Annotated in this window: 117 protein-coding genes and 1 tRNA gene (2 of these 118 cut by a window edge); 48 read left to right on the top strand and 70 right to left on the bottom strand. The window is 58.8% G+C overall.

Features of this window, described 5'->3' with window-relative positions:
• On the bottom strand, positions 1–551 hold the beginning of the coding sequence (argH, locus tag GOV87_RS10835; protein WP_171211756.1) for an argininosuccinate lyase. Its footprint begins 838 nt before the window's first position; 551 of the gene's 1,389 nt are visible here — the first part of the coding sequence; the start codon lies at positions 549–551; its stop codon lies off the left edge, out of view.
• Positions 552–572: 21 nt separating this feature from the next.
• On the opposite strand from argH, the gene GOV87_RS10830 reads away from it, so the two are divergent.
• The 10 genes from GOV87_RS10830 to GOV87_RS10785 all read left to right on the top strand — a co-directional run bounded on the left by GOV87_RS10830 (position 573) and on the right by GOV87_RS10785 (position 8,566).
• Positions 573–1,139: a TlpA disulfide reductase family protein gene (locus tag GOV87_RS10830; RefSeq protein ID WP_171211755.1), complete on the top strand. Its 567-nt coding sequence runs from the start codon at positions 573–575 to the stop codon at positions 1,137–1,139.
• 90 nt (positions 1,140–1,229) lie between these two features.
• Positions 1,230–1,559, top strand: a complete 330-nt coding sequence (locus GOV87_RS10825; RefSeq protein ID WP_171211754.1) for a hypothetical protein — start codon at positions 1,230–1,232, stop codon at positions 1,557–1,559.
• A 61-nt stretch (positions 1,560–1,620) separates the two neighbouring features.
• Positions 1,621–2,007 (top strand): hypothetical protein, encoded by a 387-nt coding sequence (locus GOV87_RS10820; protein ID WP_171122614.1) that lies wholly within the window; start codon positions 1,621–1,623, stop codon positions 2,005–2,007.
• Positions 2,004–2,975 (top strand): sterol desaturase family protein, encoded by a 972-nt coding sequence (locus tag GOV87_RS10815; RefSeq protein ID WP_171211753.1) that lies wholly within the window; start codon positions 2,004–2,006, stop codon positions 2,973–2,975. The genes GOV87_RS10820 and GOV87_RS10815 overlap by 4 nt, the downstream gene beginning before the upstream one ends.
• A gap of 90 nt (positions 2,976–3,065) precedes the next feature.
• A complete protein-coding gene (locus GOV87_RS10810) occupies positions 3,066–3,254 on the top strand; it encodes a hypothetical protein (RefSeq protein ID WP_171124402.1) in 189 nt (62 codons plus the stop codon).
• Between the two features lie 99 nt (positions 3,255–3,353).
• Complete coding sequence (locus GOV87_RS10805) at positions 3,354–4,187, top strand: EAL domain-containing protein (RefSeq protein WP_171211752.1); 834 nt, start codon at positions 3,354–3,356, stop codon at positions 4,185–4,187.
• Between the two features lie 181 nt (positions 4,188–4,368).
• Entirely contained in the window at positions 4,369–5,544 is a 1,176-nt protein-coding gene (locus GOV87_RS10800; RefSeq protein WP_171211751.1) for an acetyl-CoA C-acetyltransferase, read from the top strand.
• A gap of 186 nt (positions 5,545–5,730) precedes the next feature.
• Entirely contained in the window at positions 5,731–6,453 is a 723-nt protein-coding gene (gene phbB / locus GOV87_RS10795; RefSeq protein WP_171122624.1) for an acetoacetyl-CoA reductase, read from the top strand.
• Between the two features lie 302 nt (positions 6,454–6,755).
• Positions 6,756–7,703, top strand: a complete 948-nt coding sequence (locus tag GOV87_RS10790; RefSeq protein ID WP_171134846.1) for a transcriptional regulator GcvA — start codon at positions 6,756–6,758, stop codon at positions 7,701–7,703.
• Positions 7,700–8,566 (top strand): DMT family transporter, encoded by an 867-nt coding sequence (locus GOV87_RS10785; RefSeq protein WP_171211750.1) that lies wholly within the window; start codon positions 7,700–7,702, stop codon positions 8,564–8,566. Before GOV87_RS10790 ends, GOV87_RS10785 begins: the two co-directional genes overlap by 4 nt.
• Here the strand turns inward: GOV87_RS10785 and GOV87_RS10780 are convergent.
• The 3 genes from GOV87_RS10780 to GOV87_RS10770 form a co-directional block, all read right to left on the bottom strand.
• Positions 8,563–8,727 carry a YdcH family protein gene (locus GOV87_RS10780; protein ID WP_170563647.1) on the bottom strand — a complete coding sequence of 55 codons (165 nt, stop codon included), beginning with the start codon at positions 8,725–8,727 and terminating at the stop codon, positions 8,563–8,565. The two genes, GOV87_RS10785 and GOV87_RS10780, sit on opposite strands and share 4 nt — an antisense overlap.
• A gap of 121 nt (positions 8,728–8,848) precedes the next feature.
• Entirely contained in the window at positions 8,849–9,622 is a 774-nt protein-coding gene (locus GOV87_RS10775) for a tRNA1(Val) (adenine(37)-N6)-methyltransferase (RefSeq protein WP_171211749.1), read from the bottom strand.
• The gene (locus tag GOV87_RS10770) at positions 9,619–9,834 is read right to left on the bottom strand and encodes a DUF2007 domain-containing protein (RefSeq protein ID WP_037316655.1); all 216 of its coding nucleotides are present in this window, start codon (positions 9,832–9,834) and stop codon (positions 9,619–9,621) included. Before GOV87_RS10770 ends, GOV87_RS10775 begins: the two co-directional genes overlap by 4 nt.
• Positions 9,835–9,890: 56 nt before the next feature.
• Between GOV87_RS10770 and GOV87_RS10765 the strand changes: the two genes are divergently transcribed.
• Positions 9,891–10,889 carry a polyprenyl synthetase family protein gene (locus GOV87_RS10765; protein WP_171124389.1) on the top strand — a complete coding sequence of 333 codons (999 nt, stop codon included), beginning with the start codon at positions 9,891–9,893 and terminating at the stop codon, positions 10,887–10,889.
• On the opposite strand, the gene GOV87_RS10760 is transcribed toward GOV87_RS10765, so the two are convergent.
• The 4 genes from GOV87_RS10760 to soxR form a co-directional block, all read right to left on the bottom strand.
• A complete protein-coding gene (locus GOV87_RS10760; protein ID WP_171211748.1) occupies positions 10,882–11,703 on the bottom strand; it encodes a 4-(cytidine 5'-diphospho)-2-C-methyl-D-erythritol kinase in 822 nt (273 codons plus the stop codon). The two genes, GOV87_RS10765 and GOV87_RS10760, sit on opposite strands and share 8 nt — an antisense overlap.
• Positions 11,693–13,408 carry a tetratricopeptide repeat protein gene (locus tag GOV87_RS10755; protein WP_217360829.1) on the bottom strand — a complete coding sequence of 572 codons (1,716 nt, stop codon included), beginning with the start codon at positions 13,406–13,408 and terminating at the stop codon, positions 11,693–11,695. The genes GOV87_RS10760 and GOV87_RS10755 overlap by 11 nt, the downstream gene beginning before the upstream one ends.
• Before the next feature lie 101 nt (positions 13,409–13,509).
• Positions 13,510–15,156, bottom strand: coding sequence for an electron transfer flavoprotein-ubiquinone oxidoreductase (locus GOV87_RS10750; protein ID WP_171211746.1), 1,647 nt, complete (start codon positions 15,154–15,156; stop codon positions 13,510–13,512).
• A gap of 135 nt (positions 15,157–15,291) precedes the next feature.
• Positions 15,292–15,747: a redox-sensitive transcriptional activator SoxR gene (soxR, locus tag GOV87_RS10745; RefSeq protein ID WP_171122641.1), complete on the bottom strand. Its 456-nt coding sequence runs from the start codon at positions 15,745–15,747 to the stop codon at positions 15,292–15,294.
• A gap of 86 nt (positions 15,748–15,833) precedes the next feature.
• On the opposite strand from soxR, the gene GOV87_RS10740 reads away from it, so the two are divergent.
• The 3 genes from GOV87_RS10740 to GOV87_RS10730 all read left to right on the top strand — a co-directional run bounded on the left by GOV87_RS10740 (position 15,834) and on the right by GOV87_RS10730 (position 17,833).
• Positions 15,834–16,214 carry a VOC family protein gene (locus GOV87_RS10740; protein WP_171211745.1) on the top strand — a complete coding sequence of 127 codons (381 nt, stop codon included), beginning with the start codon at positions 15,834–15,836 and terminating at the stop codon, positions 16,212–16,214.
• Between the two features lie 141 nt (positions 16,215–16,355).
• Positions 16,356–16,826 carry a transcription elongation factor GreA gene (gene greA, locus GOV87_RS10735; protein ID WP_171122645.1) on the top strand — a complete coding sequence of 157 codons (471 nt, stop codon included), beginning with the start codon at positions 16,356–16,358 and terminating at the stop codon, positions 16,824–16,826.
• Positions 16,827–16,840: 14 nt separating this feature from the next.
• Complete coding sequence (locus tag GOV87_RS10730; RefSeq protein WP_171211744.1) at positions 16,841–17,833, top strand: hypothetical protein; 993 nt, start codon at positions 16,841–16,843, stop codon at positions 17,831–17,833.
• On the opposite strand, the gene glp is transcribed toward GOV87_RS10730, so the two are convergent.
• The 5 genes from glp to GOV87_RS10705 all read right to left on the bottom strand — a co-directional run bounded on the left by glp (position 17,830) and on the right by GOV87_RS10705 (position 22,266).
• Complete coding sequence (gene glp / locus GOV87_RS10725; RefSeq protein ID WP_171211743.1) at positions 17,830–19,095, bottom strand: gephyrin-like molybdotransferase Glp; 1,266 nt, start codon at positions 19,093–19,095, stop codon at positions 17,830–17,832. The genes GOV87_RS10730 and glp overlap by 4 nt on opposite strands.
• Complete coding sequence (mobB, locus tag GOV87_RS10720) at positions 19,092–19,583, bottom strand: molybdopterin-guanine dinucleotide biosynthesis protein B (protein WP_171122651.1); 492 nt, start codon at positions 19,581–19,583, stop codon at positions 19,092–19,094. The genes glp and mobB overlap by 4 nt, the downstream gene beginning before the upstream one ends.
• The gene (gene mobA, locus GOV87_RS10715) at positions 19,580–20,224 is read right to left on the bottom strand and encodes a molybdenum cofactor guanylyltransferase MobA (RefSeq protein ID WP_171211742.1); all 645 of its coding nucleotides are present in this window, start codon (positions 20,222–20,224) and stop codon (positions 19,580–19,582) included. Before mobA ends, mobB begins: the two co-directional genes overlap by 4 nt.
• 47 nt (positions 20,225–20,271) lie before the next feature.
• Positions 20,272–21,225, bottom strand: coding sequence for an AEC family transporter (locus tag GOV87_RS10710; RefSeq protein ID WP_171211741.1), 954 nt, complete (start codon positions 21,223–21,225; stop codon positions 20,272–20,274).
• Between the two features lie 99 nt (positions 21,226–21,324).
• Positions 21,325–22,266: a formate dehydrogenase accessory sulfurtransferase FdhD gene (locus tag GOV87_RS10705; RefSeq protein WP_254447353.1), complete on the bottom strand. Its 942-nt coding sequence runs from the start codon at positions 22,264–22,266 to the stop codon at positions 21,325–21,327.
• Here GOV87_RS10705 and GOV87_RS10700 point away from each other — a divergent pair.
• Together GOV87_RS10700 and GOV87_RS10695 are read left to right on the top strand one after the other, a co-directional pair.
• Entirely contained in the window at positions 22,265–22,981 is a 717-nt protein-coding gene (locus GOV87_RS10700) for an AzlC family ABC transporter permease (protein ID WP_171122657.1), read from the top strand. The genes GOV87_RS10705 and GOV87_RS10700 overlap by 2 nt on opposite strands.
• Positions 22,978–23,310, top strand: coding sequence for an AzlD domain-containing protein (locus tag GOV87_RS10695; protein ID WP_171122659.1), 333 nt, complete (start codon positions 22,978–22,980; stop codon positions 23,308–23,310). Before GOV87_RS10700 ends, GOV87_RS10695 begins: the two co-directional genes overlap by 4 nt.
• Here the strand turns inward: GOV87_RS10695 and GOV87_RS10690 are convergent.
• The 7 genes from GOV87_RS10690 to GOV87_RS10660 all read right to left on the bottom strand — a co-directional run bounded on the left by GOV87_RS10690 (position 23,299) and on the right by GOV87_RS10660 (position 29,809).
• Positions 23,299–23,931, bottom strand: a complete 633-nt coding sequence (locus GOV87_RS10690) for a hypothetical protein (RefSeq protein ID WP_171211740.1) — start codon at positions 23,929–23,931, stop codon at positions 23,299–23,301. The two genes, GOV87_RS10695 and GOV87_RS10690, sit on opposite strands and share 12 nt — an antisense overlap.
• A 21-nt stretch (positions 23,932–23,952) precedes the next feature.
• Entirely contained in the window at positions 23,953–24,087 is a 135-nt protein-coding gene (locus tag GOV87_RS10685; protein ID WP_171122663.1) for an aa3-type cytochrome c oxidase subunit IV, read from the bottom strand.
• 68 nt (positions 24,088–24,155) lie between these two features.
• A complete protein-coding gene (locus tag GOV87_RS10680; RefSeq protein ID WP_171211739.1) occupies positions 24,156–24,716 on the bottom strand; it encodes a hypothetical protein in 561 nt (186 codons plus the stop codon).
• The gene (locus tag GOV87_RS10675) at positions 24,703–26,541 is read right to left on the bottom strand and encodes a glycerophosphodiester phosphodiesterase (RefSeq protein ID WP_171211738.1); all 1,839 of its coding nucleotides are present in this window, start codon (positions 26,539–26,541) and stop codon (positions 24,703–24,705) included. Before GOV87_RS10675 ends, GOV87_RS10680 begins: the two co-directional genes overlap by 14 nt.
• Before the next feature lie 64 nt (positions 26,542–26,605).
• Positions 26,606–27,055 (bottom strand): DUF6173 family protein, encoded by a 450-nt coding sequence (locus GOV87_RS10670; protein WP_171211737.1) that lies wholly within the window; start codon positions 27,053–27,055, stop codon positions 26,606–26,608.
• A 4-nt stretch (positions 27,056–27,059) separates the two neighbouring features.
• Positions 27,060–28,106: an MBL fold metallo-hydrolase gene (locus GOV87_RS10665; RefSeq protein WP_171211736.1), complete on the bottom strand. Its 1,047-nt coding sequence runs from the start codon at positions 28,104–28,106 to the stop codon at positions 27,060–27,062.
• Positions 28,106–29,809 carry an acyl-CoA dehydrogenase gene (locus GOV87_RS10660; protein ID WP_171211735.1) on the bottom strand — a complete coding sequence of 568 codons (1,704 nt, stop codon included), beginning with the start codon at positions 29,807–29,809 and terminating at the stop codon, positions 28,106–28,108. Before GOV87_RS10660 ends, GOV87_RS10665 begins: the two co-directional genes overlap by 1 nt.
• 137 nt (positions 29,810–29,946) lie before the next feature.
• Between GOV87_RS10660 and GOV87_RS10655 the strand changes: the two genes are divergently transcribed.
• Complete coding sequence (locus GOV87_RS10655) at positions 29,947–30,897, top strand: L-threonylcarbamoyladenylate synthase (protein WP_171211734.1); 951 nt, start codon at positions 29,947–29,949, stop codon at positions 30,895–30,897.
• Here GOV87_RS10655 and GOV87_RS10650 read toward each other — a convergent pair whose 3' ends face one another.
• Positions 30,898–31,452, bottom strand: a complete 555-nt coding sequence (locus GOV87_RS10650) for a YqgE/AlgH family protein (RefSeq protein ID WP_171124358.1) — start codon at positions 31,450–31,452, stop codon at positions 30,898–30,900.
• A gap of 145 nt (positions 31,453–31,597) precedes the next feature.
• Here GOV87_RS10650 and GOV87_RS10645 point away from each other — a divergent pair, with 145 nt between their 5' ends.
• Positions 31,598–32,410 (top strand): protein-disulfide reductase DsbD domain-containing protein, encoded by an 813-nt coding sequence (locus GOV87_RS10645; protein ID WP_171211733.1) that lies wholly within the window; start codon positions 31,598–31,600, stop codon positions 32,408–32,410.
• A 5-nt stretch (positions 32,411–32,415) separates the two neighbouring features.
• Complete coding sequence (locus GOV87_RS10640; RefSeq protein ID WP_171211732.1) at positions 32,416–32,835, top strand: NUDIX hydrolase; 420 nt, start codon at positions 32,416–32,418, stop codon at positions 32,833–32,835.
• On the opposite strand, the gene GOV87_RS10635 is transcribed toward GOV87_RS10640, so the two are convergent.
• The 7 genes from GOV87_RS10635 to GOV87_RS10605 form a co-directional block, all read right to left on the bottom strand.
• Positions 32,832–36,230: an efflux RND transporter permease subunit gene (locus GOV87_RS10635; protein WP_171211731.1), complete on the bottom strand. Its 3,399-nt coding sequence runs from the start codon at positions 36,228–36,230 to the stop codon at positions 32,832–32,834. The genes GOV87_RS10640 and GOV87_RS10635 overlap by 4 nt on opposite strands.
• A gap of 6 nt (positions 36,231–36,236) precedes the next feature.
• Positions 36,237–37,691: an efflux RND transporter periplasmic adaptor subunit gene (locus tag GOV87_RS10630; RefSeq protein ID WP_171211730.1), complete on the bottom strand. Its 1,455-nt coding sequence runs from the start codon at positions 37,689–37,691 to the stop codon at positions 36,237–36,239.
• A gap of 104 nt (positions 37,692–37,795) precedes the next feature.
• On the bottom strand, positions 37,796–38,338 hold the full coding sequence (gene moaB / locus GOV87_RS10625) for a molybdenum cofactor biosynthesis protein B (RefSeq protein WP_171211729.1): 543 nt from the start codon (positions 38,336–38,338) through the stop codon (positions 37,796–37,798).
• A gap of 6 nt (positions 38,339–38,344) precedes the next feature.
• Entirely contained in the window at positions 38,345–38,965 is a 621-nt protein-coding gene (locus GOV87_RS10620; protein ID WP_171211728.1) for a LysE family translocator, read from the bottom strand.
• Entirely contained in the window at positions 38,962–39,561 is a 600-nt protein-coding gene (locus GOV87_RS10615) for a metallophosphoesterase (protein WP_171211858.1), read from the bottom strand. Before GOV87_RS10615 ends, GOV87_RS10620 begins: the two co-directional genes overlap by 4 nt.
• Entirely contained in the window at positions 39,561–40,325 is a 765-nt protein-coding gene (locus GOV87_RS10610) for a uracil-DNA glycosylase family protein (protein WP_171211857.1), read from the bottom strand. The genes GOV87_RS10615 and GOV87_RS10610 overlap by 1 nt, the downstream gene beginning before the upstream one ends.
• A 97-nt stretch (positions 40,326–40,422) precedes the next feature.
• Complete coding sequence (locus GOV87_RS10605; protein WP_171124343.1) at positions 40,423–40,812, bottom strand: hypothetical protein; 390 nt, start codon at positions 40,810–40,812, stop codon at positions 40,423–40,425.
• A gap of 323 nt (positions 40,813–41,135) precedes the next feature.
• On the opposite strand from GOV87_RS10605, the gene GOV87_RS10600 reads away from it, so the two are divergent.
• The 6 genes from GOV87_RS10600 to GOV87_RS10575 all read left to right on the top strand — a co-directional run bounded on the left by GOV87_RS10600 (position 41,136) and on the right by GOV87_RS10575 (position 45,776).
• A complete protein-coding gene (locus GOV87_RS10600; protein ID WP_171124341.1) occupies positions 41,136–42,071 on the top strand; it encodes an aspartate carbamoyltransferase catalytic subunit in 936 nt (311 codons plus the stop codon).
• Complete coding sequence (locus GOV87_RS10595; RefSeq protein ID WP_171211727.1) at positions 42,068–42,586, top strand: hypothetical protein; 519 nt, start codon at positions 42,068–42,070, stop codon at positions 42,584–42,586. Before GOV87_RS10600 ends, GOV87_RS10595 begins: the two co-directional genes overlap by 4 nt.
• Positions 42,571–42,957 (top strand): hypothetical protein, encoded by a 387-nt coding sequence (locus GOV87_RS10590; protein ID WP_171122700.1) that lies wholly within the window; start codon positions 42,571–42,573, stop codon positions 42,955–42,957. The genes GOV87_RS10595 and GOV87_RS10590 overlap by 16 nt, the downstream gene beginning before the upstream one ends.
• Positions 42,954–44,234 (top strand): dihydroorotase, encoded by a 1,281-nt coding sequence (gene pyrC / locus GOV87_RS10585; RefSeq protein WP_171211726.1) that lies wholly within the window; start codon positions 42,954–42,956, stop codon positions 44,232–44,234. The genes GOV87_RS10590 and pyrC overlap by 4 nt, the downstream gene beginning before the upstream one ends.
• A complete protein-coding gene (gene plsY / locus GOV87_RS10580) occupies positions 44,234–44,839 on the top strand; it encodes a glycerol-3-phosphate 1-O-acyltransferase PlsY (protein ID WP_171124336.1) in 606 nt (201 codons plus the stop codon). The genes pyrC and plsY overlap by 1 nt, the downstream gene beginning before the upstream one ends.
• A 460-nt stretch (positions 44,840–45,299) precedes the next feature.
• Positions 45,300–45,776 carry a YHS domain-containing (seleno)protein gene (locus GOV87_RS10575; protein ID WP_171122705.1) on the top strand — a complete coding sequence of 159 codons (477 nt, stop codon included), beginning with the start codon at positions 45,300–45,302 and terminating at the stop codon, positions 45,774–45,776.
• A gap of 70 nt (positions 45,777–45,846) precedes the next feature.
• On the opposite strand, the gene GOV87_RS10570 is transcribed toward GOV87_RS10575, so the two are convergent.
• A complete protein-coding gene (locus GOV87_RS10570; protein ID WP_171122707.1) occupies positions 45,847–46,830 on the bottom strand; it encodes a quinone oxidoreductase in 984 nt (327 codons plus the stop codon).
• A 194-nt stretch (positions 46,831–47,024) separates the two neighbouring features.
• On the opposite strand from GOV87_RS10570, the gene GOV87_RS10565 reads away from it, so the two are divergent.
• Entirely contained in the window at positions 47,025–47,882 is an 858-nt protein-coding gene (locus tag GOV87_RS10565; protein WP_171124331.1) for a DUF2189 domain-containing protein, read from the top strand.
• A 16-nt stretch (positions 47,883–47,898) separates the two neighbouring features.
• On the opposite strand, the gene GOV87_RS10560 is transcribed toward GOV87_RS10565, so the two are convergent.
• Positions 47,899–48,882 carry an NAD(P)H-quinone oxidoreductase gene (locus GOV87_RS10560; RefSeq protein ID WP_171124329.1) on the bottom strand — a complete coding sequence of 328 codons (984 nt, stop codon included), beginning with the start codon at positions 48,880–48,882 and terminating at the stop codon, positions 47,899–47,901.
• 55 nt (positions 48,883–48,937) lie between these two features.
• A complete protein-coding gene (locus tag GOV87_RS10555) occupies positions 48,938–49,630 on the bottom strand; it encodes a COQ9 family protein (RefSeq protein WP_171211725.1) in 693 nt (230 codons plus the stop codon).
• A 111-nt stretch (positions 49,631–49,741) separates the two neighbouring features.
• Between GOV87_RS10555 and rpsU the strand changes: the two genes are divergently transcribed.
• Positions 49,742–49,948, top strand: coding sequence for a 30S ribosomal protein S21 (gene rpsU, locus GOV87_RS10550; protein WP_005614280.1), 207 nt, complete (start codon positions 49,742–49,744; stop codon positions 49,946–49,948).
• 118 nt (positions 49,949–50,066) lie between these two features.
• On the opposite strand, the gene ppk2 is transcribed toward rpsU, so the two are convergent.
• The gene (ppk2, locus tag GOV87_RS10545; protein ID WP_171122715.1) at positions 50,067–50,984 is read right to left on the bottom strand and encodes a polyphosphate kinase 2; all 918 of its coding nucleotides are present in this window, start codon (positions 50,982–50,984) and stop codon (positions 50,067–50,069) included.
• A gap of 345 nt (positions 50,985–51,329) precedes the next feature.
• On the opposite strand from ppk2, the gene GOV87_RS10540 reads away from it, so the two are divergent.
• Positions 51,330–52,118: a CPBP family intramembrane glutamic endopeptidase gene (locus GOV87_RS10540; protein WP_171211724.1), complete on the top strand. Its 789-nt coding sequence runs from the start codon at positions 51,330–51,332 to the stop codon at positions 52,116–52,118.
• Between the two features lies 1 nt (position 52,119).
• Here GOV87_RS10540 and GOV87_RS10535 read toward each other — a convergent pair whose 3' ends face one another.
• Positions 52,120–52,578 (bottom strand): Lrp/AsnC family transcriptional regulator, encoded by a 459-nt coding sequence (locus tag GOV87_RS10535; protein ID WP_171122720.1) that lies wholly within the window; start codon positions 52,576–52,578, stop codon positions 52,120–52,122.
• 136 nt (positions 52,579–52,714) lie between these two features.
• Between GOV87_RS10535 and ald the strand changes: the two genes are divergently transcribed.
• Positions 52,715–53,833: an alanine dehydrogenase gene (gene ald / locus GOV87_RS10530; protein WP_171211723.1), complete on the top strand. Its 1,119-nt coding sequence runs from the start codon at positions 52,715–52,717 to the stop codon at positions 53,831–53,833.
• Between the two features lie 72 nt (positions 53,834–53,905).
• On the opposite strand, the gene GOV87_RS10525 is transcribed toward ald, so the two are convergent.
• A complete protein-coding gene (locus GOV87_RS10525) occupies positions 53,906–54,712 on the bottom strand; it encodes a mechanosensitive ion channel domain-containing protein (protein ID WP_171211722.1) in 807 nt (268 codons plus the stop codon).
• A 214-nt stretch (positions 54,713–54,926) separates the two neighbouring features.
• Here GOV87_RS10525 and GOV87_RS10520 point away from each other — a divergent pair, with 214 nt between their 5' ends.
• Positions 54,927–55,625 (top strand): glutathione S-transferase family protein, encoded by a 699-nt coding sequence (locus GOV87_RS10520; protein ID WP_171211721.1) that lies wholly within the window; start codon positions 54,927–54,929, stop codon positions 55,623–55,625.
• Positions 55,626–55,667: 42 nt separating this feature from the next.
• Here the strand turns inward: GOV87_RS10520 and GOV87_RS10515 are convergent, their stop codons facing one another.
• From GOV87_RS10515 to GOV87_RS10475, 9 genes are all read right to left on the bottom strand, one after another.
• Positions 55,668–56,117, bottom strand: a complete 450-nt coding sequence (locus tag GOV87_RS10515) for a YtoQ family protein (RefSeq protein WP_171211720.1) — start codon at positions 56,115–56,117, stop codon at positions 55,668–55,670.
• 128 nt (positions 56,118–56,245) lie between these two features.
• Positions 56,246–58,642: a phenylalanine--tRNA ligase subunit beta gene (gene pheT / locus GOV87_RS10510; RefSeq protein WP_171211719.1), complete on the bottom strand. Its 2,397-nt coding sequence runs from the start codon at positions 58,640–58,642 to the stop codon at positions 56,246–56,248.
• 78 nt (positions 58,643–58,720) lie between these two features.
• The gene (locus GOV87_RS10505) at positions 58,721–59,524 is read right to left on the bottom strand and encodes a PHB depolymerase family esterase (RefSeq protein ID WP_171211718.1); all 804 of its coding nucleotides are present in this window, start codon (positions 59,522–59,524) and stop codon (positions 58,721–58,723) included.
• A 428-nt stretch (positions 59,525–59,952) separates the two neighbouring features.
• The gene (gene pheS / locus GOV87_RS10500) at positions 59,953–61,026 is read right to left on the bottom strand and encodes a phenylalanine--tRNA ligase subunit alpha (protein ID WP_171211717.1); all 1,074 of its coding nucleotides are present in this window, start codon (positions 61,024–61,026) and stop codon (positions 59,953–59,955) included.
• Positions 61,027–61,111: 85 nt separating this feature from the next.
• Complete coding sequence (locus tag GOV87_RS10495; protein ID WP_171211716.1) at positions 61,112–62,179, bottom strand: Hint domain-containing protein; 1,068 nt, start codon at positions 62,177–62,179, stop codon at positions 61,112–61,114.
• A 127-nt stretch (positions 62,180–62,306) separates the two neighbouring features.
• On the bottom strand, positions 62,307–63,677 hold the full coding sequence (locus tag GOV87_RS10490; RefSeq protein WP_171122737.1) for a glutamate--cysteine ligase: 1,371 nt from the start codon (positions 63,675–63,677) through the stop codon (positions 62,307–62,309).
• Between the two features lie 64 nt (positions 63,678–63,741).
• On the bottom strand, positions 63,742–64,269 hold the full coding sequence (locus tag GOV87_RS10485; protein ID WP_171211715.1) for a hypothetical protein: 528 nt from the start codon (positions 64,267–64,269) through the stop codon (positions 63,742–63,744).
• Positions 64,266–65,114, bottom strand: coding sequence for a GNAT family N-acetyltransferase (locus tag GOV87_RS10480; RefSeq protein ID WP_371813489.1), 849 nt, complete (start codon positions 65,112–65,114; stop codon positions 64,266–64,268). Before GOV87_RS10480 ends, GOV87_RS10485 begins: the two co-directional genes overlap by 4 nt.
• Positions 65,111–65,836: a 16S rRNA (uracil(1498)-N(3))-methyltransferase gene (locus tag GOV87_RS10475; protein ID WP_171122743.1), complete on the bottom strand. Its 726-nt coding sequence runs from the start codon at positions 65,834–65,836 to the stop codon at positions 65,111–65,113. The genes GOV87_RS10480 and GOV87_RS10475 overlap by 4 nt, the downstream gene beginning before the upstream one ends.
• 12 nt (positions 65,837–65,848) lie before the next feature.
• Between GOV87_RS10475 and ubiA the strand changes: the two genes are divergently transcribed.
• From ubiA to GOV87_RS10460, 3 genes are all read left to right on the top strand, one after another.
• Positions 65,849–66,811 carry a 4-hydroxybenzoate octaprenyltransferase gene (ubiA, locus tag GOV87_RS10470; protein WP_171211714.1) on the top strand — a complete coding sequence of 321 codons (963 nt, stop codon included), beginning with the start codon at positions 65,849–65,851 and terminating at the stop codon, positions 66,809–66,811.
• Between the two features lie 65 nt (positions 66,812–66,876).
• Positions 66,877–68,787 carry an OmpA family protein gene (locus GOV87_RS10465; RefSeq protein ID WP_171211713.1) on the top strand — a complete coding sequence of 637 codons (1,911 nt, stop codon included), beginning with the start codon at positions 66,877–66,879 and terminating at the stop codon, positions 68,785–68,787.
• A gap of 1 nt (position 68,788) precedes the next feature.
• On the top strand, positions 68,789–69,109 hold the full coding sequence (locus tag GOV87_RS10460; RefSeq protein ID WP_170387322.1) for a hypothetical protein: 321 nt from the start codon (positions 68,789–68,791) through the stop codon (positions 69,107–69,109).
• A 1-nt stretch (position 69,110) separates the two neighbouring features.
• On the opposite strand, the gene GOV87_RS10455 is transcribed toward GOV87_RS10460, so the two are convergent.
• From GOV87_RS10455 to pgsA, 3 genes are read right to left on the bottom strand one after another with little or no spacing between them, the layout of a single operon-like run.
• On the bottom strand, positions 69,111–69,554 hold the full coding sequence (locus GOV87_RS10455; protein ID WP_171124299.1) for a molybdenum cofactor biosynthesis protein MoaE: 444 nt from the start codon (positions 69,552–69,554) through the stop codon (positions 69,111–69,113).
• 3 nt (positions 69,555–69,557) lie between these two features.
• On the bottom strand, positions 69,558–69,803 hold the full coding sequence (gene moaD, locus GOV87_RS10450; RefSeq protein WP_142635267.1) for a molybdopterin converting factor subunit 1: 246 nt from the start codon (positions 69,801–69,803) through the stop codon (positions 69,558–69,560).
• Positions 69,804–69,806: 3 nt separating this feature from the next.
• Positions 69,807–70,475 (bottom strand): CDP-diacylglycerol--glycerol-3-phosphate 3-phosphatidyltransferase, encoded by a 669-nt coding sequence (pgsA, locus tag GOV87_RS10445; protein ID WP_171122753.1) that lies wholly within the window; start codon positions 70,473–70,475, stop codon positions 69,807–69,809.
• 170 nt (positions 70,476–70,645) lie between these two features.
• Between pgsA and GOV87_RS10440 the strand changes: the two genes are divergently transcribed.
• A complete protein-coding gene (locus tag GOV87_RS10440) occupies positions 70,646–71,530 on the top strand; it encodes a DMT family transporter (RefSeq protein WP_171211712.1) in 885 nt (294 codons plus the stop codon).
• On the opposite strand, the gene uvrC is transcribed toward GOV87_RS10440, so the two are convergent.
• The 7 genes from uvrC to GOV87_RS10405 form a co-directional block, all read right to left on the bottom strand.
• On the bottom strand, positions 71,527–73,401 hold the full coding sequence (uvrC, locus tag GOV87_RS10435) for an excinuclease ABC subunit UvrC (RefSeq protein WP_171211855.1): 1,875 nt from the start codon (positions 73,399–73,401) through the stop codon (positions 71,527–71,529). The genes GOV87_RS10440 and uvrC overlap by 4 nt on opposite strands.
• A gap of 290 nt (positions 73,402–73,691) precedes the next feature.
• Positions 73,692–74,471 (bottom strand): SDR family oxidoreductase, encoded by a 780-nt coding sequence (locus tag GOV87_RS10430; protein WP_171211711.1) that lies wholly within the window; start codon positions 74,469–74,471, stop codon positions 73,692–73,694.
• Positions 74,472–74,492: 21 nt separating this feature from the next.
• Positions 74,493–75,455 (bottom strand): calcium/sodium antiporter, encoded by a 963-nt coding sequence (locus GOV87_RS10425; RefSeq protein ID WP_171211710.1) that lies wholly within the window; start codon positions 75,453–75,455, stop codon positions 74,493–74,495.
• A gap of 168 nt (positions 75,456–75,623) precedes the next feature.
• The gene (locus GOV87_RS10420) at positions 75,624–76,421 is read right to left on the bottom strand and encodes a S49 family peptidase (protein ID WP_171211709.1); all 798 of its coding nucleotides are present in this window, start codon (positions 76,419–76,421) and stop codon (positions 75,624–75,626) included.
• 113 nt (positions 76,422–76,534) lie between these two features.
• A complete protein-coding gene (locus GOV87_RS10415; RefSeq protein ID WP_171124289.1) occupies positions 76,535–77,296 on the bottom strand; it encodes an ABC transporter permease in 762 nt (253 codons plus the stop codon).
• Positions 77,293–78,222, bottom strand: a complete 930-nt coding sequence (locus tag GOV87_RS10410; RefSeq protein ID WP_171211708.1) for an ABC transporter ATP-binding protein — start codon at positions 78,220–78,222, stop codon at positions 77,293–77,295. The genes GOV87_RS10415 and GOV87_RS10410 overlap by 4 nt, the downstream gene beginning before the upstream one ends.
• A 100-nt stretch (positions 78,223–78,322) precedes the next feature.
• Positions 78,323–79,588 (bottom strand): TAXI family TRAP transporter solute-binding subunit, encoded by a 1,266-nt coding sequence (locus tag GOV87_RS10405; protein ID WP_171124285.1) that lies wholly within the window; start codon positions 79,586–79,588, stop codon positions 78,323–78,325.
• A 123-nt stretch (positions 79,589–79,711) separates the two neighbouring features.
• On the opposite strand from GOV87_RS10405, the gene GOV87_RS10400 reads away from it, so the two are divergent.
• Positions 79,712–80,800, top strand: coding sequence for a CaiB/BaiF CoA-transferase family protein (locus tag GOV87_RS10400; protein WP_171211707.1), 1,089 nt, complete (start codon positions 79,712–79,714; stop codon positions 80,798–80,800).
• A gap of 82 nt (positions 80,801–80,882) precedes the next feature.
• Here the strand turns inward: GOV87_RS10400 and hemE are convergent, their stop codons facing one another.
• Positions 80,883–81,917, bottom strand: a complete 1,035-nt coding sequence (gene hemE / locus GOV87_RS10395) for a uroporphyrinogen decarboxylase (protein ID WP_171211706.1) — start codon at positions 81,915–81,917, stop codon at positions 80,883–80,885.
• A 106-nt stretch (positions 81,918–82,023) separates the two neighbouring features.
• On the opposite strand from hemE, the gene hemC reads away from it, so the two are divergent.
• Entirely contained in the window at positions 82,024–82,983 is a 960-nt protein-coding gene (gene hemC, locus GOV87_RS10390) for a hydroxymethylbilane synthase (RefSeq protein WP_171124278.1), read from the top strand.
• Between the two features lie 232 nt (positions 82,984–83,215).
• Here the strand turns inward: hemC and GOV87_RS10385 are convergent, their stop codons facing one another.
• From GOV87_RS10385 to GOV87_RS10365, 5 genes are read right to left on the bottom strand one after another with little or no spacing between them, the layout of a single operon-like run.
• Positions 83,216–84,493 carry an aspartate aminotransferase family protein gene (locus GOV87_RS10385; protein ID WP_171211705.1) on the bottom strand — a complete coding sequence of 426 codons (1,278 nt, stop codon included), beginning with the start codon at positions 84,491–84,493 and terminating at the stop codon, positions 83,216–83,218.
• A gap of 1 nt (position 84,494) precedes the next feature.
• Entirely contained in the window at positions 84,495–85,598 is a 1,104-nt protein-coding gene (locus GOV87_RS10380) for a mandelate racemase/muconate lactonizing enzyme family protein (RefSeq protein ID WP_171211704.1), read from the bottom strand.
• Positions 85,595–86,170, bottom strand: a complete 576-nt coding sequence (locus tag GOV87_RS10375; RefSeq protein WP_171122780.1) for a dimethylsulfonioproprionate lyase family protein — start codon at positions 86,168–86,170, stop codon at positions 85,595–85,597. Before GOV87_RS10375 ends, GOV87_RS10380 begins: the two co-directional genes overlap by 4 nt.
• The gene (locus GOV87_RS10370; protein ID WP_254447351.1) at positions 86,167–87,249 is read right to left on the bottom strand and encodes an alcohol dehydrogenase family protein; all 1,083 of its coding nucleotides are present in this window, start codon (positions 87,247–87,249) and stop codon (positions 86,167–86,169) included. The genes GOV87_RS10375 and GOV87_RS10370 overlap by 4 nt, the downstream gene beginning before the upstream one ends.
• The gene (locus tag GOV87_RS10365) at positions 87,246–89,702 is read right to left on the bottom strand and encodes an FAD-dependent oxidoreductase (RefSeq protein ID WP_171211703.1); all 2,457 of its coding nucleotides are present in this window, start codon (positions 89,700–89,702) and stop codon (positions 87,246–87,248) included. Before GOV87_RS10365 ends, GOV87_RS10370 begins: the two co-directional genes overlap by 4 nt.
• A 68-nt stretch (positions 89,703–89,770) precedes the next feature.
• Here GOV87_RS10365 and GOV87_RS10360 point away from each other — a divergent pair, with 68 nt between their 5' ends.
• The 3 genes from GOV87_RS10360 to GOV87_RS10350 are packed head-to-tail and all read left to right on the top strand — an operon-like array spanning position 89,771 to position 92,170.
• Entirely contained in the window at positions 89,771–90,658 is an 888-nt protein-coding gene (locus GOV87_RS10360) for a MurR/RpiR family transcriptional regulator (RefSeq protein WP_171211702.1), read from the top strand.
• Positions 90,655–91,743 (top strand): aromatic ring-hydroxylating dioxygenase subunit alpha, encoded by a 1,089-nt coding sequence (locus GOV87_RS10355; RefSeq protein ID WP_171211701.1) that lies wholly within the window; start codon positions 90,655–90,657, stop codon positions 91,741–91,743. The genes GOV87_RS10360 and GOV87_RS10355 overlap by 4 nt, the downstream gene beginning before the upstream one ends.
• A gap of 43 nt (positions 91,744–91,786) precedes the next feature.
• Entirely contained in the window at positions 91,787–92,170 is a 384-nt protein-coding gene (locus GOV87_RS10350) for a carboxymuconolactone decarboxylase family protein (RefSeq protein ID WP_171122788.1), read from the top strand.
• Between the two features lie 39 nt (positions 92,171–92,209).
• Here GOV87_RS10350 and GOV87_RS10345 read toward each other — a convergent pair whose 3' ends face one another.
• A complete protein-coding gene (locus GOV87_RS10345; protein WP_254428728.1) occupies positions 92,210–92,806 on the bottom strand; it encodes a TetR/AcrR family transcriptional regulator in 597 nt (198 codons plus the stop codon).
• A gap of 140 nt (positions 92,807–92,946) precedes the next feature.
• On the opposite strand from GOV87_RS10345, the gene GOV87_RS10340 reads away from it, so the two are divergent.
• The 4 genes from GOV87_RS10340 to GOV87_RS10325 are packed head-to-tail and all read left to right on the top strand — an operon-like array spanning position 92,947 to position 96,912.
• Positions 92,947–94,302 (top strand): NAD(P)/FAD-dependent oxidoreductase, encoded by a 1,356-nt coding sequence (locus tag GOV87_RS10340; protein ID WP_171211700.1) that lies wholly within the window; start codon positions 92,947–92,949, stop codon positions 94,300–94,302.
• Entirely contained in the window at positions 94,299–95,201 is a 903-nt protein-coding gene (locus tag GOV87_RS10335; RefSeq protein ID WP_171211699.1) for a bile acid:sodium symporter family protein, read from the top strand. Before GOV87_RS10340 ends, GOV87_RS10335 begins: the two co-directional genes overlap by 4 nt.
• Positions 95,198–96,136, top strand: coding sequence for an SDR family oxidoreductase (locus tag GOV87_RS10330; RefSeq protein ID WP_171211698.1), 939 nt, complete (start codon positions 95,198–95,200; stop codon positions 96,134–96,136). Before GOV87_RS10335 ends, GOV87_RS10330 begins: the two co-directional genes overlap by 4 nt.
• Positions 96,133–96,912, top strand: coding sequence for an SDR family oxidoreductase (locus tag GOV87_RS10325; protein WP_171211697.1), 780 nt, complete (start codon positions 96,133–96,135; stop codon positions 96,910–96,912). The genes GOV87_RS10330 and GOV87_RS10325 overlap by 4 nt, the downstream gene beginning before the upstream one ends.
• Before the next feature lie 16 nt (positions 96,913–96,928).
• Here GOV87_RS10325 and GOV87_RS10320 read toward each other — a convergent pair whose 3' ends face one another.
• The 4 genes from GOV87_RS10320 to GOV87_RS10310 form a co-directional block, all read right to left on the bottom strand.
• Positions 96,929–98,005 (bottom strand): AI-2E family transporter, encoded by a 1,077-nt coding sequence (locus GOV87_RS10320; RefSeq protein WP_171211696.1) that lies wholly within the window; start codon positions 98,003–98,005, stop codon positions 96,929–96,931.
• 224 nt (positions 98,006–98,229) lie between these two features.
• Positions 98,230–98,988: a bifunctional 2-polyprenyl-6-hydroxyphenol methylase/3-demethylubiquinol 3-O-methyltransferase UbiG gene (locus tag GOV87_RS10315; RefSeq protein WP_171211695.1), complete on the bottom strand. Its 759-nt coding sequence runs from the start codon at positions 98,986–98,988 to the stop codon at positions 98,230–98,232.
• Complete coding sequence (locus tag GOV87_RS20560; RefSeq protein ID WP_256369269.1) at positions 98,972–99,103, bottom strand: hypothetical protein; 132 nt, start codon at positions 99,101–99,103, stop codon at positions 98,972–98,974. Before GOV87_RS20560 ends, GOV87_RS10315 begins: the two co-directional genes overlap by 17 nt.
• A 154-nt stretch (positions 99,104–99,257) precedes the next feature.
• Positions 99,258–99,347: transfer RNA gene (locus GOV87_RS10310), tRNA-Ser, on the bottom strand.
• Positions 99,348–99,667: 320 nt separating this feature from the next.
• Here GOV87_RS10310 and GOV87_RS10305 point away from each other — a divergent pair.
• Positions 99,668–100,696: a FecR domain-containing protein gene (locus GOV87_RS10305; RefSeq protein ID WP_254447350.1), complete on the top strand. Its 1,029-nt coding sequence runs from the start codon at positions 99,668–99,670 to the stop codon at positions 100,694–100,696.
• A 33-nt stretch (positions 100,697–100,729) separates the two neighbouring features.
• The gene (locus GOV87_RS10300) at positions 100,730–102,964 is read left to right on the top strand and encodes a CHASE2 domain-containing protein (RefSeq protein ID WP_371813488.1); all 2,235 of its coding nucleotides are present in this window, start codon (positions 100,730–100,732) and stop codon (positions 102,962–102,964) included.
• 44 nt (positions 102,965–103,008) lie between these two features.
• On the opposite strand, the gene GOV87_RS10295 is transcribed toward GOV87_RS10300, so the two are convergent.
• From GOV87_RS10295 to GOV87_RS10285, 3 genes are all read right to left on the bottom strand, one after another.
• Positions 103,009–104,088, bottom strand: a complete 1,080-nt coding sequence (locus GOV87_RS10295) for a hypothetical protein (protein ID WP_171211694.1) — start codon at positions 104,086–104,088, stop codon at positions 103,009–103,011.
• 106 nt (positions 104,089–104,194) lie between these two features.
• The gene (locus GOV87_RS10290; protein WP_171122860.1) at positions 104,195–104,512 is read right to left on the bottom strand and encodes a DUF3775 domain-containing protein; all 318 of its coding nucleotides are present in this window, start codon (positions 104,510–104,512) and stop codon (positions 104,195–104,197) included.
• Between the two features lie 89 nt (positions 104,513–104,601).
• A complete protein-coding gene (locus GOV87_RS10285) occupies positions 104,602–105,375 on the bottom strand; it encodes a DUF1365 domain-containing protein (protein WP_171211693.1) in 774 nt (257 codons plus the stop codon).
• 147 nt (positions 105,376–105,522) lie between these two features.
• Here GOV87_RS10285 and GOV87_RS10280 point away from each other — a divergent pair, with 147 nt between their 5' ends.
• The 3 genes from GOV87_RS10280 to GOV87_RS10270 are packed head-to-tail and all read left to right on the top strand — an operon-like array spanning position 105,523 to position 107,301.
• Positions 105,523–106,179, top strand: coding sequence for a sigma-70 family RNA polymerase sigma factor (locus tag GOV87_RS10280; protein ID WP_171211692.1), 657 nt, complete (start codon positions 105,523–105,525; stop codon positions 106,177–106,179).
• A gap of 10 nt (positions 106,180–106,189) precedes the next feature.
• A complete protein-coding gene (locus GOV87_RS10275; protein ID WP_171211691.1) occupies positions 106,190–106,840 on the top strand; it encodes a ChrR family anti-sigma-E factor in 651 nt (216 codons plus the stop codon).
• A gap of 59 nt (positions 106,841–106,899) precedes the next feature.
• Positions 106,900–107,301 carry a hypothetical protein gene (locus tag GOV87_RS10270; protein WP_171211690.1) on the top strand — a complete coding sequence of 134 codons (402 nt, stop codon included), beginning with the start codon at positions 106,900–106,902 and terminating at the stop codon, positions 107,299–107,301.
• Between the two features lie 3 nt (positions 107,302–107,304).
• Here GOV87_RS10270 and GOV87_RS10265 read toward each other — a convergent pair whose 3' ends face one another.
• The 3 genes from GOV87_RS10265 to GOV87_RS10255 all read right to left on the bottom strand — a co-directional run.
• Positions 107,305–108,534, bottom strand: a complete 1,230-nt coding sequence (locus GOV87_RS10265) for a DNA recombination protein RmuC (RefSeq protein WP_171124244.1) — start codon at positions 108,532–108,534, stop codon at positions 107,305–107,307.
• A gap of 52 nt (positions 108,535–108,586) precedes the next feature.
• Positions 108,587–110,446, bottom strand: coding sequence for a DNA mismatch repair endonuclease MutL (gene mutL / locus GOV87_RS10260; protein ID WP_171211689.1), 1,860 nt, complete (start codon positions 110,444–110,446; stop codon positions 108,587–108,589).
• Positions 110,447–110,726: 280 nt separating this feature from the next.
• Positions 110,727–110,782, bottom strand: partial view of a metal ABC transporter permease gene (locus tag GOV87_RS10255; protein ID WP_171124240.1) — the end only. 874 nt of this gene lie beyond the right edge of the window; 56 of the gene's 930 nt are visible here — the last part of the coding sequence; its start codon lies beyond the right edge, outside the window; its stop codon occupies positions 110,727–110,729.

Below are 110,782 nucleotides of genomic sequence, written 5' to 3'. Positions count from 1 at the left end.
TCACGGCCAAACATCTCGACATAGGCCATCATGTGATGGCCCCAAGTGACCGGTTGCGCCGTTTGCAGATGGGTGAAACCGGGCATGACCCAATCAGCCCCGGCCTCGGCCTGTGTCAACAGCGCGCGGATCAGGGCCAACAAGCCGGTCTCCGCCGCGTCGAACTGATCACGGACCCACAGCTTGAAATCGGTCGCCACCTGATCGTTGCGGCTGCGGCCCGTGTGCAAGCGGCCTGCCGGTTCGCCGATGACTTCCTTCAGGCGTGCCTCGACATTCATGTGGATGTCTTCCAGCGCGGTTGAAAACTGAAACGAACCGGACTGAATTTCTGACAAGACTGTGAGCAGCCCTTCCCGAATAGCCTGCGCGTCATTATCAGTAATAACGCCCGTAGCCGCCAGCATGGCGGCATGGGCGCGCGAGCCTGCGATGTCCTGGGCTGCCATCCGCTGATCGAACCCGATCGAGGCGTTGATTGCCTCCATGATCGCGTCTGGACCGGCGGCAAAGCGGCCGCCCCACATCTGGTTCGAGGATTGATCGGTCATGTAAGAAAACCCGGAGTTGATATGCGCCTATTTCGTCTGATCCCCCTTTATATGGCCCTTGCGCTGGGTGCAAATGCGGCTTTGGCTGCGGATGTCGAATCTCTGAAGCCGCTCCGTGACGGCACGCTGAAACGGCTGATCCTGCACAAAGAACCCAAACCTCATGAGTTGGTCGAATTCCAGCTTGAAGATGACGGCGGCACCGCAACGCTGGCGGATTACAATGGCAAGTATGTTCTGGTGAACTTCTGGGCCACGTGGTGCGCCCCTTGCCGTAAGGAAATGCCCCAGATTGCTGAACTGCAGGAAGAGTTCGGCGGCGACAAGTTCGAGGTTGTCACCCTGGCCACAGGCCGCAACTCGGCCGCCGGGATCAAGAAGTTCTTCGAGGAAAACGGCATCGATAACTTGCCCCGCCATCAGGATGCGGGCTCGGCTGTTGCGCGTGAGTTCGGTGTGATTGCCTTACCGATTACCGTGATCCTGGATCCCAATGGCGACGAGATCGCCCGGCTTATCGGAGATGCCGAGTGGAATTCAGACAGCGCGAAAGCGATTATCGCGGCTCTGGTGGGTGCGGAAAGCTAGGCCCAACGCACCAAACTCCATTCTGTGCTAAACTAAAACCGGCCCCAACGGGCCGGTTTTCGTTTGTAACCTGCAGAAAAGGAGACAGCGATGAAACCGGTAGTCTTACTGATTGGCCGCTTGCCAAATGTGATCGGTGATGTTGCACGGCAATTGGACCATATGCCCATTCAATGGCTCGGCGCGCATGATCAGGATGAAGTCAGGCGGCAACTGGATGCCGAACCGCAGATTGCCTGCGCCATAATTGGAGCAGGGCTGGACGACAAAATACGTGGCGAACTGGTTGGAATAATTGCGTCACGCAGGCCGGATATCTGTATCCACCTCAAAGATCGGGCCTCCGGTCCCGAAGGGTTGATCCCATTCGTCAGACGCGTTGTTCAACACGAAGTCTTGACCGACGCTCAGGCAAGCTGACGCGACGCCACCTTTGACAGTTTCCGCCGGGATTTGCACTCTGCCCGTCGGGAGGAAGGCTATGCCGCTTGAATTACTGCTGGTTCTGGTGGTTGGAGGAATCGCCGGGATCACGTTGATGATGCATCTCTCGGGCAAATCCCGTGTGCGTACCCTGACGCCGGAAAGCGCGCGGTCGGAATGGCTGCGCCATGTGCCGGATGATGACATCATAGATGTGACAGTGGCCCATGATGGCCATAGCGCGCTGATCCGCACCCCTTCTGGTAGCGGGCTGGTGTGGTCCTTTGGCGCAGACACTGTGGCCCGTCATTTGCTGGACTTTGACTGGATGGACCATCCGGACGGATTTGAAGTCTTTTTCCACGAATTCGGCACACCCAAAGTCCTTGTCCGCCTAGACGAATTCGAACGCCAGCACTGGCAACTTCTGTTGGAGCCTGCATGACCGATCAAGTTACATTTCCAGACGCCGTGCAATGGGCCATTCCCTTTTTCATTGCCGCCATTCTGGCCGAATTCATATGGATCGCTGTGAAAGGCAAAGGGGGCCGGTACGAGACCCGGGATTCTGTCACTTCGTTGATCATGGGGGCCGGCAATATCGCCTCGGATCTCATGGTGGGGTTCCTGATATGGGCCGGGTTCATGTGGCTTTGGAAAATCACTCCGCTGAATCTGGGCACGTCGATCCCGGTGATTATCCTGTGCTTCGTGCTGGATGATCTCCGGTATTACTGGGTGCACCGTTTCGGTCATCGCATCCGCTGGGTCTGGGCCAGCCATGTGAACCACCACAGTTCGCAGCACTACAACCTGACAACGGCGTTGCGACAGACCTGGACCTATTCATTCACCTTCATGATGGTCGTCCGTTCACCATTGATCCTGCTGGGGTTCCACCCTGCAATGGTGCTGTTCTGCGGCGGTGTGAACCTCGTCTACCAGTTCTGGATTCACACTGAAGCCATCAAGAAAATGCCCCGCTGGTTCGAGGCCGTAATGAACACCCCTAGCCATCACCGCGCCCACCATGGCCGCAACGCACGCTATCTCGATTGCAACTATGCGGGCACCTTCATCATCTGGGACAAACTGTTTGGCACCTTCGTCCCCGAGCAGGAAGACGACAAAGTCGATTATGGTCTGGTTCACAACATCGGCACGTTCAACCCATTGCGGGTCGCCTTCCATGAATGGGTCGGTATCTGGCGTGACGCCACGCAACCGGGGCTGACAGTGCGGCAGCGGCTTGCCTATTGCTTCGCGCCTCCGGGCTACAGCCACGACGGAAGCCGCGACAACTCGGAACAGATCAAAGCCAAGCACATTGCCCGCCATCCCGAAGATCGCGGGTCGCCCGGATTTGAACAATTCGAAACAGAAATGCCCAATTCGCAGGCAAAGCGCGTCTGACGCCTCCACCCAACTTATGTCTGATCTTGAAATGTGATGCGCGCAATCCATATCAACGGGATACGCGAAACACACAGCAGGAGGCAGGACATGACCCGATTTATGACCGCATCGACCATATTGGGTCTGACTGGTTTGCTGGTTGCAATGTTCGCCGCGTTAAGCGGAGCGTTGCCCCTGTTGATTGCAATTGGGTTTTCCATGTTGGCGCTTGGCTTTACCGGAGCCGTAATCGGGGCCGCTGCGTCTCTGGGACGAGCTTGGGAAGCGGCACGATAACGCTGACGCACGGATCATTCCCACCCACCGTTAACTGCAAATTCACGAGTATGCCTTGAAATCGAAACCTGACCTATGGCGGCAGGGATTGGCAGACTCATGCAGGACAAAACACTGGCAGACATGCCCGAGGGGTCGGAAAACCCCCTGAATGCGGCTGTCACTTCGCGCGATGCGACGGCGGTACAAATGGCCTCCGAAGCGATAAAGCACAAACAATGCAAACTGGCTTTCCAACCCGTCATACAGGCCAGTCCTCCGCACGGCGTCGCATTCTATGAGGCGTTCATCAGGGTTCTGGACGAAACAGGCCGGGTAATCCCTGCGCGTGAATTCATGCCGCAACTGGAAAAGACTTCAATCGCTCGTGAAGTGGACTGCGTCGCGCTTGAGATGGGATTGCGCACGCTGACCCGGAATCCCGACATCCGAATGTCGATTAACATGTCCGCACGTTCGATCGGGTATGGGCGATGGTCCCGCGTGATGGAACGGTTTCTCAAGAAGGACGTTAGCATAGGTGAGCGCTTGATTTTGGAAATTTCGGAAAGCTCGGCCATGACCTTGCCTGATCTTGTGGTCGATTTCATGGACCGTATGCAGCCTCGGGGGGTTGCGTTTGCACTGGATGATTTTGGCGCCAGCAATTTCAGCTTTCGCCATTTCCGCGAGTTCCTGTTCGATGCGGCCAAAATAGATGGCCAATTTGTCCGCGGCATCAGCACCAACCCTGACAATCAGGCACTGGTGCGCGCCTTGATCGCCGTCGCGCGTGAGTTTGAAATTCTGGTCACCGCCGAATCGGTAGAAACCAGAGAAGACGCGGAATTCCTTATCGCTAACGGCGTTGACTGCCTTCAGGGTTTTTTGTTCGGCTCGCCTTCGATCAAGTCTCCGTGGAAGGCGGAAAAAACACCTAAAACAGCAAGTTAACCGGGAACAATCCGCCCAAACCCCGCCTGAGACAAGCTGACCATTGCTGCAACTGCAGCATTGCGCTATTCCAAGTGCAGTTGGAGCGGGGGATCACGAGGCGCTCTTTCTGTCAGGGGCCACCCCTGCGACCTGCGCCGTCATGTTTCCCACAGAACCTTGATGGTAAAGGATTGTCTTAATGACCAACATAGTAATTGCATCCGCAGCACGCACAGGCGTCGGCAGCTTCGGCGGATCATTCGCCAACACCCCTGCCCATGACCTCGGTACGGCAGTTCTTGAGGCCGTGGTTGAGCGTGCCGGAATCGAAAAAGGCGAAGTCAGTGAAACCATCATGGGTCAGGTACTGACCGCCGCGCAGGGTCAGAACCCCGCGCGTCAGGCGCATATCAACGCCGGTCTGCCCAAGGAAAGCGCCGCCTGGGGCATCAACCAAGTCTGCGGTTCGGGCCTGCGGGCGGTTGCGCTGGGCGCGCAACACATCCAGTTGGGCGATGCGGATATCGTCGCCGCCGGTGGCCAGGAAAACATGACCCTGTCCCCCCACGCCGCTGCGCTGCGAGCCGGTCACAAGATGGGCGACATGAAATACATCGACACCATGATCCGCGATGGTCTGTGGGATGCGTTCAACGGCTACCACATGGGTCAGACCGCTGAAAACGTGGCCGAGAAATGGCAGATCAGCCGCGATGCGCAGGACGAATTCGCAGTCGCCAGCCAGAACAAAGCCGAGGCCGCGCAAAAGGCCGGCAAGTTCGCTGACGAGATCACGCCCTTTACCATCAAAACCCGCAAGGGCGACATCGTGATGGACAGCGACGAATACATCCGCCACGGCGCAACGATGGAGGCGATGGCCAAGCTGCGCCCCGCGTTCACCAAGGACGGCTCGGTCACGGCGGCGAATGCGTCCGGTCTGAATGACGGTGCGGCGGCGACCCTGCTGATGTCGGCCGAGAATGCGGAAAAACGCGGGATTGAGCCTCTGGCCCGCATCGCATCTTATGCCACCGCGGGTCTGGACCCGTCGATCATGGGCGTCGGCCCGATCTATGCATCGCGCAAGGCGCTGGAAAAAGCCGGCTGGTCGGTCGACGAGCTGGATCTGGTCGAGGCCAACGAAGCCTTCGCCGCACAGGCCTGCGCCGTCAACAAGGACATGGGCTGGGACCCGTCGATCGTGAATGTGAATGGTGGCGCGATTGCCATCGGCCACCCGATCGGTGCCTCGGGCTGCCGGGTTCTGAACACGCTTCTGTTCGAAATGAAGCGCCGCGACGCGAAAAAGGGTCTTGCGACCCTCTGCATCGGCGGCGGCATGGGCGTCGCCCTGTGTGTGGAGCGCGACTAAGTGGCTTGAAACCCGAATACAAAGGGGCGTCCGGTGGGCGCCCTTTTTTGTTACACTGGGGCCTGCCCCACAGATGCGACGATATTACCGTGCGGAACTTCAAAATTCAGAGCGAAATAATATTGCGCAAGATCACCTCTCAAAGTAACAGCATTACCAAGACGACATGAATTGGAGGAGTCCTAAATGGCACGTACAGCACTCGTCACCGGCGGTTCCCGCGGCATCGGCGCAGCAATTTCCAAGGCGCTCAAGGCCGAAGGATACAATGTTGCAGCCACCTATGCCGGCAATGACGAAGCCGCAGCAAAATTCACCGAGGAAACCGGCATCGCCACTTACAAATGGAATGTTGCCGACTATGACGAGTCCAAGGCTGGGATCGAAAAGGTCGAGGCCGAGGTCGGCCCGATCGACATCGTGGTCGCCAACGCAGGCATCACCCGCGATGCGCCGTTCCACAAGATGACCCCGGAACAGTGGCATCAGGTAATCGACACCAACCTGACAGGTGTGTTCAACACCGTGCACCCGGTCTGGCCTGGAATGCGCGAGCGCAAGTTCGGCCGCATCATCGTCATCAGCTCGATCAACGGTCAGAAGGGCCAGTTCGCGCAAGTGAACTATGCCGCGACCAAGGCAGGCGATCTGGGCATCGTGAAATCCCTCGCGCAAGAAGGCGCGCGCGCAGGCATCACCGCGAACGCGATCTGCCCCGGCTACATCGCAACCGAGATGGTCATGGCGGTCCCTGAAAAAGTGCGTGATTCCATCGTTGCGCAAATCCCGGCTGGTCGCCTGGGTGAGCCCGAGGAAATCGCACGCTGCGTTGCGTTCCTGGCGTCGGACGATTCTCAATTCATCAACGGCTCGACCATTTCGGCCAACGGTGCACAGTTTTTCGTCTAATCCGAACACGGAAAACAAAAAAACGGGCCGGTCTTTTCAGACCGGCCCTTCTTTTATCCCGTAAGGACGCGCGCGCTGCGTTCAGCGGGAACCAAAAAGCCAGTCCATGGCCTGCTTAAGCATCTTACCGCGTTCAGCATGGGCCCGCTGAAAGGCGCGGGCGGCTGCGGGGTTTGTTGTCATCTCGATCATGGCAGACATCCTTTCAGTTCAGCTTTATTTGACTTGAGTTGAATATGCGCCTTATCAATGTTGACGACAAACGAGCTTTCTGCGAACTTCAGTTAAGAATTTCTTATGCCATGAGCGACTACCTTCCCCCTCTGACCGCGTTGCGCGCCTTTGATGCCGCCGCGCGCCATATGTCCTTTGCCAAAGCCGCCGAAGAACTGCATGTCACCCCTGCGGCCCTGTCCTTTCAGATCAAGTCGCTTGAGGAACATCTGGGCCGCCCGTTGTTTCGCCGCCTTAACCGAGCCGTCGAACTGACCGAGGCAGGGCGCGCACTGGCACCCGGCGCAGCAGAGGGCTTTGCCGCGTTGCAGGCCGCTTGGCAGGCGGCCCGAAGACAAGGAAACGATACCAGCCTGACCGTGACCGCAGGCCCGGCTTTGACAGCCAAGTGGCTTGCCCCGCGCCTTTATGAATTTGCACGGGCGCATCCTGAGATTGACCTCAAATTCTCGGCCACCTTGCGCAATATGGATCTGGAGCGTGACGACGTAGATGTGGCGATCCGGTTTGGCTATGGCGATGACGAGGGATTATATTCCCTGCCCGTGCGCAAAGAATGGCTGACCCCAGTCATGACACCTGAAATGGCCGAACGCTATGCAACGCCCGACAGCCTGAAAGACGCCCCCCTGATTTTTGACGACTCGATTGCGTTTCTCCAACCGCCCAGTGACTGGCCCACATGGTTTCGGGCGGTCGGCGTAAATTATGCGCCCACACATGGCGCCCATTTTTCGAATGCAGACCACGCGATCGACGCAGCGGTTGCGGGGGTTGGGGTTGTGCTTGGTCGCCGCGCGATGATCATCAAGGACCTGACCGAAGGGCGCTTGGTCGCGCCGTTCAAGACGGCCATCGAAACGCGGGGGCGGTTTCGTTTTTTGTGCCTCCCGGGGGCAGAGAACCGCCCCCAAATCGCCGCCTTCCGGGATTGGTTCATGGACGAGATTGAAAAAACCGCGCATATTTCGGATGAATTCGAAATCATTCCGGTGGAAGAGGTCCCTGCCCTATGACAAGAACCCGTGCGACAGGGATCGGATTTATCGCGGTCCTACTTTGGTCTTTGCTCGCCTTGTTCACGGTAGGATCTGCGCCCACACCACCATTGCTGTTAAACGCCATATGCTTCTCAATCGGCGGCACGCTTGGGTTAATGTGGACCTGGGCCAACGGTGGCCTGTCTCAGCTTCGAAACGTGCGCTGGACAACCTACCTGTTCGGAACGATCGGGCTGTTTGGCTACCACGCGCTGTATTTCTCGGCCTTGCGCATGGCACCTGCGGCCGAGGCTGGCTTAATCGCATATCTCTGGCCCTTGCTGATTGTCCTCTTTTCAGGGCTGTTGCCCGGCGAGAACCTGCGACTGGGGCATCTGTTCGGTGCCTGTCTGGGGTTCGCCGGGGCCGCTGTGATCATTGCCGGGGGCGGAAGTGCAGGATTCCAATCGGATCACCTGCCGGGATACGCCCTGGCCCTGTTATGCGCGCTGACATGGTCCGGCTATTCGGTATTGTCCCGGCGCTTGGGCGACACGCCGACAAGCTCAGTCGCCGTGTTCTGCGTTGCTACGGCCATAGCGTCCGCTTTACTGCACCTGGCCGTTGAAGAGACCGTGTGGCCGGACACAGCGACAAGCTGGGTTTCCGTGCTGGCCTTGGGTCTGGGGCCGGTGGGACTGGCGTTTTATGTCTGGGATATAGGGGTTAAACAAGGCGACATTCAGATTCTGGGAACGGCGTCCTACGCGGCACCCTTGTTGTCTACGCTTATTTTGGTTGTGGCCGGGATCGCGGCCCCCTCGTGGGGATTGGCGATCGCGGCCGTTTTAATTACGAGCGGCGCGACCATCGCGGCCCACGCCAGTATGAGCAGTTAACTGGACAGGCGCTCGATCTCTTCTTTCAGTTTCAGCTTCTGTTTCTTGAGTTGAGCGATATGGAGATCATCGATACCTGGCGAGCGTTGGGCTTGTTCTACTTCGAGACCGAGAGTTTCGTGCTTTTTCTTCAGTTCCGTCAGATGTGCGCTCACGCTCATGGCGATACTCCTTTGTTGGTGTCTCAGGTTTACGTAAGAAGTTGACCACATCGTTTCCAGCCTGTCACGCTGCAGACGCACAGAATCTGTAATAAATCCGACAAATTCGGCTGGTTAATGCCTATCGATCCGGGAAACAGCTCAACGCAGCGCCATCGCGCAACACCGAAGATACGTGCGGCGTATAGCTTTCCCCGTCTTTTTCGTGGCGTTCTCCTGCGTGCAAAATCAGGGGTGCATGCAGTTGGAAAGCTGCGCGCCCCCCCTTTTTTGCCCGCAGAATCACCAGCTCGGTCTTGCGCCCGGACCGGGCTGACAGCGGCACAACTTCGATTGATCCCAGCCGCCCAGAACACGAGGTCAGCATTTCCGGCAACCGATCCGCCTTTTGGATCATGTGTAGGGAACCCTTCGGCGCAAGGCGTTTGGCTGCAGCGTCAAACCAAAGGTCCAGCGGTGTATCTCCGCCCAGTGCGACGCTTCGTCCCTGATCCACGGACGGGCTATGCGCCCCGACACGGTAATAGGGCGGATTGGCGATCACATGATCAAACTGACGCTGTTTCAGGTCCGGCGGCATGGCCGTCAGGTCCGCTTGAATAACTTCCAGCCGTGCGGCGTTTTCAACAGCGTTCCGACGAGCCAGATCAGCATATGGCGCCTGTAATTCCACCCCGACAGCCTGTAACCCCGGCACACGTGCCATCAGCGACAGCACCGCTGCCCCAGCCCCGCAGCCCAACTCCAGCACGCTTTGGCCCTGTTTTGCCGGAACACAAGCGGCCAGCAGGATCGGGTCCACCCCGGCGCGGTATCCGCCACGAGGTTGCCACAGGCGCACACGGCCACCCAGAAAGTCATTCAGGGTCAGGTCATCATCGTCAAACAGGGTCATCGGCCCAACGGAATTTCATTGTCACGCATCACGCGCTCGGCCCGCGTCAGGTCATCGGCCCGGACCATCAGGCGGCGCGGGAAAATTCCTATGCCACCTTCGAGGATGCTCATATTTACGTCCATCTGAAAGCAGTCTATATCCTCGCCTTCAAGAAGGGCGGATGCAAACGCCAGGATCGTTGGATCGGTGCTGCGCAAAAGTTCTTTCATGGGGATGGATGTAAGGGCAAGGTGCGGCAGAAGTCGAGCCTTGTATCAGGAGTGTGATGACGATCAGCACGGTCTCAAAACCGCATGAGCGGCTGGCGGAAATTCTCGCGGGTGAAATGGACGCAGTAAATGAACTGATCCGAACCCGCATGGCGTCCGAGCACGCCCCGCGTATCCCGGAAGTAACGGCGCATCTGGTCGAGGCGGGCGGCAAGCGTTTGCGCCCGATGCTGACCCTGGCCGCAGCGCAACTGTTTGGCTATCAGGGCAGCCACCATGTACGGCTGGCAGCGACTGTTGAATTCATCCATACCGCCACCTTGTTGCACGACGATGTTGTGGACGAAAGCGGCCAGCGACGCGGACGCCCCACCGCAAACCTTTTGTGGGACAACAAATCCAGCGTTTTGGTGGGCGACTACCTGTTCTCGCGCAGCTTTCAGTTGATGGTCGAGACAGGATCGCTGCGCGTGCTAGATATCCTAGCAAACGCATCAGCGACGATTGCCGAAGGTGAAGTCCTGCAAATGACAGCGGCCACCGATCTGGGCACCAACGAAGCGATCTACTTGCAGGTTGTACGGGGCAAAACGGCGGCATTGTTCTCAGCCGCGACCGAAGTCGGCGGTGTCATCGCCGGTGCAGCAGAAGAGCAGGTTCAAGCCCTGTATGACTATGGTGATGCGCTGGGGATCGCCTTTCAGATCGCGGATGACCTGTTGGATTATCAGGGCGACAGCACTGCGACCGGCAAAAACGTCGGTGACGATTTCCGCGAACGCAAACTGACCTTGCCCGTAATCAAGGCCGTCGCGCAAGCAACCCCAGAAGAACACGCATTCTGGGAGCGTACGATTGGCCGTGGCCGTCAGGAAGACGGTGATCTGGACCACGCGCTTGGGTTGATGGCCAAATACGGCACGCTGGACGCCACGCGCTCGGATGCGCTGGGATGGGCGAATAAGGCCAAAGCGTCGCTCGACATTCTACCCGACCATGAAATTCGCACGCTGCTGCGCGATTTGGCGGATTATGTGGTGTCTCGCCTCAATTGAGCTGAACCGCGCGACACCACCAGTCGGGATAGGCTGCGCCAATCTCGTAGGCTGCGTAATGGGCCGCCTTCATACTGGGGTAGAGCGCAAAGCACGTCGACCCTGACCCTGACATCCGAACAAGCAGAGCCTCCTTGGTGGCGGCAAGTTCATCCAGAACCCGACCAACCTCGGGTGCAAGCTCCTTGGTCGGGCCTTCAAGATCGTTTCGTTGATCGCGCAACCATGTGGCACAGTCCTCAGCGGCGGCAAAGATCGGTATATCATCCGGCATGGGGTCGTTGTTGCGGCTATCCAGTGCAGAGAAGACGGCCCCTGTGGGAACCTCAACGCCCGGATTGACCAAAAGGGCTGGCATTTGTGGCAAAACAACCGGTGTCAGCCCATCGCCAATGCCGCGCATTCGGCTGGCCTGCGCAGCCATGCAGACGGGGATATCCGCGCCAAGTGACAAAGCGATCTCATCTGGAATGCTGCCGCCCTGATCGCCAACCATGCGCAAAGTGGCCGCGGCATCGGACGATCCCCCACCGATCCCGCCACCGTGCGGCAGCACTTTGTTCAGGTCGATATGCCCTGCCCAACCTGCGGCTTTGGCCGCTTTCCAAACCAGATTACGGTCATCCGCAGGAACGCCTGCCGCATGCTCACCTGTAACCGTGATCGACAGGTGATCTCCGCGCGTGAAGCGCAGCGTGTCACCCACATCCGCAAATACCACCAGTGAATCCAGCAGGTGATACCCGTCGGCCCGTCGACCGGTCACATGCAGAGTCAGGTTGATCTTGGCGGGCGCGAAAGCCTCAGCCTTCATTTGCGACCTTCAATGGGTCTGCACCTTCTTCGGCCAGAACTGCATCCAGCCCGATCTCGAGCTTGCGGCGAATTCTGTCCGGGTCGGCTTCGCCGTCCGTGTCATCGGGGTCGATGAAGGATAAGGCACGTTTCCATTGGAACTCGGCCTCGCGCGCGCGTCCGACCGCCCAATAGACATCCCCCAGATGGTCGTTCACCACGGGATCGACCGGCATCAGCTCAACTGCGCGCTCCATATGCTCAACCGCTTCGTCATAGCGTCCGAGACGGAACAGAACCCAACCCAAGCTATCCACAATGTAGCCGCTGTCAGGCCGCGCGGTGACAGCGCGTTCGATCATGTTCAATGCTTCGTCCAGCTTCTCGCGCCGCTCAACCAGCGAATACCCCAGATAGTTCAACACCTGCGGCTGATCCGGGTTCAGTTCCAGCGCCTGCCGGAAATCGGCCTCGGCCTGATCCCAGTTCTTGAGCCGCTCGTGCGAGATGCCGCGCGCGTAATACAGGAACCAGTTTCCCCCGACACCGCCTTCAATCAGTTCGATGGCCTTGTCATAGGTTTCCACCGCATCAGCATAGTTCTCCTGCCGTCGCTGAAGATCGGCCAACGCAACATGAACGCTGGGCAGGTTCGAATTTTGGGTGGCAAGGGTCTGCAAGACTTCGGCGGCCGCATCGGTTTTACCTGCGCGGCCAAGCACCTCGGCGCGGCCCAACTCGGCTGCGTGATAATCGCTGCTTTCGGCAGGCACTTTGCGATATGCCTCAACTGCCAGATCATATTGCTCGAGCTCGTCCAGCAACTCAGCGCTCAGCAAAATTGCGTCAACGTGGTCAGGCCGTAAGAAAGCTGCGGTTTGTGCGTAAAGCAGAACGTAGTTCTCCGCCGCCTCGGTGCTGAGCGCAGCCCCCACGGAAAAGAACACTTCTGCCATGCCGTCCTGCGCCGTTCGCACATGCGTGAAGGGCAGGGTTTCTTCCGCTGTCAGGCGCGCCTCATAGCTTTCGATGGATGGGTCGCTGCCAGCGGCAAACACGTCATCCAGAAAGGCCAGCGCATCCTGGTTGCGATCAAGCTGTGACAGCACCTCAACCCGTGCCAGTGCCGCACGGCGCGTGAATTTAGCAACCGCCCCTTCGTCGGCTGCAAAAATCGCTTCGGCCCCTTCGAAATCCCCGACCGAGGCCAATGCCAGCGCCTTGTGGTAAAGCGCGAATTCCCGCAGTCCTTCCTGTGTCGCCACCTGATCGAACTGATCCATCGCTTTGGTCATGGACCCCTGACCAATGTGGGCCCATCCCAGCATCAAACCGTCGACCAACGGTCCGACGCCCTGCGTTTCGGGTTCAAGCGCCAACAACTCGTCCAGCTTGTCATCCGCAACAAGGTTAGCGGCGATAACCATCCGAGCCGCCTGACTGGGAAGGTCCATTTCAACAACTGTGCGGGCCACAGGCTGAGCGCGCTGCAACTCGCCCAGCGACAGCCTGGCAACAACGACGCTTTCCAGCAGCTTGTGGTTTTCGGGGTCAGCGCGCAGGGCCTGAGCAAAGTAACGCTCGGCTGCGGTATAATCGTTCTGGAAAATCGCCTGACGCCCGGCCAAATATGGCCCGGACCCGGTATCCGAAAAAGCCGGAAACGTGACTGACGAAGAAAGCAGCGCAACCAGCGCTGCGCGACGGAGGAGGGAAGCCACCAAAATCCTGCCTTGCTATTGTTTACTGACCAACAAGCTAGGACTTTGGCAGGTAAGAGGCAATGGCAGAGCCTTCACGACCCTGCCAGTGCCCGTCTTTTCGCTTACATGTTGGGATAGTTTGGCCCGTCACCGCCCTGTGGCGTGGTCCAGGTGATGTTCTGGCTGGGATCCTTGATATCGCAGGTCTTGCAGTGAACACAGTTCTGGAAGTTGATGACGAATCGCGGTCCGTTCTCATCCTCGACCATCTCGTACACGCCTGCCGGGCAATAGCGTTGCGCCGGTTCGTCGAACTTGGGCAGGTTGACATTGACCGGAATCGCCGGATCGGACAGCCGCAAGTGGCAGGGCTGACTTTCCTCATGATTGGTCATTGCAAACGAGACATTGGTCAAACGGTCGAACGACAGCACGCCATCGGGTTTGGGATAGTCGATGGGCGTGTGCTTGCTGGCCTCTTCGGTTGCTTCGGCATCGTTCTTGCCGTGACCCAAAGTGCCAAACAACGAAAAGCCCAGCGTGTTGGTCCACATGTCCAGACCACCAAAGGCAAGAGACGCCGTCAGGCCCCATTTCGACCACATCGGTTTGACGTTGCGCACCTTCTTCAGGTCGCTGCCGATGGCACCGTCGCGCACGTCGGCCTCGTAAACAGTCAGCTCATCGCCTGCACGGTCGGCCTTGATCGCGTCAAACGCGGCCTCGGCTGCGGCTTTACCCGACAGCATCGCATTGTGGTTACCTTTGATGCGCGGCACGTTGACCATACCCGCCGAACAGCCCAGAAGCGCCACGCCCGGCGCGACCAGTTTCGGCATCGACTGATAGCCGCCTTCGGTGATCGCACGCGCACCGTAAGCCACGCGCTTGCCGCCTTTCAGCAACTCGGCCACCATCGGGTGATGCTTGAAACGCTGGAATTCCATGTAGGGATACAGGTGCGGGTTCTTGTAGTTCAAGTGGACCACAAAACCGACGTAGACCTGATTGTTTTCCAGGTGATAGATGAACGACCCGCCGCCTGCGTTGCTGCCCAGGGGCCAGCCCATCGTGTGCGTGACCGAGCCTTCCTTGTGCTTGGCCGGGTCGATCTCCCAGATTTCTTTCATGCCGACGCCGTATTTCTGCGGCTCTTTCCCGGCTTGCAGATCGTACTTGGCGATGACTTCCTTGGACAGCGACCCGCGCACGCCTTCCGACAGGAAGACGTATTTGCCGTGCAGTTCCATCCCCGGCTCGGTGTTGGGGCCATATGAGCCATCGGCTTCCAGACCAAAGACACCGGCGACCACGCCTTTGACTTCGCCGTTCTCGCCGTAAACCAGCTCGGAACACGCCATGCCGGGGAAGATTTCCACGCCCAGCTCTTCGGCCTGTTCAGCCATCCAGCGGCAGACATTGCCCATCGACACAATGTAATTGCCGTGGTTGTTCATCAGTGGCGGCATCGGCCAGTTGGGGATGCGGATCTGTCCCGCCTCACCCAGCATATAGAAGTTGTCCTCTTCGACCGGCGTTTTCAGCGGCGCGCCTTTTTCTTTCCAGTCTGGGATCAGCGCATCAAGGCCACACGGGTCAAGAACCGCACCCGATAGGATATGCGCGCCCACTTCCGAGCCCTTTTCCAGAACCACAACGTTCAGGTCCGCATCCAACTGTTTCAGACGGATGGCCGCCGACAGGCCCGCGGGGCCTGCACCCACGATCACCACATCGTATTCCATCGCTTCGCGTTCAATCTCGGCCATCGCGGGCTCCTTAGCTAACTTTCCGAATTGGCGCTTTCACTGCGTGGTCTGCGCAATTTTGTTTCACGGGTGATTACATGGTCACAAAGACCTTGGTCAATCAAAACACGGCGTAACATTGCTGCAATGCGGCAGTTATGCCTCGGGAGAGTCCCCCATCAGATACCTGGGACCGCTACCATAGGACTTGGCACGGTCATCCGGGTTGTAAAGCGCGCATTTCGGCAGGCTTAGGCACCCGCAACCAATACAGCCGTCCAGATTGTCGCGCAGTCGTGTCAGTGTCTCGATTCGCTGATCCAGATGGGTCCGCAACCCGACACTGATTTTCTGCCAATCCTTTGGGGTCGGGGTCCGATTGCCCGGCAAGCCTGACAACACTTCACGGATTTCGGGCAAGGTCAGGCCGAACTGTTGCGCGATCATGACAAAGCTCAGCCGACGAATATCGGCGCGTTGATACCGTCGCTGCCCGCCCGCATTCCGCCAAGGCGCGATCAGGCCCTGCGCCTCGTAATATCGAATGGCCGAAACTGCCAACCCCGTACGCCGTGCAAGAGCGCCAATTGCAAGCCCCTCAGATACCGCCATTTTACCCTCATAAATATCTTGACCTAAAGTTAGGTTTAGAAATTACGGTGAGTCGGGACAAGCTTCAAACTTAAAAAGGAGTTCCCATGATGGCGACGCTTGAACACACAAACTTCACGGTCCGCGACCCTCAGGCTTCGGCCAAGTGGATGCACCGGGTCTTTGGCTGGAAAACCCGCTGGGAAGGACCGGCGATCGCGGGCGGATATACGGTCCATGTGGGCAGCCCGCACACCTATCTGGCACTTTACGCACCCAGCGATCCCAAACCATCAGGCGAAAGCAGCTATGACATCATTGGCGGGCTTAATCATGTTGGTGTTCTGGTCGAAGATATCGACGAAACCGAAGCCCGGGTTGTCAAAGCCGGGTTCACGCCAAAGTCGCACGCGGACTACGAACCCGGTAAACGGTTCTACTTTGATGACGAAAACGGCATAGAATTCGAAGTCATTAGCTACGACTAGGCTGTAATCCGCAGGTTGGGCGGCTTCGCCCCCTTGCATTTCCCGCGCCATTTGGGTCAGGTATTTGACGACCCATCAATTCGCCCCGACGCTTGTCTCATGCGGCGGGGCGAAACAATTTTATGCGTGGACGAAAAGAACATGGAAAAAATTCCGATGACGCCCGCGGGCAATGCCGCGCTCGAGGCGGAACTGAAAAACCTCAAGTCGGTCGAGCGTCCGGCGATCATCGAAGCCATCGCCACGGCCCGCGAGCTTGGCGATCTGAAGGAAAACGCCGAATACCATTCGGCCCGTGAAAAGCAGGGCTTTATCGAAGGCCGCATCAAAGAGCTGGAAAGCATCCTGTCGCTGGCAGATGTGATAGACCCTGCCAAGTTGTCGGGCGCGATCAAGTTCGGTGCAAAGGTCACGCTTGTCGACGAAGACACGGATGAGGAAAAGACCTGGCAGATCGTGGGTGAGTATGAGGCCAATATTGAAAACGGCCTGCTCAACATCAAATCCCCCATCGCCCGCGCCCTGATCGGCAAGGACGAGGGGGACAGCGTCGAAGTCCGCACCCCCGGCGGTGTGCGCTCTTATGAGATTTTGAACATAGAATACGCCTGACCGGAGCGGGAACCATGTCCGAGCCCACGCCAGAGCAGGAAGACGAGCGGCCGACCGCACTGGGCATATATGACAAGCCTGCAACGCCGTCAGTGACCGAAATCGAGATTGTCGCGATCGCGCTCAGTGTGATCTGGCTGATCGTGTCGGTCGTGTTTCTGGTCCTGCCCGGCAAGGTGGAAGGCGGCAGCTTTGTCGTTACCTTGCTGGCTGTCTTCATGCCCGTCGCGATGATCTGGGTTGCGGCCACGTCGATGCGTGCCAGCCGGGTCATGCGCGAGGAAAGCGCCCGGCTGCAAACCGCCATTGACGCGATCCGGCAAGCTTACGTGGTACAACAACAGCGCGCCGCCAGCGGGTACGAACCCGCCGTTACCAAGAAACTGGATGAAATCGCTCAGACCGCAAAAAAGACCGAAAGCGCACTGGCAACTTTTTCGACCCAGCGTACCGAACCCGCGCGCAGCACGATCAAAAGCGGGGCTGGGGACCAAACCTCGCTGGAGCTGGGCACGCAGGCCGACGACATTGCCCCGCGGCTGAGCACGGATGTCTTTATTCGCGCGCTGAATTTCCCCGAGACACAGGAAGACACCGAAGGCTTCGACGCCCTTCGGCTGGCCCTGAAGGATCGGAAAACGGCGCAGTTGGTGCAGGCGTCACAGGATGTTCTGACCCTGCTCAGTCAGGAAGGCATCTATATGGACGACCTGCGCCCCGACATGGCGCGACCAGAGGTCTGGCGACAGTTCGCCCAAGGCGCGCGCGGTCGCGCGGTTGCGGTATTGGGCGGAATCCGCGACCGATCGTCCCTTGCACTGACAGCTGCACGCATGAAGCAGGACCCGATCTTTCGGGATGCGGCACATCATTTCCTGCGTCGGTTCGATCACATGATTGTCGAGTTTGAACCGGATGCCAGCGATGCCGATCTGACCGCGCTTGGCGATACGCGAACCGCGCGGGCTTTCATGCTTTTGGGGCGTGTGGCCGGTACGTTCGACTAAAGCCCAAAACTGCCATAGGGAATAAACCGCACGGTGTCGCCCGTCTGAATGTGGCGGGCACCATCCTCGATCTCGACCAGACCTTCCGCCCAGCTCAGCCCGCTGATCCGACCGGACCCCTCCGACGCAAAAACTTCAACCCGACCTTCGCGGACGCGACCACGCAGGTATTCGCGTCGTCCGGGTTTCTTGTGTTTTTCAAACGCGGCAGGAAGGTCAAAGCCCTGCGGCGTCGACCAACCCTCTCCCGCCAAAAGACCAAGCGCTGGACGTGCAAAAATCAGCGTGCAGACCAGCGCCGCCACGGGATTACCCGGCAGGCCGAAAACAGGGGTTTCCCTCCACATCCCAAGCGCCAAAGGGCGGCCCGGTTTCAAGGCAATCCGCCATTCCTGCATCGCACCGGCCTGTTTTAACAAGGCTGACACGTGATCTTCATCCCCCGCCGACGCTCCGCCGCTTGTTAGGATCACATCCGATTGCCCGGCTGCAAGATCCAACCTGTCCCTTAGGATCGTACGGTCATCGGGGACACGCCCCAGATCAACGGCTTCGAAGCCCATTTTCCCGATCATCGACAACAGCATCGGACGGTTGGCGTCGAATATCTGACCCGGCCCAGCAATGTCACCGGGTTCAACCAGCTCATCGCCTGTCGACAGAACGGCAACACGCAACCTGCGGCGGACCGGCACCTCGGCAATCCCTATCGCCGAAAGAAGCGCAAGGTCTGCCGAGTTTAGCCGTCGCCCGGCGCGCAAAACCGTATCGCCTTCGGTCACGTCCTCTCCGGCGCGGCGTGCGTTTGCGCCTTTCCTGAGCGGGCCGTGAAAAGCGATATGGCCATCCTTGACGGTGACGTCTTCCTCGAGAACGACGGTGTCCACGCCCTCGGGCAAGGCGGCGCCCGTCAAAACGCGCAGGGCCTGGCCCAAGGCCACCTGCCCCTCAAAGGGTATCCCCGCTGCTGCACGTCCATCGTGCAGGGGCATCACCTGCGGCCCTTCCGGGGCAGGGCCGGAAAACCCGTACCCGTCAACGGCGGAATTCGGCTGCGGTGGGTTCGAACGCAGGGCCCGTATGTCCTCAGCCAGAATTCGCCCCTCGGAGTCCGAGACCGGAGTCGTCTCAGGCCCAGTCACACCTGTCAGCCTGTCCTGCAACAGAGCCAGGGCATCATCCACCGGTGTCCAGCTCACCCCGGCGGGCAGCGCAAAACAATCGTTGCTCAATGGGGGCGGTGCGATGTTCGGTTTGCTCATAACCCGACTTCCTGCAGGATAAAATCTGCGATGGCCTTTGTGTCGTTCAGGTCGAAAACGGGCACATTCAGGTCCATCAGTGTATCGCTGGCCACGGCGCGTATCGTGTCATTCTCCTCCGCCAACAAGCTATTACCGGGCTCGGCCCTGAAAGCTTCGATCTTGGGATGGGCTTCACGTTTGAAACCTTCGATCAGAACCAGATCAACCGGGGTCAGTCGGGCCAGAAGGCTTTTCAAGGACGGCTCGGGCGCTCCGCGCAATTCCTGCATGATGGCGATCCGTTGGCCCGAAGCCAGCAAAACCTCATTGGCCCCGGCGGTACGATGGCGATAGCTGTCGGTGCCCTTCTGATCGACATCTACACTGTGGTGCGCGTGTTTGACGGTGGACACGGAAAATCCGCGCCCGCTGATTTCCGCCACCAGACGTTCCATCAACCCGGTTTTGCCTGCGTTCTTCCAGCCGGTGACGCCATAAACTCTCATGCCTGCGCCAACAATTTCTGCGCCCGGTCCAGATCATCCGGCGTGTTGACGTTGAAGAAAGGATCAAACGGATCAACAGGAAACAGCGCCTCGCGCCCCGCATGTTGATCCGTCCACAGGACGACTTTGCGCAAACCCCCCTGCAAAGCCGCGCGCAGGTCGTCACGCAACGCCACGGGCCACAGTCCAAATGTCGGATGCCGGTTGATCTTTTTGCCACCCCCGGATTTCAGGGTCTCATCCCCTGTGCGCGGTGTGGTTGCAAGAACCAGCGGGTTGGCCTGCCCTTCTGCTGCGGCAGTTAGGCGCGCAACCAGATCGCGCGGAAAGAACGGCGTATCGGCGGCGGCAGTAACGATACATTCGGCACCCTGTTCAGCCGCCCAGTCGAGCCCGGCCAGAACGCCCGCGAGCGGGCCTGCAAACCCTTCGATCGTGTCGGGAACAATCGGCAGGTCGTACCCACCAAACCGGGTCGGATCGCCATTCGCGTTCAGCGCCAGATCAGCCACCTGCGGGCGCAACCGGCCAATCACGTGGTCCAGCAAGCTTTTGTCGCCAATTTTCAGCAGGCCCTTGTCTCCACCCCCTATCCGGGTGGCCAGACCGCCTGCAAGGATAACGCCGAGAGGTTTGTTCATTCCTGTACCTGATTGGGATCAGTCGCTTACAACCTTGTAAATCGAACTCAGTTCAATTGGAACGCGGTTGGATAAAGGTTGTGCAATACAAATAACCACATAATCAACGTTCCCACCGACAAAAACGACGTTGCGGAAACGATGTGCGCGGCCAGTTGCGGTTCCTGATCATAGTGCTTGGCAAGCAGAAAGATGTTCTTGGCGGTCGGAACCGCCGCTGAAACCGTTGCGGCGATTGTCCAAAGTGGGTCCAGACCAATCAGATGCGCCGCCAGAAGCACCAGCCCGGGCGCAGCGATCAGCTTGACCAGTGTCAGAAGCAGGATCAAAGGCCCCGTTTGAATAATCGTCCGCACGCTGGTCGTGAAGCCGATTGCGAACAGCGCAACCGCGGCCAAAGCTTGGCTCAGAAGTTCAAGGTAACCGGATACCGAATCCGAAAACCCGATCCCGGTGAAGGAATACGCGACCCCCAGCAATGTGGCCGCGATGATCGGATTTTTCAGCACGTTCAGGAAAATCCTGTAGATTGGTGTCTTGGCGCTGGCCTTATGTCCAGCCGAGCTTTCCAACACGGTCGTCATGACCAAAAGCATCAAGGCGACAACCAGATTCGCCAACACAGCCGGTAGCGCACCCTTGGCTCCGAAAATCGCGTGTAGAACGGGCAACGCAACTAAAGCCGTGTTCGAGGCAACCCCGGCAAAGGCCGCGACGGTGGCAGAACCGGTCTCAAATCCCGTGAAACTTTTCAAACCTGCGAAAAGCAGCACAAACAAAAGCAGCAACGTCCCGCCGTAAGACAGATAGAACCCATAATTAAGAAGATTTTGGAACTCTTCCTGCCCGATCAGATAGAACATGATGGCCGGGATCAGGACATAAACCGCAAACTGGACCAGCGCGTCAGACGTGTCCTGGCCCAAAAGGTTCGTCCAGGAAAACACGTATCCGGTCAGGATTACCGCGAAAACCGGCGCGATAAGATTAATCAGCTCCATGTTGCCATCAGGCGGGAATTCACCTGCACTCCTGTTTGCTATACCCCATATTAGGGCATACCTGTCGGAATTCGCAGCATTATTTATAAAGTGCCATTTCTAGCCCAGTGCGCTTTTCCGTTTGTGCTTTTTCTCTTCAACCGGAACGGTTGCCGGGTCCACGTCCCGCACCAGCCGATTTTCACCTGCCAGACACACGAAACGCTGCCCGCGCATCCGACCGATCAGCGTCAATCCAACCTCGCGCGCGATCTCAACGCCCCAGGCAGTGAAACCCGAACGGGATGCCAGAACAGGAATACCCATCATCGCCGTCTTGATCACCATTTCCGAGGTCAAACGACCGGTGGTGTACAGGATCTTGTCCTCTGCCGCTTCGCCCTCGGACAGCATCCAACCGGCGATCTTGTCGACCGCGTTGTGCCGACCCACGTCCTCCATATAAACCAACGGGCGGTCTTCCCGGCACAACACCGTGCCATGGATCGCACCCGCCTCAAGATAGAGCGAGGGTGTGCGGTTGATCTTGGCCGCCAGATCATAAAGCCACGATGTGCGCACGGTGACCTGAGGCAAGCGCACGTCTTCGAGACCCTCCATCATATCCCCAAAGACGGTTCCAACGGCGCAGCCACTGGTACGGGTCTTTTTCTTGAGCTTATCCTCATAAGACGTCTCGCGCGCCGTGCGGACAACGACGGTTTCCAGATCTTCATCGAAATCGACACGGGTAATCTGGTCGTCAGGCAGCAGCATGCCCTGATTGCGTAGAAAACCCAGCGCCAGATATTCGGGGTAATCGCCAATTGTCATCGCGGTCACGATCTCTTGCGAGTTCAGGAAAATCGTCAAAGGACGTTCTTCCACCACTGAAATCTGGCTGGCCTCGCCATTCTGATCCACACCTTCGACGGCACGTGTCAGGCGGGCCGCCCTGGGGTCGGGGGCGATGATGTAGTCTGACAGGTTCTGTTCCGTGGCCAATTGCAACCCTTTCCCAAGACCGCTACTGCTGCGATCAACACCATAGGATTTAGCCATGGCAGACACCACATCCAAGTCATACTTCTGGAAAGGGTTTCGGGACGGGACCCCGTTTATCTTTGTTGCGATCCCGTTCGGCACACTGTTCGGCGTGTTTGCGACCGAAGCAGGCTTGAACATCGTCCAGACGATGGCTTTCACCTCAACCGTTTTTGCCGGGGCCGCCCAGTTTGCCGCCCTGCAACTGCTGCAAGATCAGACCCCGACCGCGATCATTCTGGTATCCGCCTTGGCGGTGAACCTGCGCATGGCGATGTACTCGGCCTCATTGACGCCGTTTCTGGGCGCGGCCCCGATGTGGCAGCGTGCTTGCGCGGCCTATCTAACTGTCGACCAATCCTATGCCAGTTCGATCGTTCAGTTCGAGAAAGAGCCAAACATGACCGTCCCGCAACGGATGGCCTATTTCGTCGGCTCGGTCACGCCGATCACACCTCTTTGGATACTGGCAACCTACCTCGGCGCGGTTCTAGGTACGCGTATTCCGGAAAGTTGGGCACTGGATTTTGCCCTGCCGATCACATTTCTGGCGATGATCGGCCCAATGATGCGCACCCTGCCTCATGTGGCGGCGGCACTTGTTGCGATCATTGTGTCCCTGCTGACGGTGGCGATTCCGTTCAATCTGGGCCTGCTGATCGCCGGGTGCGCCGGCATGATCGCAGGCGCGCAGGCCGAATTGATGGCCGAACGCAGAAAGGCCGCCGCATGACACAGCCTGATCCTGTCACTATCTGGACCATCATCATCGGGCTTGCCATCGGCAGCTATGCCCTGCGCTTTGTCTTTATCGGCCTGGTCGGAGATCGCCCGATGCCGCCATGGTTGCTGCGCCATCTGCGCTATACGGCCGTGGCAATCATTCCTGCGCTGATCGCGCCGTTGGTCGTCTGGCCCACGGCAACAGGCGGTCAACCCGACGCACCGCGCATGGCAGCGGCGGCTGTGGCCATAACTGTCGGACTATTCACCAAGAACGTGATCGCGGCCATCTTCAGCGGGGCCGCAACGCTTTACGGGCTGCTCTACCTACTGGGCTGAGTCAGCCTCCAACTGGTTCAGTTGCGCATTATTAAAGGCGAGACCGGTTTGAAGATCGGCGTCGTCATTCTCTCGGTACTCGGCGGTTTGAACACCCGGTAACTGCGCAAATTGCTCCGACAGCTTGACGGGATAGAACGTGGTTTCGATCTGCTCGAACCCCGGCACTTGCTGCAGCAACTGGGCGGTCGAATTGGCACAGAATGCACCTGCAACCGGCCCCGATTGCTTGGCAAGCTGCAGGGCAATCTCGGCCTGCTGGGGGGTTACTTCGACGGTTTGAATGCGCGCATAATGCGTTTCGCGCGCGTGGCTGCTGCGATAAGCGCGTTCCACATTCGGGGTAATGCCGTAAAGGACGTCATCCTTGATCGGCACCACATCCGCCCTGAATGATCCGGCGGGGTCAAAGATTACCCGCTCGCTGCCACTGATCATCAGCGACGTATGGGCACCCGAACCCGTCCGGGTGCTGATCATTGTATAAAGGGTCAGGGTCGACGGCCCCGGATCACGATAGGACCGCGCCGAAATTTCAGCCAAATCCGCCTGCGGACGCTGTGACCCAGCGCAACCCGCAAGTGTCACAGCCAGCAGGCAGGCAATCAAAACCCTGATCACGGCCAACCCCGTTTTTCGGATTTAAGCGGCAAAGACCGCCAGGAAAAGGCAGAGGAAGGCGATGGCAACCACACACCATGTGGTCGCTTTGATGAACCCGTTGAAGGTTTTGGTTTGGACGGTGATGTCCATTTCGCCGTGCTTGTGTTCAGCCATGATTGTCAGAATCCCAATTCGCGTGTTTGAGATGTTGGATAATCGAAAATCCCGGGCCTGTCACCACGTCATTCGCGCGCAGGGGTCAGGGGTGGAAACACCGAACATCCCGGATAGCCGAACCCCCAGCGCCACGGAAGCCCGGAACACGGAGCTCCGCCAAATCGGACGGCTGCGTGCATTGCCTCGGCGGTCACGGAGTGCGCTAGGCGAATCTGATCCGGCGTCATGTCATAGCGCTGTGCGTAGCCATCGGCGTGGTCTTCTCCGTGCTGTTTGACACAGGCGCGCAAGGCGCTGTCCGCTGCCACGCGGGCCGCGAAACTGTCCTCGGCCGTAAGCGCGCCACCGGCATTATGATAGGCGCGGTCATGGGTGACGCAGCATCCCTCCCACGGCGGGTGGGCTTCGTAGAGCGCGCTGAACTTGGGAAATGTATCCGCAACAAAACGCCAGCTTGCCGACAGGCCGCCCGAACAGCCATCTGTTTCAAACGGCGTCAAGGCGGCCTCGTCCAATTGCGCGGCCAAGGCGCGATGCGCGGGCATTTCGATGCTGCGCAGGACATCCTGCGAATGCGCAGGTGATGCGATCAGCCCCACCGCAAAAATCAGGTTACGGGCTGTCATCTCGCATCGCCTCTGTGTCTATTGACAGACCAAACGCGTAGGCCAGCCACAGCACCAACCGCTCACCCGGCCCCATTTCGGCACGTGCGCGCAGAACTTCGTTTGCCATAGCGGGGCGGTCTGTGATCAGCCCGTCCACGCCCATCGACGCCATCGCAGACATCTGCAGCGGATCATTGACCGTCCAGACATAGATGTCCTTGCCCGCCGCCTGAACCGAACGCACCAGCCCCGGCGTGGCCATCGCAGCATTTACAGCGACAAAATCCCCTTCAAGCCCTGACAGATCACCGATTGCGGTGGCCGCAAGAACCCCGGCGCGCCAGTCCGGGCGCAATTTCTTCATCTTTTGCACGGCCGGATACTTCAGCGACATCGTGGCGATGTCGTCCTGCATATCGAATTCCTCGACCAAGGCCGCCACGCGGTTTTCCAGATCAACGTCGTGACCATAGTATTTCAATTCGATGATGACCTTGGACTTGCCCTTGGCCGCCGCCAGCACGTCGCGCAGGGTCGGGGTGCGTTCTTCCGCGTATTCGGGGTCAAACCAACTGCCGATGTCGATCTCGGCCACCTCTTCCATGGTCACATCCCAAACCTTGGTGGGGACGCCCGCCAGTTTCATGAAATCGCTGTCATGAGCAACGATCACCACATCATCCGCAGTTTCCTGCACGTCGATCTCGACCCAGTCGGCGCCGTCCTCGATCGCCTTCAGGACAGCCGCCATCGTGTTTTCCGGCCGCAAGGCCGCGGCCCCGCGGTGGCCAATGACCTCGGCCCGGTCGGAGGCCTGTACCTGTTCCAACAGATGCTGACCAAACCACAGACCGATCAGCACCGCGACCACAGCGCCGCCGACTGCGGTGAACAACGGCACCCGCAGGCTGCCGGGTTCGGGGTGTGGAGGCTCATCCGTCCTGATTTCAAAGAACCTGTCCAGAACCACGGCCAATGCGCCCAGCGCGGTCGCTGCCAAAACCAGCCCCGCCAGCGACCATAACCCGGCAATCAAAAGGCTGTAGGTCAATGCCAGGCGCAGGTTCGAGCTGTCCTGAAGTGGCACGATGGCGAACAGCACCCCGGCAACCCATGCAATCAGCGTCGCAATCAGCAGCCGCACTATCAGCCACACCGCAAGTTCGATCTTTAGCTGCCCCCGTTTCCCTTCCATCCTTTCGGTGCTGAGGGCGAAGGTCTCAGCCGGGCGCACCTGTTCGAACAGAACCAGATGCAACGACAGCGCCCATCCCGACAATCTACGGATCAGAACCCAGGCCATGACCAGCAAAACAGCCCCGATCAGAACCACGGCCACCCAAAAAGAGGGCGGTTTGAAAGTCAGGTAATAGTTGATGTCATATTCCGTCAGTGTCCACCAAGCGATCAGGGCAGACATCGCAGCGAAGGGCAAAACCAACAGCAAGACCCGCAGAACAAACCGCACCGCGAAGCCAAACAGCGCTGGAAGGCTCGACAAAATCAGGCCGATGGCAGCGCTTCCTGCGCGCCATGGGTCAGATTCCCCCATCCGCAGCGATCCCGTCATGACAGAAAATACGAACACTTCGGCCAGCAGAAACAGGCTCAGAACGGCGACAGCGACCAAAAAACCGGCCGGAGATAGGACAAAGGCCGCGATGTCCTGATCCGTCAGCGCCGTCTGGCTGGACAGTGAAACTGCAAGGTTCGCGGCAATCGCCAGCCCCGGTGTGATAAGCGCGATCAAAAGCAGACGCACCACGAAATAGATCGGAACAAACACGCGGCGGCGCGCCCATGCGCCTTTGTAGGCATTTGTAACGGCTGAGAAACTTGTCACCTGACGCCCCCCTGAATGATCCCTTCATTCAAGGCCGCGCCGTCACGAATTGCAAGTCAGGCGATCAGCTTTCTTCCAGATTAGCCGCCAGCCGGAACCCGATGCGATTTGCGGGTTTGTCTTCGATCGATTTCGGCAGGGCGCGCAGCATCACGTTCAATTGGCTCACATGCTGCACAAGCTGGGTTCGCGCACCAGTCGCGTCCGAACCGTAGAAAGTGATGACATCGGGGTCAAAATACCCCATCCCTTCGATCCGCATTACACCCGCATCGCCGCCGGTAAAGCCCATCGCGATCTCGTGGTCGCTGTCCAATGTCTGCTCAAAGTTCTGGATGTACAGGATCAGACGCTCATAGGCCCATTGCGCAGGGCTTTTGGTTTCTACGGGCGTCTTCAACGGGTCGGGCAGGTCTTTTGCACCGGATTTCGCATCGGGGTTGGAATGAACCTCGTAACATCGGGGAAGGGCCGCGGATTCTGCTGCCTCGGCCGAGGTTTCGATCTTGTCCATACCTTTACCCTTTGCGCTGAAACTCCCACGCCCCGTCCGCGCGGAGCGTCCGGGTGACAGCACCAATGTGGTAAAGATGGTTGAGATGTGCAACCGACTCAACCAAAGCCAGCCCGTACTCACCCTCGGAAATCTTGCGTTTGAACAGCGGAAGGAAACAGTCGGCGGCGGTTCTGGGCGTGTCCAGATAGTCGCGCAGGCGATCCAGTGCACTGTGGTGGTTTTCGATCAACTGCTTCATCCGTAGTGGCAAACCGGTAAATGGCAGCTTATGCCCACCCAGCGCCAGTTGGTCAGGCCGGGCCAGACCTTGCAGACGCTCGCACGCCTCCAGCCATTCAGCGACCGGGTCCGCCATCGGTTCGGTGACAAAGACGCCAAGGTTGGGACTGATCGAACTGAGAATCTGATCACCCGTAATCACCAGATTGTCGTCGCGGCTCCAGAATGTGGCATGTTCGGGTGCGTGGCCATTGCCCATATGCACGACCCAGTCGCGACCACCCATGCGGATCACGCCATCCTGCTTGATCCGGGTAAAGCCCAACGGCATCGGATAAACCGTGTCGCAATAGTTAAAGGGCCGCTCGGTCAAGCGCTTGGCCAGAATGTCCGGCGCCATGCCAGCGCTGCGATAATAGTCCAGCGTTTCCTGCGGCCAGTTTTCCTGCACATCCAGCGTCAGCATTCGCGCGAACAACCAAGCCGTGCGGGTCGTGATCAGTTCCGCGCCGTGTTCGGATTGGAACCAACCTGCATTGCCGATGTGATCCGGATGATGGTGGGTGACCACCACGCGTTTGACCGGCTTACCCGCCAAGGGGCCAGCCATCAGGGTTTCCCAGATGGCACGGGTCTTATTCGACGAGAATCCGGTGTCGATCAGCGTCCATCCATCACCGTCATCCAACGCATAGACATTGACATGATCCAGCGCCATGGGCAGCGGTAACCGCATCCACAGAATACCTTCGGCGACCTCGATCGCTTGGCCCGTAGCCGGAGGCTCGGGCCATGGATAGCGGATCGCCAAAGAGGTATCGCCGTCCATCAGGCTGCCAGCTCGTCCACGCTGAGGGCGTAGACATCGTCCGCGCCGTTCTGCGCCTGCGCCAGAAGACCCGCGAATTCAGGCAGCAGCGCATTTACATAGTAGCGCGCCAGCTTAAAGCGGGGGCCTTCCGGTTCCGCCAGAGCCGCCTTGAGGTGATAATGCCCACCCAGAACACGCGCGAAGGCGTGCAGATAGGGCACCGCACCGGCGAAACGGGTATTCATGTCGGTCTGCGACACAAGCCATTCGGTAGCTTCACGCAGGCTCTCGGTGGCTTCCCAGACAGGTCCGGCCAATTCGGGCATAGTCGCGCGCGCTTTTTCTGCGTGATCTTCGATTTCGTCCAGAAGGCGGCTGGCGGCTTCGCCACCATCCATCATCTTGCGGGCAACAAGGTCCATGGCCTGAATGCCGTTGGTGCCTTCGTAGATCGCAGTCACACGGACGTCGCGGTAAAACTGTGCAGCTCCGGTTTCTTCGATGAAGCCCATGCCGCCATGCACCTGAACACCGGTTTCCGAGACACGCATACCGGTTTCGGTGCCAAACGCTTTGCAGATCGGGGTCAGCAACGCCGCACGCGCGCTCCAATCCGCGTCGCCAGTGGCATCGGCCATGTCGATCGCAGCCGCGTTTGCCAGCATGATCGAGCGCGCAGCAAAAGTGTCGGCCCGCATCGCCATCAACATCCGGCGCACATCCGCGTGGTCGATAATGGTCCCGGACGGTGTATTGCCTTGTTTCCGTTCCAAAGCATATTGCACCGCGTGCTGATAGGCACCTTCCGCAGCACCCACTCCCTGACCGCCAACGCCCAGGCGCGCGTTGTTCATCATGGTGAACATCGCGGCCATGCCGCCATGTTCCTTACCAACAAGCCAGCCCTTGGCACCGTCATACTGCATCACACAGGTCGGCGAACCATGCAGACCCATCTTGTGTTCCAGCGAGACCACTTTCAGGTCATTGGCCACACCGGGGTTTCCACTCTCGTCCGGCAGGTATTTTGGCACCAGGAACAATGAGATACCTTTTGTGCCCGGCACTCCATCGGGCAAACGCGCCAGAACCAGATGGCAGACGTTTTCGGCAAAATCGTTGTCACCCCACGAGATATAGATCTTCTGACCCGACACCGCATATGTGCCGTCGCCATTGGGTTCCGCTTTTGAAGTCAGCGCACCAACGTCCGATCCGGCCTGCGGTTCGGTCAGGTTCATGGTGCCCGACCATTCGCCTGCGATCATCTTGGGCAGGTACAACTCTTTCAACTCATCACTGGCGTGATGTTCCAGCGCCTCGATCTGGCCCTGTGTCATCAAAGGGGCCAGTTGCAGCGACAGACAAGTAGCAGCCATCATTTCGTTTACTGCTGTGGTCAAAGTCATCGGCAGGCCCATGCCACCATATTCGGGGTCCGCGCTCATCCCGATCCAACCGCCTTCGGCAATCGCTTTCCAGCCGTCCGCATAGCCCGGCGAGGTGCGCAGCACGCCGTTTTCCAGACGCGCGGGTTCCAGATCACCGGGGCGTTGAAGCGGTGCCATAATCTCTTCGCACATCTTCCCGGCCTCGGTCAGGATGGCGCTGACTACGTCCTCGCTGGCTTCCGCGAATTTTTCAGTCGCAGCGATCTGGTCAAACCCGATCGCGTTTCGTAGCAAAAATTCATAATCAGCGATTGGCGCGCGGTACGGCATGTCTTCCCTCGGAGTTGTTTCGTTCGGTTTAATATGGCGGGGTTGGAAATTCCACCGCCGACCTATATGCATCTGGGTTTGAACGATTACGTAGCTTTACCAATGTTACACGCAATCAAAACGCAGCGTCACCGCCAATGAGTCCTAACGGCACACGGGAATATACCGCGACCCCCAGCGGAATAGCGCAGGCTGCGGACCTGTTACGGCAGGGGCTGTTGGTCGCCTTTCCGACCGAAACGGTTTACGGGCTCGGCGGAGATGCCCGAAATGGCGAGGCCGTGGCCAGCATTTACGACGCCAAGGGACGCCCCAGTTTCAACCCGTTGATCGCGCATGTTGCGTCTGTCGAAGCCGCTCAGCGCTTTGTTGAATGGTCCGATCTGGCGGAAAAGCTGGCGCGAGCTTTTTGGCCCGGTCCGCTAACATTGGTGCTGCCCTTGCGCCCAGACCACGGCATCTCTTCTCTGGTGACCGCCGGGTTGGACACGCTGGCCGTGCGCGTTCCAGCGCATCCCACGGCACGCGCGCTGCTGGGTGCGTTTGACGGGCCAGTTGCGGCGCCTTCGGCCAACCCTTCGGGTCAGATCAGCCCGACCACGGCCGATCACGTGCGGGCCGGGCTGGACGGTCGCATCGCCGCCATTCTGGACGACGGGCCCTGTGGTGTGGGATTGGAATCCACCATCGTCGGGTTGGCTGGCGCCCCGGCCCTGCTCCGCCCCGGCGGAGTGGCGCTGGAACAGATCGAATCCGTTCTGAACACTCAACTGCATCTCCACCTGCCGGGGGACCCGTTGTCCGCGCCGGGGCAATTGCAGTCGCATTACGCCCCGGACGCACCTGTTCGGCTAAACGCCTGCGAAACGCAGGGCGACGAAGTTCTGCTGGGGTTTGGGGCGGTCGAATGCGATTTGAATCTGTCGCCGGACGGAAACCTGACCGAGGCGGCGGCCAATCTGTTTGCCGCGCTGCACAGCCTTAACGAGACAGGCCGGCCCATTGCGGTATCGCCGATCCCGGATCACGGTTTGGGTGTGGCTATCAATGACCGGCTCCGCCGTGCAGCCGCCCCGCGCGATAGCTGATCAGGCGCGCCCGGCGCTTGCCGACAAAGTCAGAGGGTCCACACCCAGCGTTGCAAGTGCAGCTTCCCATTTCTCATCATCGGGAACGTCGAACACAAGCCGCGACGACGCCTCGGTCGTCAGCCAACCGTTTCGGGCGATCTCATCCTCAAGCTGCCCCGGCCCCCAGCCAGAATAGCCCAGCGCCAGCGTGGAATTCAAAGGCCCCTTCCCCGAGGCAAGATCTTCAAGCACGTCCAAAGTGGCGGTCATGCTGAAATCGTCCGAGATTTTCATCGAATGCAGGTTCGCGTCGTAATCCGAACTGTGCAGCACAAATCCACGGGACATTTCGACCGGACCTCCGAAATGGACCAGCCGCTCGCCTATGATCGGGATCTCGCAGGCGATATTTAGCTGTTCAAGCAGGGCTTTGATCCGCAGGTCCGACGGTTTGTTCACAATCAGCCCCATGGCACCGTCTTCCCCGTGGCTGCACATATAGACCACCGAATGATCAAAGCGCGGATCCCCCATGCCGGGCATGGCAATCAACAGTTTTCCGGTCAGGTCCATAAAATGCCATCTCTTGCTGAGTACCCTTCAACAATGACCTTGGGGGACTTGGATTGGCAAGAGATCAACGCAGATTTCCGCGGATTTCATTCTGGTGACCGGAACGTGACTTGGATTCTGGCCCAACTCCGCGCATGTATTGGGTATGAAAGTAAACGGGACATTACCTGCGGTCGCATTGACCCTGAGCTTTTTGACATCCGGGCCAGCTTTGGCTCAGGTCACAGGGTCGGTGGTCGAACTGGACGTGCTGGATGGGGGCCGCACCGCGCAGGGCACCTATCTGGGGGCTATGCGTGTGACTTTGCAGGAAGGTTGGAAAACCTACTGGCGCGCGCCCGGAGATGCCGGAATTCCGCCTCAGTTTAACTGGAGCGGCTCGGACAATGTGGGCGATATATCCTTTACATGGCCCGCGCCCTCGGTCTTCGATCAGAACGGTTTGAAATCTATCGGATACCAGGATCAACTGGTTCTTCCCGTTGAAATCACACCGAAGAATGCCGCCAAACCCGTTCGCTTGCGGGGAACAATGGATTTGGGCGTCTGCAAGGATGTGTGCATCCCCGAGCAGTTGGGCTTTGATCATACGCTAAATGCCGATGCGGGTCGCAATCCCGCGATCGCTGCCGCGCTTGCACAACGCCCGTTTTCAGCGAAAGAGGCACGCGTGGCGCACACCAGTTGCCGTCTGACGCCCACGTCGGACGGAATGCAGATCGAGGCCCGCGTCACCATGCCCTCGGCCGGAGGGCGTGAGATCGCCGTGATCGAACCCGGCAACCCGATGCTGTGGGCCTCGCCCCCGGAAACGGAACGCCAGGGTGACACGCTGGTTGCCACGTCTGAGGTGATCAGCGAATCCGGCGGTGCCTTTGCGCTGGACCGATCCGAGATTCGGATTACCGTTTTAGGCGCAAGCCACGCGGTTGATATTCGGGGGTGCAGCGCAGGCTGACGGGCATGACGCAAACTCCTAAAATCGGCGCATTGGCCGTCGTCGTCCATAACGAACAGGTTCTGTTGGTCCAGCGCAGCAAACAGCCCGACGCGGGGCTTTGGGGTTTTCCCGGCGGCCACGTGGAATGGGGCGAAACCGTTTTGCAGGCCGCGCAACGGGAATTGCGCGAAGAAACCTCGGTCATTGCCGAGCCTTTGCGATATCTGGATAATCTGGACCTTCTTCGCCGGGACGCGCAAGGCGCAGTGCTGTCACATTACCTGCTGGTCGGTGTCGCCTGTGCATACCGCTCAGGAACCCCTATTGCCGCAGACGACGCGCAGGATGCGCGCTGGTTTCCCTTGGATCAAATCCGTCGCGGCGAGCTGGCCATGAGCGACCGAGTGCCTGATTTGCTGGAAACCGCGCTAAACCGCGATTAGGCTGGCCGCCCTTTCAGACGTACATACAGCAGGCTGGACAATGTGACGGAAAGCAGAAGGATCAGCACCGCCCCGGCAAAGAAGGCGCCAAGCCCCATCTGCAATACAGCGGGTCCATCCTCACCGGCATAAAGTCCCGACAGCGGTCCAAACGGTATGCCGGTCACGGCTGGCAGAACCATCGTCACGCCAAGCCACAGCAACATGACCAGCCCCGTCACAGCCAGCGCACCGCGCACGACGCGGTCCGGTGCCCGCAGCCCCCTGCGCATGGCAGTCATCGGGCGCGACAGGTCATTTAGAATGGCCAGCAGCGCAGGAACCAGCAGCAGAACCAGCAGCATCCCGAAGGCCAGCCCGTAGACCAGAGTAATAACCGTCGGCTTGAGGAATTGCGCCTGTTGCGATCCTTCATACAAAAGCGGCGTGAGCCCCAAAACAGTAGTCAGCGTCGTCAGCATCACCGGCCGCAAACGGTCTGCCGTTCCTTCAATGATCGAAGGCACAAGCCCACGCTCTTGTCGGTAAGCATCGATGGTCGTCACCAGAACAATCGAGTCGTTGATGATGATCCCAGTCATCCCCAACAACCCCACTACTGTGAACATGCTCAGCGGCACGTCCCAGACGTAGTGCCCCCAAATCGTTCCGACCAAGCCAAACGGTATGATCGCCATAACGACCAGAGGTCGCGTCCAACTGGCGAAGACCCAAGCCAAAACCAGATAAATCCCCGTCAGGCACAAAATCAGACCAGTCCGCGCCTCGGACAGGAATTCATCCTCCTGTTCACTCAGGCCTGCCATCGTCCATTCGACCTGGCGCTCCGAGGCGATGCCGGGCAAAATCTCTTCCTGCATCGCGCGGGCGATTTCGGCGGCCCGGGCGGGGTCATCCTCGGAAATGTCGCCATAGACCGAGACCACCCGCAAGCCGTTCTCGCGCCGCACGGTCGAGAACCCGGACTTTCGCTGTACGGACACGATATCGGCCAAGGGTACATAAACGCCGTCTGGCGTGCGCATCAGCGTTCGCTCAAGGAAGTCGGCGGTCAGTTCCCCCTCGGGAAGTTCCACGCGAATCTCGGCGCTTCGGGGACCATCGGGGAAGGTGGCGGCCTCAATACCGTTCAACCGGTCGCGCAGAACCCGACCCAGCGTTTCGATCCGGAAACCCAGCGCCTGCCCCTGCGCTGTGAGATCCAGTATGAACTCTTCCTTGTCATATGCCAGATTATCTTCAAGGGCCGAGACTTCGGGGTATTTCGAAAGTTCGGATTGCAGATCTTCAGACGCGGATTTGAGCGTATTTACGTCCGCGCCATAAAGCTGAACGTCAATCGCATCACCACCCGGACCGGACCGCCAGCCCCGGAAGCTGAGGATTTCCACCTTGGGATGGCGCGGAACAAAGTCCTGTAGCTCGCCCACAAATTCAAAGCTGGAATAAGGGCGCAGATCGGCGTCGATCAATTCAATCGAAATCCCGCCCAACAGGTCCGAATCCTTGCCATCCGCTGCCGACAGACCGCGCCCCGCGGTGCCGCCAACTTCGGCTAGCACATATTCGATGGGATTGCGCCCATGGCGTTCTTCGTAAATCTCGCCCAGTTCTTCGGCTGCGCGTTGGACCTGCTGCATCATTGCCAGCGTGTCGGCGCGGGTCGCGCCCTCGACCATGATGAAATTGCCTGTGATCGAGCCGCGCTCGGGCGCGTTGAAGAACCGCCAGTTCACGTCGCCCCGAATGAAAAGCGCGATCTGGCTGGCCAGAAATACGATCATGACCGCAACGACGACATACCGCGCCCAGATTGCCCATGCGATCAAGGGCCGGAACAAAGTGTCCCGGACCCAACGGAACCCCCGATTTACCACCCGGTTAGGCAAGTCATACCAATGTTCCTTGGCCGAATGCGCGATTGCGTGGGCCATGTGGTTGGGCAGGATCAGAAAACACTCGACAAGCGAGGCGATCAGGACCGCGATGACAGTAAAGGGGATATCGCGGATCAGCTCTCCGAACCGCCCGCCAATGGCAGTTAACCCGAAAAAGGCGATCACAGTTGTCAGGGTCGCGGCAAAGACAGGCATCGCCATGCGCCGCGCGGCGCGTTCGGCAGCGATCATGGGGGCCTCGCCCAGCCTTCGCGCCCGGAAATCCGCGTGTTCTCCAACAACAATCGCGTCATCGACAACGATGCCAAGCGTAATGATCAGGCCAAACAACGAGACCATGTTGATCGAAAGCCCGCCTATATACATGAAGGCGATGGCCGCAGACATGGCCACCGGAATACCCGCCGCAACCCAAAAGGCGATGCGCGCGTTCAGAAACAGGAACAGCAGGCAAACGACAAGCCCCAGCCCGACAAGCCCGTTGTCGATCAGAATATCCAGACGGTTGGTAATCGCCTGCGCCCGTGTGCGGATCAACTCAACCGTCACGCCTTCGGGCAGGCTAGCCTGCATCTCGGCAACCACATCTTCGACGGTATGCTGAATTTCAATGGCATCCCCGAGGTTCGAGCGGTCGACCCGCACGGACATGGCCGGGTTTTCGCCCACGTAATAGCTTCGATTCCGGTTGACGCCTTCCACCCGGATCACGGCGACATCGCCAATCAGAAGTTTTGAGCCGTCATCGAAATTGCGGAGTGGAATGCCTTCGATTTCCTCTGGCGTCCGCTTTTCGGTGCCGGTCCGAATGCGCGCATTGGCTCCGGTAACGTCACCCGCTGGATTCGCCGTTACTTCGGCAGCGATGGCCGAGGCGATCTCGGACAGGGTGATATCATTTGCAATAAGCTGCGCTGTCGGAACTTCGACCACGATACGAGGGGCCGCAAGGCCACGGATCGTCGTCCGCGTGACACCCACGGCGAACAGGCGGTTGATCAACTCATCGGTGAACTTGGCCAGATTGTCAGGCGCGACAGGTCCTGTGAGCACCACATCCGTAACTCGGTCGCGCCACCCGCCGCGGCGTATGGTCGGCTCGTCGGCGTCTTCCGGCAGGTTGGTCACACCGTCGACGGCGGTTCTGACATCCTCGACCGCGCGGGACATGTCCCAATTGGGCTCGAACTCCATCCGAATACTTGCCCGCCCCTCGCGCGAGGTGGTTTCGGTACTGGCCACCCCCTCGACCGCCAACAGCGCAGGTTCAAGAAGCTGAACGATGCCATTATCCACGTCTTCGGGACCGGCCCCGTCCCACGCGACGTTCACATCGACGCGCTCAAGAATGACATCAGGAAAAAACTGCGCGCGCATGTTCGGGATGGCCGCTGCCCCCAGAACAAGCATGACAAGCAGCAAAAGATTGGCGACCGTCCTGTGCCGGGTAAAGTAGCTGAGAACGCCGCCTGCCGCACCGGGTATGTCGCGCATCATCGGGCCTTACCCCCCTGCCCGATTTTCCAGACGCCGCACAAGTGACGCCGGCACTTTCGCTTCACGCAACTGCCCCAGAACGCGGTCCTTCACAGCATCCGGCATTCGATCACTGGCTTCGACCTGCGCCACCAACCGCGCGCGTTGTTCTTCGGTCAGCTCGACCATATCGGCCAATGCGCCTGCGTTGGCCTCGGCTCGCAGGGGTCGCACCCGGACACCCGCCCCCAGCAGGGGCGTTCTGCCGACCACAACCTCGCGGCCTTCCAGACCCTCACCGCGCAACAAGACCTCATCCCCCTGACGACGAACAAGCTGCACAGGCAGCGCCTCAAGCCGGTCTCCCTCGCCGAGTACCAATACCGTGCCGACCGCATCCAGAACGGACGAGGGCAGGCGCACGACGTTGTCCAACGGTTGTTCCTCGACAGTGACCGTCACGAAATCGCCGGGCTTGAACCCGGATGCATCGTCCAGACGGGCATAGATCAACCGCCCGGTCTGCCCTTCGCCCGCTGAACCACTGTCGCGGCTGATACGCCCTTGCGCCATCAGGTCGGTGCCTGTGACCTCGAGCGACACTGTGACAGGCGCGTTGATCAACCCGCCCTGTGCATCCAGCAGGCGTACATATTGCGCAGTCGAGACGCGGAACGCCACCTCCAGCGCATTCGGATCGACCAGTTCAGCCAGCTTTTCATTGGCGGACACCAAGCGCCCTTCAACCAGAGTCACATCCGTCAGCGTACCGCCAAACCGCGCCTTTACTGTCATGTCATCCAGATCGCGCTCGGCGGCCTCCAGTGCGATACGCGCCCGCGCCAGCAGGGTGGTCGCCTGATCCACGCGCGATTCCGCCTGCGCCAGTGCAATCCGCCGCGCCAGAACCGACTGTTGAGCAGATGCCTCGGCCAGTTCAGCCTCTTCCACGGCGGCCGGGGTTCCGACGCCCCGCGTCTGCAAGTCTTTCTGACGCTGCAAGGCACGACCGCGCAGGCCTGCCTGCGCCTCGGCTGAATTCAACTCGTCCTGCGCCAGCAGCAAGGACCGCTCGGCATCGCGTTCCTCGAACTGAGCGTCCAGAAGATCGGATTTCGCACGATCCAGTGCAGATTGCGCATCGGCGGGGTCAAGCTCGACCAACACTTCGCCTTGTGTCACCACGCCGCCATCCTCGAAATCTTCGGACAGCGACATCACACGCCCCCCTAAAGCGGCGCGTAGTTCCAGCCGCCTGCGGCTTTGCACTTCGCCGAAGGCCTCCAGATAGGGGATGACAGTCGTAAGCTCGGCTGGCTGGACGGAAACGGCAAACACACGTTCGCGCGCCTGCGGAGCCTCATCGTCGCGTGTCAGCACATCCTGAACAGCGCCCGAGATCATTTGAACAGCCACAAACAGCAGGGCCAGCGTCAGAAACGCCAGAAAAACACCGACAAGGCTCTGCCGTAGAAATCGCATTCACTTTTACCCCGGTTGCATCAGGCTGCCATTTGCAAAAGGTAGCCGGGCTGTCGAAATTGCCAAGCTACAAAGCACGTTAAACGCTTAAACGTGTGAACAGTTTACTTCCGTCGCAGATGTTCGTCCAATCTGGGCATTATTTCCACGAAATTGCATGGCCGGTGTCGGTAATCGAACTGTTTTTCCAAAATGCCGTCCCACGCATCCTTGCACGCGCCGGGGCTGCCGGGCAGCGCAAACAGATAGGTTCCTCCGGCCACGCCGCCGGTTGCGCGGGATTGCACCGCCGAAGTGCCGATTTTCTCCATCGACACTATGGTGAAAACGGTGCCAAACGCGTCGATTTCTTTCTCATAGACGTCGCGATGCGCCTCGACTGTTACATCGCGCCCGGTCAGTCCGGTACCACCGGTCGAAATCACGACGTCGATTTCCGGGTCCGCGACCCAATTCCGCAACTGCGCAGCAATCTCGGCACGCTCATCCCGGATGATCTTGCGGTCCGCGACTGTATGGCCAGCCCGTTCGATCCTGTCGACAAGCGTCTGGCCCGAGCGATCTTCCTCCAGCGCGCGCGTATCCGATACGGTCAAAACAGCGATCCGGACGGGGATGAAATCCAAGGTTTCGTCAATGCGCGACATTTAGCGTCAGGCCCTTTCCATGATGGCAAGTCGAATGGCAAGGGCCGTGAAAATACCGCCCGTCACCCATCCCATGATACGAGAGGCGCGCGGGTTCGAGATCAGCACTCGCCCCGCACCGCCTGCGAAAACCCCAACCAGCCCATTCACCACGAATCCGCCCAGCGCGATGATCACGCCCAAGATCAGGAATTGCGGCAGGATCGGACCGATGGCCGGGTTCACAAATTGCGGGATAAAGGCCAGCACGAACAGAATGACCTTGGGATTGGTCAGGTTCACAACCAGCCCGTCCCAAAACGCGTATCGCGTTGGTTTGGCGGGTTTGTCGTCCGAAACCGCCCCATACCGGATTGCACCCCAGGCCAGATACATCAGATAGGCCACGCCCATCCAGCGGATCACGTCGAACAACCACGGCAGGGTAGACACGGCAGCACCCAAGCCAAGCCCTGCCAGCAACACGTGAACCATCAGCCCCGCGGACACCCCCGCACTGGCGATCAGTGCAGGTTTCGCACCAGACCGCAGCCCCTGTCCGAAACAGAACATCATGTCGGCCCCCGGCGTAAAATTCAGCGCCATAGCCGCCGGTATGAATGCCAGCAACGTCACCGTTTCGATCATGAGGTCACCTCGAACCAGTTCACTTTAGGACCAAGATTGGCGATCTGCGTGCGTCCGATGGCGCCACGATAGCCCCAACTGTCATGGATATGGCCGTGCAAAGAGTATTGCGGCTGCAAGCGTTCTATCGCATCACGCACGGCAACCGACCCTACCGCATCGCCCATTGACGTCGTATCGCCATACCCTTTGGGCGGGGAATGCGTGATCAGGATATCGGCGGCGTCGCAACGCTCCAGCAACTCGGCGGCTTCCGATTCCGACAAGTCACAGGACCACTCACCAAACGGCGTGACGGGAACTCCGTACCCAAGGCCGAACAGACGCAGGCCATCCACAGTCATCCCCGACCCGTGTAGAACGTGGACACCCTCGGGCGCGGCATCCGTCAATTCGGCCGCGCTTTCGGCGTTTCCGGGGATCAGGACAAGAGGGGCGGAAATCTCTGACAGCATCGCCATCGCCTCATCCAGACCCTGTCGCATGTTGCAGTAATCACCCGCGCCGATCACCAGATCAGCCTCGGCGCTGGCCACGGCAATCTCGGCCGCGCGGTTGCGTGCCATATGCAGGTCTGAGAACGCGAGAATTCGCATCACTTACCCTCCAGCCAGGCTTTCAGTTCTAGCAAATCCGCCCATGCCTGCCGTTTCAACTGTGGCTGACGCAGCAGGTCTTCGGGCCGCAGCATCGGGATCACCGGCAGGTCAAACCCCTGATCCCACTTACCGCGCAGCCGGGTGATCCCGCGCTTGCCTAGCACAGCCTGACAACTGATGTTGCCCATGACGACCAGCACATCTGGTTTGGCCAGCGCCACATGGCGTTCCAGAAACGGCTGCATCATACCGATTTCCTGAGAATTCGGGTCGCGGTTTTGCGGCGGGCGCCAAGGAAGAACATTGGTGATATAGACGTTTTTGGACCGGTCCAGATCTATCGCGGCCAGCATCCGGTCCAGCAACTGGCCTGCTTTGCCCACGAAAGGCTTGCCCGCGCGGTCTTCTTCGCGGCCCGGCGCTTCGCCGACGATCATCACCCGCGCACCCGGTGTGCCATCGGCAAAGACCAATTGGCGCGCCCCGCGTTTGAGATCACAATGCTCGAACGCATCCATCGTGCCGCGCAACTGATCCAACGACCCTGCGCCGGCGGCTGCCGCCTTTGCCACGGCAACAGGATCCACCTGTTTCGGCTTTTCGGGCGCGGCTTGGGCTGCTGCAGGCTTTTTGGCCTTGGGCGCGGTATCGGGCAGCGCATAGCGATCCACCGGAACATCCCCGGTCGCTTCTGTTGCGCCCAGTTCGACCTGCCATTCCAGCAAAGCCCGCGCCGTGTGATAGTCCAAAGCCGATTCCATACCCCTCAATCTAACCACCTTTTGACCGAGGGAAAGCGAATAGCACTTGATCGGATGGCCCGTCCCGCTCAGCATTGTCTCATTCATGTTGGTCCTATTACGATTCCTTGCCATTGCACTGTTGCTGATCCCCCTCGGCGACCCCGGTTTCGCGCAGCTTCAAAACCGAGGCGGTCTGTATGACAGGAACACCTTTCCAAACCGGGGCGGCATCTATGAGCGGAACAATCAGTGCCCCGGTGGTCAGTTCAAATGCGGTGCGCGCTGCTGTTCCGGCGGGCAAAGATGCAGTTTCGACGGCCACTGTATTCCGATGGGCGGCACCTATTGCGGGGGTGGGCGCACATGTGGCCCGTTCGAGCGGTGCGTCGCAGGCGGCAGATGCGCACCACGAGGGGTAAACAAGTGCCGGTCGCGCCTTGACTGCCCCGGCGGCAGCTTTTGCAATACGCGGGGTGAGTGCGAGCGGACCACGCCCGATCTTCAACCGCTCCCTTCCTTAAAATGCGATGACGGACGGACCTGCGATTCGGGCTCCGCTTGCCTGCCCGGCGGTGGATGCTCGCGCCCGGGCTGGTTTTTCTGCGAAAAAACCGGGTCGCAATGCCGTCCCGGGTTCAAGTGTTCCAAGAATCAGGGCTGTGTCCCGGTCAAGGCGGTGGACTGCGGCTATGGCAAATGGTGCAAACCCGGTGAACAGTGTCTGCCCGACGGCGGGTGCGAGAAACTGCCCGAAGGGTCCGATCCGTAGGTTGCCTTGCCTCGCGCAGCTTCTTATAAGCGGCTCGATTGTCAGACAGGAGCCCGCCCATGCGTTTCGCCCATCGTCACCTTCTTGGCATCGAGCATCTGTCGCAATCCGATATTACCGCCATTCTTGATCTGGCCGAAAAATACGTCGATCTGAATCGTCAGCCAGCCAAGCGTTCAGACGTGCTGTCGGGGCTGACCCAGATCAACATGTTCTTTGAAAATTCGACCCGCACACAGGCCAGCTTTGAAATCGCGGGAAAGCGATTGGGCGCGGATGTGATGAACATGGCGATGCAGGCCAGCTCGATCAAAAAGGGCGAAACGCTGATCGACACGGCGATGACCCTGAACGCGATGCACCCCGATCTTCTGGTGGTGCGGCACCCCCATTCCGGCGCGGTCGACCTGCTGGCACAAAAGGTTAATTGCGCCGTGCTGAACGCAGGCGACGGGCGCCACGAACACCCCACGCAAGCTTTACTGGACGCGCTGACAATTCGCCGCGCCAAGGGTCGGCTGCACCGGCTGAACATTGCAATCTGCGGGGACGTGGCCCATTCGCGCGTGGCCCGGTCGAACTTGATCTTGCTGGGCAAGATGGAAAACCGCATCCGGCTGATCGGACCGCCGACTCTGGTGCCCGGTCAATTCGCTGACTTCGGTGCTGAAATCTATGACGACATGAACGAGGGGCTGAACGACGTGGACGTCGTCATGATGCTGCGCCTTCAAAAGGAACGGATGGACGGCGGCTTCATCCCTTCGGAACGCGAATACTATCACCGCTACGGGCTGGACGCCGCGAAACTGGCGCAAGCCAAGCCAGACGCCATCGTCATGCATCCCGGCCCGATGAATCGCGGCGTGGAAATCGACGGCACTTTGGCCGACGACATCAACCGCTCGGTCATTCAGGAGCAGGTCGAGATGGGCGTCGCCGTCCGCATGGCCGCGATGGAGCTGCTTGCCCGCAACCAGCGTGAGGCCGCATGAGCGATCTGACCGTTGCCCCCCATGAACACGGCGTGATCCGCCTGTTCACGCTGGGCATGCGCCCGGAAGAGGCGAAGTTTCTACGCGAACCGGGCGCTGCGGATCAGGTTCTGGGGGTTGCGGGTCTGGACCCGAATCAAATCGACATTTTCCCGGTCGCCGACCTCGAAGACCTGGGGCTTTATGGATATCTCAACGAGGGGTGCGGGGTAACGGAAGATCAGTTGAACCGCACAGATCTTGAGGCGGTTGACGGCTGGGTCATGGCCGTTCGCAGCGCAGCTTTCGGTGGAAACGCCGCCGAATTGCACCCCAATCCAAGGCTGCACCTCATCGGCCTTTATACGGAAGAAACAACCAACTGGTCCGGCGGTGCCATTGCATCTGAAAGCGCCAAGCCGTTCTCGGCCTCGCAGGCAGCTTCGGCTGACGACACGCCACGCCGTGTCGGGTCCGCTGTCTTGGGACTTGTGATTCTGTTGTTGATCGGGGGTGTTCTTTGGCTGATCCTGTAACCTTCACCGCCGATAAAAGCGCCTATATCCGCACCAACACATGGCTGGCCGCCTTTGCCATGGCGGGTGCAATGGTCGTGCTTTGGCTGGTCGGAAATCCTTACATCTGGACCGGTGCGCCTGCGGGCCTTGCAGCGGTTGGCGTCCGTGCATGGTATCTGGCCTCGGAAGAACTGACCAACACGTGGAAGATGTCCGAGACTGCCCTGACGGGCCCCGGCCCACGCAACGTACCCCTGAACCAGATCGAGGCCGTCAACATCATGGGTAGCTTCGTTCAGATCGTCACAAAGGGCGGCGACAAGCACCTGATCAAATATCAGGCCGACCCCGCTGCCACCAAAGCCGCAATCGAAAGGGCCATGGCATGACCGACCAGCTTTTCACCAACGCCCGCCTGATCGACCCCGAGGCCGGGACAGACAGCCTCGGTTGGCTACAGATAGCCGGAGGCCGGATCGTCGCGCGCGGCGAAGGTGCGGCCCCATCCACCGACGCGCAGGTGATCGACTGCGGAGGGCATTGCCTTGCCCCCGGCATCGTCGATATCGGCGTCAAGGTGTGCGAGCCGGGCGAGCGGCACAAGGAAAGCTATAGATCCGCAGGTCTGGCCGCCGCTGCGGGGGGCGTGACCACAATCGTCACCCGGCCCGACACTCTGCCCGCCGTTGACACACCCGAAACGCTGGAATTCGCCACCCGCCGCGCACAGGCGGATGCTCCGGTGAACGTCATGCCTATGGCCGCCCTGACCAAAGGGCGCGAGGGGCGCGAGATGACCGAGATCGGGTTCCTGCAAGACGCGGGTGCCGTGGCCTTTACCGATTGCGACCACGTGATCGCCAATACCAAGGTGTTTTCCCGCGCGCTGACCTATGCGAAATCCTGCGGCGCGCTGGTGATTGCCCATCCACAGGAACCGGGCCTCAGCGCAGGGGCCGCCGTTACCAGCGGCAAGTTCGCCGCCCTGCGCGGCTTGCCCGCCGTTTCCCCCATGGCCGAGCGGATGGGGCTTGACCGCGACATCGCCCTACTTGAGATGACCGGCGCCGCCTATCACGCCGACCAGGTCACCACCGCCCGCGCCCTGCCCGCGCTGGAGCGCGCCAAGCGAAACGGGCTGGATATCACCGCAGGCACTTCGATCCACCACCTGACGCTGAATGAACTGGACGTGGCCGACTATCGCACCTTCTTCAAGGTCAAGCCGCCGCTGCGGTCCGAGGACGACCGGCAGGCCGTGATCGAGGCAGTGCGGACCGGGCTGATCGACACGATCAGTTCGATGCACACCCCGCAGGACGAGGAAAGCAAACGCCTGCCGTTTGAAGAAGCCGCATCCGGCGCTGTGGCGTTGGAAACGCTGCTGCCTGCCGCGCTGCGTCTGTATCATAGCGAACAACTTGACCTGCCGACCCTGTTCCGCGCCATGTCCCTGAATCCGGCCAAACGGCTGGGGCTGGAATCCGGCCGCCTGGCACCGGGCGCGCCTGCTGATCTGGTTCTGTTCGACCCGGATGTCCCATTTGTGCTGGACCGGTTCAGCTTGCGATCAAAGTCGCAGAACACACCGTTTGACGGCCAGCGGATGCAGGGTAAGGTCACCGCAACCTATGTCGCGGGACAAGAAGTTTACCGGAGACCCTGATGCCACCATTTGACAGTTCCATGACCCAATTACTGCTGTGGGCTGTGTTTGGATACCTGATCGGGTCCATCCCGTTCGGGATGATCATTGCCAAGGTCATGGGCTTGGGCAACTTGCGCAATATCGGGTCTGGCAATATCGGCGCAACGAATGTGCTGCGCACCGGCAACAAATCGGCAGCCGCCCTGACGCTGCTGTTAGACGCGGCCAAGGGCGCAGTTTCAGTCCTGATCGCACGAGCGATGGCCGGCGAAGATGCGGCTCAGGTCGCGGCGCTGGCGGCCTTTCTGGGGCACTGTTTTCCAATCTGGCTGGGATTCAAGGGCGGCAAAGGGGTTGCCACCTTTCTGGGGATTTGGCTGGCCCTGGACTGGCGCGTTGGCGTGGCGTGTTGCCTGACATGGTTGGTGGCGGCTGCGATCTGGAGGATTTCGTCGCTGGGCGCACTTGCGGCGGCGGCGCTTTCGACCATTTGGGTCATGATCCTGACGGACACCACTACATTCGTTCTCGGAGCGATCCTGACCTTGCTGGTCTATTGGCGGCATAGCGCAAATGTTGCGCGTATACGTGCCGGAACAGAACCCAAAATCGGGCAGTCTTGACCGCGACACAGCCCTTTCTACAGGCATTTTTTGCCCTACCCGCTGGAACATCAATGGGGCGGTTCAAAGGCAATCCCTATGTCCTGACCCGAACCGAGCTGGCCGGGGGCAAATCCCACAAACTTGTCGCCCATCAATTAGGTGGGCCGGACTATATCAGCCTGAACCTTTACCTCACGAAAAACAGCGGCGCCTTGCTGCGCCCATGTGAGATGTCGGTGCAAAAAGTCACTGAGTTTGTTTTTTGTTTTCAGCCGGATTATTAGGCATCGCCCTATTTTCATGCCTGAAATCCAATTATTACAGCGCCCTCACATTTCATTGTTTTGAACGTGATGCCAAGGCCGCCCATTTCGGGGTCGTGACGGCCAATTCCCGACCGCACTGAACAAAATCTCGAGAGTTTACCGGGCACAATTTGCGCGTCGTCCGGTGGCTCAATTCACGAAAGGTGAAAACCATGAACAAGATCAAATCCCTCATCGGCGGCGTTGCGCTGTCCGTCGCAGTCGCAAGCACAGCTCTGGCCGCTGGTGTTGAACTGAACGCAAGCTCGACTGGTCTGGCGTTGCAGGGCTATGACCCGGTTGCCTATTTCACCGTTGGCGAAGCGACCAAAGGCGACTACCGCATCACCGCGCTGCACAACGACGCGCTGTACCGTTTTGCATCGGAAGAAAACAAAGTCGCGTTTGAAGAAAACCCCGAAGCGTACCTGCCTGCATATGGCGGCTACTGTGCATTCGGCACCGCAATGGGCTTCAAGTTTGACGGCGACCCGAACTACTGGAAAATCGTTGACAACAAGCTGTACCTGAACCTGTCGTCTGACATTCAGGAACGCTGGGAAGGCGACATCCCGGGCTTTAACAAAGCCGCAGACGCCAACTGGAAAGACATCGCAAGCAAAACTCCGGCCGAACTGCAAGCGCAGTAAGCCAACCCTTGCGAAGAAAAGACCGGCGGCAGGAATGCCGCCGGTTTTCTTTTTTGACGACGGTTGCCGTTTACAATTCCAGCACCGTGCTGCCTGTGGTCTGGCGCGCTTCAAGCGCGCGATGGGCGTCCGCGACCTGTTCCAGCGGGAAACGCTGATCTATGTGTATCTTGACCTCATTGCCCGCCACCTTGCCGAACAAGCGCCGAGCCATAGCCTGACAAACAGCGTGATCGGCAATATGGGTGAACAAGGTCGGCCGGGTGATTTGAAGCGACCCCTTCTTGCCCAGAATTCCGATATCCATCAGCGGCACGGGACCCGATGCATTCCCGAACGAAATCATCATCCCTAGCGGCCTAAGGCAGTCCAGCGACCCGTTGAACGTATCGGCCCCGATCGAGTCCATCACCACATCCACGCCTTTGCCACCCGTAATCTCGGCGACGCGTTCCGCAAAGTTTTCGGTCCGGTAATTGATGCAATGGGTGGCACCGTTGAACTGCGCCAGACTGCATTTCTCATCCGTGCCTGCGGTTCCAATCAGCTTGATGCCTTCGGACTTGGCCCATTGGCAGGCAATCAGGCCCACACCCCCGGCTGCCGCATGGAACAGAACGGTGTCTCCGCGTTTCAGCGGCGTCGTGCGATGGAACAGATATTCAACTGTCATGCCCTTGAGCATCATTGCCGCCGCCGCGTCGAACGAGATTTCATCAGGCAGGGGACAGACCTGAGCCGCAGGCATGACACGCGCTTCGCAATAGGCGCCCGCTGGGGCCGCGGCATAGGCGGCACGTTGGCCGGGTTCCAGATGGGTCACACCGTCGCCAACGGCTTCGATTATCCCTGCGGCCTCCATACCCAGAGCGTGCGGCAACTCCATCTGGTACAGTCCGGTGCGCTGGTACACGTCGATGAAATTCAATCCACAGGCGTGATGGCGAATGCGTACTTCTCCGGGTCCCGGTTCACCAAGGGGGCGGTCTTCGATCTTGAGAACCTCAGGGCCGCCGTGTTCGTGAATAACGACGGTTCGTGCCGTTTGATGCATGCTGAACCTCCTGTTGTCTGCCGCCAAGCTAACACGCCTGCGACACATAACAATCGGCACAATACCGCGAGCAACCGCCAAAACGGAAAAAATTGTGTTATACTGATGCCTAAGCGTTGCCGGCTGGTCCGGCCAAAGGCAACTGTCGCCGGATCATCTCTGCTGCGTTCAAATGCAAACCGGAGGGGATGACGATGGCCAAGACTATTGGAAATCCGATCAGCTGGGCAGCCCGCAATATTGGTGCGACCGGTGATCATATCGCAGAAAGCGTGACCCGTATTGGCAGTTCGGACACGCAGCAATTACCGCGGGTTCAGACTCTGACCCTGAGCGACCTCTGGGCCTGTCTGCGCGCGGGTTCGGAAGATTTTGTGGAAACCCGAGCAGACGCGATTTTCGTCGTGCTGATCTATCCGATCGCAGGGCTTTTGATGTTCGGGTTCGGGCTGAACAGGAACATGGTTCCTTTGCTGGCCCCGCTGATCGCAGGGTTCGCCCTTGTCGGACCAGTGGCTGCCGTGGGCCTTTATGAAATCAGCCGCAAACGCGAACAGGGGGCCGAAGCCCATTGGCTGGACGCGTTCGGCGTTTTCCGCTCTCCCTCATTCGGGGCGATACTAGCGCTGGGTTTCTACCTGGTCATGTTGCTGCTGATTTGGCTGATGGTTGCGCAAAGCATTTATGTCCAAACCCTGGGACCCGATTTGCCAACGTCCCTTGGGGCATTCCTGACCGAAGTCTTCACGACACGCGCAGGCTGGACCATGATCCTAATTGGCAATGCAATCGGGTTCCTGTTTGCCCTAATCGCATTGGCCATCAGTGTGGTCAGCTTCCCATTGCTCTTGGATCGCAAGGTCGGTGTGCCGGTGGCCGTCGTAACATCGGTACGGGTGTTGCGACATAACCCGGGGGTTATTCTGACATGGGGACTTATCGTTGCCGCCTCATTGATTCTGGGCGCAATTCCGATGCTGCTGGGGCTGATTGTGATAATTCCGGTTCTGGGCCACGCCACATGGCATCTGTATCGCCGTGCCGTGGCCTGAACCGTTCGGCTGGCGCTTAGCCGACCTTCAGAACGATCTTGCCAATGTGGCCTGAGCTTTCCATTCGGGCGTGCGCCGCCGCTGCATCGGCCAGCTCGAATTCGCTGTCCATCACAGGTGCCACTTTCCCGGCGTCAAGCAGAGGCCAGACGGCCTCGCGCAGGTCCTGCGCGATCTTCGCCTTGGCCAGATCGGATTGCGGACGCAAGGTGCTGCCGGTCAGGGTCAGACGTTTCACCATCATCATGGCAAAGTTCAATTCGACCACCGGCCCCTGCAGAAAGGCGATCTGAACCAATCGCCCGTCCTCGGCCAAGGCTTTCACGTTGCGCGGGATGTAGTCGCCGCCCACCATATCGAGGATCAGGTTCGCGCCGCCTTCGGCGCGCATCGCTGCCACGAAATCCTCATCGCGATAATTGATCGCCTTTTCCGCGCCCAGCTTTTCGCAGGCCGCGCATTTTTCAGCCGACCCAGCGGTTGCAAAAACCCGCGCGCCAAACGCATTCGCCAACTGGATCGCCGTTGTACCGATTCCGCTGGAGCCGCCATGGATCAAAATCCGCTCGCCAGCTTTCAGACCGCCGCGCGTAAACACGTTTGACCAGACCGTAAAGAAGGTTTCGGGCAGGCACGCGGCCTCTTTCAGGCCCATGCCTGCGGGCACCGGCAAGCAATGCGCGGCGGGTGTGGCCACGTATTCAGCATAGCCACCCCCCGGCAAAAGCGCGCAGACATTGTCGCCCACGGACACCCCTTCGACACCGGCTCCGACGGCTACGATTTCACCAGAAGCCTCAAGCCCCGGCAGATCACTGGCACCCGGGGGCGGATCATAAGCCCCCGCCCGTTGCAGCGCGTCGGGGCGGTTCACACCCGCGTAAGCCACTTTCAGGACAACCTGACCGGCTTGTGCCTCGGGCACCGGGCGTTCAACCAATTGCAGAACATCTGGGCCGCCGGGCTTGGTAATTTCAACGGCGCGCATCGTTTGGGTCATGGGCAAATCTCCTTTGCCCAATGCCTAACAGCCAAATAACGAAAGGCCCAGACGCTTACTTGCGTGGGTTCAGCATTCCCGGCAGATCAGCTTTCATTTTCATCGGAGCCTTCACTTGACCCGCCAGCCAGTTCGGAACTGCAAGAAACGGCTTGAACAAAGGGTTCCCGTTCACCTGCGCCTTGATCTTTTCGAACTGCATGACATTGTCGATGCGGCGGTCCAAAAACTCCCACGATTTTTGATGGTTCGGCGAATCGTCCCCCAGCCAGAACAACACGGTCGAGGAATAGACCCCAGACAGCGTCGCGCGCTTGGTGTACCAGTTCACGTCGTCAGACGTATCGCCCAGCGTTTCCCAGATCAGATCGCAGGTCTGCCACATTGCTTTGGCCCCATCGGCCGCGTGCATCGGCAGCGAAAAAAGTGTCACGCCCCGGCGCACCAGTTCTTTGTCCTCAACTGCTTCAAGGCGGAACCGGACGGCGGCGGCGATACGGTCGCGGAACTTCAGATCGCTTAAATCCTCGGATTTCAAGCGCTCCACCATCGCAGCGTCCCCCCGCGCGTGAAACGCTAGCGCCAGGTCGACCGCACCACGGGGACAGGTGGCGCGCGCCAGCACGTCGTCCATATCGCAATCGACTATGGCCATTCGAAAGCTGGTTTCAGACCAGCCGTCAAAGGGCACATGGGCCAGCATCGCGTCCAAAAGCTGGGTTTTGGCGTCTTCATAAGTGGTGGTCATGGCGGTTCTCCGGGTTCTTGCACCAGTACTAGACAAGTTAGGGACGCTTTGCTATACGGCCACTTCCTGCAATTTCCTTGCAACTCTATCTAGAAAGGTGGTGACAACCACATGCAGGTTAGTGTTCGCGACAATAACGTCGATCAGGCGCTTCGTGCCCTGAAGAAAAAGCTGCAGCGCGAAGGCGTGTTCCGTGAAATGAAGCTTAAGCAACATTTCGAGAAACCGTCCGAGAAAAAAGCGCGCGAGAAAGCTGAAGCGATCCGCCGTGCCCGTAAACTGGCACGCAAGAAAGCCCAGCGCGAAGGTTTGCTCTAAGCACCTGACGCTCGTCCAGCTTTGGATGACACTATTTGACGACCCCCGAGGCCACGCCCGGGGGTTTGTCGTTTCAAGGCCAAAGAAAAACGCCCCCGAAACATCAGGGGCGTCAGAATCAATAGATTTTCGGAACGTGCAACTCATCCGGCAGGATGCGGCGTTCATATTCCGGGTTGTACTTACGATCCGGCAGATTGACCTTTTCCTGCGGTACGTCCGTATAGGGGATCTTGGTCAGCAGGTGTTCGATACAGTTCAGCCGCTCGCGTTTTTTGTCGTTGCCTTCGACGATATACCACGGTGCCTCGGGAATATTGGTGCGGAACAACATATCCTCCTTGGCCTTGGTGTAAGCTTCCCAGCGGATGCGGGATTCCAGATCCATCGGAGACAGCTTCCACTGCTTCATCGGGTCGTGGATGCGCATAAGGAATCGCAACTGCTGTTCCTCATCCGTGATCGAGAACCAGTATTTCAGCAAGATAATCCCCGAGCGCACCAGCATCCGTTCAAATTCGGGAACGTCCTGAAAGAACTGTCCGACCTGATCCTCGCTGGCAAAGCCCATGACCCGCTCGACGCCCGCGCGGTTGTACCATGACCGGTCGAACAGAACGATTTCACCGGCCGCAGGCAGATGCGGAACGTAGCGCTGAAAATACCACTGGCTTTGTTCCCGGCGGCTTGGCGCTGGCAAAGCCACAACCCGCGCGACCCGAGGGTTCAGTCGCTGGGTGATCCGCTTGATCACCCCCCCTTTTCCGGCGCTGTCGCGGCCTTCGAACAGAATGCAGACCTTGGCCCCGGTATGCTGCACCCAGTCCTGAACCTTGATCAACTCGGCTTGAAGGCGCAGCAGGTTGCGGAAATAGACCTTGCGGTCCAGCATCTCGGGGTGCTGATCCTTGTAAATCTTGCGGATCTCCATTGACAGCATTGGCTCGCTAAATTCGATCTCGAAATCTTCGTCCAGCGTGTCTTCCAACTCGGCTTCCAGCCAGTCTTTGGGGGCATCGTTGTTTTCGTAAGCCAAGGTCTGTTCCTTATCTCATATCGGGCTCGGACCGTACCGGGCGAGTGTAAACGCCTGATGTCATCAGAAAAATTGATGAAGGCCCTTTTCCTAAGCTTAACCGCACTGGGCCGCAAGGTCACTGCGACACGAGAAAACGCGTAAGACAGCACTGGCAACAAAGAATACACACGCCGTGTACACGCGGCAAAAATACCGCATAGCCAAATGGTTGGCACCGCTGCCCCGCACGTTATCTTGCCTTATTCAACCGCGTGAACGCATCTGTACCTGAAGCAAACCCGCGAGAGTCCCGTGACACATTTTGCATCTTTGCTACCCGCAATTTGGCCCTGGCTGATACTCATGACTGCGCAGATCGTCGCGGTCGCTGGCAAGAGGATGCTCTGCCTTGCTTTGCTCGCCATGTTCGGCGCGGCCGCTCTTACAACCGGGTTGATCACCCCAATCGCGCTTTGCATTGCGCTTGCGGGTCTTGGTGGCGCGGCCATTATACCTCGGTTATCCGGGTATTCTGCAGGATTTGGGCATACCGCAATGATCCTGTGGGCCGCTGCCTTGGGTGCGCATCTGGTCCCTGGTTTCCACAACCTGCTGATTCTTGATCAGGTCCAATCGGGACCAGTCAGCACGGCGTTCAGCATGTACCTGAACCTGGACAAACCCCTGGTTCTTTTCGCCGTTCTTCTAGCCTGGCCCAACGTGAACTCCCCAATCGCGCAGGTTCGGCGTTTCCCGTTGTTCGTTGGCCTAATACTCTTGCCTCTGCTGTTCGCAACTGGCCTTGCAACCGGGGCCGTACGGCCCGAGATCGGCCTGCCCGAGTGGTGGCTGTTGTTCGCACTCGCAAACCTGCTGCTAACCTGCCTGACGGAAGAGGCTTTCTTTCGCGGCTATCTGCAATCCATGATTTCTTCAAAACTTGGGGCAGCCTTGGGAATTGCCGCCGCGAGCGTTCTGTTCGGTCTGGTGCACTGGCCGGGTGGATTGGCGCTGGTCGCGTTCGCTTCGATCCTCGGGGCGGCTTGCGGGCTTGGCTATTATGCAACCGGTCGGCTTTGGGTGCCCACGCTGATGCACTTTGCGTTTAACGCGGTGCATCTGGCCTTTTTCACCTATCCCGGCCCTGTCTGAATTACACTGGCAAAGCCGTGGTCTTGAACACCGTCCGCAGCGCGAAAGAGCTTTGCATCTGCGCCACGCCCGGCAGTCGCGACAAGTACTGACGGTGAATGCGAGCGAAATCTTCAGTATTTTCAGCCACGACCTTCAGAATATAGTCCGCCGTTCCCGCCATCAGATGACACTCAAGAACATCCGGAATCCGTGCAACGGCCTTCTCGAATGCATCCAGAACCTCTTCGGCCTGACCCTGCAGCGTGATCTCGACAAATACGGTCGTCGGCACCTTCATCATGCGCGCATCGAGCAAGGCAACATAGTCCCGGATATACCCTTCTGACTCGAGTCGCTGCACGCGACGATGACAGGCCGAGGGCGACAGGTTGGCCTGCTCGGACAACTCGGCATTGGACATCCTGCCATTTCTTTGCAACGCGGCAAGAATCTTTCGATCTGTCGTATCAAGGCTCATGAGCGCAATCCTTTTGCAGGTAGACGCTATTTTATCGAAGAATCTTCGGAAGAAAAGCACAGCGGCAGGCAGAGTTTCACAGAAATTGCATCCGGCATTGCCTATATTTTAGGCAATTAATAAACGGAGAGGCCAAATGAAAATCGGTTGCCCCAAGGAAATCAAACCGCAAGAGTTCCGCGTCGGCATGACACCCAACGCCGCGCAAGAGGCCATTGCCAGAGGTCACGAGGTGATTATCGAAACCGGGGCCGGACAGGGCTCGGGCTTTGACAATGCCGACTACATCGCAGCCGGAGCGACGATCGTCGACACCGCGGCCGAGGTTTTCGCCACGGCAGACATGATCGTCAAAGTGAAAGAACCGCAGGCAGCCGAGCGCAAGATGCTGCGCGAAGGTCAGTTGTTGTTTACCTACCTCCACCTTGCACCCGATCCAGATCAGACGCATGACCTGCTTGCTTCGGGGTGTACGGCCATTGCTTATGAAACCGTAACCGACTCCAGCGGTGGCCTGCCCTTGCTTGCGCCGATGTCCGAAGTCGCGGGTCGCCTTGCGCCGCAAGTCGGCTCATGGACCCTCCAGAAGGCCAACGGTGGCCGCGGGGTGCTGATGGGCGGTGTCCCCGGTGTAGGCCCCGCGAAAATTGTGGTCATCGGTGGGGGTGTTGTGGGAACGCACGCCGCCCAGATCGCAGCCGGCATGGGTGCAGATGTCACTGTGCTGGACCGCTCTCTGCCGCGCTTGCGCTACCTCGACGACGTGTTCGGGAACAGGTTCAAGAACCAGTACTCGACGGCCGGTGCCACGGCTGAGCTGATTCAAACCGCGGACATGGTCATCGGTGCGGTGCTGATCCCCGGAGCCGCTGCGCCAAAACTGGTTACGCGCGAACAGCTATCCACGATGAAACCCGGCGCGGTTTTGGTTGATGTCGCCATTGACCAGGGTGGTTGTTTTGAGACCTCAAAAGCCACAACCCACGCCGAGCCGATCTACGAGGTCGATGGCATCATGCACTATTGCGTGGCCAATATGCCCGGCGCCGTCGCGCGGACTTCGACCATTGCATTGGGGAACGCGACGATGCCCTTCATGCTGGCGCTGGCCGATAAGGGCTGGAAACAGGCCTGTCAGGACGATCCGCACCTGCTGGCCGGGCTGAATGTTCACGCCGGACAACTGACCTATTATGCGGTCGGCAAGGCGCTGGGAATCGACGTTGTATCGCCCAATGTCGTGATCAAGTCCTGAACCCTCCCGCCCCTGAAAGCGCCCTCTGCCGAGGGCGTTTACAGCGTTGGGTCCGGCGCCGAGCGGGAGCACTTACGCCTGTTTGTGAATCTCCACCGAATGCGGATACGGAATCGAAACACCCTTGGCGTCGAACGCTTCCTTGATCGCTTTGGTCAACTCGAACTTCACGTCCCAGTAATCGGCATTTGCGCACCACAACCGTGCGGTCAAATCAACCGAGCTGTCGCCCAGATTGGTCACCCGTACCCAGGGTTCGGGATCGCTCAGAATGCGGCTGTCCGCCTGCGCGACACTTAGAATGATCTTCATCGCCTCATCCGCGCTGTCGCCATAGTCGATCCCAAACACCAAATCGACACGCCGGGTATCATGCGCCGAATAGTTCGAGATGATCGACCCCCAGGACTGACCATTGGGGACAATGATCTGTACGTTGTCGGGCGTCACAAGCTCGGTCGTGAATAGGTTCAGGTCTTTCACGGTGCCGGACGTCCCGCCAATGTCGATATACTGACCCAGCTTGTAGGGGCGGAACACCACCAGCATCACTCCGGCGGCAAGATCACTGAGCGTTCCCTGAAGCGCCAAACCGATCGCAAGCGAAGCAGCACCCAGAATGGCGACGATGCTGGTCGCCTCGATGCCGAAAATGCCCAGCACGGCGACCAGAACCATGGCCAGTATCGCCCATTTCACAAGGCTGGCGACAAAATTCCCAAGCGTCTGATCAATGTTCGGTGTTGCATTGATCCGGCGGCGGACCACGCCGCTGATCGCTCCGGCCACGATCCACCCAAGGATTAGAACAATCAATGCCTTCACAGCGTTCACGATAAGGGGGGCAAACGCACCCACCTGAGTCACGACCTCATCCACGCGCTTCTCCTTTCCGAGTTGTTCCTGACCCGCGACGGCTGCGCGGGATTGCCGAAGTTTGAGCGATAACGGGGCTTTGGTCTAGGTGTGAGATCCAGACCTTTTCCCCGTTGTTCCAGAATACACAGCCGCTGACCGGCTGCGCACACTCCCACCACTGGAAGGATCGTCCATCCGTGCTTACCTGTTGCAGACCGTCTGAAAGGAACCAACCATGCTGGACACCACCTCACACCCGATTACAGCCCGCTGGCCTGCCAGCAGCCCCGACAAGATCCAACTCTATTCCTATCCTACGCCCAATGGCGTCAAAGTCTCGATCATGCTGGAAGAAACCGGCCTGCCCTATGAGCCGCATCTGGTCACGCTGGCAGACAAGGATGTTAAAAGCCCCGAGTTTCTTTCGCTGAATCCTAACAACAAGATCCCCGCGATCATCGACCCCAATGGTCCGGACGGAGAACCGCTGGCGCTTTTCGAAAGCGGTGCGATTCTGCTGTATCTCGCCGAAAAAAGCGGCAAGCTGCTGGGGTCAACGCCGGCCGACAAACATCGTGTCACCCAATGGCTGATGTTTCAGATGGGCGGTCTGGGGCCTATGTTCGGACAGTTGGGCTATTTCCACAAATTCGCCGGAAAAGAGATCGAAGACCCACGCCCCCGCGAACGGTACATCGCCGAAGCGAAACGGTTGCTGAACGTCCTGAACACACAACTCAGCGGTCAAGACTGGATCGCCGGAGAGTATTCGGTCGCCGACATAGCCATCGTCCCATGGCTGCGCGGTTTGGACTATTATGGCGTCAAAGAAATCGTGGGATGGGACGATTTCGCGAACCTTCAACCCTATGTCGACCGGTTCCTTGCACGGCCCGCCGTTCAGCGCGGCCTGCGCATTCCAGCGACAGAGTAAAACCGGGTAGGGTGAGGTCCCGCCTCACCCCGCACTTTCACTTCAGCCAGGAAGTTTGCCCGTCAAGACGTACCGCAGCACGTCAACAACTTGCGCGGGCTGCTCGGCAACTGCCAGCGCAGCGGCGTCCACCTCTTTCAGGGCGTGCTGGTGATCGGGGCCGTGCAATACGATCAGGGACTTGCCCAAAGCCGCAGCATACCCTGCGTCGAACGCTGCGTTCCACTGCTTGTACTTCTCGCCAAACCGCACCACGACAACGTCAGCATCGGCGATCCCCTTGCGCGTGCGAATAGCGTTTACCATCGCGCCCTTATGGTCATGCCAGTATTTGTTCGACTCGGCACCCAGAATGGCCACCCCGCAATCGTCGCTGGCATCGTGGTCTGTCACGGGGCTGTTGAACGTAATATCCAACCCTTTTGCGCCTTCGATGATCTGCTCACGCCAGTCGGTGTGAATCTCTCCGGACAGGTAAACGCTCAGGCTCATGGAACTCTCCTTGCTGGTTGGCGCGACCCTAGTGCGAATTCCTTGGCAACCCAAGGGGTCGCAACGTCATAGGTTCGGCAAAAAAAGCGCGCCCGAAGGCGCGCCCTGAACTTCGATTGCAGACTGGCTTAACCGCGCAGCGTTCCACCGGTCGCCTTGGTAACCTTGGCGATGATCTTCTGGGCGGCCGCCTCGATATCTTCTTCCTTGAGCGTCTTGTCAGTCGGCTGAAGGCGAACAGTAATGGCAAGGGATTTCTTGCCCTCACCGACGCTGCCACCGATGAATTCGTCAAAGACACGCACATCCTCGATCAGTGCCTTGTCCGCACCTGCGGCTGCATTGACCACAGTCAGTGCCTCGACACTTTCGTCTACGACAAAGGCAAAATCCCGCTCGACCGCTTGCAGGTCACGCAGTTCTAATGCCGCTCGGGTCGCGCCGGACTTACGGGGCAGAGGCACCTCATCCGGCCATATGGTAAAGGCCATCGCCGGGCCTTTGATATCCATCGCCTGCAGGATACGCGGGTGCAGTTCACCAAACACACCCAACACCTTTTTCGGACCCAGACAGATTCTACCGTGACGGCCCGGATGCCACCACGCATCGCCATCGCGCAGAATCTGAACCTTGGCGGGCGCACCAACGGCTGCAAGCACAGCCTCGGCATCTGCTTTCACGTCGAACAAGTCGACGGGGCGTGACGCACCATGCACATCTTTTGGCCCGTCGCGGCCGACCAGCAGACCGGAAATCTGAGTTTTCTGATCCCCCGGTTCGCCATCATGGAAGACAGGGCCGACCTCGAACAGGGCCACATCTGCATATCCGCGCGCCTGATTGCGCGCCGCAGCCTGCAACAGACCGGGCAGAAGACCGGGGCGCATATGGCTCATCTCGGACGAGATCGGGTTTTCCAACTGGGTCGCCTCATCACCGCCACCGAACAGCGCTGCCGACGTTTGATCAATGAACGTGTATGACACGCACTCATTATACCCCAAGGCCGCGCAGGTACGGCGCGCCATGGATTGACGGCGCTGTGTGGGCGTCATCACCGGTTTGGGGATACCATCCGTGATACGCGGCAGCGGCTTGCCTTTCAGCTTGGTCAGGGACGCAATCCGCGCGACCTCTTCCACCAGATCGGCTTCACCCATGATATCGGGGCGCCAACTAGGAACATGGGCCATCTCGCCCTCAAGGCGGAACCCCAGACGGGTCAGGGTCTGGCGCTGCTCGCTTTCGGGAATATCCATCCCGACCAGAGACTGCACCCGTGCCGCATCCAGCTTGTAGGCACGCGCATGGTTCGGTGCTTTGCCTGCTTCGACAACGGACGAAACCTCGCCCCCGCAGATATCCAGAATCATCTGCGTTGCCTGCTCCAGCCCTTCGCGAGTGTAGTCCGGATCAACGCCACGTTCGAACCGATAACGCGCGTCCGAGTTGATCTTGAGCGCACGACCGGTCAGGGCGATCTGCACATGATCCCAGAACGCGCTTTCGAGGAAGACATTCACTGTCTCTTCGGTACAACCGGTTTCCTCGCCACCCATGATGCCAGCGATAGATTCCGCGCCCTTGTCGTCCGAAATCACCATCATGCCGGGCTGCAAAGTGTATTCTTTTTCGTCCAGCGCCACCAGCTTTTCGCCGCCCTTGGCGCGGTGAACCCGCAGGTTGCCCTGCACCTTGTCCGCGTCAAACACATGCAACGGGCGGTTCTGGTCAAAGGTCATATAGTTGGTGATATCCACCAGAGCCGAAATCGGACGCAACCCAATCGCCTTCAACTGATCCTGCAACCATTGCGGGCTGGGTCCATTCCTGACCCCGCGGATCACCCGTCCAGTGAAATGAGGCGCACCGTCGAGCGTGTCTTCGTCAATCGTCACCTTGATCGGGCTTTCGAAATCGCCGGGTACAGGCGTATAGTCACGCTGCTTCAGCGTCCCCACACCCCGCGCGGCCAGATCGCGCGCAATCCCCGCCACACCAAGCGCATCGGGGCGGTTCGGCGTGATCGCGATCTCGATCATCGGGTCGACCTTCGAGGGTTCATTCTCGGCCAGCCAGTCCACGAACGTGTCACCCACCTCGCCCGAGGGCAGCTCGATAATGCCGTCATGTTCGTCCGACAGCTCCAGTTCGCGCTCGGACGCCATCATGCCAAAGCTTTCGACGCCGCGAATCTTGCCGACGCTGATGGTGATATCCAGACCAGGGATATACATGCCCGGCTTGCAGACAACGACCGTGATCCCTTCGCGGGCATTGGGCGCACCGCAGATGATCTGCAAATCGCCCTCATCGGTTTCCACGGTGCACACACGCAGCTTGTCCGCGTCGGGGTGCTTCTCGGCATGTTTCACATGGCCCAGCGTAAAGCCTGCCAGCCGGTCCGCCGGGTTCACGATCTCTTCGACCTCAAGGCCAAGGTCGGTCAGCGCCTCGGCGATCTCATCAACCGACGCATCCGTATCGAGGTGGTCTTTCAGCCAGGACAGAGTGAATTTCATTGCAGCGGGCTTTCTTGGGCAATCATCCGTTTGGCACAGGCAATGGCAAAGATTGCGCCAAGGTGCAAGCGCTGCGCGCTACGGATAGGTGGGGGTGCGGCCCAAAAGCTCGTCCAATTGCCAGCCGATCCAGCCATGCGGAATGAAATGTCCGCCCGGATGCGTGTCCAGCACCACCTGCCCCTGCGCGCAATCGGTCCATTCCGTGCGGCTGAGCGTCAGGAACGGCTTCACGCTCCAATCCCCGCGCGGGGTCGCGCCGTTGCAATTGTACTTCTCGCGCCACAGCGCCACCGGATAGGTCGTGTCCCCATCGGGGCCGAGCGGGAAATCCATCACCGTATCATCCAAGCCATGCACATGCCGCACCTCACGCGGAGCTTCGGGGCAGATTTCCGTCTGACGGATCGAGCCGGCAACGGCCAGCAGCGCCGCCATGTCATTACCCGACTGACACACAAAGCGCCACGCCATCGCACCGCCATAGGAATACCCCGAGACATAGATGCGGTCCGGGTCCACCGGATAGCGATTGGCCACATCCTCTAGCACCCGATCGGCAAACGGGACATCCCCGGTATCCGCCGACCAGAAATTCCAGCTTTTGCCCAAGCCGTTCGGGGCCACCAGCAACACACCCCGCAGCTTCGTGGCCCCCGCGATCCGTTCATGGTTCACCACTACGGTGCCCTGCCGCGACCATCCGTGAAAATGCAGCAGCACCGGCAGAGGACTTTCCCCATCCCATCCATCCGGCTCCAGCACATGATACGAGCGGTCCCCGACCTCACAGGCGGTATCGCCATGGCAATCGGATTTCCAAGGTCCCATGGCGAGCGCCGGGGTTGCGGTCATCAAGAGGAAAAGCAGTCGATAGATCATAGGCCAGAGCCTAGTCACCTGACACGCGGTGTCACATAAAATATTGGTGTAGGCCGGGCTTCAGCCCGGCACCCATCCGAACCAAATGGCGGGCTAAAGCCCGGCCTACAATCAACGCAGCGCCAAGCCGTACAATTCTACTTTCTCTTCTTTGTCCCGCGCTGCACTCGCAAAATTCGCAATTTTTCTTCCTGTCGCGGCCTCACTTGCATGCTGAAACGAACGTAAGCGGCCCAAATACCTGGGCAAACCGCTACAAGAAGGACAAAACCCATCAACACAGCGCTGGAACCTGCAATAGAAACAGCCACTCGTGTAACTATCACAATCCCAAACGCTAGACCCAAAAGCCAACGTAAGGGAGCATGTGAAACCCGATCGTCCCAACAATCCAAGTAACGGGCCAGATACAGTCCCAGCGGATATATTTACCGCGACAAACCACCATGCAGGTTCGGCATATCCAGCGCCGCGAACCCGTAGTGGCGCAGCCAGCGCAGATCGCTATCAAAGAACGCCCGCAGATCAGGAATGCCGTATTTCAGCATCGCCAGACGGTCGATCCCGATCCCGAACGCAAAACCCTGATAGACCTCAGGATCAATGCCACCGGCGGCGATCACCTTGGGGTGGACCATGCCGGAACCCAGAATTTCCATCCAGTCGTCGCCCTCGCCGATCTTTAGCTGGCCGTTATCCCACGAACAGCGGATATCAACCTCAGCCGACGGCTCGGTGAAGGGGAAGTGCGAGGCGCGGAAGCGCAGTTCGACATCGTCGACTTCGAAGAACGCCTTCACGAACTCTTCCAGAACCCATTTCAGGTTCGCCATCGAGATGTCTTTGTCGATGGCCAACCCCTCGACCTGATGGAACATCGGCGTGTGGGTCTGGTCGTAGTCGGCGCGGTACACACCGCCCGGACAGATCACGCGGATCGGCGCGCCCTGTTTCTCCATCGAGCGTATCTGCACCGGAGACGTATGCGTTCGCAGCACATGCGGCGCGCGATTGTCACCCTCAGCGCGGTGCATGTAGAACGTATCCATCTCGGCCCGTGCAGGGTGGTGGCCGGGGATGTTCAGCGCGTCGAAGTTGTACCAGTCGTCTTCAATGCGCGGCCCTTCGGCCACCGAGAAACCCAGTTCAGCAAAGATCGCAGTCAGTTCCTCGGTCGCCTGACTGACCGGGTGGATCGACCCCTGTCGGCGCGCGCGGGTCGGCAGGGTCACGTCCAGCCATTCAGTGCGCAGGCGTTCGTCCAGCGCGGCATCGGCCAAAGCCGCCTTTTTCGCGGACAGGGCCGAGTTGATCTCGTCCTTCAAAGCGTTCAGCGCAGGGCCTGCGACCTGACGTTCCTCGGGCGTCATCTTGCCCAGTTCGCGCATTTTTAGCGCGACCTCGCCTTTTTTGCCCACGGCCGCGACGCGGATCGCCTCAAGCGCGTTCTCGTCGCCTGCCTTGGCGATCTGCCCCAGATATTTTGCCTTAAGATCGTCCATGACGCTTCCTGAACCTGGCCTCTGACTGATGTTCAGGACCTGCTATCACAGCGACGCGCGAAAGCAAGAGGGGGCCGGTGCGCTTTCAAATCGACCGCAGCGCGATTGCCTCGGCCTTGCGCTGTACGGGCCGTGATGTCGCGCCATAGCTGCCAGGATGGTCGCGCAATTCGGGAAACAGCGCGAAAAGTTCATCCGCCGTGTCAGCACCAAGCCCCTTTAGCCCTTCACCCCCTGGAAAAAAACTCTCAGAAATCAAGCCAGAGGTTGAGACAAGCTGATGGCGATCAAACATCAGATGCACATAGCGCACGATATCGCAGGGCGCAGAGGCGATCGTTTTGCCATTGGTCAAAGCGCTGGCGGCGATCAGAACGTCGTCCTCGCCAAACAGCAATTGCGCCTGCCAGCCAGAAATCAGCAACCGATGTTGGGGTGAGACAAGGATGTCGCGCTGCGCGCCCAAGGTGCCGGCCTGAATCCGAACAGGGGCAAACCGGCCGTTGCCCCTGACCGTCTGCCCTCCGACCCACCGCACCGGGCACGCACCGTCGTCAACCGTCAAAACCAGATCGCCCGGCCGCAGCGTTTCAACCCGACGCGGGCCGTCCGGTGTCTCCACAAGCGCACCCGCCACAAAACAGGCCGCACCGCTGTCACCCGGCGAAAGAGGCGCGTTAACCTGCGTATCAGGGTCTGGCTGATTAAACTGAATAGACGTCGTCGTCTGACCCGGATTTGTCAAAACCGGCAGGTTTTCCGAGGTCGCACCAGCAGCGGCCCCATCCAAAGCCAGAATATTCTGCGTCCCGCGACCGATGTCGTAAAAGTCGATCACTTCGTTCGTCGCGGTGTTGGTGAGCGCATAAGCCTCAAAAATGTTCGGACCACCGCCGTTAGGATCGGTAAGCAGGATCGGGAAATCGTCCGCCGAGATCACAAAGACCTGCTCGCCGTTGTCAGGGTCGGTAAAGACCTGAACAGACGGGTCATCAAGCGGAATTTCTATGCCGACCGTACCATTGGCCTGATAAAAGGACACCGTGAAATCCGATGGGTCCTCGGACGGGCTGAGCGAGACTTCCAGAAACTCGGCCACGCCTGTTTGCGCGGCATACGCGTTCGAATAATGTAGTTCACTGATACGAGCCATATGTCCACCGACACACAAAGGTTTGTCGGGACTATACCCTCAAAACCAAAAACCGAACCTTAATACACATGAGATTTGGACCGGGGATCACTCATTTGCAACAATCCGGCGATCGGCGTGACGGCAATCAATAGCTGTATTCGGGATAAATCCGGGTCAGATCGCCGTTCCAGTCGCCATTGTAGTGATCCAGCAACTCGTCCGCGGGGACTTTGCCTGTCTCGATGCTGTCCTTCAGAGCGTTCAGAAAATGGGTCTCATCCGGAACCAACCCGCCAGCGCCGGGCAAGGCGCGGGACTTCAGGCCAGACTCGGCAATCGAAACAACTTCGCGCGCAAGATCGTGCATGTTGATGTTTCCGACCCGTGCCTGCAGGCCATCTTTAGCGGCCTCGACGCGTAAGGATTCGCGCGTTTCAGCGTCCCATCCTTTGACCAGATCCCACGCGGCATCCAGCGCACCCTGATCATAGGTCAGACCCACCCAGAAGGCAGGCAACGCACACAGCCGACGCCAAGGGCCGCCATCTGCGCCGCGCATCTCCATGAACTTCTTGATCCGCGCTTCGGGGAAGGCGGTCGTCAGGTGATCGGCCCAATCCGACAGGGTTGGCGTTTCACCGGGCAGCGCGGGTAGTTTGCCCTGCAGGAAGTCGCGGAAGGACATGCCCAGCGCGTCGATATACTGCCCATCGCGATAAACGAAGTACATCGGCACATCGAGCGCGTATTGCACGTAACGCTCGAACCCGAAGCCTTCTTCGAACACGAAAGGCAGCATTCCGGTCCGCGCATCGTCCAAATGCCGCCAGATATAGCTGCGCCAGCTTTTCTGGCCGTTCACCTTGCCCTCGAAGAACGGCGAGTTCGCAAACAGTGCGGTCGCCACCGGCTGCAACGCCAGCGCCACACGCAATTTCTGCACCATGTCGGCCTCGGACCCAAAGTCGATATTGACCTGAACCGTACAGGTGCGCCGCATCATGGCGCGCCCCATGGTGCCAACCTTTTCCATATAGTCGTTCATCAACCGATAGCGGCCCTTGGGCATCAACGGCATCTCGTCATGGGTCCAGATGGGGGCCGCGCCCAGTCCGATGAACCCCACGCCGATCTCGTCGGCAATATCCTTCACCTCGCGCAGGTGGGTGTTCACCTCATCGCAGGTCTCGTGGATGGTCTCGAGCGGAGCGCCCGACAACTCCAGCGCACCACCAGGTTCAAGGCTGACATTCGCGCCGTCTTTCTCAAGCCCGATCAAGTGACCCGCTTCGCGCACCTCGGCCCAGCCATGGCGGTCGCGCAGACCTTCCAGCACAGCCACGATCGAGCGTTTGCCTTCAAACGGCAGCGGTTTCAGAGTGTCCTTGCAATAGCCGAACTTCTCATGCTCGGTCCCGATACGCCAATCGGACTTGGGCTTGCAGCCCGATTCCAGATATTCGGCAAGTTGTTCGTGGCGTTCGATCGGCCCGCCGCCGGACTGGGGGATGGACATGAACCGCTCTCCGATCCTGATGTGTCTGTCTTTCGGTCAGTCGTGCGGTGAAATGCCGCCAGTGTCAATGCAGCCGAAGATGTGGCGGGCGCATCGGGTTACGCTCCCATATGACCACCGGATGCACGCCTCCGCTGTTCAGTTCCGCCAGCATTGCTTCGGTTTTAAGCCCCGGCAAAGCCGAGAAAACGTCGAACAACGCCTCGGCCCCTTCTGCATTCACAGGAATGTGAAGCGCAGGCTGACCCGGCTGATCCAGAACCCAATGCGCAGGGTTCGAGGTCGGGTCCAATGCCAGCCGCTCGATTTCACGTGCAGCGACGATGCCACCATCCAACGGGCCAAGATAGGTGATCTGCCCTTCGTCAATAGTAACAACGCCGGGTCCGCCTGCTCCGGTTCTGAACCGCGCGCGTTGAATACCGACCACAGTCAACGCCGCGGCGACAATCACCAGCACCCACCCCAACCAGCCAAGCAGGCCCCCGGGGCCGCTGATCCAACTGAGTCCGACCAACAGAACCACACCGGCCGCCAGCACCTCGCGCCAGCGCCACAGGGTCAGTTTGGCTTCGGGTCGGATGAAACTCATGCCGGGTCCTTTGGGGTCTTGAACAGGATTAGGGAGTACTGACCTGCGGGTTTAAATCCGATTGCGATATAAGCACGCGCAGCGGAATCGGAAGCCGCAAAAAGAACAGCGCGGGTTACACCCGCCGCCCTAGCCTCAAGCAGGTGCAGCGCGACGGCCAATTTCGCATAGCCGCATCCGCGCAAGGTAGGCGGGGTATAAACGCCACCGATTTGCACCACTTCGGGCAATCGCGCATTGAATCCCGTCATTCCCACAGGCTGACCAGAAACCAGCAAAGCCCGGTGAGAATCGCGTTCGACATAGGCGGCAACGTCTTTCTTTGACTGGTTTTGCGCGCGATCCTCGTCGAAATCCATCGCTTCGGTCAGGTAGCTCTGACGCCAGCCCTCGGCAATCTCGCGATCCACATCACCCAGCGGCACTAGCGTGGCGCCGGACGTATCGGGCAAGACGATGTGGTTCAGATCCAGTGTGAAGCCCGGTTCGTCACTGTTCATGGTCGCAGGCCGATTATCCCACCCCGCCAAATGCATGAATCGGCGGGCCTGCGTTGCCTCGGCCGCCAGACCGAACAATGCGCGACCCCGGATCAACTCTATCGCTTCTAAAAGCTCGGCATCGCTGCAATCAGGGCATTGCGGCAGCACCATACCCTCGTTCGTGATGGCAAGAATGGCACGCGGACTATCGCCCAATGCCCAGACATTCAACGCGCGCGGGGCACACCCCCGCAAACCAAAATCACGCAAATTGGCCAGAGGAAACATCGATGTCTGAATGTGTTTCGACAGAAACCGGTCGATCATTGGCACGTCTTCTTGTCGCGCCTGCCGCCACGTCACGTCCAATCCCCCAGCGCCTGCTGCCACATTGTCAGCGCAGCAACCGCCGCCGTATCCGCCCGCAGGATGCGTGGGCCCAGACTGACCACATGCGCAAAGGGCAACCCAGACAGGCGCGAGCGTTCCCGATCGGAAAACCCTCCTTCGGGCCCTATGAGGATAGCCCAGGGCTGATCCTTTTCGTTCGCTGCCAGACGCAGGGCTGATCCCACCTCGGCCTCGTCACAGAACATCAGTTGGCGACCGTCGGGCCATGCATCCAGCACACGGTCCAGACGCTGCAGGTCGGCGACTTGGGGTACATAAGTCCCGCCGCATTGCTCAGCGGCTTCGACCGCGTGGGCCTGCAGGCGGTCCTGTCGGATACGTTCGGAATTAGTGAATTCGGTCTGGACGGGCAGGATGCGCGCGGCACCCATCTCGGCCGCCTTTTCGACAATGAAATCGGTCCGTGCTTTTTTGATCGGCGCAAAAAGCAGCCACAGATCAGGCGGCAGTTGCAAAGGTTTGGACTGTTTCAAACAGGTCAGCACCCCGCCGCGTTTTCCGGCCTGCACGACCTGGGCCAGCCACTCTCCGTCCTGGCCGTTGAACAGCGCCACGTGCCCGCCCACGGCCAGACGCATGACGCCGAAAAGGTAATGCGCCTGCTCGCGCGTCAAATCAACGGATTGCCCCGGACCCAGAGGGTGCTCTACATACAGTCTGATCTTTGCACTCATGAGACGTTACATATGCTAGGCAACGCCCCAACACCAGACGGTCAGGTCGCCGATGCGGTATCCGGCAACTGGGTCGATACACACGCGCCCGCTTTCGCCCGGCCATACTTGCGCCTGAGCCGTGCAGACCGGCCCATCGGCACATGGCTATTGCTGATCCCCTGCTGGTGGGGTCTGGCGCTGGCGATCCTGAGCGACGGCAATCCGCGTTTTGAAGATCTTTGGATCGCTGTCGCCTGTGCCATCGGTGCGTTCCTGATGCGGGGCGCGGGCTGCACATGGAATGATATCACCGACCGAGAATTCGATGCTCAGGTCGAACGCACCCGGTCGCGACCCATTCCTTCGGGACAAGTCAGTGTGCGGCAGGCTGCGTTCTGGATGGTGCTGCAATGCCTTTTGGCGTTGATGATCCTGCTGACCTTCAATCGGGCCGCCATAGCAATGGGCGTGCTGTCTCTGCTTCCTGTAACGATCTACCCTTTCGCCAAACGCTTCACTTGGTGGCCGCAGGTGTTTCTGGGCCTCGCGTTCAATTGGGGCATCCTTCTGACTTGGGCCGCGCATACGGGAACAGTCAGCGTTCCCGCAATCACGCTGTATCTGGCAGGCATCGCGTGGACGTTGTTCTATGACACGATCTATGCCCATCAGGACGCCGAAGATGACGAGCTGATCGGCATCAAATCCACCGCCCGTCTATTTGGTGAGAACACGGCGAAATGGCTGAAATACTTCCTTGTCGCAACCGTCGCGTTAATGGGCCTTGCGATCATCGACGCAGCAACGGCACAGGCGTCGACCCTTGCACTGTTCGTGGCTCTTTTCGGTCCTTGGGCGATGGGATGGCATATGGCGTGGCAGTTGCGCGGATTGGACACGGATGACAACGCCAAGCTGCTGCAATTGTTCCGCGCCAATCGGGACACCGGCCTTATTCCGCTGATCTTCCTTGGCGTCGCGTTGCTGGTCTGATTGCACCTCGGCGCAGGCCTCTGTAAGAGTGCTGCTCAATCACCCGAGGAGTCGATTGCCCGCACATGCGCCTGCCCTATTTCATCGCCGTTGCCCTGATTTTCCTCGTGTCAGCCGGAGTATCCCTGCTGGCGGCCAGTTACGCGGTGACAAAGGTCGAAGAGGCATCCGAATTCGCAGTGCGGCGCGAGCTGGACCTTAAAGGCCATGACTGGGCCGAAGTTGAATCCGACGGCCTGCGAGTCATCCTGACCGGAACCGCACAGGATGAGGCCGCCCGTTTCAACGCATTAACAGCCGCAGGGACCGAAGTTGATACGTCGCGCGTCATTGACGAGATGCAGGTTGAAGCGACGCGTCAATTGGCTCCACCACGCTTTTCCGCAGAAATCCTGCGCAACGACAGCGGCATTTCGGTTATTGGCCTCATACCTGCCAGCCAGGACCGGGACGCGTTGGTAGACCGGCTTCGCAATCTGGATGGCGGCAAGGTCTCGGACCTGATGGAAACCGCAGACTATCCAAAGCCGAAAGGCTGGGAAGAAGCGTTAAACTATTCGGTTGAGGCTCTGGCGCGTCTGCCGCGCGCCAAAATCTCGGCCAGCCCCGGACTGGTCAAGATCACGGCCATCGCAGACAGCCAGCAGGAAAAAGAGCAACTGGAACAGGACTTGACCCGGGCAGCTCCCCCTAGCCTGCGCATCGGGCTGTCCATTTCAGCCCCAAGACCGGTGATCACGCCTTTCACCCTGCGTTATTTGATTGATGAGTCCGGCGGGACCTTTGATGCGTGCTCGGCGCAAGACGAAGAAGCGCGCGACACGATAATCCAAGCGGCGCAAGGCGCTGGTCTGACGGGTCCGTATTCCTGCACGATCGGGCTGGGTGTGCCATCGCCCCGCTGGCCCGAGGCTGCATCTCTGGGCATTCGCGCGCTGGCGGAAATTGGTCAGGGTTCAATCACAATTTCGGATGCTGATGTAACCCTAGTCGCCGCCGAAGGCACCAATCCCGCGCTTTTTGACAGGATCGTAGGCGAGCTTGAGGCCGCTCTGCCCGGTGTTTTCGCCTTGCACGCCGTATTGCCGGAACCGACCGAAGACGCACCTGCAGGTCCGACAGAGTTCTCCGCAACACGCAGCCCTGAAGGTCTGGTGCAGATGCGCGGCCGTTTGGGTGACGAAGCGGCGCGCGACATGGTCGACAGTTTCGCACGGGCGGCTTTTGGGTCTGAACAAGTTTATACCGCCACGCGGATTGCCCCCGATCTACCGTCAGACTGGCCTGTGCGCGTGCTGGCCGGGCTCGAGGCGCTGTCTCACCTTCACAATGGCGCGCTAACGGTAACGCCGGATGATGTTGTCCTGAGCGGCATCAGTCACGATCCCGAGTCCAAGGCCCGCATCGCCGGTCTGCTGTCTGAAAAACTGGGGGACGCGCAGGACTATACTCTGTCCATCACCTATCAAGCACCCCCTGAACCAGAAGACACGCTGCCGGACCCCGAAATGTGTGAGGAGCAGATCGCGGAAATTCAGGCAGCAACCAAAATTGCCTTCGAGCCGGGCTCGGCCACGATTGCGTCAGACTCGCGCGATACTGTGAACCAAATTGCCGACATTTTGCGAGAGTGCGGACCAATTCGGATGGAAATTCAGGGCCATACCGACAGTCAGGGCCGCGAAGAGATGAACCAGCAACTCAGCCAGGCGCGGGCACAGTCCATTCTGAACGAATTGCGCGGCCGCCGGATTCCAACCGGCAGCTACTCGGCCGTCGGCTATGGTGAAACCCAGCCCATCGCAGATAACGACACCGAAGAAGGCCGTGAGGAAAACCGTCGGATCGAGTTCCGACTGATCCGACCCGAACCTGTCGCCAATTCCGAAACCGGGCTTGAGGCGATGGAAGCCACGACAGGCGACTCGGAAGACGCGCAGCCAGAAGCCGAAAATACCGGCGCAGAGGAACAGTAAGTTGAACAGAATCGAATTCATCATCGCCACCGCCGTTATCCTGTTTGCGGCATTCTGCATGGGCTGGTTCGCGAACTGGCTTGCGCACCGCCTGTCGCGTGTGCGTCAAAGCGATGTGGCCGATCTGGACCGCATGAGTCAGGAATTGCACGAAGCCGAAGAGACCCGCGATCAGGCGATTACCTACCTGCAACAGCGTGAAGCGGAACTGACCAACCAACTGACGCAGGCCGAGGCGGAATTGTCCGCAGCCATGGATGGCCTGCGCGCTGCACGTCAAGAGGCCGAGGAACTGCGGGGCCGTATCAACAACGCGGACTGACCTACCACCGGGTCAGCGCGTCTTCATCCTCGTCCTTGGCGGCCACCCAATCGGCCCCATCCGACGTGATTTCCTTTTTCCAAAAGGGTGCGCGGGATTTCAGGTAGTCCATCAGAAATTCTGCAGCCTCGAACGCATCCTTGCGGTGCGGTGCGGCGGTTGCCACCATCATGATCCGATCCCCCGGAGCCAGTCGCCCGTGGCGGTGGATGACAAGGACATCACCCAGTGACCAGCGGCTTTGCGCCTCTTCCGCGATCTTGGTCAGGGCACGTTCGGTCATGCCGGGATAATGTTCAATCTCCATGACATCCAAATCGGCCGCAGCCAGATCACGGACAACGCCGGTAAATGTCACAATCGCCCCGTTTGCGGCATCACTCGCGGCAAAGGCGTTGGCTTCGGCCCCCAGATCAAACGCCTCTTCCTGAACCACGATACGCATGGATTAGCCGCCGGTCATGGGAGGGAAGAACGCGACTTCACGAACCCCGGCAAGCGGCGCGTCAAAGTCCGAAAGCTCCTGATCGAGCGCCACGCGCAGCGCCGAAAGATCAGCAAAGGCCGCGGCATAGCGATCCTCGCGCGCGCTGAGTTCCGCGACCAGATCGGAAACGGTCGCGGCTTCGGTTTCCACCCGCTCTTTCGGCAGGCCAATGCGTTCGCGCACCCAGGCGAAATACAGCACGTCCATCGCTTAGCTCTCCTTCAGATGGGGCATGGCTTTACGTAGGTAGTCGTAGCCCGTGATCAATGTCAGGGTCGCTGCGATCCACAGCAGCCACAATCCGATCCGGCCCGACCAGAACATCCCTTCAAGGTGCCAGCGGATGTTATTTACATCACCTACCTGTCCAGTCAGAACCTGATCAATGGTCGTAGGATCCATTCCGAACGTGGACATCACAAAGTTATGCTCGAATATCCCTTGCGAAAACAAGATAGCGATCGCAACCATCTGCGCGGTGGTCTTCCACTTGGCCAGCTTAGTCACTTTCAGCGTCCCCGCCACATCGCCCAGATATTCGCGCAGGCCCGAGACAAACACCTCGCGGAACAGGATCACGGTTGCGGGCAGTACCAGCCACGGCGTCCAGTGTTCGGTGGAATATCCAACAAGGATCATCAGCGCGATCACCACCATTGCTTTGTCAGCAATCGGGTCCAGCATTGCACCAATCTTGGTTTCCTGTTTCCACGCCCGCGCCAGATAGCCATCAAACCAGTCGGTGATTGCGGCAGACAGGAACAGGATCAGGGCAAACCAGTCCGCATAGGGTCGGGTGAAATACAGAAACATCACGGCCAGACCGGGGGCCGCAAGCAGGCGAAGAACGGTCAGAATATTGGGCAAGTTCCACTTCATGACCCGACCCTACATCGCCGGTTCAGGACATAAAAGGTGGCCCATCGAAAATCTGACCCGATCACAGGTAGTTGTGGCGCCCGGGGTCAAAGGGTCGCAACCCCGAATGCGCGGCTTGGCGCGCGGGGGCTTTGCGGTCAGATTGGCGCGCGGTCCAGACAGAGCAAAACATGACACAGCACATTCAAACCGATCCCCGATCCAACCTGATCGGCAGCGCGTGGATGATCGCAGCGATGGCGCTGTTCGCGCTAGAGGATGCGCTGATCAAGGCCGCCTCGGCGGCGATTCCGATCTGGCAGGTGCTGGTGCTGTTTGGCGCAGGCGGTGCGGTGATCTATGCGGCGGTGGCCCTGCTGCGTGGCACGCGGCTGTTTCAGGCCGATGTGCTGTCGCGCCCCATGAAAGTACGTGTGGTGTTCGAAATTCTGGGGCGGCTGTTCTATGTGCTAGCCATCGCACTGACGCCGCTTTCATCCGCCACGGTGATCTTGCAAGCCACGCCTCTGGTCGTTGTCGCGGGGGCCGCGCTGGTCTTTGGCGAAACCGTCGGCTGGCGGAGGTGGAGCGCCATTCTGGTCGGCCTGATCGGCGTCGTGATCATCATTCAACCGACCGGAGACAGCTTTTCGCCCCTGTCCATCCTTGCGGTGCTGGGGATGCTGGGGTTCGCGGGCCGTGATCTGGCCAGCCGCGCCGCGCCTGCGTCTCTGGGGACCGAGGTGCTGGGGTTCTACGGTTTCCTCTGCATCATCATCGCCGGGCTGGCCTATCGGTTTTGGGAGGGGACACCGATACAGCCCCTTACCCCGCATGTCAGCCTGCACATGACAGGCGCAATCGTGATGGGCGTCTTGGCTTATGCCTCGCTGATGAAGGCGATGCGCACAGGCGAGGTCTCATCCGTCACGCCCTTCCGCTATTCCCGGCTGTTGTTCGGGATCGGGCTGGGCGTGGTCATGTTTGGTGAGCGGCTGGACCAGACCATGTGGATCGGGTCGGCGCTGATCGTGGCCTCGGGCCTCTATATCCTGTGGCGCGGACGGCGAGCCTAGCCCTTGTCATGGAAGAAATCATAGACCTTCTGCGCCAACCCGGCTGAGATCCCCTCAACCGCTTTCAAATCCGCCAGGTTGGCCCGGCTGACCGCCTTGGCGCTGCCGAAATGAGTTAGCAACGCGCGTTTACGCGCCGCCCCGACGCCGGGGATTTCGTCCAGAGGCGTCGCCCCCACCGCCTTGGCACGTTTCGCACGATGGGTGCCGATGGCGAATCTATGCGCCTCATCCCGCAGGCGCTGGATGAAATACAGCACCGGATCGTTGCGTTTCAGCGCAAAGGTGCGCTGGCCGATGCGGTGGAATTCCTCTTTCCCGTGGTCGCGGTCCACGCCCTTGGCGACGCCGACCATCGGGACGTCTTCGACGCCGTGCTCGACCATGATCTCATGCACCGCGTTGACCTGCCCCGCGCCGCCGTCGATAAGCAGCAGGTCCGGCCACATACCCTTGTCGCGATCCGGGTCTTCTTTCAACAAACGGGTGAAACGGCGGGTTAGGACCTCTTTCATCATGCCAAAGTCGTCGCCGGGGGTCAGATCATCCCCACGGATGTTGAACTTGCGATAGGCGTTTTTCATGAACCCTTCGGGGCCCGCCACGATCATCCCGCCCACCGCATTGGTGCCCTGTATATGTGAGTTGTCGTAGACCTCGATCCGGCTTGGCGGGCTGTCCAGGTCAAACGCCTCGGCCACACCGCGCAGCAGCTTGGCCTGTGTAGCACTTTCCGACATGCGGCGGGCAAGCGACTCACGCGCGTTACGCAGGGCACCGGCGACCAGTTCCTGTTTCTCACCACGCTGCGGCACGAGGATTTCCACCTTACGCCCGGCTTTCTCAGCCAGCGCTTGCTCCATCAGGTCAGCGTTTTCGATCCCGTCCGACAGGATCAACTGACGCGGTGGCTCCTTGTTGTCGTAGAACTGACCGAGGAACGCCTCCATCACCTCGGCCGGGGACACATCCGCGCCAACCCGAGGGTAGAAATCCTTGTTCCCCCAGTTCTGGTTGGCGCGGATGAAGAACACCTGCACACAGGCCTGCCCGCTCTCCATATAGAGGCCAATCACATCCGCCTCGGCCACGCCGCGCGGGTTGATGCCTTGGGAGGTCTGTACCTGCGTCAGCGCCCGGATACGGTCGCGCAGGCTGGCCGCGCGCTCGAACTCCATCGCCTCGGAGGCGGCCATCATCTGTTCAGCCAGTTCTTCCTGCACCTTGGTCGACCGGCCCGACAGAAAGCGTTCTGCATCCTTGACGCTTTCGCCGTAATCGCTTTCCGAGATCAGCCCAACGCACGGCCCCGAACAGCGCTTGATCTGAAACAGCAGACAGGGCCGCGTGCGGCTATCGAACATGGAATCCGAGCAGTTGCGCAGCAAGAACGCCTTTTGCAGCTGGTTCAGCGTCCGGTTAACGGCACCCGCACTGGCGAAGGGGCCAAAATAGGCGCCCTTTTCTTTCTTCGCCCCACGATGCTTCTTGATTTGCGGAAACCCATGATCCTTGGCGACCAGAATGTTCGGAAAACTCTTATCATCGCGCAGCAGCACATTGTATTTCGGCTTGAGCTGCTTGATCAGGTTCTGTTCCAGCAGCAGCGCCTCGGTCTCGGTCCGCGTGGTCAGAAACATCATCGAGGCGGTCGCGGCGATCATCTTCTCGATCCGCCCCGAATGGCCGGGGCGCGTATAGTTCGACACCCGCGCCTTCAGGTTCCGCGCCTTGCCCACGTACAGAACCCGGCTGTCCGCATCCAACATCCTGTAAACGCCCGGAGAACTGTCCAGCGTTTTCACATAACGCTGTATACATTTGTATCCAGTGGCTTGGCCGTCGGGGTTCGATTCGTTCTGGGTGGTCATGAGTCCGAAATATGATTCCCTGACCATGGCTGCAATCTTAAGCGTCTCAATTCAAGAGAAAACAAATCCACGGTTTCTGTGGATAACTATGAAGATAAGTTTCCAAGGGTCTCGATTTTCCCTTGATTCATTAAGGATTCCTTGATTTGCACAAAAAATAGGCGCTATATTAACTACCTGTTTTTAAATGTAATTTTTTCATACACATGGCAAGTGTATGAAAAAAAAGACAATTTTGTAACGCGCAAGTAACGGAAATGCGAGCGGTGCAAAACTTGAGGCAAAGATGCCTATTCAACCCCCAAAACATCCGGAGTTTGCCATCCAAGATGCTGCCCGCCATCGACGCATAGTAACTGCCCGGTCACGGCATACGCGTCCAGAAAATATCCCAGCGCAGCGGTGATATCAGATGGGTTCGCGCCGCGTTCAAGCACGGTATTAGCGCGCTGCGACTTGAAGTGATCTTCGCTTTGCCTGTGGCCCTGCATCGTCGGGCCGGGGCCGATCGCGTTGACGCGGATCGCGGGGGTTAGGGCCTGCGCCGCCGTGCGGGTCAGCGCCCAAAGACCCATCTTGGCAATGGTGTAGGACATGAACTCGGGCGTCAGTTTACGGACACGCATATCAACCATGTTGACGATCAGGCCAACTGCCACGGGCTCTCCCGCATCGTCGGTATCCGGTTCCAGATCCTGCTCTGCCATTGCCTGAGTCAGAACGAAGGGCGCGCGCAGATTACTGTCCAGATGCCGATCCCAGCTTTCGCGGGTCGCCGTATGGATGTTATCATATTCAAAGATCGAGGCGTTGTTGACCAAACAGGTAATTGGCCCGTCCAAAGCCTCAGCCGCGCGAGGCAAAAGCGTCTGAACCTGCGCCTCGTCCAGCAGGTCGGCCTGCAATGCGATGGCCTTGCGACCCATGGCCTGAACCTCGGATACAACTTCGGCGGCAGGATCGGCAGAAGTCGCGTAATGCACAGCAACATCATACCCGCGTTGGGCCAGATACAAAGCCATGGCTCGGCCAAGGCGGATTCCTGCACCGGTTACCAACGCTCGGGTCATACGTGTTCCCTCTTAATCAAGTCACGCCAACAAAGAGATGACGTAGACCGCATAGAGCAGAGTCAATAACAGTCCCCACCCACGCGTGATGTCTTTTTTGAAGAACACAAACGGGATCAGCAACAGCGACGCGCCCAACATGACCCACAGATCGAACCGCAGGAATTCCTGATCAACCGGAATAGGCCCGACCAGTGTGGCGATGCCCACGATGGCCAGCAGGTTGAACATGTTCGAGCCGATCACATTGCCTAACGCAACGTCCGCCTGACGGCGCAGGGCGGCCATGACAGTCGTTGCCAATTCCGGCAGCGAGGTCCCGACCGCGACCAATGTCAGGCCGATGACGGTTTCGCTGACGCCATAGGTGCGCGCGATGACGGTCGCATTATCCACCAGCAGGTGCGCGCCCATCGGCAATCCGATCAGACCCAGAACCAAATAGATCGAGATCTTCCAATAAGGCATATCCGGGTCGGCTTCTTCCAGCCCGTCAAGCTCTTCATCGTCGGCGCAGGCTTCGCCGCAGGCCTTGCGGTGCGCGTGGGCCTCGCGGAACGCATTCCACAGAACAAGACCAAGCGCGGCCAGCAGGATCGCACCGCTGTACAAATTGAATATGCCACAGAAGGCCAGTCCGATGAAAAGAACCGAGGCCAGCAACATGAAGACATAGTTCTTGCGGCTGTCGCATTCACTGGTGTGCAGCGTCGCCAAAAACGCAGGCAGACCCAGCACTAAAAGGATATTGGCCGTGTTCGACCCCACCACATTCCCCAGCGCGATCCCCGGCGCATTTTCCTTGATGGCGCTGATGGCAATCAGCATTTCGGGGGCCGAGGTGCCAAAGGCCACGATTGTCAGACTGACGATCAGCGCGGGCACGCCCAGACGCAGGCTTAGGTTCACCGCACCACGCACCAACGCATCACCCGCCAACAGCAGGATCAGCAGCCCGAGGCCGGAAAGCAGCCATGCCGTCATGTACGGCCTCCTTTTTCGCAGGCGCAAGGACCTTTGCCGATCCTGAACCGCCCGCAGCGCGGGCATCTTGAAGACTGCAACCTCTGCTGTCCCGGAAAGCGCAGTTTCCCGAACATGGCCAGGACACCCATAGCAATCAGAAAAAGGGTTACGATCTTGATAATCACGTTACAAACCGAAACGCGCGTAGGCCGCGCGCTCCTCAAGGCCGGCAATCGCATCCTGGGCGAGTGACGCCCCGAACCGAGACCACAGCGGTTTGCGAAGGCCGTATCGACGGAACTTTACCTTGTCGCCGAAACGCTCCTGCATCTTTGGCTTAAGATGGGCGATACCGTCGATCAGCCCCAATTCCCGCGCGCGCCGGGCCAACCAGACCTCGCCGGTGAACAGGTCCTCGTTCTCATCCAACTTTTCGCCCCGGCGGTTTTTTACATGGGTGATGAAATTGTCGTGAATATCGGCCAGCAATCTTTCGAGCCGCGCGACATCTTCTTTCTTTTCCGGAGAGAACGGGTCCAGCATGGACTTTGACTGCCCGGCCGTGTGGACACGACGTTCAATTCCCTGACGTTTCAGCAACACATGCGCCCCGAACCCGGACGAGATCACCCCGATCGAGCCAAGAACCGAACTGTCGTCTGCATAGATTTCATCGGCTGCCGCTGCCAGCCAGTAACCACCCGAGGCTGCAACATCCTCGACAAACGCAATGACCGGCACATTCAGTTCGTCAGACAGCCGCCGTATGCGGGCGCCAATCAACGAGCTTTGAACCGGTGACCCTCCGGGCGAGTTAATTTCAAGCGCCACCGCAGAGGGTTTTCCCTTGCGAAAGGCTTTCTCAAGTACCGGGGCAAGCGAAGTATCAGACATCGACGCACGTCCGGCCATTCCGATGGCACCGGACAATCGCACGACAGCGACGCTGGGTTGTTTTTTGAGAAACGGCAGGCTGAGTTTCATGGATGCCGATGTAGAGTGCAGCCAACCGGTAAACAAGGGACCGCTGGGGCCTAAAACGCGACGTGAACCAGATTCACACACATGACGGGCAAAAATGCAACGCCACGGATCGCCTAGCTGCGAATGCGCCAGCCTGTTTTGAAAATCCACCCGATGATGCCCAGACAGATGCCGGTGAACACCAAAATTGCCAAAAGGCTGAACCCAATGGGAACATCGGCAAGCCCATAGAAGGACCAGCGGAACCCGGAAATCAGATAAACCACCGGGTTGAACAGGGTGATTGTCTGCCACACTGGAGGCAGCATCGAAATCGAATAGAACGTACCACCCAGAAAGATAAGAGGCGTCACCACCAATTGTGGGACCAGTGACATCTGTTCAAAATTGCTGGCCCAGATGCCTATTATGAACCCCAGCAGCGAAAAGCTGAGACAGGTCAGAACCAGAAACCACACCATCGCAAAAGGGTGTTCGATCCTTAGATCCACAAAGAACGTGGCGGTAATCAGGATCACCACCCCCACGAACAGTGCCTTTGTCGCGGCGGCTCCGACGTAGCCGATCACAATCTCGATAAAGTTCACGGGGGCGGATAGCAGTTCGTATATCGTGCCTAGAAACTTGGGAAAATAAATCCCAAAGGACGCGTTCGAGATCGACAGCATCACTACCGACAGCATGATAAGCCCCGGTACGATGAACGCACCATAAGATACGCCCTCGATCTCTTGGATACGGCTGCCGATTGCGGTGCCAAAAACCACGAAATACAACGAAGTCGACAGGACCGGAGACAGAAAGCTCTGCGCCAGTGTTCGAAAGAACCGGGCCATTTCGAACCGGTAGATGGCGGCGACGGCGGACCAGTTCATGCTGGGGCTCCGGACACTAGATTAACAAAAATTTCCTCAAGGCTCGACTGACGGGTCTGTACATCGCGCAACACCAACCCCGCCTGGGCCACGTCATTCAGCAAGGTGGTGATGCCTGTCCGGTCGGCGTGGATATCATAAGTATAGATCAGCACATCACCGTTTCCGTTCAAAGTCAGATTGTGCTCGGCCAGGGCTTTGGGAATGGATTGAATGGGTTCTGTCAGCATGACCTCGATCTGCTTCTTGCCCATCTGGGCCATAAGCGTGTTCTTGTCCTGAACCAGCAGCAATTCACCCTTGTCGATGACCCCCACGCGGTCAGCGATGGCCTCGGCTTCTTCAATGTAATGCGTGGTCAGAATGATGGTGACGCCTGCCTGTTTCAGCTCGGCCACGATCTCCCACATGTCTTTGCGCAGCTCAACATCAACACCGGCTGTGGGCTCGTCCAGAAACAACACCCGCGGTTCATGCGCCAGTGCCTTGGCGATCAGAACGCGGCGCTTCATGCCGCCTGACAATTCCTTGATCGCGTTCTTGCGCTTGTCCCACAAGGACAGCTTGCGCAGGATTTCCTCGATCCGAGAATTGTCAGCACCATACCCGAACAACCCGCGCGAAAACCGCACCGTATTCCAAACTTTCTCGAACGGCTCCAACGCAATCTCTTGCGGAACCAGCCCAATCATTCGACGGGCGGCCCGAAAATCGGTCTGGATATCATGCCCGCCTACCGTCACCGACCCGGAAGTCGGGGTCGTGATCCCGCAAACGGTTGAAATCAGGGTCGTCTTGCCCGCTCCGTTTGGCCCCAGCAGCGCAAGAATCTCACCTTCTTCAATATCCAATGAGACGCCCTTCAGCGCCTCGAAACCGTCGGCATAGGATTTGCGCAAGTCCCTGATGGACAGAATTGGTGTCATTCACTTTCCCCGTTCTGGCGGGGACATTACCCCGGCGAACCGACACAGAACAGGCCCATTTCGCACAGGGTCCTGCGCATTTTTGTACGCGCCAACAGCCTCAAGCGGGTCCGGCATTGCGCAATTCGGCTATTCGCTTCTGGATCAACTCAACGTGCAACCGAGCGTCGTATTGCCCCTGCCGATAAGCAGCCGGCAACCGCAGCGCAGCCAGACGCTCATCCAGTTCACTCAAATGCGCCTGCATCATGTCCAACTCGGCGTCGCTTGGGTCATTGGCCAATTCCAGCTCGATATCGCGGATTTCGGGGTAATGTTGCCAAACACGCCAGCGCATCGCATAAGCATAGGCGAAGGGCAGCAGCCGCATCAACGGAACCACGATAAAAAAGAACGGCAACAACAGCAGCAAAACCCGGTTGATCTGCGCGGCAATCCAATAAGGCAGCCAGTTATGCCAGGTGGACGGGCCATCAAGGATCAATTGGCGCGCGGTATTGCTGACATTCAGGCCGGTGCCGTCAATGTTCGGGAAAACGCCCGGGTCCGAGATAATGCCCCTTGCCTGGTGCAACTCGATCGCTGCCATCGTCAGACGGTTGACCAAAGCCGGATGCAGATCGGGTCGCACGACCAACCGTGCCTCGATCGCGACCAACTCAACAGCGCGTGGCGGCAGCACAGGGTCCAAAGACATTCCCCCGGCCGGCACCGATACCACCGTCGCATAGGTCAGGCGTCTGGAAATTGCCTGTACATGGGCCAGGTCCAACACCCGCAGCCCCGGAGATTCATAGGCCGCCTTGAGATAGGGCGCTTCTATCGGGGCCACATAGACTGCGATATCCAGTTCACCCGCAAGCAGGGCAGCCGCAGCTTCGGCATAAGGTATTGAGAAATGTTCGTTTGCGTCCTCGGCCAGCCCCACAGCCCGTTCAAGATCACGAAACGCCGCCGCCGTTCCTGACCCTGGTGCGCCACTGTTGATCCGCAAACCGGACCAAAGGGCAGGATTGCGCGGGATGGCCGCGTCTTTGTTCACCAGAAAAACAACAGGCTCAAAGAATACGGCACCGACAGCTTCGGCTCTGTTTGGGTCAACCTTGATTCCACCTTGCAGAAAAGCGGCATCCACCTCGCCATTATTCAGCAGATCAGCATTCTCTACCGATCCGGCCGTTTCGAGTATTTCAAGCCGGATGCCATCCCGCGCCAATATGTCTGCATAGTCCTGCGCTACGGTTTCATAGGCCCCACCCGCGGGACCCGCAGCCAATACGATGGTTCCAGGGGGATGCAGGCGCGACAGAACACCGGCGAGAACCGCCAGCGCAAGAACGCTCCCGAAAAGGATCCACAACCGCATCCGAGCCTCTCTCCAATCCCCGCTGGAAACGCTAGTGGTCACGTAACCATCTTGCAAGCCATCAGAATCCGGCCTTGCAATTCCCGCAAAGCCTCGAAACCCTGCCTGAAAAGGAGGGCCACAATGCTGAACGGAATCCGGATCATCGAAGTCGAGGGCTTGGGCCCCGGCCCGTTCGCGGCCATGATGCTGGCCGACCTGGGCGCAGATGTCATAACCATCCATCGCAAGGGCCAGCCCACCACCCCCGGAATGCCTGAGAGTTCCGTGCTGGATCGCGGCAAACGGTCCATAGACCTGAACCTCAAGGATGACGCCGATCTTGAGATCGCCAAGCGCCTGACCTCATCCGCCGACGCCCTGATCGAAGGCTTCCGCCCCGGCGTGATGGAAAAACTCGGCCTCGGACCCGAAACCTGCCACTCCCTCAACCCCAAACTGGTCTATGGCCGCATGACGGGCTGGGGGCAGGACAGCCCCCTTTCGGACAGGGCGGGCCACGACCTGAACTATATCGCGATGTCCGGCGCGCTCTGGTACGCCTCGGCAGCAGGGCAAGCCCCACAGACACCGGCAACATTGGTGGGCGATATCGGGGGCGGCGCGATGTACCTTGTCGCAGGCATAATGGCTGGCCTGATCAATGCACAGCGCACAGGTCAGGGTACCGTCGTCGATGCCGCCATCTATGACGGCTCGGCGCATATGATGAACCTGCTCATGAGCATGCGTCAAACCGGCAACCTGTCGGAAACGCGGGGCCAAAGCCTGCTGGACGGCCCTCATTGGAGCCGCACCTATACCTGCGCCGACGGCGGGTTCATCACCGTGCAATGCCTCGAGCCAAAATTCTACGCTGAGTTCCTCAATAAATTGGGCCTGTCACAGGATCCTGACTTCACTAAACAATACGACCCAAAACTGTGGCCACTGCTCACCGCGCGCCTATCCGAAATCTTCTCTCGACACCCCCGCGATCATTGGGCGATGCTTTTCCACGACACCGACGCCTGCGTCGCCCCCGCGCTTAGCCCCAAACAGGCACATTCCCATCCCATGAACAACGCGCGCCAGACATGGCAGAACATCGACGGAACCCTCCAGGCCGCCGCCGCGCCGCGCTTTTCAAACCACGCATGGCAACCAAAGCCCAGCCCATTGCGCGGCGAACACCGCTCGGAAATTCTGGACGAACTCAACCCAAAGCGCTGATCCGCCCCTTCACCTGGCTATGAATATCCCGGGGGATGAATTGGCCGCAGGCCAAGAAGGGGGCTGGCCCCCTTCAACCAGCTTACCGCGATCGCACAGTATCAATCATCAATTGCACGTTCTCGGGGTCGGCATCCGGCGTGATCCCATGCCCAAGGTTGAAAATATGCGGTCCCTTTGAAAACGCCTCAACGATCTTGCGCGTTTCATCCACCAAAGCCTGCCCACCCGTCACCATATGGGACGAGGCCAGATTGCCTTGAACACAGCCATCCACCTGCATGTGGGCCGCCGCCCAATCCGGCGCGACCGAGTTATCCAGCGCCACACAATCCACTCCGGTCGCCTTCGCAAACCCGACATAGCCTTCACCGGCCTCACGCGGGAAACCGATCACCGGAATGCCGGGATGGCGCGCCTTGATGGCCTGAGTGATGACCCGGCACGGCTCAACGGCGTATTTCTGGAACGCGTCCTCCTTCAACGACCCGGCCCAGCTGTCAAAGATCTTGACCACCTCGGCCCCTGCCTCGATCTGGGCCGAGAGGTATTCGATCGTCGCCAGCGTGATCCGCTCCAGCAACGCCTCGAACAATGCCACATTCCCTTCGCGCAGCGCATGGGCCGGGCCCTGATCCGGCGTGCCGCGCCCGGCGATCATATAGGTCGCCACCGTCCAGGGCGCGCCTGCAAACCCGATCAACGTTGTCTCGGACGGCAATTCCCGCGACAGGATACGCACGGTCTCATAGACTGGAGACAAAGTCTCGTGAATCGCATCCATGGGCTTCAAAGCGTCAAACTCGGCCTGCTGGGTGATGGTCGACAGGCGCGGTCCCTCGCCGGTCACGAACCACAAATCCGCGCCCAGCGCCTGCGGTACCAGCAGGATATCGGCAAACAAGATCGCCGCATCGAACCCATAGCGGCGAATTGGTTGCAACGTTACCTCGGCCGCCAGTTCGGGGTTATAACACAGCGACAGGAAATCCCCTGCCTGCGCCCGTGTCGCGCGATATTCGGGCAGATACCGCCCGGCCTGACGCATCATCCAGATCGGCGGCACATCCTGCACCTCACCCGCCAGCGCCCGCAGCAGTTTCTTTGTTTCGGCCATGTCTGCCCCCAATCATCAGGTTTGCGCCACGGGTCGGCCCTCAGTGGCAATTTGTCAAGCTCTGCCCCCATTGTCAGGGCAATGTGACGCGACTAAAGCTGTGCGCATGACACTGACCCTGCCCTCCCCCGACTCGCCGCTCAAGATCGGTACCCGAGGATCACCTCTGGCGCTGGCACAAGCCTATGAGACACGGCAGCGACTGGGCGCGGCTTTCGACTTGCCGGATGAAGCGTTCGAGATCGTGGTGATCAAAACCACCGGCGACAACCGCGCCATGATCGACGCGGACCGCCCGTTGAAAGAGATCGGCAACAAGGGCCTGTTCACCAAAGAGATCGAGGAGGCGATGCTGCGCGGCGATATCGACATCGCGGTGCATTCCACCAAGGATATGCCAGTGGAACAGCCCGCAGGGCTGGTGCTGGACACCTTCCTGCCGCGTGAAGATGTGCGCGACGCGTTCATCTCGCCCAGCCTGACAACCATTCACGACCTGCCGCAGGGTGCCACCGTCGGCACCTCATCCCTGCGCCGACGGGCGCAGTTGCTGAACCGCCGCCCCGACCTGAACGTGGTTGAATTTCGCGGCAATGTGCAAACGCGGCTGAAGAAACTGGCCGATGGCGTGGCGGATTGCACCTTTCTGGCCATGGCCGGTATCCGCCGCCTGAAAATGGACGACGTCCCTGCCACCGCCATTGCGCCCGAGGACATGCTGCCTGCCATTGCGCAGGGCACTATCGGTATCGAACGCCGCAGCGACGATTCCCGCGCAGCTTGTATGCTCGAAGCCATCCACCACGCCGAAACCGGCCAGCGCCTGATCGCAGAGCGCACGCTACTGGCTGCGCTGGACGGTTCGTGCGAGACGCCGATCGCTGGCCTTGCCGAAATACAGGACGGCCACCTGCGCCTGCGAGGTGAGGTTCTGCGCCCGGACGGGTCCGAGGCCATCTCGGAAGACATCACCGGTGCGGTTGCCGATGGGCCCGAGATGGGCCACGCCATGGCGGAAACGCTGCTGCAGAAGGCGGGTTCAGGCTTCTTCGACTGGAGAAGTTGAGAAAAAGTTGCGCAATGTGAACTACTTCACTGCTCGCATTTCCAAACGCTGACAACATACAGATACACCGATTGAGACGTCGGGCTGCTCTCGAAAAAGTCGAAAGTTTGCAAGTCTGTCCGTATTTTTAAGTGGTATTCGAGGGGGCGAGGTGCAGCCCCGGACATCCAATCAGTCAGGGCCGCTGTCATGAACTGGCAGCGGCCTGTTTCTTTGCCCAAACTAAATCCGTTCAAGCATTGGCAATCATCTGGACCGCTTTTTCAACCGCGTGCTTGGTCTGTTGCAGGTCCGCTTCCGTCACAGCCAAGGAAGGATAAAGCTTGCCCGGCGGCTTGAAGATCCCACTCGTCCTTAAGCTGTTGTTGTACATCACGTTACGATGCGGATCATCATGCTTGGCGCTGCGGTAATCGCGGCAATCGTTTTCCGTGAAAAAGATATCGAACAACGTCTCGTCGCCGCAAATCCGAAACGGAATCCCGGCTTTGACCAAGGCAGTACCCTGCATCTGTTGCAACACTGCACCCGTTGCGCGCAGTTGGTCATAGACGCCGTCGCGCCGAAGAACCTCCATCGTTTTCAGGCCCGCGACCGAGGCCACCGGGTTTCCCGACAAGGTCCCAAGCTGCATCAGCCACCCGTCCTCGCCAACCTGATCCTTGTCGAAATGTTTCATGATCTCGGCGCTTGCACCCAGCGCAGCCAAAGGGAACCCTCCGCCGATGATCTTGCCCAGCGTGCAGATATCGGGGGTTACGCCGTATTTCTCCTGCGCGCCGCCATAGGCCAGACGGAACCCTGTGACGATCTCGTCAAAGATCAGCAGGACGTTGTGCTTGTCACACAAGTCGCGCAGCCCTTGCAGGTATCCGGGCAAGGGCGGGATGATCCGCTGCAAGGGTTCGACCATGATCGCAGCGATATCGTCATGCTCATTCAGCAGGGCCGCGACGGCCTCAAGGTCGTTGAACGGCGCAATCAGCATCTGCTCGGCCACCCCCGCAGGTATCCCGGCGCTGTCAGGCACCGCTTGCGGAAAGTTGACCCGACGGCTGGGGGCAAGGCTCATCTGCGCCTCGGCGCTCATGCCATGATAGCCCCCTTCAAATTTCAGAATCTTGTCACGCCCGGTATAGGCGCGGGCCAGACGGATGGCGTACATGTCGGCCTCGCCACCCGAGGCCACAAAACGCACCTGTTCGCAGCACGGCACCGCATCGACAATAGCCTCAGCCAGTTCGATACCCTTGGCGTTATTGGCAAAGAAGGTCATGCCCTTGGGCAGTTGTTCCAGTACCGCTTCCATCACTTCGGGGTGGCCGTGGCCCAGCAGCATCGGGCCGGACCCGATCAGATAGTCGATGTATTCATTGCCGTCCTCATCCCAGACGTGGCTGCCCTCGCCACGTGCGATAATGATGCCGGGGTCGAAATTGCCAAAACCCCCAGCGGGCAAGACCTCATTCGCACGGGCGATCCATTCGGATTGGGTGTTGATCTTGAGCATCTCAGGCAATCTCCAATATCGGGGCGCCAAGGATATCCGGGTCGGGCGTCACGCCCAAACCGTGTCCTTCAGGCGGAGCAATGCGGCCGTCTTTGCGGCTGGGCGCATCGGGGCAAAGGCGTGGCGCCACGTAAGAGGACAGATCACAGGTGTTCATCAGCGATCCCTGCGGGGTCGAGGCCGCGAAATGCAGCGCGGCCGCGGTGACGATATCGGACCCCCATGTGCACTCGGCGCAGATTTCGGCCCCCAGATATACGGTCAGGTCCCGTGCTCGGCGCATGGCCGACAGACCGCCGAACTTAGATAGTTTTAACGCCACCGCATCCATGCAGCCAAGTTCATGCGCCCGCAGCAGCGAGGCCAGATCATGTGCGTTCTCGTCGATCTTCATCGGCAGGCCAGTGGCTTGCCGGACGGCAGCACAATCTTCCAGCGTTTTGCAGGGCTGTTCCAGCATCACATCCAGATGCGCCACCGCGCGGCCCGTGCGTGTGGCCTGAAGACGCGATGCGCCGCAGTTCCAGTCGCCATAGACGATAGGGCCCTGCCCCACGGCCTCGCGCACTTTGATCAGGCGTTCAGCGTCGGCCTGCCAATCGGCTTCGACCCCAAGTTTGACCTGAAACTGGCGAATGCCTGTCTGATAGGCGACTTGCGCGATGCGGGCCATCTCATCCGGAGCAACGCAGGTGATCGAGTGATAAAGCGGCATGTCCTTGCGCGTGCGCCCGCCCAACAGCGCATAGACCGGTTGGCCCGTGGCTTGGCCGAACAAATCCCACAGCGCCAGATCGACGGCGGACTTGGCGTAGCGATGACCTGGCAAAAACCCATCAAGCTTGCGCATGGGCGCGTCCGCCCCGAAAGGTGACATCCCGAGGATTTCCGGGGCCATTTCAGTAATCGCGGCGGGAACACCATCGGCATAGGCCGGAAGGTAGTGGGGGATCGGGCAAACCTCACCCCACCCTTGCAGGCCAGTATCTGTGATTAGGCACAGGACATGGGTTTTGACCGTGGCGCAGGTTTTGCCTTCGGCCATGCGGTACGTTTCATGGCTGCTGAGGTCGACGGACCAGAGGATGAGTTTGGTAATCTTCATGCGGCGTCCATCTGGGGCAGATCGTCCAAGCCTTCGCCGCGCCACAACACATAGGTCAGGATCGGGCTGTCGGTGGTGATCATGGCATGGCTCTGCCAACTGGCATGCAAGCGGGTTTGATTGGGGGTTAGGTCGGCCTCATTTCCTTGAACGCGAAACCGCGCGCGGCCAGCGGCGATCAGGTACAGTTCTTCGGCCTTGTGGCTGTGCCAATCATAGTTCAGCCCGTCACCCCAATAGGCCACATAGCCGCGCAGTTGCGCCGAGTAGAAATGGCCGGTTGGACCGAACAGCTCGTAATATCCATAGCGATTCAGAAAATCGGCTCCGACTTCGTCTTCAGTATAGGTCTGTTTCCAGTTGGCCAGATGTGCGGTTGCGCGAATTGCCTCAGTCAGGGCTAGGGTCGGCCCGGCGTCGGGCCGGATTGCCTGCACCAGGGGAACCGCCGGAATTGCGTTTGGCGGCACATCAGCGGCAAACAGGTCGTCGGGCCAATCTCCGAACGCAGCCAGATCGGGATGCGTGTAATGCAACCGCCACGCGGCTTCGAGGACATCATCCATGGTCATGGGATCACCACAATGTTTCCAGTGTGTTGTTTCGCGATGAACGCGGCCTGCGCCTCGCGCAGTTCTTCCAGCGGATAGGTCGCGGCAAGGGCCGGTTTGATCTGACCTGCCTCGATATATTTGACGAGGTTCTGCATCACCTGCGGGTCGATGACGGTCGAGCCGGTGAAGGTCAGGTCGCGCAAATAGAAGGTGCGCAGGTCAAAATCCACCATTGGCCCTGCGATGGCACCGGAACAGGTATAGCGCCCGCCACGTTCAAGGATGTCGATCAGGTTGGACCAATAGGGGCCACCGACCACATCGGCGACCACAGTGATTTTTTCGTCCCCCAGCGCCGCACGCAAGTTATCGGGCGCGCGCGGCAGGATTTTGTCCGGGCCAAGTGCGGCGACGTCGGCGTGTTTCGCCTCGGATGCCAGTGCAATCACCCGTGCGCCGCGCCGTTTGGCCAGTTGCACCAATGCGCCTCCGACACCGCCCGAGGCTCCGGGCACCAGAACGGTGTCATTGTCGGTGACATTGGCGCGGGTCAGCATCCCCTCGGCGGTCGAGTAGGAGCAGGAAAACGTTGCCAGTTCTGCATCCGACAGATCGGACGTGATCGGCACGGCATTCACCGCCAGAGTGGTGGCGTATTCCGCAAACCCTCCGTCCCGTTCCGAGCCGTAGTAGCCGGTTTTGTCCTTGTTTCCGGGATCATCCGGGTCGCGCAACCAGCCATCTGTGATTACACGCTGACCGATGCGGGCCGGGTCGACGCCTTCGCCTACGGCGACGATATGGCCACAGATATCAGCTCCTTGGATGCGTGGGAAGGTGATCGGGTTGCCTCCCCAGGTGGGGTCTTCTTCGCCTACCTCTTCAAACGCGCCTCCGGTGGTCGCGTCAGTGACGGTCTTGGAATACCAGCCCGACCGCGTATTGACGTCCGTGTTGTTCAGACCGCAGGCGGCGACCTTGATCAGCACTTCATTGGCGGCCGGTTCGGGGCGGGGCCAGTTGGGGTGCAACACCATTTGTTCTAATCCGCCATGACCCATCGTGACCATGGCTTTCATTGTATCGGGCAGGGTCATTGCGCGGCCTCCAGTACGGTGTCAGTGCGTGGCAAAAAGCTTTGGGGATCGTAAGCCGGTTCATCCAGCACGCAGGCCACGCGGGGTCGGCCGTGGATCACGACCTGCAAGGCTGTGCCGGGTGTGGCGGCCTCGGGTTTGACGTAAGCGAAGGCGAGGATCTTGCCGACGGTATGCCCATAGGCCACCGATGCGATCGAGCCGACGACGCGGCCATCCAGCATCACCGCCTCGCCGCCATGGCCGTCGATCTCACCATCCGGTTCAATCTCCAGATAAGCGCAAACCCACGGCAGGTCGCTGTTCAGGGTCTTGTCTTTGCCCAGATACTCCTTGTCGGTGCGCGCAAAGCGCAGCACATCGGCCTCGGCCAGAGTGACCTCATTGGTCAGCTCGCCTGCGCCTTTGAAGCCCTTCTCCATCCGCATCACATTCATGGCAAAGCTACCATAGTCGGCGATGCCGTGCGGTTCTCCGGCGGCCCAAAGCGCCGAGTAAACGTCCAAACAGGCGGCGTTTGGCATGTGCAACTCCCAGCCCAGTTCCCCGGCATAGGACATGCGGAAAGCCCAGACCTTGTGACCCGCGATGTCGATTTCCTGCGCCGAGAGCCAACGGAACCCGGCATTGGTCAGATCGGCATCGGTGCACCGCGCCAGCACATCCCGCGATCGGGGGCCGTTCAGTGACAAGGCAGACCAGTCAGCGGACAAAGCGTTGATCTGCACATCCTCATCCACACGCTGTTGCGTCATATGGTCCAGCAGGCGTTGTTCGAAGAAGGCCGCGCAGACCAGATAAAAGCGATCCTCGGCCATTCGGACGATGGTTGTCTCCAACTCGATCCGGCCACGGCGGTTCAGCATATGGGTCAGCGTGATCGAGCCGACCTTTTGCGGCATCCGGTTGGCGGTCAGCCGATCCAGCAACGCATAGGCGTCCGGTCCTGAAACCTCGATCTTGGTAAAGGCGGTCACATCCATGATGCCGACGCGTTCGCGCACCGCTTTGACCTCGGCTGCGACCATGTCATCGGCGGGGGTTCGGCGGAAGGAATAGTGGTCACGCTGTTCCACCCCATCACGCGCGAACCAGCGGGGGCGTTCAAACCCATAGACCTCCTCATGGACCGCGCCCTTGGAGTTCAGCAGATCATACAAAGGCGACGGTTTGATCGGGCGCCCCTGGAGCCGGTTGAAATGCGGAAAAGGGATTTCGTGGCGCAGGCAGTAATCTTCCTCGGCCTTGATCACCTGCCAGTCCTTCGTGGCATAGCTGCCGAACCGGCGCGGATCGAACTCGCGCATAGAGATATCGGCGGCCCCATGCACCATCCAGCGCGCCAACTCACGCGTCAGGCCCGGCCCCCAGCCAATGCCGATCTGGGTGCCGCAGCAGCACCAGTAATTCCGCACGCCCGGTGCAGGCCCGATCAAAGGATTACCATCGGGTGGGTGCGAAATCGCCCCATGCACATCGCGCTGAATGCCCAACTCGGCAAAGATCGGCATCCTGTTCAGGCTTTCCTCAAGCCACGGCATCACCCGGTCGTAATCCGCGTCGAACAGCCAGTTTTCATATTCCCATGGGCAATGATCGTGCCAAACCGAGTTCGGGTTTTCTTTTTCATAAATCCCGATCAAGCCCCGGTTTTGCTCCATGCGGATATAGCCCGAGACTTTGCGGTCATCGCGGATAACCGGCAATTCCTTGTCCAGATTCTGGAACTCGGGCACCGGCTCGGTCACGAAGTAATGGTGTGTCATCGAGGTCATCGGCAGTTGCAGCCCGGACCATTCGCCCATCTGACGCGCATAGGTGCCGCCCGCGTTCACCACATGCTCGCAGGTGATGGTGCCCATTTCGGTTTCAACCACCCATTCGCCATTCTCGGCCTGCGTGATGTTGGTGGCGCGACAGTTGCGGAAGATGCGGACGCTCTTTTGGCGCGCGCCCGTGGCCATCGCCATGGTCACATTGGTTGGGTCCACATGGCCGTCATCGGGCGTGTGCAGCGCGCCCAGAACACCGTCCAAGTTATAAAACGGGTGCAGCTCGGCCACCTTCTCTGGGCCAACCAGTTCAATATTGAACCCCAGCGAGCGACCCACCGACAGCGTGTGGCGCAGCCAGTCCATCTCATCCTCGGTATAGGCCAGACGGAACGAGCCGCAGCCATGCCATGTCACCGGCTGGCCGGTCTCGGCTTCCAAAGCACCGGAGTACAAACCGATATTGTAATCCACGCATTTGCCCAGCCCAAAGCTTGAGGTCGAATGCGTGATCTGACCCGCCGCGTGCCATGTGCTGCCGCTGGTCAGTTCGGCCTTTTCCAGCAGGACGGTATCCTCGCCCCAGCCTTCATGCGCCAGATGATAGGCTAGACCGACCCCCATGACGCCGCCTCCAACGATGACCACGCGGGCGTGGGTGGGCAATTTCTTCTCGGACATGACATTTCCTCTTCCCGAGTCGCTTTTCTGCTCGACAGGCTAATTCCACATTTGTACCATCGTCAATCATGAATGACACAAATGTATCATCCACCGTATTGGATCGTCTCAGTGAAGAATGGGACGCCCTGACGCCCGAGGCACAGAAGGCCGCGCGCTATGTGCTGGAAAACCCCACGGATGTCGGGGTTTCGACGGTGCGCGAGATCGCCGAAGCCGCCAAGGTCAAGCCCAACACCTTTGTCCGCATGGCGCGGCAAGTGGGCTTCGAAGGTTATGAGGATTTCCGCGCGCCCTTCCGCGATGCGATTCGGCGCGGTGGTATATCCTTTCCCGATCGCGCCCGCTGGTTGCAGGATATCGGCAAATCGGGTGAACTGGGCGGGCTTTATGCCGATATGGTCGGTGCTGCGATCCGCAATATCGAGGACACCTTTGCCGGGATCGACGCCGCCTGCCTGAAGGCGGCCGCCGAGGATATCTGGAACTGTCGCCAGATCTTCACCCTGGGCGTCGGCGTCAACAACTCGAACGCGCGCAACTTCACCTATCTGGCTTCGACGGGGATGAAGCAGTTCCATGCCATACCGCGCCCCGGATCGACCCCCGTGGACGATCTGGCCTGGGCGGATGAGCAGGACGTGCTGATCGCTATCACCTGCCACCCCTACCGGACCGAGGTGATCGACGCGATCAAACTGGCCCGGCAACAGGGGCTGACCGTCATCGGCATCTCGGACAGCCCCGCCAGCCCAGTGATCCTGAACGCGCAGCACGGCTTTGTCGTGGCGGCTGACACGCCGCAATTCTTCCCTTCTTCCGTCTCGACCATCGCTTTGCTGGAAACGCTGCTGTCCTTTGTGGTGGCTGTGTCCAGCGATGAAATCGTCGACAGGGTCGAGAAGTTTCACCAACGCAGGCACCACCTTGGTCTTTACGCAGAGGAGCCCGAATGAACGCCCCCCTGACCCATTCACTGGACGCGCGATACTATACCGACCCTGCGATCTTCGTGCAGGAAATGCAGGGGCTTTTGGCGCGAACCTGGCAATTCGCGGGCCACGTGGCGCAGGTGCGCGAACCCGGCGATTACTTCGCCTTCGAGATTGCGGGCCAGAACCTGTTCTGCATTCGCGGTCGTGACGGTGAAATCCGCACGTTTTTCAACGTCTGCCAGCACCGGGCGCATGAGATGGTCAGCGGCGCGGGCAATACCCGCGTTGTCGTCTGCCCCTATCATTCCTGGACCTATGAGCTGTCAGGCCAGTTGCGCGCCGGACCAAACATCAAATCAGTTCCCGGTTTCGACCGCAGCGCCATTTGCCTGACTTCGGTGCGGACCGAGGTGTTCAACGGTTTCATCTTCGTCAACCTCGACGATGACGCCGCGCCCATGGACGACTGGTACCCCGGCGTGCGCGAGGAAATCCGTGCCTTTGTTCCACAGATCGACGATCTGGAACCGCTGGAATGGGTGGAAATCCAAGAAAACTGCAACTGGAAAGTCAGCATCGAGAACTATTCGGAATGCTACCACTGCCCGACCAACCACCCAACCTTTGCCGAAGGCGTCGTCAAGCCCGAGACATATGACATCCAGCCCGATGCGGGCGGCGGCTATGTCCTGCGTCATACGACCGAGTGTCAGAGCCTCGACAAGATGACCTACCCGATCGACATGTCTGTACCGCACGCGGGCGATTATCAATCGTGGTTTCTTTGGCCGATGTTCTCGTTCCAATGCTATCCGGGCAACGTGCTTAACACCTATCATTGGCGCGCACATGACGCCGATCACTGCACCGTCTGGCGCGGCTGGTACACCGAGGGCGGGTCCGAAAGCGCGGTGATCCGGCAACTTGCCGTCCAAGACCGCGAAACCACTGTCGAAGAGGATATCCGTCTGGTCGAATCCGTTCATCGCGGCCTGAAGTCCCGCGGCTATCGCCCCGGACCATTGGTCTTGGACCCCGGTTGTGGTGTGATGTCAGAACACTCAATTGCCCGGTTGCAGCAATGGATGCGCGAAGCCGTGGACTGAAGACCTGCACAACAGATCGAGACCCGATAAAACAGAGGATAATATGGCAGATATTTTCGACGAAGACCTGTTCCTGAAAGGGTTGGAACAACGCAAAAGCACTCTGGGCGCGGAATATGTCGAGAAGAACCTAGCCGCAGCCGATGACTTCACCCGCCCGTTTCAAGAGGCCATGACCGCATGGTGCTGGGGCTTTGGCTGGGGCGATGACGTGATCGACGCCAAGACGCGCTCGATGATGAACCTGTCGATGATCGGTGCGTTAGGCAAGATGCACGAATGGGAGATCCACTGCAAAGGCGCGATCAACAACGGTGTAACCCCCGAAGAAATTCGCGCCATTATTCACGTGATCGGCATATACTGCGGCGTCCCACAGGCGTTGGAGTGCTTCCGCGTCGCGCGTAAGGTTCTGGGATACGCATAACCGACGTGATGCGTGGCAGGTCCGAGGCCATTCGCGGGATCAGGCGGTCTCGGCGCTTAAACTGCCAGTAATGCCTGCCTCGCAAAAACTCAGCAGATTCTCGATCATATCCTGAGCCTTGGGCCCACCCTTGGAACCGGACAGGGCCGAAATACGCCAGTCGGACGTACACAGGGCCAGCATCGCAGACACCGCATAGACCAGTGACGCGGACACGCGGTTTGGATCGGCATTGGGGAACCGTGCACACAAGGCTTGAACCGCGAATGACGCGGCGGGGTCGAAATGCACCTTTGCCAGCGCCCGCCAGCGCGTATCTGCGGACACCATCGCCACGATACGCGCATAAGCCAGCCATTGCGGATCACCACCGAACGCGCGCGTGATCAGCGGTTGCATATAGGCCGCGACAAAGTCCCTGACCTGCCAATCCTGGCCCTCTAGCGCCTTGATCGCGGTCAGGCGTTCTTCGGAAAGAACAGAGGCACGGCGCGCGACGATCCGTTCAAACAGTTCTTCTTTCGGGCCACCGTGAAAATTCACGTTCGCCTTCTGAACCTGTGCCCGCTCTGCGATGTCCCGAATCGATGCGCCTTCGAATCCCCGTTCGGAAAAAACCTGCTCGGCAGCGTCCAAGATTCGCTCTCGCGCAGCTACAGATCGCTGCGACGGCGCCCTTTTTCTTTCTTTTACAGCGTGTTGCGACATCTCAAAAATCAGTTTGCCTTATTTAGAACGATCGTTCAAGGTAAATGACGTCGCAGGAGGAGAGACGCATGGAGCAGGTGCAGTTTGGAGCGGGCCAGCCGGTAAAGGTGAAGGCCCGCCCGGAAGATAGTTTTGCGCTTATCGGGGCCGGGCCCATGGGTCTTGCGATGGCAAAAACGCTCATCGAGCAGGGCGTGCCGTTTCAAGGATTTGAACTGGCAGATGATGTGGGTGGTCTGTGGAACATTGATGCACCTCGGTCCACGATGTACGAGACCGCCCACCTCATTTCTTCGAAACGCATGACTGAATTCGCAGATTTCCCGATGCTTGAGGAAACGGCCGAATATCCGTCGCACCGCGAGTTGAAGACCTATTTTCAGGACTTCGCCACCGCGTTCGATTTGTATCATCACTTCCACTTCGGTGCCGAGGTTCTAAGCACCAAGCCGCTGGACAAAGGTGGATGGGAGGTCCGCTGGCGCGACAAATCCGGCACCGAGCAAACACAGAAGTTCGCGGGCGTTCTGATCGCCAACGGAACCCTGTCAGAACCCAACCTGCCTGAGTTTGAAGGCACGTTCACCGGTGAATTCATCCATGCGTCGCAGTACCGCTATCCAACGCAGTTTGCGGGCAAAAGGGTTCTTGTCATCGGCGCGGGAAACTCGGGCTGCGATATTGCCGTTGATGCGATCCATCACGGCGTTTCGTGCGACATTTCCATGCGTCGCGGGTACTACTTCGTTCCGAAATACGTCTTCGGCAAACCGGCTGACACGATGGGCGGGAAAATTCGCCTTCCGATGTGGCTGAAGCGCAAGGTGGATAGTGCAATTCTAAAATGGTTTGTGGGGAACCCTCAGAAATACGGGTTTCCAAAACCGGATTACGAACTGTACGAGTCCCACCCCATCGTGAATTCGCTTATCCTGTTTCACGCCGGGCATGGCGACCTGAAAGTCCGCCCTGACATTGCACGGTTTGACGGCAAGACCGTCCACTTCCGGGATGGCAGTTCGGCCGAGTACGACATGATTCTTGCGGCGACCGGGTACAAGTTGCATTACCCGTTCATCGACAATTCGCTTCTGAACTGGACAGGCGACGCACCGCATCTTTACCTGAACTGTATGCATCCTGAACGGGATGACGTGTTTGTTCTGGGCATGGTCGAAGCATCCGGGCTGGGCTGGCAGGGCCGGCATGAGCAGGCCGAAATGATCGCTCGGTATATTTCCGGGTTGCGGTCCGGAAACACGGCAGCAGAAGCGATCCGCGCAACCAAGGCCGAAGGGTTCGAGCGGGCAACGGGCGGCATGAACTATATCGACCTGCCCCGCATGGCCTATTACGTCGACAAGGCAACCTATCGGCGCGAGGTGACGGGCCAGATCGCGGCTCTTAGGGCGGCAGATAAATGAACGGGATCGACCAGGTCACACTGAACTTCGACGCGGGCAACCTGAAGCTGTTGAACGCCATCCTTGCCGTCGTCATGTTTTCAATCGCGCTGGACCTAAGGTTTGATGATTTTCGGCGGGTGGCTCGGGGGCCCAAGCCCCTGATCGTCGGACTGACTTCGCAGTTCGTCGTTTTACCCGCCCTGACTTTCCTGATGATTGTCGCGTTAAAGCCCATGCCCTCTGTCGCGATGGGGCTTATTCTTGTTGCGGCATGTCCTGGTGGGAACATCTCGAATTTCATGACCCATCGTGCAAAGGGCAATGTCGCGCTGTCCGTGTCGATGACAGCTTTCGCAACCGTCGCAGCGATCATCATCACGCCCGCAAATATCGCGTTCTGGGGCAATCTCTATGGCCCGACCCGTGAAATCCTGCAGCGCACTGAAATCGACCCGGTCGCGGTGGCAATCACCGTAGGGTTCATGCTGATCCTGCCGCTGATCCTGGGAATGTTTGTGAACGCGCGCTTTACACGGTTCGCCGATCGCATTCGCCGACCGATGCAGTGGCTGTCGATGGCCATCTTCGTTGCGTTCATTGTCGTCGCATTGGCGGCGAACTGGGACAACTTCCTTCAGGTTGCCGGGGCCATCATCGGGCTGGTCATCCTGCACAACGCCCTGGCCTTTCTGGGCGGCTACTTCACCGCCACCGCGGGCGGCCTGTCCGAGCGCGATCGTCGCTCGGTCACGATCGAAACTGGAATCCAGAACTCGGGGCTAGGGCTGATCCTGATCTTCGCCTTCTTCGGTGGCTTGGGCGGCATGGCCGTTGCCGCAGCCCTATGGGGTATCTGGCACGCAATATCGGGCATCGCCCTTGCCGCGTTCTTCGCAAGACGAGAGATTCCGCAATGACCCGGATTCTGATCACAGGTGCAGCCGGAGCCGTTGGCACGGCGCTGCTGCACCGACTTGGCCCCCGATCTGATCTTGAGATCATCGCGACCGACATTCGGGAACCTTCGAACCTGCCCGCAAATGCGCGGTTCAGAAAAATGAACGTGACCGGAAATGACCCTCAATTCGTTATCCTCGAAGAGCGTCCTCATACGATTGTACATCTTGCCTCTATCGTAACACCCGGTCCGAATTCGACCCGCGAACTGGAATACAGGGTTGATGTCAAAGGCACGCGCAATGTTCTGGACGCAGCAATCGGTGCTGGCACCCGGCGACTGGTGGTAACATCGTCTGGGGCGGCCTATGGATATTACGAAGACAACCCCGTTCCGCTAAAGGAAACGGACGCGATCCGAGGCAACGAAGAGTTTGCCTATTCCTGGCACAAACGTCTGGTCGAACAGATGCTGGCCGAGGCCAGATACTCTGCGCCGGATCTGCAACAGGTCATCCTGCGCGTTGGCACGGTACTTGGTGCAAATATCGAAAACCAAATCACCGCCCTGTTCCGCAAGCCCCGCCTTTTGGGCCTGAAAGGATCGGACAGCCCATTTGTCTTTATCTGGGACAAGGATCTGGCGGAAATCCTGGTGCGGGCCGCGACTGACAGTCCCGCCGGTATCTTCAACGTATCCGGCAACGGATCGCTGACCATTTCACAGATCGCGTCGGCGATGGGAAAGTCGGTACGATGGTTACGGCCTGGGCTGCTCAAAGCTGCGCTAACATTTGCGCGCCCTCTGGGTCTGTCACGCTATGGCCCTGAACAGGTGCGTTTTCTGCTGTACCGCCCTGTGCTGGACAATTCCGCGCTTAGGACAAGTTTCGGATATGAGCCCGAGCTTTCCAGCGCAGAGGCATTTCAACGCTGGTGGGAGGCCGCACAATGACACAAACCGCAGTGATAACCGGCGGCGCGGGTGGACTAGGCCGAGCCCTGTCTGCGGCGCTGCGTGCCCAAGGGTGGCACACCGTACTGATCGACCTTCCGGGCCCCGAGCTAGACTCTTATGCCCGCTTGGACGGCGTGACCACATTCGCCTGCGACCTGACCCAACCAGACCAGATCAAAGAGACCTGCACCCAGGTCATTGAATCCTGCGCGTCGATTGATCTGGTGATTTACAACGCGGGAGTTTCGCAGATCTCTGCCTTCGCCGAATGCGATATGGCCTCACACCGAAATCTCTTCGAGATCAATTATTTCGCGGCAGTCGACTGTGCCAGGCAGTTTCTGCACCCTTTGCGACAATCCAAGGGAACCCACTTGGCCATATCCTCGGTTGCCGGGTTTGCGCCGCTTTTTCATCGTACTGCCTATGCCGCCAGCAAACACGCGCTTGAAGGGTTCTTCAAATCGCTTGGCGCAGAAGAAATCAAGCATGGTGTAAGTGTCAGCATCGCCGCACCTTCGTTTGTAGCCACCAACATCGGACGCCCCGATGCGGCACAAAGCGGGTTTGTCAGGCCGGGTTCAGCCTCGGACGGCGTTGACTATATGGAGCCTGAGGACGCAGCCCGCGTCATCCTTCGCGGCTATGCCCGAGGCAAGCGGTTTATCCCCGTGGGCCGCGTGGCGCGGCTGGCCAATATCGTGAACCGCATTGCGCCGGGTTTTTACTTTTCACAAATGTTGCGCACGATCGCCAAGGACCATCCGACCTGATCCGGTGCGCCGCGGGTCAGGTATCTATTTTTCCATCACCGGACATCAATATCGCGATAGGTTTTGTGGCGGGGATGTTGGACATCACGATCATAATGCAGACGGTTATCGGGACGCTCATCAAAGCCCCTGCGACACCCCAGATTGCCGTCCAAAACGTAAGCGCAAGAATAACCATGAAGGGTGACAAATTCAGGCTTCGCCCCAAAAGCATGGGCTCCAGGATATTGCCAACAGAAAACTGGACCGCGCCGCACCCGCCCAACACGATCAAAAGCGGGATGACTTCTTCAAATTGAACCAGCGCCACCACTGTCGGCAACGCCACGCCAATAATCGAACCCACTGTTGGAATGAAGTTCAGTATGAAGGCAAGAACGGCCCATGTTTCCGCGAAATCCAACCCCACCGAAGCCATCACCAGATAGCTCCCAAAACCTGTAAGAGCGCTGGCGAAGGTCTTGATGCCGACATACCGCTGAATACTGTCGGATGTTCGATCCAGAATACGCCTTACCTTCTCGGCGGTTTCTTCATCTTTGACCGCCAGCTTGATCTTTGCACGCATCGGGGTGCGCTCGATCAGCATGAAGGGGACATAGAGTAAAACCAGAAAGAACGCGCTGAGGAAGGCACCGGCTGACCCGATCACACCCTGCGCGAACCCCGACAGGTTGATCTGCTTCAACGCCTTGAGCGCGGCCGCATAGTTGTCTTGCCCCACCAACGAAACCACGCGCGCCAGAATACCTGTCAGCTTTTCTTCATATCGCGGAAAAGCTTGCGAGACTTCGCCCGCCTGACTGGACAGGATCGACAGCACAACGCCAACCCCCATTATCACGAGCGCAATGGCCGCAAGTTGCGCAATCCATTTGGGAATTGCCCGCCCTCCAAGCCTGACCCTGCCGATTTGATCCGACGTGGCCGTCAGCAGAACGAACAAAAGAACTGCAAAAGACAGCGGCACCAGAACCGAGGACGCAAGCACCAGCGACGCAACGAAGAAAAACAAAAACGCGACCAGATGATACCAGAAAGCCAGTCCCCGAAAGTATGACGAGGGCGTGCCGGGTTGCTTGGTCTTATTCATACACAGGCTCCGTCCACAGGTTGCCAGAACTTTAAGACATTACTTTCGGACGTATTTGGCCTTTTCACGAGACATCTGACAAGGGCCACTCAGCAGCCGGTAAGTTCGGCTGTTTGGCCCGTGCGGTGAACTGCACTCCGAAAAGTGCCCGGGCGACCGCGACTGCCCGTTATTGAAATTCAGACTTTCGCTGATCAAAACTCGCAATCAGTCGCCATGCGACGTCACCCTCTCTTTACGGCAGAGGCTGAAAAGAAGGGGCGAAGGCGCGGGAACACGCGTTGCGTCAGGCGCATCAGGCGTTTTCCGCGCATACCGCGATAGATGATTTCCCGTGTCTTAAGATCAAAATGCTCAAGAAATTCTATGACATCGCGTGTCGTGTATTCGCGAACATGACCCATATGGCCCAATGTGCGCAGCTTGCTGAATTCCTCATAGGGATCGGGGCAAACAAACGCGCTTCGGTTTGACAGAACCAGATTTCGAATACCCGCCAAACTTTGCAGGTTTGGGGTCGAAAGAAATAATTGCCCGCCGGGTTTCAGCACGCGGGCCACTTCACTGATTGTGAATATCGGATCAATACGCAGATGTTCAAAAACCTCGTTGAAAATCACAACATCCGCGACGCCATCGTCAAGCGGCACGGGATCCCTCTCAATATCGCATTTCAAAATCTCAAGCGATCCGGTTGCTTCCGTGATCCGGTCAGGTTCAAGATCAAGCCCGATGACCTTAAATCCCGCCGACTGCGCTGCATGAGTCAATAGACAAGGCGCCGACCCGAATTCGACAACCGTGGCACCGTCAGCCGCATTTTCCCGAAGCATCCTCAGGTCGATCGCCAGCCGCTTTCTGTGATTGAGAGTATATTGCGTGAACCAATCGCTGATCGCCTCTGACGGGCGCAATTTCTCATAGGCCGCATCTATCAGTGCAATATCTGCCTCGGTGAAATCTGGCTCAATTGATCGCTTCATGCGCTGGTAACCCTTCCGTTGGGGCAATGACCGGCTTTCTCAACTCGACCAGCCCGCGCATCTCCCCAATTCCAGAAATCTGATATTCCAACAGCGAGTTGATGGCCACCTGCATTATGACGCGCATATCAAGTATTAGCCGCCGCCGTCCTTTATTGCAGATCGAAACTCTGTCAGCGCTTTATGAGCTGGGCACTTCTACTCATGAAAAAAAAGCGACGATCCAGCTTCTATCTCGTCTTCTTTTTTTTGATTTTCGCGCCGGTTGATGGCGGAGACGAAGGGATTCGAACCCTCGAGACGGTTTCCCGCCTACTCCCTTAGCAGGGGAGCGCCTTCGACCACTCGGCCACGTCTCCGCTGGCGGGTATATCCTTGCCTGCGCACTAGATACAAGGCGATTTTCCTGCGCTTCGCCAATTTTCTAAAAACCGACACTCATTTGATATTCCAAGCTGGGTCACATGCGAATGCATGGCAGAGCAGCCCCCGCTCGATATGCGCCCAAGCCAATGAAAAACATGCAGAAAGTCAGGATACTTGCCAAAAGCACGATGTTTAAGGCATATTTGGTCAGACATATTTTAAGCCATATCAATAAAAAGACTGATTTTTCAGAGGTTCAAACCGGGCAGTGAGCACATCGCTCACGACATATTCTATTTGGGGGAATAGACGCTTGGCCTGGTTCAGAGTTATTTTTGTTATTCTTTGTGTGTCTCTTATGCCTGTTCAGGCGATTGCCAACATCGGGACGGTTATCGGAGTTAAACAAGGCGCCAAGATCACACGCGCCGGAAATTCGCAGCCATTGGAATCGGGAATGGAAGTCGTCTCGGGCGACGCGATATCCACTGATGGCAATGGACTGGTCCAGTTGGTTTTTGTCGATGAGACAAAGATCGCGATTGGCCCGAATGCCAGTATGGTTCTGGACGTGACGATGTTGCGCGGCAACCGCAAAGCCAAGTCATTTGCGGTACAGGCACTCGGCGGCAGCTTTCGGTTTATCTCGGGCAAAAGCAAGAAACGAGCCTATTCGATCCGAACGCCGACCGCGACGATGGCAGTTCGCGGCACTACGTTTGACATGTGGGTTGTCCCCGGCAGCCAAAGCGCCATGCTGGTGCTGGAAGGAAATGTTCAAATGTGCAGCCTCAGCGGAAGCTGTCGCGCAACCGGACGGCAGTGCAGCCTGTTCGCCACGAGCGAAAGCGGAAGTGTCGGTCGCCCTGTGGATCAAGCGCAGTATGAGTTGGCTTTGAGCAATGGATTTCCCTTCATTCAGTCTCAGGAAAACTTGCTCAGCCCGTTGCAGATCGACATTGGTGGTTGCGCGGGAGAGCTTGCGCCGGTCCCGGTCCTGAAGTCTGATGCTCAGTTTCAAACGCCTGGAAGACCGCGCAGGGCAGCATTCCGCGAAACGCCTCGCAATGCCCCCCCTGCCCCAGAGCCCCGGTCGCCAGAGCCACCTGCATCAGAACCACCAGCACCAGAGCCACCCACGCCGGAACCGCCTGCGCCAGAACCACCTGCACCGGAACCTCCGGCACCTGAGCCAGAAACCAAGACAAACCGGTCCGGCCATGGGGATGGCAGCAATCCCGGAGGGCAAACCAGAAATTCACGCGGCTTTGGCAATCCCGGAAAGGGCAAAGGTCCGGGGCACGGAAAGGGCAAAGGTAAAGGCAATCAAGCAGCGCGTTAACAAGGGCATAGCCCGCTGACTTCGGAGGTTAACGTGACCGTGAAGCCCAAAGAAAGAACACCTCGCCGGCGTGGTTTTCGGCTGGTGGGTCTGGGTCTGATCCTGATCGGATGTTTCATCCGGGTCATGGATCCTTATCCCGTGCGGATGACGCGGCTGATTTACTTTGACATTCTACAACGCGCCATTCCCAGAGAGTACAACCCTGATCTGCCTGTTCGGGTTCTGGACATTGACGAAAAGTCTCTGGCGAATTGGGGCCAGTGGCCTTGGCCCAGAACCTTATTGGCCCAGATGGTAGAAAACCTGGGCGAATATGGTGCCGCAGCCATTGCGTTCGATATGCTCTTTGCCGAACCAGACAGGTATTCTCCGGTTCGGTTGTTGAATGATCCAGCGCTCGCAGGTGTGGTGACGGTCGAAGATCACGCGCAAAAGATGGACTATGACGTGCTATTCGGAATGGAGGTCGCCAATTGGCCCGTGGTCATGGGAACGGCTGCTCGATTGTCTGACGAAGGCAATCAGGTCAGCCCGACGGCAGGGATTATTGAAATTGGGGAAAATCCGACCGCTGGCTTGATCTCGGTTCCTTATTGGACCCCGATCGCCGCCCCTCTTGATCGCAGCACCGCCGGGATCGGCGGCGTCAACGTCTCACCTCTGGGGGGAACTGGAATTGTACGACGGGTTCCAGTTCTGTGGGGCGGCCCGAGCGGCCCCATGCCCGGCCTGGGGATCGAAGCACTAAGGGTTGCCATCGGCGCGCCTTTTATCCTTGCCGAAGGTGCATCCGACGAAGAAGGCATCATGCTTGCTGTCGAACTGGGGGATTTTCGCCTGCCAACAACCGAAAACGGCGAGGTTTGGATCAGGTACAGACATGACCAGCCAGAGCTGTACCTCTCTGCCGACGATGTGATGCAGACCCCGGATGACCCGGATCTGAGGGCTGAAATCGAGGGCCGGATTATTCTGATCGGGACATCTGCAGCTGGCTTGTTCGACATGCACCTCACGTCATTGGGGGAATCCGTCCCCGGCGTGTCGATCCATGCCCAGATGCTGGAACAGATCATTACGGGCGAGATGCTCAGCCGGTCTGACGTGACCGCCGCGCTCGAGCTTTTGTCCTTTGTCCTGCTTGGCCTGATTGTGATCGCGGTCATGTCCAGCTTTGGCGCGGTCGCCTCATTCGTCGCCGGCGGTGCGGCGGCGGGTGTTGTTCTGGGCACCAGTTGGCTGGCCTTTCAGAACCAGCTTGTCCTGTTCGATGTGACATTTCCCTTGATGGGCGGAATGGCGAATTTTGGGATGCTTGCCGGCTATTTGTTCGTTTCAACCGAGCGGGAGAAAAGGGAAATCCGGCAGGTCTTTTCCCACTACGTCGCCCCCGAGATTCTGGACGAGATGGAAGTATCCGGTCACAGTCTGCAACTGGGCGGTGAAACGCAGGAAATTACCGTCATGTTTTCGGACATCCGGGGATTCACGCCTTTGTCGGAATCCGTGTCAGCCACCGATCTTGTCGCGTTGTTGAACGAGCTGTTCTCGCAAGTGGGCGATCAGATTCTGAAGGAACGAGGGACAATCGACAAATTCATCGGTGACGCGGTGATGGCGTTCTGGAATGCGCCCCTGCCCGTTGAAGATCATCCTTGCAGGGCAGCGTATGCCGCCTTGTTGATGCGCAAAGCACTGACAGAATTCAATGCATCGGACGTTATGCGAGGCAGACCTCCGATTGCCTTGGCAACGGGCTGCGCCACGGGGCAGGCCTGTGTGGGTAATATCGGGTCGCGCAGCCGGTTCAACTACACCGTCATTGGGGATGTTGTTAACGTCGCGGCGCGGATCGAACAAAGTTGTCGCCATGTCGAATACGATATCTTGGTCTCAAGCTCGGTGCACCGCCTTGCCCGGCAGGATCTGGCGATGCTTGAGGCCGGGTTTGTCGATCTCAAGGGTAAATCCGATCTCGAAGCCGTGTACGCATTGGTTGGCGACAAAACAGTGCTCGACAGTCCGAAATTTAGAAAACTGTCAACGGCACACGGTGATCTGGTGGCTGCCATGCGGGACCGCCAATCCCACGTGCAGATCGAAAAGATGTGCCAGCGTTGTGCCATGATGGCTAAGGAAATCGAACCCGGCCTTCAACGCTTTTATCTCTCACTGCCCGGGCGGGCTGCGGATTTTCGGTCGGACGTCCAATCAAGCCAAGTGGTGTTCAGCCATCATGGTCGGGAAAGGCAGCCATCCGCATAGCGTTCATTCGGTCGCCCGTTCGGTACACTTGCATGTTCCCAGAATTAGTTCTGCTCAACCTGAACCAAGGTGTTTTCAATAAGAAACTGCGCTGCGGGCTCCAGTTGTTCTGTCGACAAGATCGAACGAAGCTCCGGGTTCAATATGTCCGTTTCCCAAGACTTCGCTGCAAGGGCAATCCACACGGCAAGCGATGAATTCTGCTGCAACTCGCGTTTGAAAATGTCCAACATCTGCGTCTGAAACTCTGACCGGGCTGAACCGGCATCGGTCAATGTTCGGACCAAATCGCGTTTCATGTCCTGGGGCAGGCTCTGCTGTTTCAGGGATGCCTCAATCGCCGTAATCGCGGCAGCACCATCAACCTCAATTCCTGCAAGCGCCCAGTCATAAAGGTTCGTGTCGCCAGAGGCCAACGCCTGCTGATAGCGTGTTCTGACGGCGGCTTTGGCCGCCGGGTCTGACTGAAGGCCCAATAGCCGGATCACAGCAGGCGCGTAGGCCAGCCGGTTCACGGACCGCAATTCCTGCAGCAACGCGGCGGAAGATCCCTGATCGCGCAATTGCCGGACCATTGCATAGGGCGCACGGTGAAACTCGATCAAAGCCGCGTTTCGCAGCAACGCATCCTCATGCCCAAGATACGAGCCAAAAAAGGCGACGCGCGATGGGTCGTCGGTTTTTCCAAAAGCCCAGGACGCGCCTTGATGGCGTATCGCCTCCACGAAATTCGCACGCTCTGGCGTCATCAAGAAGCCTTTGCTCCATCCCATAGACAGGCTACGTCCAGCCTTGTCCGGATATCCTGCACCGTAAATCATCAACACGCGTCTGCCGGGATCGGTGCGAAACGCGGATCGGGTCACGCTGTCGACCAGAAAGGGAATTTCCGGCAATGCGGAAAGCTGTTCTGCCGTGCCCTTCAGAATTGACACGGGTGAATAACTGAACGGGTTGTCCAAAGCCGGTACAGCCAGAACGATAACGCGGGCGGACAATATACGATCTGCCAACGAGTATTCCGGCAGCGTTATGCAAACCGGGCATGCGGCCGACGGGCGCGGCCCGGCCAGGCTGCCTGCCAGAAATACCAAAGCCACCACTGTGACCAGCACTGAGCGCACCAAAAACCCTTTCGTTCTAAAGGCATCTGGGGGCAAGCGTACCTGAACGCCGCAAATATTGCGAATGAACTCAGGTCATCAGAGGGTATTTCCCGACCCTAGACCGTCACATCAGGTCATTTTCAACATCTTCAGCCGAGATACCCAACGAATCCAAACCATTCTCAAGATGGTCTGACAGGTGCGGCGTTCCGATCAGGTAATCCGCGCAGGGTGTTGATGCCTCGGCCTTGGCGGTTGCGATGGCCTCGGCCAGATCTTCGGCGAAAAAGCTTTCGCGCCCGATCCACATGACGGCGACCAGTTCGGCCTGTTCATCCTCGCTCATCCGGTCGATGAAAGCGCGCAATTCGCCCTCGGCCCGGTCCAGTTCGCGCCCCATCATGGCGACCTGAGCGACTTTTCTTGCCGAGATTTCCAACATGGCCCAACTCCTTCGTGTTCGCGGTTTCCAACCTACCACAAACACGCTGCCGGGGCCTGAGTCTTTGATCTTACGCAAACAACCCGGGCTTATGGCTCGCGGACCCGCGAGACTGCATGATCCGGGACAGGGGCAGAGCGAAACGGACGAAACCTGGCCTTTTTCAACTTCAGTTTCAGCGCCTGCCACAGGATCAGGGCAAAAGCGCGCCGCGCGCCGAACGGTCTACGTATCAACGACCAAAGGATCGTCCGGTCCGTCAGCGCAGAACGCGGGCCGGTAAGCGTTGCAATCAACCCACCATTCTTTCGCCCGTAATCTATCCACACGCCGACCCTGTCCGCGCGGTAGTCAAATCGGAAGGTATAAGCACCTTCGATCTTCTGGAACGGTGACACATGCATCAGCTTGTCTGCCACGATCCGGTCCGAAGGCTGAATTGGCGCAAAATTTGGGTTGTGGCACAGATAGCTGTGGCGCGTGCCATAAGTATTGGTCACTTCGGCCACAACAGCATAAAGCACGTCTTCCGCGTCGAAACAGAACCAGAAACTAACGGGGTTGAACACGTGACCGAAAACGCGCGGCTGGGTCAATAACATGATCCTGTTCGGCTGCGTGACACCGAGGTCATGGAATTGCTCACGCAACCACGCGGCGCCGCGCCCTTTGCCGGGTTCTCCGCCGTGATCGCGATCCCGCCAGTTCGTCACATTTACCCCGTTGACGGTGAACAACGCGGGTGTGGGCCCGGTGTTTTCCGGGTCCAGCAGGATGTAGTCGACAGAATAGCGAAAAGCGTTTTCAATCGACCCTTTGCGGCCGTGAAACGTATGCCCTGCAATGTGATCGACCCGGTTCATGCGGCCTTTTCCATTCTGACTGTAAACCGTTCAAACGGCGGTCTTTTCCTCAAACCTTATACAGATATTCTACGAAACGAACGCCCATATGGATTATTATTTGCCGCAGAAACTGATCCATCTTGGGCAGGCCCGCGTAATGTGGTTATGTTTACCGAGATCGATACCGCGAGCTTGGATGAACCGGTGGCCGACGGGCCCCTAGCAAAAACCTGGCACGCGAAAGAACGTGTCAGGGGCAGGCCGGTGAACGAAGCAAACGGCAGTTGCAATACCAAGACCGAGTGGGTTGAACACGTCACCCGCATTCGGGATGCGCAGGATCAGGCGGCATTTGCCGAGCTGTTCCAATATTTTGCGCCACGTATCAAGGCGTTCCTGATTAAATCGGGGTCTGATGCGGCGATGGCCGAGGAATGCGCGCAAGAGGTGATGGCGACCTTGTGGCACAAGGCGCATCTGTTCGACCCCTCGCGCGCGACATTGGCCACTTGGGTCTTCACGATCGCACGGAACAAACGCATTGACGTCCTGCGCAAGCAGCGGCGACCGGAACCCGAAGATCTGGGTTGGGGTCCCGAGGCTGAACCGGAACAACATGACGTCATTGCGTTGCAACAGGAAACCGCGCAATTGCGCGACGCATTGTCAGCGTTGCCACAGGCGCAGAGAGAACTGATCGAAAAGGCGTATTTCGGTGACCTGAGTCACCGCGAGATTGCGTCTCAGACCGGGTTGCCCCTGGGAACGATCAAATCACGTATACGGCTGGCGCTGGACCGCTTGCGCCACGCGATGAACTGAGATGATGACGATGAGCAACAAGATCAAACATCACCTGACAGATGACCTGCTGATGGCGTATGCTGCGGGCGGTTTGCCAGAAGCATTCGACCTGATGGTCGCAACGCACCTGTCCCTGTGTGACCATTGCCGCGCGCGCGCCGAGAGCTTTGAGGCCGTTGGCGGGTGCGTCCTGCAAGATCAGGACGATAGCGTTGCGCTGAGCGACGGTTCACTTGCCGCAACCATGGCGCTGATCGCCAATGGCGCGCCGATTGCCAAGCCTGCTCGACCCGGCTGTTCCGTGCTTCCCGCGCCACTACAGGATTATGTGGGCGGTGACGTGAATGACATCCAGTGGCGCGCGATTGGGATGGGCGTCAAACAAGCGATCCTGCCCACAACGCGCGAAGCCACAGCCCGGTTGCTGTTTATTCCTGCAGGGGCTGCTGTACCCGACCACAGCCACAACGGCATGGAACTGACAATGGTCCTGCAAGGGGCATTCTCGGACGAAGTCGACCACTTTGCACGCGGCGATGTCGAGATCGCGGATGAAGACCTGCACCACACGCCAACGGCGGATATCTATGAGGATTGCATTTGCCTGGCGGTCACCGATGCACCGCTGAAATTCAACAAACTGATGCCGCGCCTGTTCCAGCCCTTTCTACGCATCTGATCTGCGTCGCCGTTTTGTGTTATTCTGAGACTTCGACCCTGCAATCGGAGGATGTATTCATGAAAGCACTTGCCCTGACACTTGCCTGTATCGGTTTCGCCACATCTGCCAGCGCTCAGAGCGTTGCCGACGTAAAGTTCGAGACAGGCAACTATGGCACGATGGTCAACGGAACCGTTACGGGTAACGAATATTTTGACTACCGACTGGGTGCGAAGGCCGGGCAGGAACTGTTCGCAGAGCTTCAGGTCAGCGACACCAACGGGTATGGCGTAATTTATTTTAACATCCTGACTCCGGGCAGTGACGGTGCCGCGATCTATAACGGGTCCATCAACGGAAATACCGCACGGGTTGAACTGCCTGAGGACGGAGATTACACGATCCGCGTCTACCTCATGGGCAATGACCGAGACTCCGATAAGACGGTTGGGTACAATCTGGACCTTTCGATCCAGTAGCGTTTAAGCCTCACTTTTACCAAGCGGCACCACGTTGGCGTGATCCTCCGGCGCGAGTTCCTCGAAATCAAAATTGTCCAGACGTTGTGCGCGACGCCCGGCTTTTTCGGCACTGATCTTGATGTCCGAGATATCCTTGGCCGCCTGTCCAAAGTGACGGTCCAGATTGGCCACGCGATCGCCCAGTCGTTCGACATCTTTGTGCAGCATTCCTAGTTCCTTGCGGATCGCACCAGCCTGTTCGCGCATTCGGGCGTCTTTCAGGATCGCGCGCATGGTGTTCAGCGTCGCCATGCAGGTGGTGGGGGACACGATCCAGACGCGCGCAGCAAACCCATCGCGAACCACATCGGGAAGACGTGCGTGCAACTCGGCATAGATCGCCTCGGACGGAACGAACATCAGCGCGCCATCGGCGGTTTCACCATCCAGAATGTACTTTTCTGAAATCGCCTTGATGTGGACCTTCACAGCGGCACCAAATGCCTTCAGGCACCTTTCGACGTCGGATTTGGTTTGAGCCGCCGCCAGTGCCTCGAAATCCTCCAACGGAAATTTTGCGTCAATGACAATGGGTCCGGGCGGGTTGGGCAGATGGATAAGGCAATCCGCCCGCTTGCCATTCGACAACGTGGCCTGCAACGAATAGCTGTCAGCAGGCAGCGCCTTCGAGACGATGTCGTTTAGCTGAATCTCACCGAACATCCCGCGTCGTTGTTTGTTCGACAGAATGTCCTGCAACGACAGCACATCGCCCGACAGCTTGGTGATATTGTCCTGCGCCTTATCGATCGCCGCCAACCGTTCCTGCAATTGCGTCAGAGAGGTCGCAGTCTGCTTTGATGACCCATGTAGCGATTCCTTCATCCGCTCCTGCATCTCGGCCAGCGCGCGGGCGGATTTCATCGCGTTATCCGCCAGCCGGTCATTCATCTGCTGCTGCACCGAAGAAAGCCGCGCCTCAACCGTCTGGATCACCTGCACCTGCGCATTGGCCTGCGTGTCCGAGACATGTTGGAGTCCACCGCGCAACTGCTCCTGCCCTTGACCCAACTGCTGCACATTCTGCCCCAGATGCGCCATCTGCCGCGCCAATGGCTCGGCCATCCGTGCCGAACGGTTGGCGGCACGCAGCGACAGGAACAGCAGGAGCAGGATCAGCGCGACAATGCCACCGCTGATCAGGATCACGGGGTCATTCAACGCAATTTGTGTGCCAGAAATCTCGATCATGTCGCCTCGAATGTTCTTGTTTTATTCTTCTTACCGCGCAGCTTGCGCTGGATCAACTGCGTCCGAACAGACGTTCGATATCAGCCAGTTTCAGCTCCACATAGGTTGGCCGCCCGTGGTTGCACTGTCCGGAATGGGGCGTCGCCTCCATCTCGCGCAGCAGGGCATTCATCTCTTCGGCCCGCATCCGGCGACCCGACCGGACCGAGCCATGGCAAGCGACGCGGCTGAGGATCGCCTCTATCCGCGCCTGTACGGTTTGGCTTTCGCCCTGATCGGCCAGTTCGTCAAGGATATCCAAAATCATCGCCCGGGCGTCGACCTCACCCAACATGGCCGGCGTTTCACGCACCGCGATGGCACCGCCGCCAAAGGGTTCCAGCGTCAGGCCAAGGCGTGACAGGTCATCGGCCACGGCCATTAGACGGGCGCAGTCGCCATCGGACAGTTCCACAATCTCAGGGATCAGCAGCGCCTGCGCAGCCACACCATTTTCCGCCATCTGATGTTTGAGCTTTTCATAAACCAACCGCTCGTGCGCTGCGTGCTGGTCGACGATCACCATGCCGTCTGCAGTCTGGGCGATGATATAGTTCTCATGCACCTGACCGCGCGCCGCACCCAAGGGCAAATCCTGCGCTGGGGGCTCTTCTGTGGCCACGGGCGCAGGTTCCACAATACTGCCGCTGTAGTCCTGTGACAGCTCCGCAAAACCCGGAGCTTGGGCCTGATACGCCACCTGTCGCGCGGCGGACGAGGGACGGTCCATCTGATACACCCGCGCCGGGGTGGGTTGCGGGGGCAGCGCGGGTTCCGGCCGCATCGCACCCAGAGTCGCATTCGCTACGGTCGAGGATGCGCGATGTCCCGCCTCGGCCAGCGCGTGCCGCAGGGCCGAAACGATCAGCCCGCGCGCCACGCCGGGATCGCGGAACCGGACCTCGGATTTCGCGGGATGCACGTTCACATCAACCAGCGCCGGGTCACAGTCGATGAACAAAGCCGCTGCCGGGTGGCGGTCGCGGCTAAGGAAATCGAAATACGCCGCCCGCAGCGCGCCGGTCAGCATCTTGTCGCGCACCGGGCGGCCATTGACGAACAGGTACTGCGCCACCGCCGCGCCCCGCGAATAGGTCGGCAGAGCGGCATACCCATAAAGGCGAATCCCTTCACGCGTGGCGTCGATCTGCAAGGCGTTCTCAGCAAATTCGCGCCCTATGACCCGGGCCAGACGAGCGTGCAGGGCATCAAACAGATCACCGTTCTCGCGGTCAGCGCGAAAGGTCACGCGCCCCTCTCCCCCGCCCGAGACATCGCGCAGGGTGAAAGTAATCGCCGGTTCGGCCATGGCCAGACGTTTGACGACGTCCGTGATGGCCTGCGCCTCGGCCCTATCGGTGCGCATGAATTTCAGACGTGCGGGCGTGGCAAAGAACAGGTCGCGCAGTTCAACCACCGTCCCCGCACGCAGAGCGGCGGGCTTCACGGCGTCTGTCTTGCCGCCCGCAACGTGGATAGAAGCGGCCTCGGCCCCCGAAACGCGGCTGGTGATTGTCAGCCGTCCTACCGCGCCCAGTGACGGCAGCGCCTCGCCCCGGAACCCGAAAGTATGAATGTTCAGCAGGTCCGATCCGTCGATTTTGGACGTCGCATGACGAGACAGAGCGAGCGGCAGATCCTTGCCGGAAATCCCACACCCGTCATCGGTGACTCGGATTAAAGTCTTTCCTCCATCAGCAATATCAATGGCGATGCGCGTCGATCCCGCGTCGATTGCATTTTCAGCTAGTTCTTTCACGGCAGAGGCTGGCCGCTCGACCACCTCACCCGCCGCGATGCGATTGATCGCAGCATCGTCGAGCTGTCGAATTACGGGTCGAGCTTCGCTGATATTGGGGTTTGCCTGCGCCATACCCCTAGACCTAGCACAGTCACAGACGATTCTGCTACAGGTTTGGGGACTGGATTTTAGGGGGGCGAGGGGGCGTTCGAACAATCGCGCCGTGTCACAGAGAGGCGGCGAACATCGCCGCGATTGTCCGAACGAACCATTGTGAGTGGTGGACGTCCTTTAGCAATGATTGGTTCGTAGCACGATGAAACGCATGTGACTCTTAAACTCTGGTCGGGGTCATTTGGTGGGCGGAGATCAGCCGAAAGACCGCATCCTCACATAGCAAGATCACGCCTAGTCAAGTCGTACCGGGCGCGCCGGTCCGCGTTCGACAAGGGCCCCAAATTGCGGCGC

Origin of the sequence: Ruegeria sp. HKCCA5426, from assembly GCF_013034585.1 — a bacterium.
Lineage (GTDB): Bacteria > Pseudomonadota > Alphaproteobacteria > Rhodobacterales > Rhodobacteraceae > Ruegeria.
The sequence above is the reverse complement of the archived record's forward strand: the minus strand, read 5'-3'. Positions and strand labels throughout refer to the sequence as shown.

What these genes read in the sequence shown, in the direction of transcription:
- GOV87_RS10830 (WP_171211755.1), top strand. Translation starts at nt 573, where the DNA reads ATGCGCCTATTTCGTCTGATCCCCCTTTATATGGCCCTTGCGCTGGGT.
- GOV87_RS10825 (WP_171211754.1), top strand. Translation starts at nt 1,230, where the DNA reads ATGAAACCGGTAGTCTTACTGATTGGCCGCTTGCCAAATGTGATCGGT.
- GOV87_RS10820 (WP_171122614.1), top strand. Translation starts at nt 1,621, where the DNA reads ATGCCGCTTGAATTACTGCTGGTTCTGGTGGTTGGAGGAATCGCCGGG.
- GOV87_RS10815 (WP_171211753.1), top strand. Translation starts at nt 2,004, where the DNA reads ATGACCGATCAAGTTACATTTCCAGACGCCGTGCAATGGGCCATTCCC.
- GOV87_RS10810 (WP_171124402.1), top strand. Translation starts at nt 3,066, where the DNA reads ATGACCCGATTTATGACCGCATCGACCATATTGGGTCTGACTGGTTTG.
- GOV87_RS10805 (WP_171211752.1), top strand. Translation starts at nt 3,354, where the DNA reads ATGCAGGACAAAACACTGGCAGACATGCCCGAGGGGTCGGAAAACCCC.
- GOV87_RS10800 (WP_171211751.1), top strand. Translation starts at nt 4,369, where the DNA reads ATGACCAACATAGTAATTGCATCCGCAGCACGCACAGGCGTCGGCAGC.
- phbB (WP_171122624.1), top strand. Translation starts at nt 5,731, where the DNA reads ATGGCACGTACAGCACTCGTCACCGGCGGTTCCCGCGGCATCGGCGCA.
- GOV87_RS10790 (WP_171134846.1), top strand. Translation starts at nt 6,756, where the DNA reads ATGAGCGACTACCTTCCCCCTCTGACCGCGTTGCGCGCCTTTGATGCC.
- GOV87_RS10785 (WP_171211750.1), top strand. Translation starts at nt 7,700, where the DNA reads ATGACAAGAACCCGTGCGACAGGGATCGGATTTATCGCGGTCCTACTT.
- GOV87_RS10780 (WP_170563647.1), bottom strand. Translation starts at nt 8,727, where the DNA reads ATGAGCGTGAGCGCACATCTGACGGAACTGAAGAAAAAGCACGAAACT.
- GOV87_RS10775 (WP_171211749.1), bottom strand. Translation starts at nt 9,622, where the DNA reads ATGACCCTGTTTGACGATGATGACCTGACCCTGAATGACTTTCTGGGT.
- GOV87_RS10770 (WP_037316655.1), bottom strand. Translation starts at nt 9,834, where the DNA reads ATGAAAGAACTTTTGCGCAGCACCGATCCAACGATCCTGGCGTTTGCA.
- GOV87_RS10765 (WP_171124389.1), top strand. Translation starts at nt 9,891, where the DNA reads ATGACGATCAGCACGGTCTCAAAACCGCATGAGCGGCTGGCGGAAATT.
- GOV87_RS10760 (WP_171211748.1), bottom strand. Translation starts at nt 11,703, where the DNA reads ATGAAGGCTGAGGCTTTCGCGCCCGCCAAGATCAACCTGACTCTGCAT.
- GOV87_RS10750 (WP_171211746.1), bottom strand. Translation starts at nt 15,156, where the DNA reads ATGGCCGAGATTGAACGCGAAGCGATGGAATACGATGTGGTGATCGTG.
- soxR (WP_171122641.1), bottom strand. Translation starts at nt 15,747, where the DNA reads ATGGCGGTATCTGAGGGGCTTGCAATTGGCGCTCTTGCACGGCGTACG.
- GOV87_RS10740 (WP_171211745.1), top strand. Translation starts at nt 15,834, where the DNA reads ATGATGGCGACGCTTGAACACACAAACTTCACGGTCCGCGACCCTCAG.
- greA (WP_171122645.1), top strand. Translation starts at nt 16,356, where the DNA reads ATGGAAAAAATTCCGATGACGCCCGCGGGCAATGCCGCGCTCGAGGCG.
- GOV87_RS10730 (WP_171211744.1), top strand. Translation starts at nt 16,841, where the DNA reads ATGTCCGAGCCCACGCCAGAGCAGGAAGACGAGCGGCCGACCGCACTG.
- glp (WP_171211743.1), bottom strand. Translation starts at nt 19,095, where the DNA reads ATGAGCAAACCGAACATCGCACCGCCCCCATTGAGCAACGATTGTTTT.
- mobB (WP_171122651.1), bottom strand. Translation starts at nt 19,583, where the DNA reads ATGAGAGTTTATGGCGTCACCGGCTGGAAGAACGCAGGCAAAACCGGG.
- mobA (WP_171211742.1), bottom strand. Translation starts at nt 20,224, where the DNA reads ATGAACAAACCTCTCGGCGTTATCCTTGCAGGCGGTCTGGCCACCCGG.
- GOV87_RS10710 (WP_171211741.1), bottom strand. Translation starts at nt 21,225, where the DNA reads ATGGAGCTGATTAATCTTATCGCGCCGGTTTTCGCGGTAATCCTGACC.
- GOV87_RS10700 (WP_171122657.1), top strand. Translation starts at nt 22,265, where the DNA reads ATGGCAGACACCACATCCAAGTCATACTTCTGGAAAGGGTTTCGGGAC.
- GOV87_RS10705 (WP_254447353.1), bottom strand. Translation starts at nt 22,266, where the DNA reads ATGGCTAAATCCTATGGTGTTGATCGCAGCAGTAGCGGTCTTGGGAAA.
- GOV87_RS10695 (WP_171122659.1), top strand. Translation starts at nt 22,978, where the DNA reads ATGACACAGCCTGATCCTGTCACTATCTGGACCATCATCATCGGGCTT.
- GOV87_RS10685 (WP_171122663.1), bottom strand. Translation starts at nt 24,087, where the DNA reads ATGGCTGAACACAAGCACGGCGAAATGGACATCACCGTCCAAACCAAA.
- GOV87_RS10680 (WP_171211739.1), bottom strand. Translation starts at nt 24,716, where the DNA reads ATGACAGCCCGTAACCTGATTTTTGCGGTGGGGCTGATCGCATCACCT.
- GOV87_RS10670 (WP_171211737.1), bottom strand. Translation starts at nt 27,055, where the DNA reads ATGGACAAGATCGAAACCTCGGCCGAGGCAGCAGAATCCGCGGCCCTT.
- GOV87_RS10665 (WP_171211736.1), bottom strand. Translation starts at nt 28,106, where the DNA reads ATGGACGGCGATACCTCTTTGGCGATCCGCTATCCATGGCCCGAGCCT.
- GOV87_RS10660 (WP_171211735.1), bottom strand. Translation starts at nt 29,809, where the DNA reads ATGCCGTACCGCGCGCCAATCGCTGATTATGAATTTTTGCTACGAAAC.
- GOV87_RS10655 (WP_171211734.1), top strand. Translation starts at nt 29,947, where the DNA reads ATGAGTCCTAACGGCACACGGGAATATACCGCGACCCCCAGCGGAATA.
- GOV87_RS10650 (WP_171124358.1), bottom strand. Translation starts at nt 31,452, where the DNA reads ATGGACCTGACCGGAAAACTGTTGATTGCCATGCCCGGCATGGGGGAT.
- GOV87_RS10645 (WP_171211733.1), top strand. Translation starts at nt 31,598, where the DNA reads ATGAAAGTAAACGGGACATTACCTGCGGTCGCATTGACCCTGAGCTTT.
- GOV87_RS10640 (WP_171211732.1), top strand. Translation starts at nt 32,416, where the DNA reads ATGACGCAAACTCCTAAAATCGGCGCATTGGCCGTCGTCGTCCATAAC.
- GOV87_RS10635 (WP_171211731.1), bottom strand. Translation starts at nt 36,230, where the DNA reads ATGATGCGCGACATACCCGGTGCGGCAGGCGGCGTTCTCAGCTACTTT.
- GOV87_RS10630 (WP_171211730.1), bottom strand. Translation starts at nt 37,691, where the DNA reads ATGCGATTTCTACGGCAGAGCCTTGTCGGTGTTTTTCTGGCGTTTCTG.
- moaB (WP_171211729.1), bottom strand. Translation starts at nt 38,338, where the DNA reads ATGTCGCGCATTGACGAAACCTTGGATTTCATCCCCGTCCGGATCGCT.
- GOV87_RS10620 (WP_171211728.1), bottom strand. Translation starts at nt 38,965, where the DNA reads ATGATCGAAACGGTGACGTTGCTGGCATTCATACCGGCGGCTATGGCG.
- GOV87_RS10615 (WP_171211858.1), bottom strand. Translation starts at nt 39,561, where the DNA reads ATGCGAATTCTCGCGTTCTCAGACCTGCATATGGCACGCAACCGCGCG.
- GOV87_RS10610 (WP_171211857.1), bottom strand. Translation starts at nt 40,325, where the DNA reads ATGGAATCGGCTTTGGACTATCACACGGCGCGGGCTTTGCTGGAATGG.
- GOV87_RS10600 (WP_171124341.1), top strand. Translation starts at nt 41,136, where the DNA reads ATGCGTTTCGCCCATCGTCACCTTCTTGGCATCGAGCATCTGTCGCAA.
- GOV87_RS10595 (WP_171211727.1), top strand. Translation starts at nt 42,068, where the DNA reads ATGAGCGATCTGACCGTTGCCCCCCATGAACACGGCGTGATCCGCCTG.
- pyrC (WP_171211726.1), top strand. Translation starts at nt 42,954, where the DNA reads ATGACCGACCAGCTTTTCACCAACGCCCGCCTGATCGACCCCGAGGCC.
- plsY (WP_171124336.1), top strand. Translation starts at nt 44,234, where the DNA reads ATGCCACCATTTGACAGTTCCATGACCCAATTACTGCTGTGGGCTGTG.
- GOV87_RS10575 (WP_171122705.1), top strand. Translation starts at nt 45,300, where the DNA reads ATGAACAAGATCAAATCCCTCATCGGCGGCGTTGCGCTGTCCGTCGCA.
- GOV87_RS10570 (WP_171122707.1), bottom strand. Translation starts at nt 46,830, where the DNA reads ATGCATCAAACGGCACGAACCGTCGTTATTCACGAACACGGCGGCCCT.
- GOV87_RS10565 (WP_171124331.1), top strand. Translation starts at nt 47,025, where the DNA reads ATGGCCAAGACTATTGGAAATCCGATCAGCTGGGCAGCCCGCAATATT.
- GOV87_RS10560 (WP_171124329.1), bottom strand. Translation starts at nt 48,882, where the DNA reads ATGACCCAAACGATGCGCGCCGTTGAAATTACCAAGCCCGGCGGCCCA.
- GOV87_RS10555 (WP_171211725.1), bottom strand. Translation starts at nt 49,630, where the DNA reads ATGACCACCACTTATGAAGACGCCAAAACCCAGCTTTTGGACGCGATG.
- rpsU (WP_005614280.1), top strand. Translation starts at nt 49,742, where the DNA reads ATGCAGGTTAGTGTTCGCGACAATAACGTCGATCAGGCGCTTCGTGCC.
- GOV87_RS10540 (WP_171211724.1), top strand. Translation starts at nt 51,330, where the DNA reads ATGACTGCGCAGATCGTCGCGGTCGCTGGCAAGAGGATGCTCTGCCTT.
- GOV87_RS10535 (WP_171122720.1), bottom strand. Translation starts at nt 52,578, where the DNA reads ATGAGCCTTGATACGACAGATCGAAAGATTCTTGCCGCGTTGCAAAGA.
- ald (WP_171211723.1), top strand. Translation starts at nt 52,715, where the DNA reads ATGAAAATCGGTTGCCCCAAGGAAATCAAACCGCAAGAGTTCCGCGTC.
- GOV87_RS10520 (WP_171211721.1), top strand. Translation starts at nt 54,927, where the DNA reads ATGCTGGACACCACCTCACACCCGATTACAGCCCGCTGGCCTGCCAGC.
- GOV87_RS10515 (WP_171211720.1), bottom strand. Translation starts at nt 56,117, where the DNA reads ATGAGCCTGAGCGTTTACCTGTCCGGAGAGATTCACACCGACTGGCGT.
- pheT (WP_171211719.1), bottom strand. Translation starts at nt 58,642, where the DNA reads ATGAAATTCACTCTGTCCTGGCTGAAAGACCACCTCGATACGGATGCG.
- GOV87_RS10505 (WP_171211718.1), bottom strand. Translation starts at nt 59,524, where the DNA reads ATGATCTATCGACTGCTTTTCCTCTTGATGACCGCAACCCCGGCGCTC.
- pheS (WP_171211717.1), bottom strand. Translation starts at nt 61,026, where the DNA reads ATGGACGATCTTAAGGCAAAATATCTGGGGCAGATCGCCAAGGCAGGC.
- GOV87_RS10495 (WP_171211716.1), bottom strand. Translation starts at nt 62,179, where the DNA reads ATGGCTCGTATCAGTGAACTACATTATTCGAACGCGTATGCCGCGCAA.
- GOV87_RS10490 (WP_171122737.1), bottom strand. Translation starts at nt 63,677, where the DNA reads ATGTCCATCCCCCAGTCCGGCGGCGGGCCGATCGAACGCCACGAACAA.
- GOV87_RS10485 (WP_171211715.1), bottom strand. Translation starts at nt 64,269, where the DNA reads ATGAGTTTCATCCGACCCGAAGCCAAACTGACCCTGTGGCGCTGGCGC.
- GOV87_RS10475 (WP_171122743.1), bottom strand. Translation starts at nt 65,836, where the DNA reads ATGAGTGCAAAGATCAGACTGTATGTAGAGCACCCTCTGGGTCCGGGG.
- ubiA (WP_171211714.1), top strand. Translation starts at nt 65,849, where the DNA reads ATGCTAGGCAACGCCCCAACACCAGACGGTCAGGTCGCCGATGCGGTA.
- GOV87_RS10465 (WP_171211713.1), top strand. Translation starts at nt 66,877, where the DNA reads ATGCGCCTGCCCTATTTCATCGCCGTTGCCCTGATTTTCCTCGTGTCA.
- GOV87_RS10455 (WP_171124299.1), bottom strand. Translation starts at nt 69,554, where the DNA reads ATGCGTATCGTGGTTCAGGAAGAGGCGTTTGATCTGGGGGCCGAAGCC.
- moaD (WP_142635267.1), bottom strand. Translation starts at nt 69,803, where the DNA reads ATGGACGTGCTGTATTTCGCCTGGGTGCGCGAACGCATTGGCCTGCCG.
- pgsA (WP_171122753.1), bottom strand. Translation starts at nt 70,475, where the DNA reads ATGAAGTGGAACTTGCCCAATATTCTGACCGTTCTTCGCCTGCTTGCG.
- GOV87_RS10440 (WP_171211712.1), top strand. Translation starts at nt 70,646, where the DNA reads ATGACACAGCACATTCAAACCGATCCCCGATCCAACCTGATCGGCAGC.
- uvrC (WP_171211855.1), bottom strand. Translation starts at nt 73,401, where the DNA reads ATGACCACCCAGAACGAATCGAACCCCGACGGCCAAGCCACTGGATAC.
- GOV87_RS10430 (WP_171211711.1), bottom strand. Translation starts at nt 74,471, where the DNA reads ATGACCCGAGCGTTGGTAACCGGTGCAGGAATCCGCCTTGGCCGAGCC.
- GOV87_RS10425 (WP_171211710.1), bottom strand. Translation starts at nt 75,455, where the DNA reads ATGACGGCATGGCTGCTTTCCGGCCTCGGGCTGCTGATCCTGCTGTTG.
- GOV87_RS10420 (WP_171211709.1), bottom strand. Translation starts at nt 76,421, where the DNA reads ATGAAACTCAGCCTGCCGTTTCTCAAAAAACAACCCAGCGTCGCTGTC.
- GOV87_RS10415 (WP_171124289.1), bottom strand. Translation starts at nt 77,296, where the DNA reads ATGAACTGGTCCGCCGTCGCCGCCATCTACCGGTTCGAAATGGCCCGG.
- GOV87_RS10410 (WP_171211708.1), bottom strand. Translation starts at nt 78,222, where the DNA reads ATGACACCAATTCTGTCCATCAGGGACTTGCGCAAATCCTATGCCGAC.
- GOV87_RS10405 (WP_171124285.1), bottom strand. Translation starts at nt 79,588, where the DNA reads ATGCGGTTGTGGATCCTTTTCGGGAGCGTTCTTGCGCTGGCGGTTCTC.
- GOV87_RS10400 (WP_171211707.1), top strand. Translation starts at nt 79,712, where the DNA reads ATGCTGAACGGAATCCGGATCATCGAAGTCGAGGGCTTGGGCCCCGGC.
- hemE (WP_171211706.1), bottom strand. Translation starts at nt 81,917, where the DNA reads ATGGCCGAAACAAAGAAACTGCTGCGGGCGCTGGCGGGTGAGGTGCAG.
- hemC (WP_171124278.1), top strand. Translation starts at nt 82,024, where the DNA reads ATGACACTGACCCTGCCCTCCCCCGACTCGCCGCTCAAGATCGGTACC.
- GOV87_RS10385 (WP_171211705.1), bottom strand. Translation starts at nt 84,493, where the DNA reads ATGCTCAAGATCAACACCCAATCCGAATGGATCGCCCGTGCGAATGAG.
- GOV87_RS10380 (WP_171211704.1), bottom strand. Translation starts at nt 85,598, where the DNA reads ATGAAGATTACCAAACTCATCCTCTGGTCCGTCGACCTCAGCAGCCAT.
- GOV87_RS10375 (WP_171122780.1), bottom strand. Translation starts at nt 86,170, where the DNA reads ATGACCATGGATGATGTCCTCGAAGCCGCGTGGCGGTTGCATTACACG.
- GOV87_RS10370 (WP_254447351.1), bottom strand. Translation starts at nt 87,249, where the DNA reads ATGACCCTGCCCGATACAATGAAAGCCATGGTCACGATGGGTCATGGC.
- GOV87_RS10365 (WP_171211703.1), bottom strand. Translation starts at nt 89,702, where the DNA reads ATGTCCGAGAAGAAATTGCCCACCCACGCCCGCGTGGTCATCGTTGGA.
- GOV87_RS10360 (WP_171211702.1), top strand. Translation starts at nt 89,771, where the DNA reads ATGAATGACACAAATGTATCATCCACCGTATTGGATCGTCTCAGTGAA.
- GOV87_RS10355 (WP_171211701.1), top strand. Translation starts at nt 90,655, where the DNA reads ATGAACGCCCCCCTGACCCATTCACTGGACGCGCGATACTATACCGAC.
- GOV87_RS10350 (WP_171122788.1), top strand. Translation starts at nt 91,787, where the DNA reads ATGGCAGATATTTTCGACGAAGACCTGTTCCTGAAAGGGTTGGAACAA.
- GOV87_RS10340 (WP_171211700.1), top strand. Translation starts at nt 92,947, where the DNA reads ATGGAGCAGGTGCAGTTTGGAGCGGGCCAGCCGGTAAAGGTGAAGGCC.
- GOV87_RS10335 (WP_171211699.1), top strand. Translation starts at nt 94,299, where the DNA reads ATGAACGGGATCGACCAGGTCACACTGAACTTCGACGCGGGCAACCTG.
- GOV87_RS10330 (WP_171211698.1), top strand. Translation starts at nt 95,198, where the DNA reads ATGACCCGGATTCTGATCACAGGTGCAGCCGGAGCCGTTGGCACGGCG.
- GOV87_RS10325 (WP_171211697.1), top strand. Translation starts at nt 96,133, where the DNA reads ATGACACAAACCGCAGTGATAACCGGCGGCGCGGGTGGACTAGGCCGA.
- GOV87_RS10320 (WP_171211696.1), bottom strand. Translation starts at nt 98,005, where the DNA reads ATGAATAAGACCAAGCAACCCGGCACGCCCTCGTCATACTTTCGGGGA.
- GOV87_RS10315 (WP_171211695.1), bottom strand. Translation starts at nt 98,988, where the DNA reads ATGAAGCGATCAATTGAGCCAGATTTCACCGAGGCAGATATTGCACTG.
- GOV87_RS20560 (WP_256369269.1), bottom strand. Translation starts at nt 99,103, where the DNA reads ATGCAGGTGGCCATCAACTCGCTGTTGGAATATCAGATTTCTGGAATT.
- GOV87_RS10290 (WP_171122860.1), bottom strand. Translation starts at nt 104,512, where the DNA reads ATGTTGGAAATCTCGGCAAGAAAAGTCGCTCAGGTCGCCATGATGGGG.
- GOV87_RS10285 (WP_171211693.1), bottom strand. Translation starts at nt 105,375, where the DNA reads ATGAACCGGGTCGATCACATTGCAGGGCATACGTTTCACGGCCGCAAA.
- GOV87_RS10280 (WP_171211692.1), top strand. Translation starts at nt 105,523, where the DNA reads ATGTTTACCGAGATCGATACCGCGAGCTTGGATGAACCGGTGGCCGAC.
- GOV87_RS10275 (WP_171211691.1), top strand. Translation starts at nt 106,190, where the DNA reads ATGAGCAACAAGATCAAACATCACCTGACAGATGACCTGCTGATGGCG.
- GOV87_RS10270 (WP_171211690.1), top strand. Translation starts at nt 106,900, where the DNA reads ATGAAAGCACTTGCCCTGACACTTGCCTGTATCGGTTTCGCCACATCT.
- GOV87_RS10265 (WP_171124244.1), bottom strand. Translation starts at nt 108,534, where the DNA reads ATGATCGAGATTTCTGGCACACAAATTGCGTTGAATGACCCCGTGATC.
- mutL (WP_171211689.1), bottom strand. Translation starts at nt 110,446, where the DNA reads ATGGCGCAGGCAAACCCCAATATCAGCGAAGCTCGACCCGTAATTCGA.